Origin of the sequence: Coprococcus sp. HPP0074 (assembly GCF_964238105.1) — a bacterium.
Taxonomy (GTDB): Bacteria; Bacillota; Clostridia; order Lachnospirales; family Lachnospiraceae; genus Faecalimonas; species Faecalimonas umbilicata.
Genome location: NZ_CAXSKS010000011.1, coordinates 1 through 108,890, shown reverse-complemented (window position 1 = coordinate 108,890; position 108,890 = coordinate 1). Strand labels below are relative to the sequence as shown.

General features: G+C 37.9%; 101 protein-coding genes, 2 tRNA genes, 1 pseudogene and 1 riboswitch. Of the genes and pseudogenes, 81 read left to right on the top strand and 23 right to left on the bottom strand.

The genetic code is table 11. The annotated features are described in order from the left end of the window. Positions 1 to 230: 230 nt before the first annotated feature. The 11 genes from ACESPO_RS13020 to dnaA all read right to left on the bottom strand — a co-directional run bounded on the left by ACESPO_RS13020 (position 231) and on the right by dnaA (position 12,043). A tRNA-Ser gene (locus ACESPO_RS13020) sits at positions 231 to 318 on the bottom strand. A gap of 222 nt (positions 319 to 540) precedes the next feature. Beyond that, positions 541 to 1,263 carry a lysophospholipid acyltransferase family protein gene (locus tag ACESPO_RS13015; RefSeq protein ID WP_008977327.1) on the bottom strand — a complete coding sequence of 241 codons (723 nt, stop codon included), beginning with the start codon at positions 1,261 to 1,263 and terminating at the stop codon, positions 541 to 543. Further along, positions 1,264 to 1,833: a Fe-S-containing hydro-lyase gene (locus ACESPO_RS13010; RefSeq protein ID WP_270196970.1), complete on the bottom strand. Its 570-nt coding sequence runs from the start codon at positions 1,831 to 1,833 to the stop codon at positions 1,264 to 1,266. Between the two features lie 20 nt (positions 1,834 to 1,853). Beyond that, entirely contained in the window at positions 1,854 to 2,699 is an 846-nt protein-coding gene (locus tag ACESPO_RS13005) for a fumarate hydratase (RefSeq protein WP_270602087.1), read from the bottom strand. A gap of 134 nt (positions 2,700 to 2,833) precedes the next feature. Continuing rightward, the gene (locus ACESPO_RS13000) at positions 2,834 to 3,301 is read right to left on the bottom strand and encodes a superoxide dismutase family protein (RefSeq protein WP_008977324.1); all 468 of its coding nucleotides are present in this window, start codon (positions 3,299 to 3,301) and stop codon (positions 2,834 to 2,836) included. Between the two features lie 98 nt (positions 3,302 to 3,399). Continuing rightward, complete coding sequence (gyrA, locus tag ACESPO_RS12995) at positions 3,400 to 5,919, bottom strand: DNA gyrase subunit A (protein WP_270457361.1); 2,520 nt, start codon at positions 5,917 to 5,919, stop codon at positions 3,400 to 3,402. A gap of 48 nt (positions 5,920 to 5,967) precedes the next feature. Then, positions 5,968 to 7,884 carry a DNA topoisomerase (ATP-hydrolyzing) subunit B gene (gene gyrB, locus ACESPO_RS12990; protein WP_009263554.1) on the bottom strand — a complete coding sequence of 639 codons (1,917 nt, stop codon included), beginning with the start codon at positions 7,882 to 7,884 and terminating at the stop codon, positions 5,968 to 5,970. A gap of 10 nt (positions 7,885 to 7,894) precedes the next feature. Further along, complete coding sequence (recF, locus tag ACESPO_RS12985) at positions 7,895 to 8,980, bottom strand: DNA replication/repair protein RecF (RefSeq protein WP_008977319.1); 1,086 nt, start codon at positions 8,978 to 8,980, stop codon at positions 7,895 to 7,897. Positions 8,981 to 9,000: 20 nt separating this feature from the next. Next, positions 9,001 to 9,210: an RNA-binding S4 domain-containing protein gene (locus ACESPO_RS12980; protein WP_009263553.1), complete on the bottom strand. Its 210-nt coding sequence runs from the start codon at positions 9,208 to 9,210 to the stop codon at positions 9,001 to 9,003. A gap of 74 nt (positions 9,211 to 9,284) precedes the next feature. Next, a complete protein-coding gene (gene dnaN, locus ACESPO_RS12975; protein ID WP_009263552.1) occupies positions 9,285 to 10,394 on the bottom strand; it encodes a DNA polymerase III subunit beta in 1,110 nt (369 codons plus the stop codon). A 278-nt stretch (positions 10,395 to 10,672) separates the two neighbouring features. Then, positions 10,673 to 12,043 carry a chromosomal replication initiator protein DnaA gene (gene dnaA, locus ACESPO_RS12970; RefSeq protein ID WP_009263551.1) on the bottom strand — a complete coding sequence of 457 codons (1,371 nt, stop codon included), beginning with the start codon at positions 12,041 to 12,043 and terminating at the stop codon, positions 10,673 to 10,675. A gap of 287 nt (positions 12,044 to 12,330) precedes the next feature. Between dnaA and ACESPO_RS12965 the strand changes: the two genes are divergently transcribed. The 9 genes from ACESPO_RS12965 (at position 12,331) to rsmG (ending at position 19,551) form a co-directional block, all read left to right on the top strand. Further along, entirely contained in the window at positions 12,331 to 12,555 is a 225-nt protein-coding gene (locus tag ACESPO_RS12965) for a hypothetical protein (RefSeq protein ID WP_081636849.1), read from the top strand. 57 nt (positions 12,556 to 12,612) lie between these two features. Continuing rightward, positions 12,613 to 12,747, top strand: a complete 135-nt coding sequence (gene rpmH, locus ACESPO_RS12960; protein WP_008977315.1) for a 50S ribosomal protein L34 — start codon at positions 12,613 to 12,615, stop codon at positions 12,745 to 12,747. 49 nt (positions 12,748 to 12,796) lie between these two features. Continuing rightward, positions 12,797 to 13,132, top strand: coding sequence for a ribonuclease P protein component (gene rnpA / locus ACESPO_RS12955; RefSeq protein ID WP_008977314.1), 336 nt, complete (start codon positions 12,797 to 12,799; stop codon positions 13,130 to 13,132). A gap of 21 nt (positions 13,133 to 13,153) precedes the next feature. Continuing rightward, positions 13,154 to 13,366 carry a membrane protein insertion efficiency factor YidD gene (gene yidD, locus ACESPO_RS12950; RefSeq protein WP_008977313.1) on the top strand — a complete coding sequence of 71 codons (213 nt, stop codon included), beginning with the start codon at positions 13,154 to 13,156 and terminating at the stop codon, positions 13,364 to 13,366. A gap of 11 nt (positions 13,367 to 13,377) precedes the next feature. Further along, positions 13,378 to 14,643, top strand: a complete 1,266-nt coding sequence (locus ACESPO_RS12945; protein WP_008977312.1) for a YidC/Oxa1 family membrane protein insertase — start codon at positions 13,378 to 13,380, stop codon at positions 14,641 to 14,643. A gap of 41 nt (positions 14,644 to 14,684) precedes the next feature. After that, positions 14,685 to 15,485 (top strand): RNA-binding cell elongation regulator Jag/EloR, encoded by an 801-nt coding sequence (gene jag, locus ACESPO_RS12940; RefSeq protein WP_117578635.1) that lies wholly within the window; start codon positions 14,685 to 14,687, stop codon positions 15,483 to 15,485. 92 nt (positions 15,486 to 15,577) lie between these two features. Beyond that, positions 15,578 to 16,954: a tRNA uridine-5-carboxymethylaminomethyl(34) synthesis GTPase MnmE gene (mnmE, locus tag ACESPO_RS12935; protein WP_336304493.1), complete on the top strand. Its 1,377-nt coding sequence runs from the start codon at positions 15,578 to 15,580 to the stop codon at positions 16,952 to 16,954. Further along, a complete protein-coding gene (gene mnmG, locus ACESPO_RS12930) occupies positions 16,920 to 18,842 on the top strand; it encodes a tRNA uridine-5-carboxymethylaminomethyl(34) synthesis enzyme MnmG (protein WP_499788973.1) in 1,923 nt (640 codons plus the stop codon). The genes mnmE and mnmG overlap by 35 nt, the downstream gene beginning before the upstream one ends. Further along, a complete protein-coding gene (rsmG, locus tag ACESPO_RS12925; protein ID WP_009263543.1) occupies positions 18,829 to 19,551 on the top strand; it encodes a 16S rRNA (guanine(527)-N(7))-methyltransferase RsmG in 723 nt (240 codons plus the stop codon). Before mnmG ends, rsmG begins: the two co-directional genes overlap by 14 nt. Positions 19,552 to 19,693: 142 nt before the next feature. Here the strand turns inward: rsmG and ACESPO_RS12920 are convergent, their stop codons facing one another. Continuing rightward, complete coding sequence (locus ACESPO_RS12920; RefSeq protein ID WP_117578631.1) at positions 19,694 to 20,662, bottom strand: alpha/beta fold hydrolase; 969 nt, start codon at positions 20,660 to 20,662, stop codon at positions 19,694 to 19,696. A gap of 392 nt (positions 20,663 to 21,054) precedes the next feature. Between ACESPO_RS12920 and ACESPO_RS12915 the strand changes: the two genes are divergently transcribed. From ACESPO_RS12915 to ACESPO_RS12865, 11 genes are all read left to right on the top strand, one after another. Continuing rightward, entirely contained in the window at positions 21,055 to 21,822 is a 768-nt protein-coding gene (locus ACESPO_RS12915; RefSeq protein ID WP_009263542.1) for a ParA family protein, read from the top strand. Next, complete coding sequence (locus ACESPO_RS12910) at positions 21,822 to 22,742, top strand: ParB/RepB/Spo0J family partition protein (RefSeq protein ID WP_009263541.1); 921 nt, start codon at positions 21,822 to 21,824, stop codon at positions 22,740 to 22,742. Before ACESPO_RS12915 ends, ACESPO_RS12910 begins: the two co-directional genes overlap by 1 nt. A gap of 37 nt (positions 22,743 to 22,779) precedes the next feature. Beyond that, entirely contained in the window at positions 22,780 to 23,319 is a 540-nt protein-coding gene (locus tag ACESPO_RS12905; RefSeq protein WP_008977302.1) for a DUF4446 family protein, read from the top strand. A 21-nt stretch (positions 23,320 to 23,340) separates the two neighbouring features. Continuing rightward, positions 23,341 to 24,618 (top strand): serine--tRNA ligase, encoded by a 1,278-nt coding sequence (gene serS / locus ACESPO_RS12900; protein WP_008977301.1) that lies wholly within the window; start codon positions 23,341 to 23,343, stop codon positions 24,616 to 24,618. Between the two features lie 11 nt (positions 24,619 to 24,629). Further along, positions 24,630 to 25,505, top strand: a complete 876-nt coding sequence (locus tag ACESPO_RS12895; RefSeq protein ID WP_117578628.1) for a DUF3881 family protein — start codon at positions 24,630 to 24,632, stop codon at positions 25,503 to 25,505. Between the two features lie 659 nt (positions 25,506 to 26,164). After that, positions 26,165 to 26,236: transfer RNA gene (locus ACESPO_RS12890), tRNA-Arg, on the top strand. 407 nt (positions 26,237 to 26,643) lie between these two features. After that, positions 26,644 to 27,519, top strand: a complete 876-nt coding sequence (locus ACESPO_RS12885) for a ParB/RepB/Spo0J family partition protein (protein WP_499788975.1) — start codon at positions 26,644 to 26,646, stop codon at positions 27,517 to 27,519. Between the two features lie 15 nt (positions 27,520 to 27,534). Then, positions 27,535 to 28,320, top strand: coding sequence for a ParA family protein (locus ACESPO_RS12880; protein WP_499788972.1), 786 nt, complete (start codon positions 27,535 to 27,537; stop codon positions 28,318 to 28,320). Continuing rightward, positions 28,310 to 29,218: a ParB/RepB/Spo0J family partition protein gene (locus tag ACESPO_RS12875; protein ID WP_499788971.1), complete on the top strand. Its 909-nt coding sequence runs from the start codon at positions 28,310 to 28,312 to the stop codon at positions 29,216 to 29,218. The genes ACESPO_RS12880 and ACESPO_RS12875 overlap by 11 nt, the downstream gene beginning before the upstream one ends. Before the next feature lie 90 nt (positions 29,219 to 29,308). Further along, positions 29,309 to 30,307, top strand: coding sequence for a DUF6017 domain-containing protein (locus ACESPO_RS12870; RefSeq protein WP_499788970.1), 999 nt, complete (start codon positions 29,309 to 29,311; stop codon positions 30,305 to 30,307). 10 nt (positions 30,308 to 30,317) lie between these two features. Further along, positions 30,318 to 30,614, top strand: a complete 297-nt coding sequence (locus tag ACESPO_RS12865) for a hypothetical protein (protein WP_499788969.1) — start codon at positions 30,318 to 30,320, stop codon at positions 30,612 to 30,614. A 98-nt stretch (positions 30,615 to 30,712) separates the two neighbouring features. Here ACESPO_RS12865 and ACESPO_RS12860 read toward each other — a convergent pair whose 3' ends face one another. The 3 genes from ACESPO_RS12860 to ACESPO_RS12850 form a co-directional block, all read right to left on the bottom strand. Then, a complete protein-coding gene (locus ACESPO_RS12860) occupies positions 30,713 to 31,102 on the bottom strand; it encodes a DUF5301 domain-containing protein (RefSeq protein ID WP_499788968.1) in 390 nt (129 codons plus the stop codon). Positions 31,103 to 31,265: 163 nt separating this feature from the next. Beyond that, positions 31,266 to 31,814, bottom strand: coding sequence for a DUF6609 family protein (locus tag ACESPO_RS12855; protein ID WP_499788967.1), 549 nt, complete (start codon positions 31,812 to 31,814; stop codon positions 31,266 to 31,268). A 53-nt stretch (positions 31,815 to 31,867) separates the two neighbouring features. Beyond that, positions 31,868 to 32,584, bottom strand: a complete 717-nt coding sequence (locus tag ACESPO_RS12850) for a hypothetical protein (RefSeq protein WP_499788966.1) — start codon at positions 32,582 to 32,584, stop codon at positions 31,868 to 31,870. Positions 32,585 to 32,716: 132 nt separating this feature from the next. Between ACESPO_RS12850 and ACESPO_RS12845 the strand changes: the two genes are divergently transcribed. Next, positions 32,717 to 32,878 (top strand): type II toxin-antitoxin system antitoxin, encoded by a 162-nt coding sequence (locus tag ACESPO_RS12845; RefSeq protein ID WP_499788965.1) that lies wholly within the window; start codon positions 32,717 to 32,719, stop codon positions 32,876 to 32,878. A 59-nt stretch (positions 32,879 to 32,937) separates the two neighbouring features. Here the strand turns inward: ACESPO_RS12845 and ACESPO_RS12840 are convergent, their stop codons facing one another. Together ACESPO_RS12840 and ACESPO_RS12835 are read right to left on the bottom strand one after the other, a co-directional pair. Then, entirely contained in the window at positions 32,938 to 33,453 is a 516-nt protein-coding gene (locus ACESPO_RS12840; RefSeq protein ID WP_009263235.1) for an ImmA/IrrE family metallo-endopeptidase, read from the bottom strand. Between the two features lie 93 nt (positions 33,454 to 33,546). Then, positions 33,547 to 33,957, bottom strand: a complete 411-nt coding sequence (locus ACESPO_RS12835) for a helix-turn-helix domain-containing protein (protein ID WP_009263234.1) — start codon at positions 33,955 to 33,957, stop codon at positions 33,547 to 33,549. A 305-nt stretch (positions 33,958 to 34,262) separates the two neighbouring features. Here ACESPO_RS12835 and ACESPO_RS12830 point away from each other — a divergent pair, with 305 nt between their 5' ends. The 20 genes from ACESPO_RS12830 to ACESPO_RS12735 all read left to right on the top strand — a co-directional run bounded on the left by ACESPO_RS12830 (position 34,263) and on the right by ACESPO_RS12735 (position 60,556). Continuing rightward, a complete protein-coding gene (locus ACESPO_RS12830) occupies positions 34,263 to 35,534 on the top strand; it encodes a Y-family DNA polymerase (RefSeq protein ID WP_499788964.1) in 1,272 nt (423 codons plus the stop codon). An 11-nt stretch (positions 35,535 to 35,545) separates the two neighbouring features. Further along, complete coding sequence (locus tag ACESPO_RS12825; protein WP_054704938.1) at positions 35,546 to 35,962, top strand: hypothetical protein; 417 nt, start codon at positions 35,546 to 35,548, stop codon at positions 35,960 to 35,962. 909 nt (positions 35,963 to 36,871) lie between these two features. Beyond that, on the top strand, positions 36,872 to 37,492 hold the full coding sequence (locus ACESPO_RS12820) for a sigma-70 family RNA polymerase sigma factor (RefSeq protein WP_117468619.1): 621 nt from the start codon (positions 36,872 to 36,874) through the stop codon (positions 37,490 to 37,492). Positions 37,493 to 37,948: 456 nt separating this feature from the next. Continuing rightward, a complete protein-coding gene (locus tag ACESPO_RS12815; protein ID WP_499788963.1) occupies positions 37,949 to 43,177 on the top strand; it encodes a SpaA isopeptide-forming pilin-related protein in 5,229 nt (1,742 codons plus the stop codon). Positions 43,178 to 43,244: 67 nt separating this feature from the next. Next, complete coding sequence (locus tag ACESPO_RS12810; RefSeq protein ID WP_499788962.1) at positions 43,245 to 43,436, top strand: hypothetical protein; 192 nt, start codon at positions 43,245 to 43,247, stop codon at positions 43,434 to 43,436. Further along, positions 43,437 to 44,000 (top strand): PcfB family protein, encoded by a 564-nt coding sequence (locus ACESPO_RS12805; protein ID WP_499788961.1) that lies wholly within the window; start codon positions 43,437 to 43,439, stop codon positions 43,998 to 44,000. Then, on the top strand, positions 43,997 to 45,817 hold the full coding sequence (locus tag ACESPO_RS12800) for a VirD4-like conjugal transfer protein, CD1115 family (protein ID WP_499788960.1): 1,821 nt from the start codon (positions 43,997 to 43,999) through the stop codon (positions 45,815 to 45,817). The genes ACESPO_RS12805 and ACESPO_RS12800 overlap by 4 nt, the downstream gene beginning before the upstream one ends. Before the next feature lie 324 nt (positions 45,818 to 46,141). After that, positions 46,142 to 46,624: a helix-turn-helix domain-containing protein gene (locus ACESPO_RS12795; RefSeq protein ID WP_270196293.1), complete on the top strand. Its 483-nt coding sequence runs from the start codon at positions 46,142 to 46,144 to the stop codon at positions 46,622 to 46,624. A gap of 308 nt (positions 46,625 to 46,932) precedes the next feature. Then, complete coding sequence (locus ACESPO_RS12790; RefSeq protein WP_009268903.1) at positions 46,933 to 47,148, top strand: Maff2 family mobile element protein; 216 nt, start codon at positions 46,933 to 46,935, stop codon at positions 47,146 to 47,148. 19 nt (positions 47,149 to 47,167) lie between these two features. Next, positions 47,168 to 48,040, top strand: a complete 873-nt coding sequence (locus tag ACESPO_RS12785) for a VirB6/TrbL-like conjugal transfer protein, CD1112 family (RefSeq protein WP_499788959.1) — start codon at positions 47,168 to 47,170, stop codon at positions 48,038 to 48,040. A 20-nt stretch (positions 48,041 to 48,060) separates the two neighbouring features. Then, the gene (locus tag ACESPO_RS12780) at positions 48,061 to 48,465 is read left to right on the top strand and encodes a PrgI family protein (protein WP_499788958.1); all 405 of its coding nucleotides are present in this window, start codon (positions 48,061 to 48,063) and stop codon (positions 48,463 to 48,465) included. Beyond that, complete coding sequence (locus ACESPO_RS12775; protein ID WP_499788957.1) at positions 48,434 to 50,851, top strand: VirB4-like conjugal transfer ATPase, CD1110 family; 2,418 nt, start codon at positions 48,434 to 48,436, stop codon at positions 50,849 to 50,851. The genes ACESPO_RS12780 and ACESPO_RS12775 overlap by 32 nt, the downstream gene beginning before the upstream one ends. A 1-nt stretch (position 50,852) precedes the next feature. After that, the gene (locus tag ACESPO_RS12770; RefSeq protein WP_499788974.1) at positions 50,853 to 53,120 is read left to right on the top strand and encodes a C40 family peptidase; all 2,268 of its coding nucleotides are present in this window, start codon (positions 50,853 to 50,855) and stop codon (positions 53,118 to 53,120) included. A gap of 19 nt (positions 53,121 to 53,139) precedes the next feature. Next, complete coding sequence (locus ACESPO_RS12765) at positions 53,140 to 53,448, top strand: DUF4315 family protein (protein WP_016439433.1); 309 nt, start codon at positions 53,140 to 53,142, stop codon at positions 53,446 to 53,448. Next, complete coding sequence (locus tag ACESPO_RS12760; protein ID WP_499788956.1) at positions 53,423 to 54,142, top strand: DUF4366 domain-containing protein; 720 nt, start codon at positions 53,423 to 53,425, stop codon at positions 54,140 to 54,142. Before ACESPO_RS12765 ends, ACESPO_RS12760 begins: the two co-directional genes overlap by 26 nt. A gap of 75 nt (positions 54,143 to 54,217) precedes the next feature. Further along, a complete protein-coding gene (locus ACESPO_RS12755) occupies positions 54,218 to 56,329 on the top strand; it encodes a DNA topoisomerase 3 (protein WP_499788955.1) in 2,112 nt (703 codons plus the stop codon). 15 nt (positions 56,330 to 56,344) lie between these two features. Further along, positions 56,345 to 57,394 (top strand): DUF5688 family protein, encoded by a 1,050-nt coding sequence (locus ACESPO_RS12750; RefSeq protein ID WP_499788954.1) that lies wholly within the window; start codon positions 56,345 to 56,347, stop codon positions 57,392 to 57,394. 90 nt (positions 57,395 to 57,484) lie between these two features. Further along, entirely contained in the window at positions 57,485 to 59,434 is a 1,950-nt protein-coding gene (locus ACESPO_RS12745) for a YodL domain-containing protein (protein ID WP_499788953.1), read from the top strand. Further along, positions 59,431 to 59,691, top strand: coding sequence for a hypothetical protein (locus ACESPO_RS12740; RefSeq protein ID WP_499788952.1), 261 nt, complete (start codon positions 59,431 to 59,433; stop codon positions 59,689 to 59,691). Before ACESPO_RS12745 ends, ACESPO_RS12740 begins: the two co-directional genes overlap by 4 nt. Beyond that, positions 59,681 to 60,556 (top strand): hypothetical protein, encoded by an 876-nt coding sequence (locus ACESPO_RS12735; RefSeq protein WP_499788951.1) that lies wholly within the window; start codon positions 59,681 to 59,683, stop codon positions 60,554 to 60,556. Before ACESPO_RS12740 ends, ACESPO_RS12735 begins: the two co-directional genes overlap by 11 nt. A 629-nt stretch (positions 60,557 to 61,185) precedes the next feature. Here the strand turns inward: ACESPO_RS12735 and ACESPO_RS12730 are convergent. After that, positions 61,186 to 61,818 (bottom strand): HAD family hydrolase, encoded by a 633-nt coding sequence (locus ACESPO_RS12730; protein ID WP_499788950.1) that lies wholly within the window; start codon positions 61,816 to 61,818, stop codon positions 61,186 to 61,188. A 1,881-nt stretch (positions 61,819 to 63,699) separates the two neighbouring features. Between ACESPO_RS12730 and ACESPO_RS12725 the strand changes: the two genes are divergently transcribed. The 12 genes from ACESPO_RS12725 to ACESPO_RS12670 all read left to right on the top strand — a co-directional run bounded on the left by ACESPO_RS12725 (position 63,700) and on the right by ACESPO_RS12670 (position 79,455). Next, complete coding sequence (locus ACESPO_RS12725) at positions 63,700 to 63,948, top strand: acyl carrier protein (protein WP_499788949.1); 249 nt, start codon at positions 63,700 to 63,702, stop codon at positions 63,946 to 63,948. Continuing rightward, complete coding sequence (locus ACESPO_RS12720) at positions 63,929 to 64,660, top strand: PHP domain-containing protein (RefSeq protein WP_499788948.1); 732 nt, start codon at positions 63,929 to 63,931, stop codon at positions 64,658 to 64,660. Before ACESPO_RS12725 ends, ACESPO_RS12720 begins: the two co-directional genes overlap by 20 nt. Then, positions 64,614 to 65,540, top strand: coding sequence for a hypothetical protein (locus tag ACESPO_RS12715; protein WP_499788947.1), 927 nt, complete (start codon positions 64,614 to 64,616; stop codon positions 65,538 to 65,540). The genes ACESPO_RS12720 and ACESPO_RS12715 overlap by 47 nt, the downstream gene beginning before the upstream one ends. Positions 65,541 to 65,869: 329 nt before the next feature. After that, complete coding sequence (locus ACESPO_RS12710) at positions 65,870 to 67,447, top strand: GrpB family protein (RefSeq protein ID WP_499788946.1); 1,578 nt, start codon at positions 65,870 to 65,872, stop codon at positions 67,445 to 67,447. After that, positions 67,432 to 69,516, top strand: a complete 2,085-nt coding sequence (locus ACESPO_RS12705; protein ID WP_499788945.1) for a phosphoketolase family protein — start codon at positions 67,432 to 67,434, stop codon at positions 69,514 to 69,516. The genes ACESPO_RS12710 and ACESPO_RS12705 overlap by 16 nt, the downstream gene beginning before the upstream one ends. Then, positions 69,500 to 70,645 carry a PHP domain-containing protein gene (locus ACESPO_RS12700; protein ID WP_499788944.1) on the top strand — a complete coding sequence of 382 codons (1,146 nt, stop codon included), beginning with the start codon at positions 69,500 to 69,502 and terminating at the stop codon, positions 70,643 to 70,645. The genes ACESPO_RS12705 and ACESPO_RS12700 overlap by 17 nt, the downstream gene beginning before the upstream one ends. Before the next feature lie 33 nt (positions 70,646 to 70,678). After that, positions 70,679 to 71,464, top strand: a complete 786-nt coding sequence (locus ACESPO_RS12695; RefSeq protein ID WP_499788943.1) for a class I SAM-dependent methyltransferase — start codon at positions 70,679 to 70,681, stop codon at positions 71,462 to 71,464. Continuing rightward, positions 71,457 to 72,752 (top strand): glycosyltransferase, encoded by a 1,296-nt coding sequence (locus ACESPO_RS12690; protein WP_499788942.1) that lies wholly within the window; start codon positions 71,457 to 71,459, stop codon positions 72,750 to 72,752. The genes ACESPO_RS12695 and ACESPO_RS12690 overlap by 8 nt, the downstream gene beginning before the upstream one ends. A 14-nt stretch (positions 72,753 to 72,766) precedes the next feature. Then, on the top strand, positions 72,767 to 73,717 hold the full coding sequence (locus tag ACESPO_RS12685; protein ID WP_499788941.1) for an amidohydrolase family protein: 951 nt from the start codon (positions 72,767 to 72,769) through the stop codon (positions 73,715 to 73,717). Beyond that, entirely contained in the window at positions 73,689 to 75,458 is a 1,770-nt protein-coding gene (locus ACESPO_RS12680) for an ABC transporter ATP-binding protein (protein ID WP_499788940.1), read from the top strand. The genes ACESPO_RS12685 and ACESPO_RS12680 overlap by 29 nt, the downstream gene beginning before the upstream one ends. A 125-nt stretch (positions 75,459 to 75,583) precedes the next feature. Then, entirely contained in the window at positions 75,584 to 77,308 is a 1,725-nt protein-coding gene (locus tag ACESPO_RS12675) for an ATP-binding cassette domain-containing protein (RefSeq protein WP_499788939.1), read from the top strand. A 1,142-nt stretch (positions 77,309 to 78,450) separates the two neighbouring features. Continuing rightward, complete coding sequence (locus ACESPO_RS12670; RefSeq protein WP_499788938.1) at positions 78,451 to 79,455, top strand: hypothetical protein; 1,005 nt, start codon at positions 78,451 to 78,453, stop codon at positions 79,453 to 79,455. A gap of 842 nt (positions 79,456 to 80,297) precedes the next feature. Here ACESPO_RS12670 and ACESPO_RS12665 read toward each other — a convergent pair. From ACESPO_RS12665 to ACESPO_RS12645, 5 genes are read right to left on the bottom strand one after another with little or no spacing between them, the layout of a single operon-like run. Next, the gene (locus ACESPO_RS12665; protein WP_499788937.1) at positions 80,298 to 80,711 is read right to left on the bottom strand and encodes a dUTP diphosphatase; all 414 of its coding nucleotides are present in this window, start codon (positions 80,709 to 80,711) and stop codon (positions 80,298 to 80,300) included. Then, on the bottom strand, positions 80,701 to 81,480 hold the full coding sequence (locus tag ACESPO_RS12660; RefSeq protein ID WP_499788936.1) for an FAD-dependent thymidylate synthase: 780 nt from the start codon (positions 81,478 to 81,480) through the stop codon (positions 80,701 to 80,703). Before ACESPO_RS12660 ends, ACESPO_RS12665 begins: the two co-directional genes overlap by 11 nt. Beyond that, the gene (locus ACESPO_RS12655) at positions 81,467 to 81,793 is read right to left on the bottom strand and encodes a hypothetical protein (RefSeq protein WP_499788935.1); all 327 of its coding nucleotides are present in this window, start codon (positions 81,791 to 81,793) and stop codon (positions 81,467 to 81,469) included. The genes ACESPO_RS12660 and ACESPO_RS12655 overlap by 14 nt, the downstream gene beginning before the upstream one ends. Before the next feature lie 27 nt (positions 81,794 to 81,820). Next, positions 81,821 to 83,368 carry a relaxase/mobilization nuclease domain-containing protein gene (locus ACESPO_RS12650; protein WP_499788934.1) on the bottom strand — a complete coding sequence of 516 codons (1,548 nt, stop codon included), beginning with the start codon at positions 83,366 to 83,368 and terminating at the stop codon, positions 81,821 to 81,823. Continuing rightward, positions 83,340 to 83,729 (bottom strand): plasmid mobilization protein, encoded by a 390-nt coding sequence (locus ACESPO_RS12645; protein ID WP_499788933.1) that lies wholly within the window; start codon positions 83,727 to 83,729, stop codon positions 83,340 to 83,342. The genes ACESPO_RS12650 and ACESPO_RS12645 overlap by 29 nt, the downstream gene beginning before the upstream one ends. Before the next feature lie 373 nt (positions 83,730 to 84,102). On the opposite strand from ACESPO_RS12645, the gene ACESPO_RS12640 reads away from it, so the two are divergent. From ACESPO_RS12640 to ACESPO_RS12505, 28 genes and pseudogenes are all read left to right on the top strand, one after another. Next, positions 84,103 to 84,513, top strand: a complete 411-nt coding sequence (locus ACESPO_RS12640; RefSeq protein ID WP_117549972.1) for a peptide deformylase — start codon at positions 84,103 to 84,105, stop codon at positions 84,511 to 84,513. A gap of 30 nt (positions 84,514 to 84,543) precedes the next feature. Then, entirely contained in the window at positions 84,544 to 84,816 is a 273-nt protein-coding gene (locus tag ACESPO_RS12635) for a hypothetical protein (protein WP_117549970.1), read from the top strand. A gap of 98 nt (positions 84,817 to 84,914) precedes the next feature. Next, positions 84,915 to 85,091, top strand: coding sequence for a helix-turn-helix domain-containing protein (locus tag ACESPO_RS12630; RefSeq protein ID WP_008977279.1), 177 nt, complete (start codon positions 84,915 to 84,917; stop codon positions 85,089 to 85,091). Between the two features lie 100 nt (positions 85,092 to 85,191). Continuing rightward, positions 85,192 to 86,151 (top strand): helix-turn-helix domain-containing protein, encoded by a 960-nt coding sequence (locus tag ACESPO_RS12625; protein WP_499788932.1) that lies wholly within the window; start codon positions 85,192 to 85,194, stop codon positions 86,149 to 86,151. Between the two features lies 1 nt (position 86,152). After that, on the top strand, positions 86,153 to 87,544 hold the full coding sequence (locus ACESPO_RS12620) for a site-specific integrase (RefSeq protein ID WP_499788931.1): 1,392 nt from the start codon (positions 86,153 to 86,155) through the stop codon (positions 87,542 to 87,544). Positions 87,545 to 87,791: 247 nt separating this feature from the next. After that, entirely contained in the window at positions 87,792 to 89,279 is a 1,488-nt protein-coding gene (locus ACESPO_RS12615; RefSeq protein ID WP_499788930.1) for an AAA family ATPase, read from the top strand. A 21-nt stretch (positions 89,280 to 89,300) separates the two neighbouring features. Further along, the gene (locus ACESPO_RS12610) at positions 89,301 to 90,008 is read left to right on the top strand and encodes a hypothetical protein (RefSeq protein ID WP_499788929.1); all 708 of its coding nucleotides are present in this window, start codon (positions 89,301 to 89,303) and stop codon (positions 90,006 to 90,008) included. A gap of 678 nt (positions 90,009 to 90,686) precedes the next feature. Further along, entirely contained in the window at positions 90,687 to 91,652 is a 966-nt protein-coding gene (locus ACESPO_RS12605; RefSeq protein WP_117699144.1) for a ParB/RepB/Spo0J family partition protein, read from the top strand. A 14-nt stretch (positions 91,653 to 91,666) separates the two neighbouring features. Continuing rightward, positions 91,667 to 92,452, top strand: coding sequence for a ParA family protein (locus tag ACESPO_RS12600; protein ID WP_499788928.1), 786 nt, complete (start codon positions 91,667 to 91,669; stop codon positions 92,450 to 92,452). Further along, on the top strand, positions 92,442 to 93,353 hold the full coding sequence (locus ACESPO_RS12595; RefSeq protein ID WP_147611674.1) for a ParB/RepB/Spo0J family partition protein: 912 nt from the start codon (positions 92,442 to 92,444) through the stop codon (positions 93,351 to 93,353). Before ACESPO_RS12600 ends, ACESPO_RS12595 begins: the two co-directional genes overlap by 11 nt. 78 nt (positions 93,354 to 93,431) lie before the next feature. Further along, positions 93,432 to 94,430, top strand: a complete 999-nt coding sequence (locus tag ACESPO_RS12590; protein WP_499788927.1) for a replication initiator protein A — start codon at positions 93,432 to 93,434, stop codon at positions 94,428 to 94,430. 9 nt (positions 94,431 to 94,439) lie between these two features. Continuing rightward, positions 94,440 to 94,736, top strand: coding sequence for a hypothetical protein (locus ACESPO_RS12585; protein ID WP_015514766.1), 297 nt, complete (start codon positions 94,440 to 94,442; stop codon positions 94,734 to 94,736). 13 nt (positions 94,737 to 94,749) lie between these two features. Further along, entirely contained in the window at positions 94,750 to 95,148 is a 399-nt protein-coding gene (locus ACESPO_RS12580) for a hypothetical protein (protein ID WP_015514767.1), read from the top strand. 279 nt (positions 95,149 to 95,427) lie between these two features. Further along, positions 95,428 to 96,030: a Type 1 glutamine amidotransferase-like domain-containing protein gene (locus tag ACESPO_RS12575; RefSeq protein WP_147611670.1), complete on the top strand. Its 603-nt coding sequence runs from the start codon at positions 95,428 to 95,430 to the stop codon at positions 96,028 to 96,030. Positions 96,031 to 96,084: 54 nt separating this feature from the next. Next, positions 96,085 to 96,603: a ClbS/DfsB family four-helix bundle protein gene (locus ACESPO_RS12570; protein ID WP_033126079.1), complete on the top strand. Its 519-nt coding sequence runs from the start codon at positions 96,085 to 96,087 to the stop codon at positions 96,601 to 96,603. A gap of 133 nt (positions 96,604 to 96,736) precedes the next feature. After that, complete coding sequence (locus tag ACESPO_RS12565; protein ID WP_004844968.1) at positions 96,737 to 97,090, top strand: hypothetical protein; 354 nt, start codon at positions 96,737 to 96,739, stop codon at positions 97,088 to 97,090. Between the two features lie 28 nt (positions 97,091 to 97,118). Beyond that, positions 97,119 to 97,724 (top strand): TetR/AcrR family transcriptional regulator, encoded by a 606-nt coding sequence (locus ACESPO_RS12560; RefSeq protein ID WP_144368280.1) that lies wholly within the window; start codon positions 97,119 to 97,121, stop codon positions 97,722 to 97,724. A 74-nt stretch (positions 97,725 to 97,798) separates the two neighbouring features. Beyond that, the gene (locus ACESPO_RS12555) at positions 97,799 to 98,107 is read left to right on the top strand and encodes a helix-turn-helix domain-containing protein (RefSeq protein WP_004844969.1); all 309 of its coding nucleotides are present in this window, start codon (positions 97,799 to 97,801) and stop codon (positions 98,105 to 98,107) included. Next, positions 98,068 to 98,343: pseudogene (locus ACESPO_RS12550) on the top strand (sigma factor-like helix-turn-helix DNA-binding protein); the annotation flags it as partial. The gene ACESPO_RS12555 and the pseudogene ACESPO_RS12550, both read left to right, overlap by 40 nt. Positions 98,344 to 98,571: 228 nt before the next feature. Further along, positions 98,572 to 99,195 carry a TetR/AcrR family transcriptional regulator gene (locus ACESPO_RS12545; RefSeq protein ID WP_004611459.1) on the top strand — a complete coding sequence of 208 codons (624 nt, stop codon included), beginning with the start codon at positions 98,572 to 98,574 and terminating at the stop codon, positions 99,193 to 99,195. Positions 99,196 to 99,305: 110 nt separating this feature from the next. Then, on the top strand, positions 99,306 to 101,078 hold the full coding sequence (locus ACESPO_RS12540; RefSeq protein ID WP_303151454.1) for an ABC transporter ATP-binding protein: 1,773 nt from the start codon (positions 99,306 to 99,308) through the stop codon (positions 101,076 to 101,078). 1 nt (position 101,079) lies between these two features. Next, on the top strand, positions 101,080 to 102,813 hold the full coding sequence (locus ACESPO_RS12535; RefSeq protein WP_499788925.1) for an ABC transporter ATP-binding protein: 1,734 nt from the start codon (positions 101,080 to 101,082) through the stop codon (positions 102,811 to 102,813). Between the two features lie 19 nt (positions 102,814 to 102,832). After that, positions 102,833 to 103,639 (top strand): class I SAM-dependent methyltransferase, encoded by an 807-nt coding sequence (locus ACESPO_RS12530; RefSeq protein ID WP_004844975.1) that lies wholly within the window; start codon positions 102,833 to 102,835, stop codon positions 103,637 to 103,639. A 472-nt stretch (positions 103,640 to 104,111) separates the two neighbouring features. Further along, positions 104,112 to 104,226: riboswitch (FMN riboswitch) on the top strand. Positions 104,227 to 104,502: 276 nt separating this feature from the next. After that, positions 104,503 to 105,630, top strand: coding sequence for a bifunctional diaminohydroxyphosphoribosylaminopyrimidine deaminase/5-amino-6-(5-phosphoribosylamino)uracil reductase RibD (gene ribD / locus ACESPO_RS12525; protein WP_009243651.1), 1,128 nt, complete (start codon positions 104,503 to 104,505; stop codon positions 105,628 to 105,630). After that, positions 105,612 to 106,265 (top strand): riboflavin synthase, encoded by a 654-nt coding sequence (ribE, locus tag ACESPO_RS12520; protein ID WP_147611886.1) that lies wholly within the window; start codon positions 105,612 to 105,614, stop codon positions 106,263 to 106,265. The genes ribD and ribE overlap by 19 nt, the downstream gene beginning before the upstream one ends. A gap of 18 nt (positions 106,266 to 106,283) precedes the next feature. Further along, a complete protein-coding gene (locus ACESPO_RS12515; protein WP_055230843.1) occupies positions 106,284 to 107,501 on the top strand; it encodes a bifunctional 3,4-dihydroxy-2-butanone-4-phosphate synthase/GTP cyclohydrolase II in 1,218 nt (405 codons plus the stop codon). Between the two features lie 29 nt (positions 107,502 to 107,530). Beyond that, the gene (gene ribH / locus ACESPO_RS12510; protein ID WP_004844980.1) at positions 107,531 to 108,004 is read left to right on the top strand and encodes a 6,7-dimethyl-8-ribityllumazine synthase; all 474 of its coding nucleotides are present in this window, start codon (positions 107,531 to 107,533) and stop codon (positions 108,002 to 108,004) included. A gap of 18 nt (positions 108,005 to 108,022) precedes the next feature. Further along, positions 108,023 to 108,670, top strand: a complete 648-nt coding sequence (locus ACESPO_RS12505; protein WP_015541475.1) for an HAD family hydrolase — start codon at positions 108,023 to 108,025, stop codon at positions 108,668 to 108,670. Positions 108,671 to 108,890 lie beyond the last annotated feature (220 nt).

Here is a 108,890-nt window from a genome sequence, read left to right as displayed (position 1 = left end):
TGTTCGAAATTTTCAGGGTTGTGTTGTCTATTGTTTAATTATCAATGTTCTGTTTTGCTTTTCGTAATCAGCTGTTTTATTTTATCACAGCGTTTCTTACTTGTCAAGCACTTTTTTATTTTGCCATCGCTTATCGCGACAACTTCTTAACTATATCACACTCTCAAGTGTTTGTCAACAATCTTTTTAAAGTTTTTTGAACTTTTTATTTTGTTCTTTTCTTTAAAAAGCGGAGAAAGAGGGATTTGAACCCTCGCGCCGGTTGCCCGACCTACACCCTTAGCAGGGGCGCCTCTTCGGCCTCTTGAGTATTTCTCCGAATTTGTTTTCGATATAGGCGCTGTATCAAGCGCATAATTGATTATACTAAAGCTTTTTTCAAATGTCAATAACTTTTTTTACTTTTTTGTAATTTATCTTTTACTAGAATTTTCTCTCATTTTTCTTTGTTTGTAATTTATTTCTATATAGATATAACAAAAGAAGAATCCTTCTGTGTAAACTCTGGATTCTTCTTTTTTCTCGCAAGACTCTGATGATCTACTTCTGTTCGGAAGTATTTTTCTCTATTACTTCTTCAATCCGCCTCTTTACTTCTGCTGCAATTTCATTTGTCTTCATATCCTTGTATTCTTCATACAACATCGGTTTTAAAAAGTGAACTTGTACTGTAACTGGTTCAATGCTGTTTGTATCAAATGGTTTAAAGGAATCAATTAACGCCACCGGGATAATCGGACATTTTGCTTTTGTCGCTGCTTTAAAGCTTCCGCCCTTAAATTCTTGAACATGATTTCCATTTTTTGACCTCGTTCCTTCCGGAAAAATCAAATAGTTCCTTCCATTTTCTACTTCTTTGCTCACTGCAGTAATCACTTTCATTGCCTGTCTGACATCACTCCGGTCCATTGTATATGCTTTCATGCATTTGAAAACCTGTTTCAAAAACTGTACATTTTCTACCTCTTTTTTTGCTACAACTGAAAATGGATGTGAACATGCCTCTACAATTGCAAGTACATCATACATTCCCTGATGATTTGGAAAGAACATAAACCCATCTTTCTCCGGTATATTCTCTTTTCCATGTACATCGATCGTCACTCTTCCGCCTTTATTGGCACGAAGTACGATGAAGGTGAGCATTTTATAAATTTGCTGCTCTGTATATTTTTCTACATGTCCCGCATAATAGCATAATTTACACCACATAACAGGAACCAGCAAAATATTTTTAAAGACCATTAATAAAATACGTTTCATTTAATTTTCCTCTATTCTCTTTCTGTATTTTTCAATTGCTGTCTCATAGAGATTATTTCCATCTTTGTCGATTACGACGATCACAGGAAAGTTTTCAATTTCCAATCGGCGGATTGCTTCTGCTCCAAGGTCATCATAGGCAACTACTTCTGAGCGTTTAATACATTTAGATAACAGTGCTCCTGCACCTCCTACTGCCGCAAAATAGACAGACTCGTTTCTTATAATCGCATCAATCACTTCCTGTGTCCGCTTTCCCTTTCCAATCATTGCCCCCAGACCCAGATCTAACAGCCGCGGCGCATACTTATCCATTCTGCTTGCAGTTGTTGGTCCTGCTGAACCGATTGGTCTTCCTTCTCTTGCCGGAGATGGTCCCATATAATAAATCACCTGCTCTTCCAGTTTCACTGGCAGCTTCTCACCTTGATCAAGGCTTTCATTCATTCTTTTATGCGCAGCATCCCTTGCCGTATAGATTGTTCCCGTCAAATATACATAATCTCCCGCTTTTAATTGGCAAAGCTGATCTTTTCCTGCTGGTACCGTCATATGTTTTTCCATCTGCACTGCCTCCCTTTCTCTCCTTGCTATAACACTCTCACAATATGTCTGTTCACATGGCAACAGATATTCACCGCCACTGGAAGCCCTGCAATGTGAGTCGGATATGTGTTGACATTAACTGCAAGAGCGGTCATCACGCCTCCCAATCCTCCCGGTCCAATGCCAAGCTGGTTGATCTTCTGCAGCATTTCTTCTTCTAATTCTTGCACATATGGGATTTCCGAATGGACGCCAACCTCCCTTGTCAATGCTTCCTTTGCCATCAGCGCACATTTTTCAAAAGTACCTCCGATTCCAACACCGACTACCATTGGTGGGCACGCATTTGGTCCTGCCTCTGCCACTATATTGAGAATCGCTTGCTTTACCCCTTCCAATCCATCTGCCGGCTTCAACATCATAACTTTACTCATGTTTTCACTTCCGAATCCCTTCGGCGCCACTTTGATCTTCACTTGATCACCAGAAACAATTTTATAATGAATAACTGCTGGGGTGTTATCCTTTGTATTTTCTCTCAGAATCGGATCCTTTACCACAGATTTTCTCAAATATCCTTCCACATACCCCTGACGTACCCCCTCATTGACAGCCTCTTCCAGATTTCCCCCGGTCAGATGTACCTCTTGTCCAATCTCTAAAAATACAACTGCCATTCCGGTATCCTGGCAGATTGGAATCATATCTGTTGCTGCAATCTCCAGATTTTCCTGAAGCTGTTCTAAAATCTGTCTGCCAAGTGGAGACTCTTCTGTTCTCACTGCCGTCTGCAATGCATTCTTCATATCATCTGAAAGATAATAATTAGCTTCAATACACATTTCTTTTACATTTTTTGTAATCTCACTGACATCTATTGTTCGAATCATAGGGACCTCCTCATTGATCTGAATCTTCTGAAATTTTTCATCTATCTAAGATTATAGTATACATCACAAAGAAAAGGAATACCTGTATCCAGATATTCCTTCTCTTTTTCCCAATATTCTCTTTCTAGAATCGACTATTCCGATACAATCTCTCCGCATGCGATCTTACTTCCGGAATTTCCTGATGACTGTGTCCGGAAATCATCTGCCATCCCATGGATGACAACTGTTCTTCCGATCACTTCTTCCGGGTAAAACCGGTCTGTGTAAAAGGCGCTCCATGCAAGCCCCTCATTTGCAAGCAATGGAGGAAAATCCCCCGCATGCCCTGGATGTACTGTATTTTCCGGATTATAATGTCCCTTTGTCTGAGCAAATGGATCCTCTTCATCTCCTGTACATAATGCTCCTTCATGAATATGGAATCCGTAGAAATTTGCGTTTGGAGCATTTTCTGCATTTGGAAGACCTTCCACTTCTGCCACAACCAGTGTTCCCCCGTACATTTCAAAGAAATAAATATTTCCCTTGATCTTAGAATGTCCGGCATCTCCTCGTATCTGTGCATATGCATCTGCTGTCTCATTCATAAACTGAACCATAGCTTGTTACCTCCTGCATGCTTCCTTGTTCTGCCTTGTTTCAGCATATGCAGATGCACTCTATTTGTGACATAGGGTATCTGATTCCATCATTTTTTCTAATTTGTTTCTAATTCAAGACTTTCTTCTGAACCTGCTTCTTCTACTTCAGCCTTTTCTTCTGCATTTTCTTCTGCGACAGTTTCTCTCACTTTTGCAATGCTGGCAACTTTTGTATTGGAGTCAAGGTTGATCAGTTTCACTCCCGATGCGACACGACCAAGAATAGAAATTCCTGCACATTCCATTCGAATTACAATTCCCTCTGTATTGATGATCATAATTTCATTGTCTTCGTTTACTGCTTTAACTCCGATCACATTTCCGGTTTTCTCCGTGATCTTATAGCACTTCACACCTTTTCCGCCACGATTCTGACAGGTGAACTCTTCAATTGCAGTACGTTTTCCCATTCCCTTTTCAGAAGCGATCAGAAGGTAATCTCCCTGGGTATGTAACTGCATTCCGATCACTTCATCGCGATCGCTCAGGTTCATTCCTCGTACACCCATAGAAGTTCTTCCCGTTGATCTTACATCCTGCTCTTTGAAACGGATACACTGACCGTATTTTGTTACCATGATGATATCTTTTTCATTGTCTGTGATCTTTACTTCAATCAGCTCATCATCTTCACGAAGTGTGATCGCAGCAAGCCCTGTCTTTCTGACATTTGCATAATCTGTAATTGGCGTCTTCTTCACAAGACCTTTTTTCGTCGCCATAAACAGATATTTCCCGTCTTCATATTCACGGATCGGAATCATCGCAGTAATCTTTTCATCCGGCATGAGCTGCAATAAATTGATGATCGCAGTTCCTCTTGCAGTTCTTCCAGCCTCCGGAATCTCATAGCCTTTCATCCGGTATACTCGTCCGGTATTGGTAAAGAACATGATATAGTTATGTGTCGAGGTCATAAATAATTCCTCTACATAATCTTCTTCAATGGTCTGCATTCCCTTGATTCCTTTACCGCCGCGGTTCTGACTCTTGAAGGTATCTGTTGTCATCCGCTTGATATAACCAAGCTTTGTCATTGTGATCACAACATCCTGCTCCGGAATCAGGTCTTCTGTAGAAAGATCTAACTCATCAAAACCAATGGAAGTTCTTCTGTCATCCCCATATTTTCCACTGATCACAAGAATTTCTTCCTTGATCACACCTAAAAGAAGTTTTCTGTCTGCAAGGATTGCTCTCAATTCTCCAATGCGCTCCATGAGCTCCTTATATTCATTTTCAAGCTTTTCCCGTTCCAGACCGGTCAGTGCACGCAGACGCATATCTACAATTGCCTGTGCTTGTACATCTGTCAGCTGGAATGCTTCGATCAGTCCTTCTTTAGCAGCCTGTGCATTCTTGGAATTACGAATAATTCTGATAACCTCATCAATATTATCAAGGGCGATCAGCAAGCCTTCCAAAATATGCGCGCGCTCTTCTGCCTTATTGAGTTCATATTTCGTACGTCTTGTCACGACCTCTTCCTGATGTCTGAGATAATAGTTCAGCATCTCAAGAATGTTCATGACTTTCGGCTCGTTGTTGACCAGTGCCAGCATGATCACACCAAACGTATCCTGCAATTGTGTATGTTTGTACAGCTGATTCAGAACAACATTTGCATTGACATCCCGGCGCAGCTCGATACAGATACGCATACCTTCTCGGTTAGACTGATCACTTAAATCTGTAATTCCGTCAATCTTCTTATCGCGTACAAGCTCTGCAATCTTCTCGATCAGACGAGCTTTATTCACCATATATGGTAATTCTGTGACAACGATACGGCTCTTTCCATTTGCCATCGGCTCGATATCCGTCACTGCACGTACACGGATTTTTCCTCTTCCGGTGCGGTATGCCTCCTCGATTCCTCTCGTTCCAAGGATCATTGCTCCAGTTGGGAAATCCGGCCCTTTGACGATTTGCAAAATATCTTCTATGCTCGTCTCGCCGTTTTCTTCTATCTGGTCATCAATAATCTTTACCACTGCTGCAATGACTTCTCTTAGATTATGCGGTGGAATATTCGTCGCCATTCCAACCGCAATTCCTGACGTACCATTGACCAGCAGATTTGGAAATCTGGCCGGAAGTACCGCCGGCTCCTTTTCCGTCTCATCAAAGTTTGGTGTGAAATCTACTGTGTCTTTATTGATATCAGCTGTCAGCTCCATAGAAATTTTGCTTAATCTGGCCTCTGTATAACGCATGGCAGCAGCGCCATCTCCATCGACTGAACCGAAGTTTCCATGACCATCCACAAGCGGATATCTTGTAGACCACTCCTGCGCCATATTGACAAGCGCTCCATAAATCGAACTATCTCCATGCGGGTGATATTTACCCATCGTATCTCCGACGATACGGGCACACTTACGATGCGGCTTATCCGGTCCATTGTTCAGTTCAATCATGGAATAGAGGATTCTTCTCTGTACCGGTTTCAGACCATCTCTGACATCCGGAAGTGCACGGGAGGCAATAACGCTCATTGCATAATCAATATAAGAGTCTTCCATCGTCTTTTTCAGGTCAACCTCATGAACTTTATCAAAAATATTATCTTCCATTGTCTTCTCCTTACTTGAAATACATTTTCATCAACGCTGTAAAAACCTTTAAATATCAAGATTTTGCACGTATTTTGCATTCTCCTCGATAAACTCTCGTCTAGGCTCTACTTTATCTCCCATAAGTGTCGTAAAAGTAAGGTCTAATTCGGATGAAGATTCCTCATCCATTGTCACACGCAGAAGCACGCGGTGCTCCGGATCCATTGTTGTCTCCCAAAGCTGTTCCGCATCCATCTCTCCAAGACCTTTGTAACGCTGAATCTTATTATTTCCATCTCTTCCAACTTCCTGAAGAATCTTATTTAATTCTTCATCACTGTAAGCATACCATACTTTTTTGTTTTTCTCCAACTTATAGAGCGGAGGCTGCGCCAGATAAACGTATCCTTGTTTGATCAGTTCCGGCATAAACCGATATAAAAATGTCAGAAGAAGCGTACTGATATGAGCGCCGTCCACGTCGGCATCGGTCATGATAATGATCTTATGATATCGCAGTTTTGAAATATCAAAATCCTCGTGAATTCCCGTTCCAAAGGCTGTGATCATCGCTTTGATTTCTGCATTTGCATAGATTTTATCTAGTCTTGCTTTCTCTACATTCAGAATCTTTCCTCGAAGCGGAAGAATTGCCTGAGTTGCACGGTCTCTGGCAGTCTTTGCCGATCCACCCGCAGAATCTCCCTCTACAATGTAAATCTCACATTTGGATGCATCCTTCTCTGAACAATCTGCAAGTTTTCCCGGAAGTGACATTCCCTCTAAGGCTGATTTTCTTCTTGTAAGATCTCTTGCCTTTCTGGCCGCTTCCCGCGCACGCTGTGCCAGAACAGACTTCTCGATGACAACTTTGGCAACCTGCGGATTCTGTTCAAGGAAAATCTCTAACTGTGTACTCAGTACACTGTCAACCGCACCTCTTGCCTCACTGTTTCCAAGTTTTTGCTTCGTCTGTCCTTCAAACTGTGGATCCTGAATCTTAACGCTGATAATTGCTGTCAAACCTTCTCTGATATCTTCTCCCGAAAGATTTGGTTCACTATCTTTTAACAGCTTATTTTTTCTTGCATACTCATTGAAAGTCTTTGTAAGTGCATTTCGAAAACCGACAACATGTGTACCGCCTTCCGGTGTAGTGATGTTATTTACAAACCCATATGTATTGTCTGTATAGGAATCATTGTGTTGCATTGCCACTTCTACTGCAACTCCGTCTTTCTGTCCCTCACAGTAAATAATCTGCTCATAAAGAGGAGTCTTGCTTTTGTTTAAATACTGCACAAATTCCTTGATTCCACCTTCATAGTGAAATGTCTTCTCGATGCGTTCTTCCGGTCTCTCATCTGCTAAAACAATCTTCAGATTTTTCGTAAGAAATGCCATCTCACGGAATCTCTGCTTCAAAATATTATAATCAAACTCTGTCTCTTCAAAAATCTCGGCATCCGGCAAGAATGTAACTTTCGTTCCGGTCTTGTCCGCTTCGCATTCTCCTACCACTTTCAGCTGATAGGCAGATTTCCCGCGCTCATAGCGCTGTTTGTAAATCTTGCCCTCGTTGTAAATCTCTACTTCCAGCCATACTGACAGGGCATTTACTACTGAGGCACCCACTCCGTGAAGTCCACCGGACACCTTGTATCCTCCGCCACCGAATTTTCCTCCGGCATGCAGCACGGTAAATACGACCTCAACCGCCGGAAGTCCTGCTTTATGATTGATCCCAACCGGAATTCCACGTCCGTTGTCAATAACCGTGATCGAATTATCTTTGTTGATCGATACAAAAATCGTATCACAATATCCGCCGAGTGCTTCATCGACCGCATTGTCCACAATTTCGTATACAAGATGATGTAACCCTCTGGAAGATGTGCTCCCAATGTACATTCCAGGTCTTTTTCTGACGGCCTCCAGTCCTTCCAATATCTGAATCTGATCTGCACCATATTCTGTACTCATTATAGTCCTCCTAATTTTCCTTTACTACGACTCCATTACTTACATGAAATATTTTATTTATCGAAAAGCGGTGATTTACAAACTCATCGACACCAGTGCAGGTGATCAATGTCTGTATGTCATGAATGCTGTCTAATAAATAATTCTGTCTGTTCTTATCCAGTTCTGACAGGACATCATCCAACAAAAGAACCGGCGTATCCTTGATCAACTTTCTGACAATCTCTATCTCAGAAAGCTTCAAGGATAATGCTGCTGTCCTCTGCTGTCCCTGGGAACCAAATTTACGAATATCAATATCTTTTGTCAAAAAACAGATGTCATCTCTGTGTGGTCCTGCTGAGGTGCTTTTCATTCGAATATCCCGCTCCCTGTTCTTTTTCAGAACCGACTCGAATTCCATCTGCCCAATGTTTTTCTCATATGAAATTGTAATCGTTTCTCGGCCTCCCGTCAATTTATAATGAATTCCAGATATTATTTCATTTACTTCTTCCAGAAATTTTTCCCGTCTTTCCATGATCCGACTGCCATACTGAATCAGCTGCATATCCCATAAATCCAGCATCTCATTTAATTCTGCACGATTCTGGCAGTCTTTTAACAGACGGTTTCTCTGATTGATGATTCTGTTATAATTTGCCAGATCACTCAGATAGACTTTATCAAGCTGGGACAATTCCAGATCCATAAATCTTCTCCGCTCGGCAGGTCCGTTCTTGATAATGTTCAGATCTTCCGGAGAGAAAAATACAAGATGAACAAGTCCAAACAGCTCACTTGCCTTTCGGATTGGAATCTTATTGATCGCAATTCCCTTTGGACTGTTCTTCTTCAGATGCATATCCACCTGAAACTCGATTCCATCTTTCTCGATCACCGTCTCAATATGAGACTCTTCATTTCCAAATTGAATCAAATCCCGATCTTTCGTACCTCTGTGAGATTTCGTTGTTCCGGTCAGATAGACCGCCTCTAAAATATTTGTCTTACCCTGAGCATTGTCGCCATAAAATATATTGGTAGCATGGTCAAACTCGATGCTGAGAAAATCATAATTTCTAAAGTTTTTTAATTTTAATGACTTAATTACCATACCGGCACCAACTGTCCTTATTATTTCTCAATTCGGATCTCCTGTCCATCAAAAGAGACAACATCTCCAGCATAAAGTTTCTTTCCACGCTGCACTTCTATTTCCCCATTGACAGATACCAATCCATCCTGAATAACAAATTTCGCATCAACACCAGATTCTACAAATCCTGCCGCTTTTAATGCCTGTCCTAATTTAATGTACTCATCTCTTAATTTAATAATTTCCATTTCTTCGTCCTCTCGCACATTGAAAATACGTTTCGTAGTTTTTCTGCATAAATATACATTGCTATGTTGCATATTTATGCAGCCGCATTGAAGTTTACTGGAAGGATCAGATAGATATAACTTTGTTCTTCATCTTTGATAAAGCAAGGTGCTTTTGCATTCATGAAGTACAGGCTGACCTCCTCGTCATCGATCACGCGCAGCGCATCAATCAAAAACTTCGGATTAAATCCGATCAGCAGATCCTTTCCGTCTTTGGTAATCATGATCTCTTCATTCATAGAACCAATCTGTGACTGGATCTTCAGCTGCATAGACTCATCGGTAATATTAATAATGATCGGCTTCTTATCTCCTTCTTTCACAAGAAGTGTTGCACGATCAATACAGCTTAACAGTTCTTTTTTATTGATTCGCACTTTTGTCTCATAATCGTTTGAGAGCATCTGGTCGATACGGAAATATTCTCCTTCGATTAATCTTGACACAACAACGGTGTTGCTGAACTCAAACACGATATGATTATTTGTAAAATAAATAGTAACTTCACTTTCTGTCTCACCAGAAAGGATTTTACTGATTTCCTGAAGTGTCTTTCCTGGAACGACAACTTTTCTAGGCTCATAAGATTCTTTTAATTCGATTTTTCTAATGGAAATACGGTGTCCGTCCAGGGAAACCACTTTCAGAATATTCTGATCCACTTCAAACAATTCACCCGACATCAGTTTGTTGCTGTCCATATCAGAGATTGAAAAAATTGTCTGACGAATCACTTCTTTGAGCGTAAATTCAGAAAGTGTGATGCAATCCTTTTTTTCGATATAAGGTAAATAAGAAAAATCTTCTCCTGATTTTCCGGAAATATTAAATTTTGCTTTTTCGCAGGTGATCAGTGTCTGTAAATTACTATTTGTTTCAATGATTACTTCATTATCAGGAAGTTTTCTTACGATTTCTGAAAAAATCTTGGCATCCAATGCAATGATTCCTTTTTGAAGAATGGTTCCTTCAATCGTAGTTTCAATTCCAAGTTCCATATCATTCGCTGTCAATTTGATTGTATCTGTTGTTGCATCAATTAAGATACATTCTAAGATTGGCATGGTTGTTTTAGAAGGAACTGCTTTGGAGACAATACTGACACCTTTGACTAAATTTGATTTTGTGCAAATGATTTTCATGTGTATAACTCCTTTCGGTATTTGCTTTGAGTAAATATATGAAAGTTATCCGCCGTAACCGCCGTAGGGGCTGTGGATATGTGGATAACCCTAAAAATCCCTATGGTTGAGCGATTTTTACGCTCGAAAAGTATGTGGAAAAACAAAGGATAATACGTTCGCAAAATTGGGATAACTTAAGCGAGTTTTCCACAGAAAAAATTATCCACAATGAACGAACAATCTATCCACAGTTTTTCCACATATCAATCCACAATAGCCGTTAAAAAAATAACAATCTAAACTGGATTTAATTTTTTCTTAATAATATCAATGGTGTTGCTGAAGGTGTCACTGGCCTTGATATCAGCAGTAACTTTATCAACTCCATGGCTGATCGTAGAATGATCACGACCACCAAGTGTCAGACCGATTGCTTTGAGTGGAGTATCGGTCATAGTACGGCATAAATACATAACTATTTGACGCGGAATTGCGATTTCAGCGTTTCGTTTGCCACTTTTTAAGTCAGCGATCGAAATATTAAAGTGTTCTGAGACAACATCCAGGATTAATTCCGGGGTGACTTGTCTGTTTTCATTTGGTGAAACGATATCTTTCAGCGCTTCCGCAGCCAAATTGATATCAATCGGTGCATTTTTTAACTTATATAATGCGATCAATTTGTTTAAAGAGCCTTCAAGCTCACGGATATTTGACTTTACATTAGAAGCAATGTACTGCATAACAGCATCCGGAATATTGTATTTGTCCAGTCCGTCCAATTCTTCCTTTTTCCTGAGAATTGCCATTCGTGTTTCATAATCAGGTGAGGAAATATCTGCGACTAAGCCGCATTCAAAGCGGGAGCGGAGACGAGCTTCCAGTGTTTCAATGTCTTTTGGAGGCTTATCGCTGGAGATGATGATCTGCTTGCCGGATATGTGAAGATGATTAAATGTGTGAAAGAATTCTTCCTGTGTACTTTCTTTTCCGATAATAAATTGGATATCATCTATTAAAAGGACGTCAATCGATCTGTATTTTTCGCGAAAAGCAGTCATTGCGGATTCATTGCCAGTTTTTCCGTTTTTAATTGCTTCGATCAGTTCATTTGTAAACGTTTCACTTGTTACATATAATACTTTTTTCTCTGGCTCATTTTCTAAAATAAAGTGAGCGATGGAGTGCATAAGATGGGTTTTTCCAAGTCCGACACCTCCATATAAAAAGAGGGGATTATAGACTTCACCCGGTGATTCTGCAACTGCAAGTGATGCAGCATGTGCAAAATTGTTGTTTCCACCAACGACAAAAGTATCAAATGTATACTTGGGATTCAGGTTTGCAGCCTGAGATACAGTTACTTTTGATTTCGGTGTGGCGGTTTTATCCTCAAAATCTTTCGGATCGAATTCATTTTCGGCGATAAATTTTACTTCATATTCTTTTCCGACAACTTCGGCAATACATACCTGAAACGGCAGCAGGTATTTGTTTTTAATATAGTCAATACTTGCTTTTAAATTCACAAGAATGTACACAGTATTACTTGTTACTTTATATACTCTCAGTGGAAGAATCCACGTTTTGAAAGAAACGTCCGTAAGACTGTGTTCAATTTTTAATTTTTGTATAATTTCTTCCCAATTTTCCTCAACAATATTCATTCTTCTAACTCCTAAGTATCATAGTAAAAGAAATTTGTAGACAATCTCTCCACTATATTTTACATCAAAACCCATATTTAAGCAATGGAAATAAGTGTGGATAACTTTATAGACAGTGGAAAATCCCCCAAAATAAGGATTTTAAGGGTGGATAAATCGTCTATAAACATTGAATCCACAGGTTATCCTTATAGTTATCCACAAGTTATCCACAACTTGTGGATAACATTTTGGTCAAACACTATATTGTGGGATATCCACATGATTTTTTCGGGAAAAAATACTAGATGATGTGTGGAAAAGTGTCAGAGCATCTTTTATTTATAGAAAAAACGGGGAAAAATGGAAAAAAGAGTTGGAAAAAGAGGAGAAACAGGAGAATGGAAAAAGTAGAAAAGCAGATAAAAATAAGGAGATATCATATATGTGGAAAAATGGAAAAAAATCAAGAAAATGAAAGGATTATCTTGACGAAATGGCATTTTATGCTTATAATAAAATACGATGTCTAAAAAATAATATGTCTATATTTATATATATAGGTTTCATGTCTAAGGAGGTGGATTTCAATGAAAATGACATTCCAACCAAAAAAGAGATCTAGAGCGAAAGTTCATGGATTCAGAGCAAGAATGAGCACAGCTGGTGGAAGAAAAGTTTTAGCTGCCAGAAGAGCAAAAGGAAGAAAACAGTTATCAGCGTAGGCCGCATATATGTGGCCTTTTCTTCTTTAAAAATCAGGAGAAGATAATAATGAAATTTTCCGAGTCATTAAAGAAAAATCAAGATTTTCAGATTGTTTATAAGACTGGAAAGTCTTATGCAAATAAGTATCTGGTAATGTATGTAAGAGAAAACCAATCCGGAGGGAACCGGCTTGGTATTTCTGTCAGCAAAAAAGTTGGCAACAGTGTCGTGAGACACCGGCTGACACGATTGATCAGAGAGAGTTATCGATTACAAGAAGAACATTTTCAGAGTGGATATGATATTGTAGTGATTGCGAGAGTGAGTGCCAATGGGCGCTCGTACAGAGAGATGGAAAGCGCATTGATCCACCTGGGAAGACTTCATAATATATATAAGTAACAAAATGGAGATGTAAAATCGGTGAAAAAGATATTTATTGCACTTATCAGGTTTTACCAGAAATATTTATCCGGGTTAAAAAGAACAACTCACTGCATTTATTTTCCTACATGTTCTCAATATGGAATTGAAGCGATTGAGAAATATGGGGCATTAAAGGGTGGGTTATTAACTATATGGAGAATTTTACGTTGTAATCCATTTGCAAAAGGCGGGTATGACCCTGTGCCTTAAAGGAGGAAAAAATGACAGGTATTCTTTTGACACAATCGACGACGCCAATTATAGGACAGGTGGCGTGGCTGCTCGGTAAATTAATGGATGGTATCTTTAATGTGCTGAGTAGTGCATTCGGAATCGAAAACATAGGTTTATGTATTATTTTATTTACAATTATTATCTATACATTTATGATTCCGCTTACAATCAAACAGCAGAAATTTTCAAAATTAAGTGCAGTAATGAACCCTGAACTTCAGGCAATTCAGAAAAAGTACAAGAACAAACGGGATCAGGAATCCATGCTGAAAATGCAGGAAGAAATGAAGATGGTGTACGATAAGTACGGAACTTCACAGATGGGTGGATGTCTTCAGTTAGTGATTCAGTTTCCGATCTTACTTGCATTGTGGAAGGTTATTCAAAACATTCCGGCATATGTAGGCGGAGTAAAGGATATGTATATGCCTCTTGTCAATGAGATTATGGCAACTGGCGGTTATCAGAAGATTATGGAGAAGATTGGTTCGGCAAGCCCGATCATGATCAATCCTGAAAAGTTTGACTATACAAAGACAAATACGATCGTAGATGTACTTTATAAATTCCAGCCAAGTACATGGGATACATTAAAAGATAAATTCCCGGACCTTTCATCCTTGATTGATTCAACATCCGGGCAGATTTCACATATTAATAACTTCTTGGGAGCAAATATTTCAGATGCACCTGTGAACCTGATGATGGATGCTTTAAAGACCGGTGCAATTCTTGTTGCAATTGTTGCACTTTTGATTCCGATCTTATCTGGTTTGACACAGTGGATCAATATTAAGTTGATGCCACAGTCACCTGGAATGGACGATCGGGAGAATCCAATGGCAAATTCTATGAAGACAATGAATATGATCATGCCGTTATTCTCAGTATTTATGTGTTTCACAATGCCGGCAGGTCTCGGTTTGTACTGGATCTTTAGTGCGATTTGCCGTTCGGTACAGCAAGTAGCGATCAATAAGTATCTTGACCGTATGGATATGGATGAGCTCGTAAAGAAAAATATGGAAAAAGCAAAGAAGAAGTATGAGAAAAAGAAAGTTTCCACAGAAGAGCTGAACCAGATGGCAACGAAAAAAGTCCGCAATATCGCGGTAGAGCAAAAGCATAATCATACAGCAGACAGTGAGCAGGAAGCAAAATTGCAGCAGGCAGCTGAGCGTGGTAAAAATGCAAAACCGGGAAGCCTTACAGCAAAAGCAAATATGGTAAGGAAATTTAACGAAAACGATTAATTCAAACCGCATTTCTATAGCAGAAACGGGAGGGAAGAAGAATGGAAGAGATTAGAGTATCCGCAAAGACACTGAGCGATGCGATCACAGAAGCGCTGATTCAGTTAGGGGTGACGAGCGATCAGTTAGAATATGATGTAATCGAAAAAGGAAGTTCCGGATTTCTTGGAATTGGGGCAAAGCAAGCTGTGATCTCAGCTAGAAGGAAAAAGACAGCAGAAGCGCCGGTAGAGCTGGAGGAGATTAAATTCGACAAACCGAAAGTGAAACCAGAGCCAAAAAGAGAAGAGAAGCGTCCGCCGGTTCCAGCAAAGAAGGCAGAACGTCCTGCACTAGAAGCAAAGACAGTAGAAAAAGAGGAGCGTTCTTCTGTGAAGGTAACGGAAGAAACAATTCGTGAATCGGAGAAGTTTTTGCAGGATGTCTTGAAGACAATGGATATGGAAGTCAAGATTCATTCCGAAGTAGACAGTGAAGGAACTCTCTGCATTGAACTGGAAGGAGAACATATGGGTATTCTGATCGGTAAAAGAGGTCAGACATTAGATTCCCTTCAGTATTTGACAAACCGTGTGGCAAACAAAACACAGGATGGCTATATTCGTGTAAAGCTGGATACAGAAAATTATCGTGCAAGAAGAAAGGCGACACTGGAGAACCTTGCAAAAAATATTGCACATAAAGTAAAACGTACAAGAAAGCCGGTTTCTTTGGAACCGATGAATCCGTATGAAAGAAGAATCATTCATTCTGTATTACAGTCAGACAAGTATGTGTCAACTCACAGCGAAGGAGAAGAGCCATACAGAAGAGTTGTAATTACACCGTCCAGAAGACAATAACAAAGAAATTCAGGCAGCATTATTTTAATGCTGCCTTTTTTAGAAACTGTTTTGGAAGATACATAGACAGCAGAAAGGAGAGACAGGAAAATATGATAAAGGATACAATTGCAGCGATCGCAACGGCAATGACAGCTTCTGGAATTGGGATTATCCGAATCAGTGGGGAAGAAGCTTTTGTAATCGTTGACCGTATATACAAAGGGAAGAAAAAAGAAAAAAAGCTCTCAAATGAGAAAAGCCACACGATTCATTATGGATACATTATGGATGGAGAAGAGACGATCGACGAAGTTTTGGTGCTTCTTATGAGAGGGCCGCATAGTTATACCGGAGAGGATACTGTTGAGATTGACTGTCACGGCGGAGTGTACGTAATGAAGCGTATTCTTGAGACTGTGATCAAGTATGGCGCAAGACCGGCAGAGCCGGGAGAGTTTACGAAGCGGGCATTTTTAAATGGAAGATTAGATCTGTCACAGGCAGAAGCGGTGATCGATGTCATACAGTCTAAAAATGAATATGCTTTGAAGAGTTCTGTAAGTCAGTTAAAGGGGTCTGTATTAGAAAAAATATCTGAGATCCGTAAGGAGATTTTATATCACACAGCCTTTATTGAGACAGCGCTGGATGATCCAGAACATATTAGCATTGACGGATATGGGGAAAAGCTTCAGGGAACCGTAGAAAAGCTTCAGGGAGCAATTCGCAGGTTGTTAGAGAGTGCAGATAATGGTAGAATAATCAAGGAAGGAATCCAGACTGTTATTGTAGGAAAGCCAAATGCAGGAAAGTCTTCGCTGTTAAATGTGCTTGCAAGAAAAGAACGGGCGATCGTGACGGATATTGAAGGAACAACGAGGGATATTCTTGAGGAAAATATTCAGATTAATGGGATCAGTTTAAATATCATAGATACAGCAGGGATCCGTGATACAGAAGATATTGTCGAAAAGATCGGGGTGGATAAGGCGAAAGATTATGCAAAAGATGCAGACTTGATCATTTATGTCGTCGATGCATCGCGTGCACTGGATGAAAATGATGAACAGATTCTTGAGATGATCCGGGAGAAGCAGGCATTGATTCTTTTGAACAAATCGGATCTGGATACTGTTATCACAAAGGAGCTCCTGCAAAAATATACAGAAAAACCGATGATTGAAATATCGGCAAAACAGGAGCATGGGATTGAGAAAGTAGAGCATGCACTGAAAGAGATGTTTTTTGAGGGAAAGGTTTCTTTCAATGACGAAGTATATATTACAAATATTCGACAGAAAACAGCCCTTCAGAATGCTTATGACAGTTTGGAAAAAGTAATTGGAAGTATTGAAAATAACATGCCGGAGGATTTCTATTCCATCGACCTTATGGATGCCTATGAGGCGCTTGGAAGTATCACCGGAGAAACGATAGGAGAAGATTTGGTAAATGAAATATTCAGCAAGTTCTGTATGGGAAAATAAAGACAGATATGGAATCGCCGTGATCGGTGCGGGACATGCAGGATGTGAAGCAGCTCTGGCAGCTGCAAGGCTTGGTGTCAGAACAATCATGTTTACTGTGAGTGTAGATAGTATTGCGTTGATGCCATGTAATCCAAACATTGGAGGAAGTTCGAAAGGTCACCTTGTCAAAGAGGTGGATGCACTTGGAGGAGAGATGGGAAAGGTAATCGACCGTACCTTTATTCAGTCCAAGATGCTGAATAAGTCCAAAGGACCGGCCGTTCATTCCTTGCGTGCACAAGCAGATAAGGCGAGATATAGTACAGAGATGAGAAAGGTGCTGGAGCAGCAGGAGAACCTGGACATCAAGCAGGCGGAAGTTACGGAAATTCTTGTGGAAAATGGAAAAGTGACAGGAGTTAAAACTTTTTCTGGAGCAGTTTATCACTGTGATGCGGTAGTACTATGCACTGGAACATATTTGAAGTCCAGATGTATTTATGGAGAAGTCAGTGAAAATTGTGGACCGAATGGTCTGAAGGCGGCAAATTATTTAAGTGATTGTCTCAAAGAACTGGGAGTTCAGATGTATCGTTTTAAGACAGGGACACCAGCGCGGATTGACCGTAATTCTATTGACTTTACAAAGATGGAAGAGCAGTTTGGAGATGAGAGAGTAGTTCCTTTTTCCTTTACGACAAACCCGGAGGAAGTACAGATTGATCAGGTGTCATGCTGGTTGACTTATACAAATGAAAGGACGCATGAGATCATCCGGGAGAATCTGGACCGTTCTCCACTATTCTCAGGAATGATTGAGGGAACTGGTCCAAGATATTGTCCTTCCATTGAGGATAAGGTTGTGAAATTTGCAGACAAAGATCGCCATCAGGTATTTATTGAGCCGGAAGGGCTTGACACTAATGAGATGTATATCGGAGGAATGTCCAGTTCGCTTCCGGAGGATGTTCAGTATGAAATGTATCGAAGTGTACCGGGGCTGGAGCATGCAAAGATTGTCCGTAATGCCTATGCGATCGAATATGATTGTATTGATGCCAGACAGCTTTATGCGACGTTGGAATTTAAAAAGATCAGCGGGTTGTTCAGCGGAGGACAATTTAACGGAAGTTCTGGATATGAGGAGGCAGCAGCACAAGGGCTTGTGGCGGGTATTAATGCAGCAAGGAAAGTACTTGGAAAAGAGCAGATCATTATAGACCGTTCGCAGGGATATATCGGTGTTCTGATCGATGATCTTGTGACAAAAGAAAGTCATGAACCATATCGGATGATGACATCCAGGGCAGAGTATCGTCTGCTTCTTAGACAGGATAATGCAGATCAGCGTCTGACGGAGATAGGATATCAAGTTGGGTTGATTGATAAGGAGCGCTACAAAAATCTGAAGAAGAAAGAGCGGCAGATTGAAGAGCAGGTAGAACGGCTGGAACATACAAATGTAGGTGCATCCAGACCAGTGCAGGAAGTATTGGAGCAATATGGAAGCACTCCGCTAAAAAATGGAATTACACTGGCAGAGTTAATCCGCCGTCCGGAATTATCTTATGAAGCACTGGAAGCGATCGATCCGGGAAGAACGGAGTTGAGCGAAGAAGTAGTAGAACAGATTAATATTCGGATTAAGTATGATGGTTATATCCGGCGCCAGATGAAGCAGGTAGAGCAGTTCAAAAAATTAGAGACAAAACGGATTCCGGATGCGATCAATTACGATGAAATCGGAAGTCTCCGTATCGAGGCAAAGCAGAAGCTGAATCAATATCGCCCGATTTCAATTGGACAGGCATCTAGAATTTCGGGAGTTTCACCGGCAGATATCTCTGTATTGCTTGTATATATGGAAAGTTATGGAAGTAAGAGGGAAAAAGATGAGCAGTCATAAATTTGAAGAGAAGTTAAGTGCATTAGGAATCGTATTGGATGATAGACAAAAAGAACAGTTTGATCTGTTTTATGAGATTCTTGTTGAGTGGAATGAGTTTATGAACCTGACCGGAATCACAGAATACGAGGAAGTAAATGAAAAACATTTTGTAGATTCTGTTTCTATCGTAAAAGCGATGGACATGAAGTCTGTAAAAAGTGTAATTGATGTTGGGACAGGGGCTGGATTTCCAGGGATCCCATTGAAAATAGTGTTTCCGGAGCTGGAAGTTGTGTTGTTAGATTCCTTGAATAAGAGAGTAAAATTCCTCAACGCAGTCATCGAAAAATTGCAGTTGAAAGGGATTCGGGCTATTCATGGGAGAGCAGAAGATTACGCAAAGCAGCAGGAATACAGAGAACAGTTTGATCTCTGTGTGTCTAGAGCAGTGGCAAATCTGGCAACATTGTCAGAATATTGCCTTCCATATGTGAAAAAAGGTGGGGTGTTCCTTCCATATAAATCGGGAGAAATTGACGAGGAAGTTGTGCAGGCAAAGAAAGCAGTTACGATTCTTGGAGGAACTCTCAGAGAAGTGATAAAATTTCAGCTTCCGGGAAGTGAGATTGGAAGATCGTTCGTAAAAATTGAAAAAGTAAAACCAACTGCAAAAAGATATCCGAGAAAAGCCGGACTTCCGGCAAAGGAACCGTTGGGGATTTGCTAGACAGCTTAAAAATACAAAAGAAGGACGGAATGAGAAATAAAAATTTCTTGATTCGTCCTTCTTTGTCTTTTAAAGAAAATTCCTATGGAATCCTATAGAGTAAAAAGTACACTTCACGTTACATTCTATTTTCTAAAGCTTATTAAGACTCTTCTTCCACACCTAGGAACAAATCAATCTGTTCAAGAAGTGTCTGTGGTGTTTCAAGCTGAGGGAAATGTACACTGTCCTTCAATGTTGTAATTTCAATAGATGGAATATAATTTCGGTATTGCTCTGCAATTGCAATATTTTCTCCAGAACCTGTTGAGGCAATGAGAAAGATACTATTATTGATGTTTTTTAGAGCATGAAACATATTAGCATTCGTATAACGTCCAAGGATACTTCCAAGTAGATATTTTCCATGGGAACTATCTAAGTGAGATGATTCATAGTAAGAGTTTTTGATTTCTACATCAAGGGCTTCTAGGTTATGAAAGTTCTCTTCAAAAAAGTTTTGATCTGACAGTCGTTTACTCATCAAAATATTATATAGGAATGTTCCAATAAGAGGAGTCAAAAGTAAGTAGCGCAAAAGTTTTGTCCGTTTGGTTGGGATTGTCGCAAGTGTAGACAGATTGGTCGGATTAATCATCATAATCCGGTCAAAAAGGCTGTCGTCATTTGCACATGCCATTAATACAAAGGAAGAAGAAGTTCCGGTGGCAATCACATCGGTCTTTTCGCCAATAATAGTTTTGATAAAGTCCGTAAGTAGTTGGACATAAAGAAAGTTTGTGTAGGTGAGATTAGGTTTCTCTGAATGTCCACATCCTAATAAGTCGATAGTATAAACCGTGTTTCGTTTTTTTAAAGACTTTACTAATTTATTCCACTCATGGGAAGAGCTATTTACAGTCAAATCATGAATCAGAAGGATAGGTTTTCCTTCTCCTTGTTTTCTATAAAATATTTTTCCAAATCTCCAATCGAAATAGTGACCGTCCTCTTTACAAAGTAAGTTATCAAGTGTAGATGTAAAAGAAATAATTTTATTGATTGTATAAATTGTTCCAGCTGTCAATGATGCCAGAACAGCTCCCGTTGTAAGTTTCTTTTTCCAACTCATAGAAGAACTCCTTTCGTAGCAATGCCACCGTAAGTGACTTTGTATCATGGTAAATAAGTGATAAGATAGTACATTGTAATTGTACTTTTTCTTATTATTATACTACACAAAGGAAAGCAAGAAAAGATAAAACTTTATTCAAGAGTAAACTTACTAATGAAATGTTTCACGTGAAACATTCACTATAAAAAAGAATAATAAGGGAAAATAAATAAGTAGATAAACTGTTTGCCTAATATTTGTAAATAACATAGTAAAATGATTGATGGAAATAAAATGTTTCACGTGAAACATTAGAAGAGAAATAAAATAAATGTTTCACGTGAAACATTGTGTAGATTAAACTTCTTTTTAGTGTTATAATAAAAAAGCAAGAGAAAGGGGACACTAATATGGGAAGAATAATAGCAGTTGCCAATCAGAAGGGCGGCGTAGGAAAAACGACCACAGCTATTAACTTATCCTCATGCTTGAGCGCGTTGGGTAAAAGAGTATTAGCGATAGATATGGATCCACAGGGGAATATGACCAGTGGATTGGGAGTTGATAAAGATAATGTAGAAAAAACGGTATATGATTTGATCATTGGACGGGCGACTGTCGAAGAGTGCCTGTGCAAAGAGGTTTTTGAAAATCTTGATTTGCTTCCTACAAACATTGATCTGTCTGCCGCAGAAATTGAATTAATTGGTGTAGAAAACAAAGAGTTTATCATCCGCGATGAAGTGGCAAAAATCAGAGGGAACTATGACTTTGTAATTGTAGATTGTCCTCCGTCACTGAGTATGTTAACGATTAATGCAATGACAACGGCGGATACTGTTTTAGTTCCGATTCAGTGTGAGTATTATGCATTGGAAGGTTTGAGCCAGCTTATGCACACGATTGATCTGGTAAAAGAAAGATTGAATCCAGATTTAGAGATGGAAGGTGTTGTATTCACAATGTATAATGCCAGAACAAATCTGTCGCTTCAGGTAGTAGAAAATGTAAAGGATAATTTGGATCAGACAATTTATAAGACAATTATACCGAGAAATATCAGACTGGCAGAAGCTCCGAGTCATGGATTGCCAATTAATATTTATGACCCAAAATCATCGGGAGCCGAAAGTTATATGCTTCTGGCAGAAGAAGTGATTCATAAAGGAGAAGAGTAATGGCAGTAAAAAGAGGCGGTCTTGGAAAAGGGCTGGACAGTCTGATTCCGGATCATAAACCAAAGGCGAATACGAGCAAAGATAAGGTGAGCGAACAGGCTTCTGGAAAAGAAAAAACAACAATGCCTGCATCGGGAGAACAAAAAGTAAAAATAACAAAAGTAGAGCCAAATCGTACACAGCCAAGAAAAAATTTTGATGAAGATTCCCTAATCGAATTAGCAGATTCCATCCGGCAATTCGGTGTACTTCAACCACTTCTTGTTCAGAAAAAAGGAGATTATTATGAGATTATTGCCGGAGAAAGAAGATGGCGCGCTGCAAAAATGGCAGGTCTGAAAGAAATTCCCGTAATCATCAGAGAATATTCTCATCAAGAAATGGTAGAGATTGCCTTAATCGAAAATATTCAGAGAGAAAATCTTAATCCGATTGAGGAAGCTCAGGCATTCAAGCGGCTGTTGGAAGAGTTTCAATTAAAACAGGACGAAGTGGCAGAGAGGGTTTCTAAGAGTAGAACAGCAGTTACCAACTCCATGCGTCTTCTGAAGCTTGATGAAAAAGTGCAGCAGATGATCATCGATGATATGATTTCTACAGGACATGCAAGAGCGCTTCTTGCAATTGAAGACAAAGAGCAGCAATATATTCTTGCTAATAAAATTTTTGATGAAAAGCTAAGCGTGCGTGAGACAGAAAAACTTGTAAAAGATTTAAAGAAACCGAAAAAGGAAAAAACGAAAAAGGATACCAGCAATGACTTTATTTATCGGGATCTGGAAGAGAAAATGAGATCGGTGATTGGAACCAAAGTCAGTGTCAATCAGAAATCAAAAGGAAAAGGGAAAATAGAAATCGAATACTATTCTGACGAAGAGTTGGAACATATATTTGAAATGATCATGTCTATCCATCAGTAAAATTTGTACACGAACCATTTGAAAAAAAGGAGGAAATATGGAAGACAGTTTACTATTTCATCTCGGGTTTGATCCGGTGTTCCTTTTGCTTGGACTCCTGATTTTCATTATAATCTTATTTGTGCTTGTCATAAGTATGCATATGAAATATAATCGCTTAAAAAGCAGTTACAATGCATTTATGAAAGGCAAAGATGGAAGGTCAATGGAAAAGAGCATTACAGACCGACTGGATGAAATTGATAATTTATCCCATATGGCAAAGTTAAACCGGCAGAATATAAAAGAAATTTATCGGAGGCTAGAAGGAAATTATCAGAAGATTGGAATTGTCAAGTATGACGCATTTCAGGAAATGGGAGGAAATCTCAGTTTTGTGTTGACATTGCTTGATGCAAATGATAATGGCTTTGTGTTAAATGTAATGCATAGCCGGGAAGGGTGCTATAACTATATTAAGGAGATTGTGAAGGGTGAAAGTTATGTAGAACTGTCATCGGAGGAAACGGAATCATTAGAGAAAGCAATTTTCCAGGAAGCATATGCACTCAAAGATATTGTAGATGTAAAAAAATAGAAGGTATGAGGAGAAAAACAAATGTTAGATATTAAATTTTTAAGAGCAAACCCAGATATTGTAAAACAGAATATTAAAAATAAATTTCAGGACAGTAAGCTTCCGCTTGTGGATGAAGTGATCGCACTGGATTTAAGAAACAGAGAGATCAAACAGGAAGTAGAAGCGCTTCGTGCAGAGAAAAATAAAATTTCCAAAATGATCGGAGCATGCATGGCTCAGGGGAAAAAAGAAGAGGCAGAAGAGTATAAGAGACAGGTGTCTGCTCAGGGAGATACCATTGAAAAACTTTCTGTGGAAGAAAAAGAAGTAGAAGAGAAGATTAAAACGATTATGATGACAATTCCAAATATCATTGATCCATCTGTTCCAATCGGAAAAGATGACAGTGAAAATGTGGAATTAGAGAGATATGGAGAGCCGGTCGTGCCAGATTATGAGATTCCGTATCACACAGAAATTATGGAAAAATTTGACGGAATTGATCTGGAAAGTGCAGGAAAGGTAGCAGGAAACGGATTTTATTATCTGATGGGAGATATTGCACGATTACATTCTGCAGTGATTTCTTATGCGCGTGATTTTATGATCGACCGCGGATTTACTTATTGCATCCCGCCATTCATGATTCGCAGTAATGTAGTGACAGGAGTGATGAGCTTTGCGGAGATGGATTCTATGATGTACAAGATTGAAGGAGAAGACTTATATCTGATCGGTACAAGTGAACACTCTATGATCGGAAAATTCATCGATACCATGCTCGATGAGAAGACATTGCCAAGAACGTTAACATCTTATTCTCCATGTTTCCGGAAAGAAAAAGGAGCTCATGGAATTGAGGAAAGAGGAGTGTACCGTATTCACCAGTTTGAAAAACAAGAAATGATCGTTGTATGTAAGCCAGAAGACAGCATGAAATGGTACGATGTGATGTGGAAAAATACAGTAGATCTGTTCCGCTCTCTTGATATTCCGGTTCGTACTCTTGAATGTTGTTCAGGAGATCTTGCTGATCTTAAAGTAAAATCTGTCGATGTAGAGGCATGGTCACCAAGACAACAGAAATATTTTGAAGTTGGAAGCTGCTCAAATCTGGGAGACGCTCAGGCGAGAAGATTGAATATCAGAGTCAAAGGTGAGGACGGAAAATATTTCGCTCATACACTAAATAACACAGTAGTTGCACCACCTAGAATGCTGATTGCTTTTCTGGAGAACAACCTTCAAGCAGACGGTTCTATTAAGATTCCAGCTGCATTACAACCGTATATGGGTGGTAAGACAGAAATCAAATAGAGGAAAAAAACGTGCATCAATATTTAAAAGCAATCGGATTTGACCATCTGAAAACGAAAAAAGATCTGAAAGAAGTTCTGAGAGATACAAAGGAAAACTTTACAAGTCACGAAGAAACTGCAAATATAGAAGGAGAAATAGTTTGTGAATATAAGAAAGAATATTCTGAAGCTATGGGAATCATTATGTGCGGGGACTACGATGGCGAAGAATTTGAGATGGAATACTACTTCCCTTATTTAAAGGGAAGTGGTATTACTTCTTATGAAGATATCATTGTGGAAAAGAGAATGGACAGAGACATGTACCTAGGTGTATGTGAGGATGTGCGGGTTGGAATCAGTCTGATATTTCATCTGATCAATGGGATGGAGTACCGTCAAGTGAAAAACTTGGGAGGAGTTTCTAAAAAATCTACTTCTCTGACACTTTCAGCTATGGCGCTTTCAGGAAGTATTTTACTGCCGATTAAGAAAAATGATTATCAGCTTCAGAGCCAACAGGAAGAGGCAAGAAACCGTATGCTGCTTTTGAGTGCGGCAAAAAGTGGTGACGAGAAGGCGATGGAGACATTGACATTAGAGGATATGGACACTTACTCCAAAGTTTCCAAAAAGTTGATGACAAATGATGTCTATACAATTGTGGATACATATTTTATGCCATATGGTGCAGAATGTGACCAGTATTCTATTTTGGGAGAAATTTTAAAGATTCGTTCCTGTAGAAATGAGAGAACCGGCACAGAACTTTATGTATTTACGATGGATGTCAATGAACTGCAGTTTGACGTTTGCGTACCGAAAAATAGTATTTTCGGAGTGCCGGAAGTAGGGCGGAGATTTAAAGCGAATATATGGCTGCAGGGGATAATTAATTTCCAGTAAATGAGAAGACAAGCAGATAAAAAGTTTCAAAAGTTTCAAAATAGGTATTTCAAAATCAGAGATTATTTGGTATACTAATAACAGTGTGAAAAAACATATTGCTTTGTTTCGGCAAAGCAGATGCATGTTTCCTTAGTTAAATGGATATAACAAGTGCCTCCTAAGAGAAAGCCGAGGCATTCCCCAAAGGGAAAAAATGAAAAACAACTTTCAGTTCGAATCTATTCTGAAAAATGCTAAGGGTGACAACAAAGCATTCCCCAAATTGGGGAACGTTCTAATGTTACCAAATCAAAAAAATCTGTAGATTGACAACTCGAAAAAGAGTTGATAATCTTATATATGGCCGAAGGGAAAAATCCCAGAAACCCAGTAAAATCAAGGGTTTGCGGCATGTGTCGTCATAGCTCAGCTGGATAGAGCACTCGCCTCCTAAGGAGGAACCAAGGTTATCACTTCCTGAAAAAACTTTTGGGTTCAAATCTAGTTAAGAAGAGTAAAAATTGACACGAAGGTATTACCCTAAAAGGGGAGTGCTTTGATGTCACCAACATGAAAAATAATAGTAATTAACAGCTTGAAAAAAGCTGATAATTAAATAAAGGTTGCCATTACCAAAAGCTGGAAAACCGCGTGTTTTCAAGGGAAAATGGCATTTTGTCTCGTTAGTTAAATGGATATAACATGGTCCTCCTAAGACTAAATTATAGGTTCGATTCCTATACGAGACGGCCAGTCAAAAGCGTTCGATTGTTAGCAGAAATGCAAATAATGGGGCGCTTTTTTGATTAGAAAAATGCATGAAATTATTGCTTTGAGGATGATTTCCAGCTAACACAATGAAATAATTGTTAGCTGGCAGCTAATAAAAAACAGTATTTTGCAAACATATCGAATCAGGGATACTGCTAACATTTGGGGAAGTACTTGTTGTCACCACTGATTTAGGAATGTAAAATAAGGCAAATTAAAGGAAAAATTGTTTACAGAACATAATTTGCAAACCAATATTAGCTGAAATAATAGAGAAATATATTAGCTGTGGCTAATAGCAAACGAGATGCTCGTTTGGAACTGATTTCAAAAATAATCGGATCCAGACGGGCATTTTTTCGTCTGACCGAAGAAGGAGGAAATGGTGATGGAAGTAACGAAAGAATTTATTCCGAAGAATGAAGATGAAAAAATCATTGAGATTGAGATAGAAAGACTTCGCTCTTTTAAAAATCATCCTTTTCAAGTAAAAGACGATAAAGAGATGTATTTGTTAAAAGAAAGTATTGAGAAGTATGGAATTCTCAACCCATTGATTGTCAGGCCGGTACCGGATGGAGTTTATGAAATCATATCTGGTCATAGAAGAAAACATGCGGCTGAGTTATTGGGGTATCGAAAAGTACCGGTGATTATCCGTGTAATGACCGAAGATGAATCTATTTTGAATATGGTGGATTCTAACTTGCATAGAGAAAGAATCAGTTTTAGTGAAAAAGCTTTTGCTTACAAAATGAAGAATGATGTACTGAAAAGAAAATCGGGAAGGAAAAAAGGCCAAATTGACCACAAAACAAAAAAGAAGCGAACTGTAGAGATTATCAGTGAAGAATGTGGGGACAGTCCGAAGCAGGTACAACGATATATTTCATTAACAAGATTGATTCCAGAGTTCTTACAGAAATTAGATGATGAATTGATATCTTTTAATCCTGCAGTTGAAGCTTCATATTTGAAGGAAGAAGAGCAAAAGCAATTATTGGAAGCTATGGATTATGCTCAGGCAGTTCCATCTTTATCACAGGCACAACGTATTCGAAAGTTGAGTAAAGAAAACCAACTTACATTAGAGAAGATGCAGGAAATTATGAGTGAGATAAAAAAAGGTGAGATCACAAGAGTTGCTTTTACAAATGAACAGCTTCACAAATATTTTCCAAGCAGATATACACCGGCAATGATGAAACGGGAAATCATTGCATTGCTGAAAATCTGGCAGGAAGAAAATTGGGCGAATTAAATGGAGGAAAACAGTATGTGTAAAGTTATTTCGATAGCAAACCAGAAGGGTGGAGTTGCAAAAAGTACAACGACCTTAAATCTTGGAGTTGGCTTAGCAAGAAAGGGAAAGAAAGTGTTATTGATCGATGCGGATCCACAGGGAAGTTTGACAGCTAGTCTTGGATATGTGGAACCGGATGATATTGGAACCACTCTTGCAACTATTATGATGAATATTATCAATGATGAGGAAATTGCTGAGGAAGAAGGCATTTTACATCATGAGGAACAAGTGGATCTCCTACCGGCCAATATTGAGTTATCTGCTCTGGAAGTAACCATGAGTAATGTAATGAGCAGAGAACTGATCATGAAGGAATATATTGATACGATGCAATCACGATACGATTATATTTTGATTGATTGTATGCCAAGTTTAGGCATGATGACCATCAATGCTTTAGTAGCTTCTGATACGGTTCTGATACCTGTACAAGCTGCATATTTGCCGGTTAAAGGACTTCAACAGTTGATCAGGACTATTTCTATGGTAAAGAAGAGATTGAACCGGAAACTAACGATACAGGGAATTCTTTTGACAATGGTGGATTTTCGCACTAATTACGCCAAAGATATTGCTTCCAGAGTGAGAGAAACTTATGGATCTAAGATTTCTATCTTTGAAAATGTCATTCCACTATCAGTTAAGGTAGCTGAAGCAAGTGCGGAAGGAAAAAGTATTTATTGTCATTGTCCAAATGGAAAAGTATCTATGGCTTATGAAAAGCTGACGCAGGAGGTTTTGGAAAATGAAAAGTAGAAGTGGTGAAAAAATCAAATTGACAAGCATTGATGAATTGCTGGGAGTAGTCAATGAAGAGTCTGCAATGGAAATAGAAATCAACAGAATACATGCATTTAAAGATCATCCTTTCAAAGTATTGGATGATGAAAAGATGGCAGATTTAGTAGAGAGTGTAAAGACCTACGGGGTATTGACACCAGTTTTGTTACGGTCCGATGGTGAAAATGGATATGAGATGATCTCAGGTCATCGAAGAATGCACGCGGCTGTTATAGCTGGGGTGGAAACAATTCCTGCAATTGTTAGAGAGTTGTCAGATGATGATGCGGTCATTGCTATGGTAGATGCCAATATCCAACGCGAAGAGTTACTCCCGAGTGAAAAAGCATTTGCTTATAGGATGAAGTTGGATGCAATGAAACATCAGGGATATAGGACAGATATAACTTCTGGTCAAAATGGCCAGAAGTCGAAAGGAGTTGTTTCAAGAGACATTTTAGCAGAGCAGGTTGGAGAGAGTACAAGAAATGTTCAGCGCTATATTCGCCTTACAGAATTGATTCCAGAATTATTAGATATGGTAGATGTAAAGAAATTGAATTTTACCATTGCTGTTGATATTTCCTACATTGAAAAGGAAATACAGAAATGGATCTACGAGTATATCCGAGATACAGGATTTATTAAACCAAAGCAGATTACAGCTTTGAGAAAACAGTTGGAAGAAGGATCGGTGAATCAGGGATTTATGATCTCGATTTTCAATAGCTGCATTGCGGTAAAAGCACCGGAACGAAAAGTGGTGTTATCAGGAAAGAAGCTCACAAAATATTTTCCGGAAGATTATTCGGAAGCGGATATGGAAAAGGTGATTGAGGCATTGCTGGAACAATGGAAAAGAGAACAGGAATAAGGGGTGTCAAAATAAGATAACCCAAAGAAAGAAGAGATACAGAAGTTTAAAAAAAGGACTTCTATGAGAGAAAGGAAGGGAGGAAGATACATGGACAAAAAAATGAATTTTAAATATTTTTATGGAACAGAAGCAGATCAGTTTAGTTTTTACAGAATACCCAAAGCTCTATTTACCAATGAGTGCTTCAAGGATCTTTCCAGTGATGCGAAGATTTTATACGGTTTGATGCTGGACAGAATGTCTTTATCCATTAAGAATCAGTGGTTTGATGAAGAAAATCGGGCATATATCTATTTTTCCATTGAAGATATCATGGAATTATTGAATTGTGGAAGAAATAAAGCGGTGAAATCTCTTCAGGAGCTGGATGATGAAAAAGGGATCGGTTTGATCGAAAAGCGCAGGCAGGGCTTTGGAAAGGTTACGATCATCTATGTAAAATCATTTATTCAGGAGGGGTGTGAGGAAGAGAAAAAAGAAAAATCAAAGATGGTGAAGTTTACAAATCAAACTTCTGTAGAGGAAGAAGAGACAGAAGAAGTTTACATTTCAAACTTCAAGAAGTCCCAAAAACAAACTTCAAGAAGTCCCGAAAATAAACTTCAAGAAGTTTACATTTCAAACTCTAATAATACTAATATTAACAATACTAATCTTAGTGAGAATAAATCTAATCATATCGTATCTGCAGATGGGATAGGATCCGAAGAGGATGAGTTGGAAACATTACATGCGTATCAATCTCTGATCAAAGAAAACCTGGATTATGATTCTCTGTTAGTGAGTCATCCTCATGACAAAAATCAGATTGATGAAATTGTGGATCTGATCGTAGAGACTGTCATGTGTAAGAGCGATAAAGTATTGATTGCAAGCAACTGGTATTCAGGAGCTTTGGTAAGGGGAAAATTCATGAAGCTGGATTATTCGCATGTAGAGTATGTGCTGCATTGTCTGGAAGGAAATACGAGTAAAATTAAGAATATCAAGAAATATTTACTTGCGGCATTGTTCAATGCTCCTTCAACGATAAGTGGATATTACCGAGCAGAAGTAAATCATGATATGCCGTGGCTAGCAAGATAGGAGGACAGATATGGGTATTTTAAAAGTGGCAGGAAAAGTGTTATTGATTCCATTGTGGTTTATCATTTCGATCATAGGTGCCGGAGTGAAGCTATTAGTACATATGGTGGCAGTCGCAAAAAAAATATTGGGATTTGGAATTATGGCGTTGTTCATTGGAACAGTAATCTGTTATCAAGACTGGCTACAGGCAGCTTTTCTGGCTTGTATGGGAGGTGTTCTGATCTTTATCTTATTTGCCGGAGAATTTATAGATATTGTAATCGACTTACTTAGAGAAAAAATATGTACATTGATTTTAGGTTAAGAAAAGATGACAGTTAAAGTAGCCTTAGTGATTTCAGATAAAAATTATAGAGCCTCTCCTTCAGGGAAAGGCTCTATAAGAAAAGTCCAAACTGAAATTTAATTGGCTTCTTGTAACCGACTGTACAGTTGACTATCAATCTTATAAATTCCCTGATAGGGCTGTTCAACATAGTATTTCCCACTGTCCTCATATGCAAAAAGTGTACTTGTTCCTGTCTCAAACTGAAAGTCAATCTTAATATAACTTTCCGCTTGTGGGACATCTTGAACACTTTCTTTTTTAGTCGGTTCAGAACTGGAAATATTGGCGATTATTTCACTTATCCAAGTTTTGTCTGCATGACTTACTGTGTTTTCCCCGACAGTTATATCAATAGATGTAATCTCGTCGGTTTGGGGTAGCGTAATAGGATCTGCCTTTTTTCCACACGCAACTAAAGTCAATACACAAACAAGACACAAAAATATAGAAACATATTTTTTCATAAGCATATTACCTCACATAGTTTGTTTGCACCATTATAATATAGCAGAGCAAAAATAACTATCAAGAGAAAGTAAAATATTTGTGAAGCCAAACTGTTTTCACTAAACATCTCCTAAATTCAAGATAATCGTCAATGCACATACAAACTGGGATTTTTCCAACTCATCGACTTTTTGTAGGCTTTGAAAAAAATAAAAGATATATTCCAAAACCAATTTTAATCAGTCCGTCAATAAATGCTAAAACAATGAATGGAATTATTGGAAGAAATATTCCTATTATAGCATTAGCAGAACATAAAATTGCAATCCCTATCATTGAAATACCATGAACAAAATAGAATGGTATAAAATGAATTCCAACAGCAAGAAAAGTCATTAGCCAAATCATTCTCCAATTCTGCATTGGAAAAAATGAACCTGCTAAAACAAACATGAGTGGAAACAAAATAGCTATAGAAAAAATAGCCATATTATTTTGAAATTTCGACGATTTCCCATAGGATAATTTTGTTACCACTTTTTTGTTTATTACAGATAAATAAAATCCAACAATAAAACCTACAGTAAATATAATAGGGTGTATTTTTTTCTCTCCGCCAAAGATAGCAGAAATTATAATAATTACACCAATAATGATAAACCACAAACCACAACATCTTTTGTCATTATATTCTCGGATTTCATCTTTTTGATAGCCTAAAAATCCCATACACTTTCCTCCTCAAATTCCAATTTGTCGTTTTTTTCAGTATATCATAATTTTTATCTTTCTGGCAGATAAAAGGCTTTTGTTTCTACAGAATTGTCTTTAAAATCCATTTCTACATAATAATCCCGGATGAAAATTGATCGGTAATAATCTTGTAAGGAATAGATATCAAGGGTTTTAAAATCAACCAAACACAGAGGGATCGGTTCTTTCTTTTCATTTTCATATTTCCAATATTCTAAGGAAGCGGCAACTTTATCAAGGCAACTTTGGCAGAGATGATCCGTTAGATTTCTTTTGTTCAATTTATAGTTTTCCGGTAAAGTGATATCTATCTCAGCCATTCCTCTGTAAACATCTCCATGAGAGGAATACGTGATTTCGCCGGTGTTTCCAAATAGTATATTCGAACCGGTTTTATTTGGTATTTCATTTCCGTTTTCATCATATGCTTTTAGTTGGAAATCTAAGACGTACCAGTCATTGAGGGAAATCAGTCCAACCGTATCAAATTTTCGATAATAGTCCATCATACTATAATCAGAACTTCCACATAAATAGCATGTAGAAATATCTTTCAGGTTTGATTGTAGATCGTCAAAGGTTATTTCTATCCGTTCTTTTTGGGCGTCTGCTTTCAGGGAATGTGTTAGAAAAATACCGTGATGTTGATGTATCGCATAACCGATGAGAAAGGATACAGCTAATAGGATGGTGCACCAGAATAAATCTTTCCGGATATGATAATATTTTTTTCTTTTTTCATGCATGATTGAATTCCTCCGTGAAAAAATATAGTGTACTTAAAATAAGTCCATTTAAAACATTCTACCATTATTTGTACTTAAAATGAACTTGAAATATGAACTTAATATGTACTTATAGAGATGGAGAGAATGATCATGGAGAAAGAGAAGCATTTAGGATTACGGATTGATGCTGAAACGCATAAAAAACTGAAAAGCCTGGCAGAATTTGAAGGGCGTTCGATCAATGGAGAAGTGCCATATTTAATACGTCAGGCAATCATGGAATTTGAAAATAAGCATGGAGAACTGAAATAATAGAATCTTCACATATGGATACAAGAAAAGCCCGTTCGGTTGTATGGAACGGGCAAATTTTATTTGGCCAGAAAGTTGCTCTGTATTTCCAGCGGCATATTGTAGTTCTGACCGCGCTTGATCAGACTGTATAACTTGAAGCTCATGAGTTCCGGACTGGAATTTAAGCAGCTACAGAGCCCGAAATAGTTCAGATCTTCGTTCTTTGACAGGTCTGCGATTTCTTTATCATCCAGGATAAGATCTGCAGCGAAAAGGTTTGCTTCGTATTCCGTATTATCCCTCATGTTATATAAGACATCATCTTTCATCGGCGCCATTTTGAGCTGAGAGCGATGCAGAATGATGTGACCGAGTTCGTGGGCGGCAACGATCTTTTTCTCTTCCTCAGATAGAAAACTGCTTACCATAACATAAATGGTCTGGCAGCTCATGAAACAGTATCCTTTTAATTTTTCGTAGCGGTCTGTTTCTCCAACGATCACATTCATTTCTTCCAGTATTTCAAAAGGATCCCTGGTCTTGAACTTTTTTACAAGTTTTTCTACTTTGTTGTAAATATATGAATTCCCCAAATATATCACCTCGTGTATGAATCAAACAGAAGAGGGTAATGTTACTTCTGACAATAAAACTATATCCTATAGGCTGTCCAATAATCACCCCATCTATTTGGCATCTAAATATTTCTTTGGTGTAAATTTCTTTGCACGTCTCTTGGAATCCAGATATAAAGACTGGATCTCATCCATAAAGGCTGTTTTGTCTTCATCAGAAAGTTCCCCGCCGGCGAACATTGCAGCGGCCTGTTCTAAGATCTGCTGAGCCTGTTTTGCTCCACGGTTTCCAAATTGTTCAGATGCTTCTGTGATAAAAGCCTCTTCTTCTGTCATGAGATAGGAGATATCGCAGCTTAAAATGTCTGCAAGTTTCTGGTAAAGGTCATGCTTCTTTGGATAACGGCCTTCAATTTCCCATCCCCGAACAGTCCGAAGGGAGACACCGACAGCATCGGCTAATTGGGTTTGGTTGAGTCCTTTGTTCTTTCTTAAATTTTTCACTTTTTCACCGAATGTCATAATAATACCTACTTTCTAATTGGCGTTTCAGGATCCCTATGTATGATGCTGAAACGGGATAGGAAACAAATTTCCTATAATCAACAAGTTGCCTCTTGACAAGAGGCGAATGATTGCCTATAATGTGAATCACAACAGAACGGCAACTACTTGCCTATAATATAAATGATATTTCCCTTCTTGTCAATGGATTTACTGAAAATTGCCTATTTTGGAACGATCTCTATCGTGTGAAAAAGAGTTGGGATGAGATCTGATTGCTTAGGGGAAAGAGAAAGATAGGCAACTTATGGGAGGTGATTGATTTGAAACAGAAGGAAACATTCCTCTGTATTGATCTGAAATCTTTTTATGCTTCTGTTGAGTGTGTGGAAAGAGGATTGGATCCGTTTACTACCAATCTGGTTGTTGCAGATCCGGACCGATCGATATCCACCATTTGCCTTGCTATCACGCCGGCTATGAAAAAGCTGGGGATCCGTAACCGTTGCAGGATCCATGAGATACCGGATCATATCGAATATATTGTAGCAAAACCGAGGATGCAGCTCTATATGGAGTATTCGGCAAGGATATACGGGATTTATTTAAACTATGTGGCAAAAGAAGATATCCATGTTTACAGTGTGGATGAGTGCTTTATGGATGTCACAAGATACCTTTCCCTGTATCACCTTACAGCGAAAGAAATGGCACAAAAACTGATGGATACGGTCATGGAAGAAACCGGAATTACAGCAACAGCAGGAATTGGAACTAATCTGTATCTTGCAAAGATCGCAATGGATATTGTGGCAAAACATATAGACGATCATATCGGGATCCTGGATGAGATCTCTTACCGGGAACAGTTATGGGAACATAAACCATTGAGTGATTTCTGGCGTATTGGTTCCAGAACAGAGAGAAAATTAGCCGGATATGGAATCCAAACAATGGGGGATATCGCACTTGCCTCTATCCAGTCGGAAGACTGGCTGTATAAAATGTTTGGGATCGATGCAGAACTATTGATCGATCATGCATGGGGCTGTGAGTCCTGTAAAATGAGTGATATAAAAAATTATCATACAGAAGAGCATAGTCTTTCCAATGGACAGGTATTGATGAGAAATTACACATTTGAAGAAGCTGCTGTTGTTGTAAGAGAAATGACAGATGTACTGGTTCTGGATCTGGTGGAAAAGGGACTGGTAACGAATTCTGTAACCTTGTGGATCGCTTACGATCATCGTTTTGAGAGGGAGTCATCGAAAGGAACCGTAAGGTTTCCGAATCGTACCAATCGTTCCAGGGAAATAATCGATACAGTAGAAACGCTTTATCGAAAGATTGCAGATCCACATACCGGAATCAGACGGATAGAGATTATTGCAAATAAGATAACGCCGGAAGGCTATCAGCAATATACTCTTTTCCAGGATTCCATAAAAGCAGAAAAGGAAAGACATCTGCAGGAAGTAGTATTACAGGTGAAAAAGCGTTATGGAAAAAATGCGATCATGCGGGGATCCAATCTGTTGGAATGTTCTACCTATCGGGAAAGAAATAATCAGGTTGGGGGACATCGTGCGTAGGAGGTGAAAGTATGCTGGCAAAGGCTTATCAGAAATATTTATATATTCCGAGACCGGTTTCCAAAAGATATCCTATGGATGTGCAGCACAGAGCGAAGCAATTTGCCCCTTTTGCAGCACTTCGGGGATTTGAAGAGATCGTACGGAAACAGGAAATACTTTATGAACAAAGGAAGATGTTATCCGAAGAACAAAAATGTGGATTGGATAGGAAGCTACAGATGGTTTCTGTTGGAATGAAGATACAGGCAACCTATTTTAAAGAAAGCCGGGAAATGAAACCGGCAGGCCAGTATCATACGATTTGCGGAACCGTTGAATTTTTTGATCCATCCATTCATTTACGGATTGATGATACGATCATTTTGATCCCGGATCTTTGTGAGTTATCCGGAGATATATTTGAAGAATTGGAATTACCTTGTTAAATACAATCGGCAGAAATTCTTAGTATCCTGGGTGAGTGGGAATCCGGAGAGAATAAGGATGGATGCGCCAGATCAACAAAGCAGGTCTGGGATTTGATGATCATGCTGTTCGTGCAGCTTTGGCACTTACGGAATGGACAACATGATGCTCATAAGGCGGATTTGATTTCCCTTTGATCCGTTGAGTAATAAAATGGAATTTTTTATTATTGCTTAAAGGAGGAAGCCTATGGGATCAGATGCTATCAGATGGCATGTACATTGCTCTGTATGCGGAGCATTTATTGAAAAAAGCGCACATTGCGATTCAGAAGTAGAGTGCAAGAAATGTAGAAGTACTTTGGAGATTTTAGTAAAAGATGATATTGTTTCAGTACGGCCTTTGCACATCAAAGACGAAAAACTGAAAGAAAGAATGCGGGTATATTCTCAAAAAGTGATGAATTCCCGAAAGGAAACTAAATAAAATGAGCTATTAGGATAAGCGGCGGATTTGGCTGGAACCATCAAGGCTGCACCTGATAGCAAGAGTTTGTCAAGGAGCTGAACCTGACTGGAATCATGAAGAGCCCGGCAAAACATTTGCAGATACAATGCAGGATGATATTTCATTCTGTGTCTGTGGAAGCATTTGTTTTGTCGGCTTTTTTTGTTTTCTCAAAAATTTAAAAAAAGTTGAGTTTTTAACCTGTAAAACAGGGCTTTTTCCTTTCTATATATAGAGGGCAAAGTTTCGTGTGCAAAAATCAGAGATGATACGGAATTTTGTATGATATAGCCGAAGGAGGTAATTACATAGGAGCTGCGGGCTCCCGTTCAAAAAAAACGGGTGAGTTCGTGGCTAATTGTGATGAGATTTTTATAGAGTTCATGGATCACCCGTAGCCGTAAGGCAGAAAGGTGGTCCATATGTTGACATTAAAAGAATTAAAGAAAGTAGTAAAAGTGGCAGGTATGACAAAGAGAGTCCCTTCTGAAAAGGCGTTAGAAAAAGAAGAGATTGTAGTAAAGGAAATTCTGAGTGGGGAATGTGATATTACCGTTTACGCAAATGGGTATGTGTTATACAGGGAAAACGGAAAGAAAACCATCTTTCCACTCCATTCCTGTAAAGATTATCAATACATGGATGTGAAGGAAGATCGAAGCATTATGAACGAAGAATTTTTTGACAACGAAAATTGGTATATTCGTTTGTTAATGGAAGCAACGGATCGTATGGAAATAAATCAGACTAAGGTGGCATCAAACCATAGACTCGTTTCGTATAGCGATTATGCGGATGACAGGATCTTACTGCTAGATCCAGCTTCAGATTTTCTCGACCAGTATATTGAAAAAGAGATGGTCCGCGATTTCTTAGGTTGTCTGACTGCCAGACAGAAAGAAATCATCCAGTTATTTTACTTTGAAGAAATGAATCAAGAGAAGATTGCGGACTATCTTGGGATCAGACAGCAGAGTGTTTGTGAAATGATGCAAAGAGCACTTTCTGTCATGAAAAAACATGCAGATAAAGAAGAAAATTAAAAAAATTTAAAAAGCACCCTGTAAAACAGGCCGTTTTCCTTTCGTTATATGAAGACGTTTGTAAGAAACACTTCATGTACCTTGAAAAGAGAATAGCCTGCCTGGAGTGATACCTGCCTTGAATGTGCATTATGCGTGTCCTGACAGAAAAAACGTTTTGGAGATATGGAATCTAAAACAGGAACGGATCCGGGGAAGAGAACAGGAAAACGCTTAAATCTTAAAAAATGAATTGTCTGAATCGAAAAGAGGATGACAGTAGAAATCATATGGCGGTGTTTGTTTGAAAAGGCAGATACCGCCATATATTTGTGCTGTTATCTCGGCAAAGTGCTGACTGTCCCAAATAGCACAAAACCAGGAAAGGAGGGGATTATTTTCAGGAAAGAATAATGGAAAACAATGAACAAGTATAACGGATAAATAAGATTCAGAAGAAAGGAAGGATTTAAGAACATGAAAGTGAAACAAAAAGCAAAGCGGGTTGTATCTGGATTGCTGACAGCGGTCACTCTTTTATCTACGGTGTTATCACCAATCAGCAGTTATGCTGCGGAGCTTCCGAAAGAAAGAAAACTCCCTCTTCTGGAAGAGGTACAAAACCAGCTAGATGAAGATGAAATTGTTTTGGCAAAGGATCATCGGGTGGAAGTGGGAACAAGTTTTGATGTAAAAACAGATTTTACAGGGTTAGAGATCAAGGACGCGGCAAAAGTAAAGATTACTTTTGAAGAAGCAAAGAATGAGCAGGGAGAGGATTTTACAACATCCCATGCAGATACCTATAAAACTGTTTATCATGTAGAACCGGTCAATCAGGAACATCCGAACTATCAGATCAGCAGAAATGTGGTCGTAAAGGAAATAGAAAAAGAGAGTGAAAGTCCTTCAGCAGATGCAGAACAATCCGAAACAAAAGAGACGGAAGAAGATGATACAGATTCAGAGAAGCCTTTAGAAGTTCCAGCAGAGACACCGGATGTATCAGAAGGAAATGCTGCTTTTGATGCTTTGGTAGAACAGATGACAGAGAAGGATACCTTTGATGAAGGATCGGGATTAGCATTACATGATGTAATGGAACAGGCTGCAAATCAGGGAGTGGATTTTGAGGCTATGGAAACCGGAGAAGTTGCGACTTTTTCAGCGACAGCGGCAAGAGATGCAGGTGTAGGATCTCAGCAGGTAACTATTGAAAAAGGTCCAATATACCGATATGCAGACTATGGGCTTGGAACATATCTTACAGAGCCGTATTATATTTCTTATGGAAGTGTAAGAGCAACTGCTTATTGTATCCAGCCGGCAAAGCCAGGTCCGGGTTCCAGTACCTATACCATCACAAAGCTGGCTGATAATCAGGCTCTTGCAAAGGTCTGCTATTACGGTACCGATGCGGCAGGTGCAGAAAGTTATTTTGCGAACAAGCACAGCGATTTTTCGGCTGGAAAGAGATTTATCCTTGTCCATATGGCGGCTGCTTATGCTTATGGCAGTAGTGATGCGTTCTATGGAACCAATGCAACAGGACAGGAATTAGCAATGGATGTTTATAACTATTGCGTGAAGAAACCAGAGATTCCGGATGTATCCATGTCATTTTCCGATGGGAATGTAAAAGCCTACGTGGAAGGAAATGTGCAGAGAACAAAGGAGATCATATTTCATGCTGCAGGACAGCAGAGTGTGACGATCAGTCTTCCATCCGGAGTGCGTTTTCACAACGTGAGTACAGGAAGCACCAGTACACCGGGAGCAAAGGTAACGATCCAGGGAGGCACAAAGTTTTATCTTTCAGCACCTCTGACACAGGCAGAAGATACCGCAGAAGTGTTCGCTTCCACTATGACAGGCGGTCTGAAAAAAGATTATTCTGCGTATAAGCTGACAACGAATTCCAATACCCAAGATCTTGCCTTTATCTTTGGGGAAGGCGTGGAAACAACAAATAAAGTAAGCCTGAATGTTACATGGACAAAGCAGGCGGAGATTTCCATTGTAAAGAATGATAAAGATACCGGGAACCATCTGGCAGGAGCCATTTATGGAGTTTATCGTGATAAGGCGTGTTCTGACCTGATCACGCAGATGCCGGAGACGGATAAGAATGGAGCTTCAAAGGTGGCTATCGAAAAAACACAGGATGTTGTGTATGTAAAAGAGATCCAGCCACCGGCAAATTATCAGGCAGATCCAACTGTTTATCCGGTAGATGTCAATATCGGTAAAACAAGTACAAAGAATGTTCTGAATGAACGTACTTATGCAAAGATCCATCTGATCAAAGAAGATGCACAAACAGGAGCAAATCCACAAGGAGATGCGACTTTAGAAGGTGCGGTGTATGGCCTTTATGCGAGAGAAAACATTGTACATCCGGATGGAACAACAGAAATTCTCCATAAAGCCGGTGATCTTGTATCTACCTTAAAAGTAGATCAGAAGGGAGATGCTGTGGTAAAAGACCTGTATCTTGGAAAATATTTTGTAAAAGAGATCCAGGCGCCGGAAGGATATCTGTTAGACGAGACAGAGCATGATGTGGAATGTTCTTATGAAGGTGGCACAGTTCCAACGATAGAACGTACTATGAAATCAACAGAACTTGTTATGAAACAGCCGTTCCAGATCATAAAAGCTGCGAACAATGGAGAAACGGATGCAGATCTGTTAAAAGGGGCAGGTTTCAGCGCTTACTTAAAGAGCAGCCTAGAGAAAAAAGAAGATGGAAGTTATGATTTTTCCCATGCAGAGCCAGTCATCCTTACAGCAGATGGTAAAACGGAAATGTTCACAGATGAGAAAGGGTATGCGTGCAGTATTCCGCTTCCATACGGAACGTATATTGTACGAGAAACAACCACGCCTCATAACTATAAACCGGTAGAGGATTTTGAGATTACCATCCGTGAAAACAATCCGGATAAACCGCAGGTTTGGAAGGTGCTGTTAGACAAAGAATTTTCCGCAAAGTTAAAGATCATCAAAAAAGATGATGAAACAAAGAAACCGGTGTTAGTAGCCGGCACAGAATTTAAAATTTATGATCTGGATCATAAGAAATATGTGGAACAGGTAACAACCTATCCTACGGTCACAGTCCATAAATCTTTCTTTACGGATAGCCAGGGATACCTGATCTTACCGAAAAACTTAGAGATCGGGCACTATCGTATTGAAGAAGTTACAGCACCGGATGGATATGTTGTGAACAAAAACTATGTAGAGATCACCGTGGATTCGGATACTGCCTATGAAGTAGATGGAGTAAGTGGAGATGTGATCATTGAAGTTTCCTATGAAGATCAGCCGGTAAAGGGAAATATTGTTGTGTATAAGAAAGGTGAGATGCTTTCCGATTTTGAGAACGACTTTATCTATAAAGAACAGTACCTTTCCGGGGCGGAATTTGAAGTGCGTGCGGCAGAGGATATCTGCACTCCGGATCATCAGAAAGATGCAGATGGAAACCGTATCGTATTTTATGCAAAGGATACGCTTGTGACAACGATCACAACGGGAGAAAGTGGAAAAGCTGTAGCAAAGGATCTGCCGCTTGGAAGATACTATGTAGTGGAAACAAAGGCACCGGAAGGATTTGTATTAAATCCGGAGCCGGTAAAGGTTGCATTAACTTATCAGGATCAGGATACACCGATCGTTGAAGCAGAAGCAATCGTAGGAAATGACAGACAGAAAGTCGCTATTTCCGTAGAAAAACAGGATACAGAAAATGGACAGGTATTATCCGGGGCTGTGTTTGGCATCTATAACAAGAAAGATATCCGGGCAAATGGAAAAGTTCTTGTGAAAGCAGATACCTTATTACAGGAAATGACATCCGATGAGAACGGTATGGCAACATGCACCCTGGATCTTCCATTTGGAGAATACTATGTAAAAGAATTAAAAGCGCCGGAAGGTTTTGTTTCTTCGGATGAGGTGCTGGAATTTGTTGCAGAGTATCAGGGACAGGAGACAAAGATTGTTTCCTTACAGGCCGTAAAGAAGAATGAACCGACTACAGCAGAGTTCACAAAGTCTGATCTGACCACAGGCGTAGAGCTGGAGGGCGCAAGATTGAAGGTCATGGATAAAGATGGAAATGTGATCGATGAATGGACATCTGAAAAGGATAAGCCACATGTGATCAAGAGTCTGGTTGTCGGAGAAACCTATACCCTTCATGAAGAGTTTGCTCCATACGGTTATCTGAAAGCAACGGATGTGACATTTACGGTCAAAGATACTGCCGAAGTACAGAAAGTGGAAATGAAGGATGAGGTTCCAAAAGGGCTTCTGATCATCAACAAAAAGGGAGAATTTTTAGAGAAGATCACTCTTCTGGATAATGTGAAAGGAACGGTAGAACATTTCTTTGAATATATCACAGGAAACTTAAGTGAAGTCACCTTTGAAGTCTATGCTGCAGAAGATATCAAGGCTGCGGATGGCGTAAGTGCAGATCATTATAAGAAAGATGAGCTGGTAGGCACGATCACAACCGATGAGAAGGGGATCGCAAAAATGGAAGACCTTCCGGTAGGAAAATATTATGTGAAGGAAGTGAAAACGGCACATGGTTTTGTACTGGATGGAGAGCCTAGATTTGTGGATCTGACCTATCGTGACCAGGATACACCGGTGGTTACTTTTGATGAAGAATGGCAGAACAACCGTCAGAAGATAAAAGTAACGGTCCTTAAAAAAGAAAAGGAAACAGAACGTATGCTGGAAGGTGCGATCTTCGGCTTATTTACAAAAGAAGATATCAAAGGCAGAGATGGAAAAGTCCTGATGGAAGCCGGAACGTTGATCGAGCAGAAAACAACGGATGAAAATGGACAGATCCTTTTCAAAGCAGATCTTCCAGTGGATGGGACCTATATCGTAAAAGAAATCTATGCACCGGATGGTTTTGTGACATCGAATGAAGAAAAGGAATTCACTTTTGAGTATGGAAAACCAGAAGAAGCTGAGGTTTCCTATGAGTTTGTTTTTGAAAATGAGCCGACAACGGTAGAACTTACGAAAACAGACCTTACCACAGGAAAAGAACTTCCGGGGGCTCATCTGAAGGTGACAGATGAAGACGGAAATGTAATCGATGAGTGGGTATCTACAGAGAAAGCCCATGTGATTAAGGAACTGACCGTTGGAAAATCCTATACGATGACAGAAACAAAACCGGCAGATGGATATGTAACTGCTGAGAGCATTACCTTTACAGTAGAAAATACTGCAGAAATCCAGAAACAGGAAATGAAAGATGATGTGACAAAAGTGTTGATCTCTAAACAGGATATCGCAGGAAAAGAACTTCCAGGTGCAAAGCTTACGATCTTAGATGAAGATGGAAAAGTGGTAGAAAGCTGGACATCTACAGAAGAGGCACATTATATAGAGATGCTTCCGATCGGAAAGTACACGCTCAGGGAAGAAACGGCACCGGAAGGTTATCTGGTTGCAAAGGATGTGGAATTTGAAGTAAAAGATACCGTTGAGGTGCAGAAGGTTGTTATGGTAGATGAGGAAAAACCAAAAGAAAGTACTCCGGAAGGGGGAAAACCTTCTAAAGATGCTCCAAAGACTGGGGATAACACCAACTTGCTGTTATGGCTGATCGTGCTTGGAATGAGCTTAAGTGGAGTGGTAGTCCTTGGAAGAAAAATAAAGAAGAAATAATGTAAGGGAAAGCGTTCATGGAAACCTGAGGGAATCTGTGAACGCTTTTTTTAGGAGGAACATGAGGATGGACAGGACAAGAGATAAGAATCTGATCGTAGAACCAAATGCAGCAATGCCGGGGAGAAAATACAGTGAAGAAAAACCCTGGTCTTGTAAATATTGCTATTGGTGGGGAGGGGGAAAAAAGAGCTGCATCGAGAAGCAGTGTTATTATTTGCTTCCCCCAAAGGATCAAGGGAAGAAAGGGAGTGGTTAATTGCAGGATGAAGTGAATGAAAAAATCATAGCTCTTTGTGTCCAGACAACCCGGATGAGTACCGGCGTGCTAAAGGCATCTATGAGAAAATTTCTGGATGGAATGAGCAGACAGAAACAGAAGCGGGTACAGGTGAAACAGGCTGTCAAAACGGGAAAAGCACAGGAAAAGGGCAGAGAAAAAGAAAGAAAAAGACAGGAGATGAAAAAGCCTCATGGAAAGCAGACCATAAAACAACTGATCGCACAGGGAGCACAGCTAACGAATATCCAGATCACGGATCAAAATATCAAGTCTTTTGACCGGGTAGCCCGGAAATATGGGATTGATTATAGTCTGAAAAAGGATTCCTATGTGGAACCGCCATTGTATCTGGTATTTTTTAAATCGAAAGATGTGGACGTGATGACGGCTGCTTTTAAAGAATATGCAGGCGTAGAGCTGAATCAGTCTAAAAAGAAAAAATCTTCTGTCCGAAAGAAACTACAGAAGACACAGGAGAGGAAAGCAAAACATCGTCAGAGAGTCAAAACGAAGCAGAAAGTCAGAGGGCAGGAACGATGATCCGGGAAAAGATGCAGAATATCCAGATGAAGAGAGTGGTGATATTAAGCATTCCGTATCTGATCATCTTCTATCTTGCAGATAAATGTTTTTGGCTATACCGCCATTGTATTGGTGACAGTATGATTGAGAAAATCGGTGTGATGCTGATGCATTTCCAACTGGCATTTACGAATTGGCTTCCAAGCTTTCATATGCAAGATCTGTTAGGAGGATTGGTGACCGCCCTTATCTTTCGGTTGATCTTGTATTATAAAGCGAAGAATGCGAAGAAGTTCCGTCATGGAGAAGAGTATGGATCGGCCAGATGGGGAAACCGGAAGGATATCGAGCCATTTGAAGATCCGGAGTTTGAAAATAACATCATTCTGACCGAAACAGAACGGCTTACGATGAACAGCAGGCCAAAGGCTCCAAAATATGCCAGAAACAAAAATGTTATTGTAATTGGTGGTTCAGGATCCGGTAAAACTAGATTTTACGTCAAACCCAATCTGATGCAGATGACAGATCATGTATCCTATGTGGTGACAGATCCAAAGGGAACGATCATTGTAGAATGCGGAAAGATGCTGGTAAATGGCGGCTATCGGATCAAGGTGCTGAATACGATCAATTTTAAAAAGTCCATGCACTATAATCCATTCCATTACATTCGCAGTGAAAAAGATATCTTAAAATTGGTAAATACCATCATAGCAAATACGAAAGGGGAAGGAGAAAAATCTACGGAGGATTTCTGGGTGAAAGCGGAACGTCTTCTGTACTCTGCCCTGATCGGCTATATCTGGTATGAAGCTCCGGAAGAAGAGCAGAACTTTTCTACTCTTCTGGAATTCTTCAATGCCAGTGAGACGAGAGAGGAAGATGAAGAATTTAAGAATGCGGTAGATGAACTGTTTGAAGAATTAGAGGCAGATAATCCGGAACACTTTGCAGTCAGGCAATATCGAAAATATAAGCTGGCTGCCGGGAAAACAGCAAAGTCGATCCTTATTTCCTGCGGCGCCAGACTTGCTCCATTTGATATCCAGGAACTTCGGGAGATTATGTCCTATGATGAGATGGAGCTGGATATGATCGGGGATCAGAAGACAGCAATGTTTGTCATTATCAGTGATACTGATGATACTTTCAACTTTGTGGTGGCGATCATGTACACACAGCTTTTTAATCTGCTCTGTGATAAAGCAGATGATGAGCATGGTGGAAGACTTCCGTACCATGTGCGATTACTGCTGGATGAGTTCAGTAATATTGGTCAGATCCCGAAATTTGATAAACTGATCGCAACGATTCGAAGCCGTGAGATCTCCGCCTCTATTATTTTACAGTCGCAGAGTCAGTTAAAAACCATTTATAAGGATGCTGCTGAAACCATCACGGGGAATTGCGATACCGTATTATTTCTTGGAGGAAAAGAAAGTTCCACGTTAAAGGAAATCTCGGAAACACTGGGAAAAGAGACCATCGATCTTTACAATACCTCTGATACCAGAGGAACAAGCCAGTCCTATGGTTTGAATTATCAGAAGACAGGGAAAGAATTGATGAGCCGGGATGAACTGGCTGTAATGGATGGAAATAAATGTATCTTACAGCTTCGAGGCGTACGGCCATTTCTTAGTAACAAATATGATATCACAAAGCATAAGAGATATAAGGAATTGTCGGATGCGGATAAAAGGAATGCGTTTGATGTGGAAAAATATCTGGAGCATAAACTGGTCTTTTCTCAGAATACAGAGTTTGAGATGTATGAAGTAAATGTAACAGAAGAGGATGTGAAAGAAGTGATAGAGGAAGAAGTAAACTAAAAAGAGTATCTTTTGGGTTAGAAATGTGATATTCTTTTATAAAAACAAATTTGAATTGAACTAAATTTCAAGTTGTGAAGGTGAAATGGCAATGTACCCTAATTTTTGGTTAATAATGTTTTGTGCTTTTATAGTTTTGCTGGAAGATATATCAGTAAAAAAAAGGAAATAGATAAAATGGGAAATTTAAATGTTGGAGAAGGGAATATTAGCCTCAATATAGGAATGCAAGAGGTTCTTGCGTCTGTTTTTTTGATATGCAAGAGGCACTTTCTTGAAAAAAACTTGGTTGAATTATAGACTGGAAACACGGAGGTGAAATACATGGATTTTGGAGAACAAATTAAAAGCATTCGTCAAAAAGAAAAATTGACACAAGAACAATTTGCTATGAAACTGAATGTGAGTAGACAAGCTGTTTCAAACTGGGAGAATAACAAAAATCTTCCAGATATAGGAATGCTTATTTTGATGTCTGATGTGTTTCAAATATCTCTGGATTATTTGATTAAAGGAGAAAATGAAATGAACAACATGACAGAAAAAGTAATCAAAGATGGAAGTGAAACCAGAAGAGCCAAGTATAATATGGTGTGCTCGATTATAGGCAGTTTCTTGATTTTAATTGGAATTATACTGCTTCTTGTGAAGGGACTGTCGGTAGAGTATATTGATGCACAAGGGGTGCTGCATGAGAATTTCTTTCTTGTCCCAATTGGATTTTTATGCGTGTTTAGTGGTTTGATTTCTTTTATTACAGTTGGTATAACTACAATTATCAGCAAATTTAAAAATAGGAACTCATAATTATAGTGCTATTTTCAAGGCAATTTTTTCTTGAATGTGGAAACTATTATTCACATGGATTGTCAAATTGAAGTGTAGTATTAAAAATTAAATAAAAAGTGTTAGAGCATGTAGATATCCATCTATGTGCTCTTTTTTTGCGTTTTTTTAAGAAAAAGTCCTGATGATCAGGCAGAAAGGAGAAGGAAGTGAAGATAAAAATAAGATCACCTTGCAAATAAAACAGGTAAAAAAGAGGTCTGAATAATAGGGAAAGGAGAGAGGAAACGCTGACAGACCATAGAAACAGCGTTTATTCAGAAAAGAATATGGGATTTTTTGGAAGTGCAATTACAATCTTACAGACATTAGTCGTAGCGATTGGTGCAGGTCTTGGTGTCTGGGGAGTCATCAACCTGATGGAAGGTTACGGAAATGATAATCCGGGTGCAAAATCACAGGGAATTAAGCAGCTTATGAGTGGCGGTGGTGTGATCCTGATCGGTACACAGTTGATTCCGCTTTTGAGTGGATTATTTGGTTAAAGGAAAGGAGTAGAGATCCATGTTCAATCAAATTTTTGATGCGATTGAGGAGTGGATGAGGGAACTTTTAACAGGTATGATCAATTCTAACCTGGACCGCATGTTTACGGATGTCAATCAGAAGACAAGTGAGATTGCGGGCCAGGTTGGACAGACGCCACAAGGATGGAATGGCAGTATCTTTAGTATGATCGAAGGACTGTCAAATTCAGTCATCATGCCGATTGCAGGTATCATCATAACCTTTGTACTGTGTTATGAACTGATCTCCATGCTGACAGAGCGAAATAATATGCATGATATTGATACATGGATGTTTTTTAAGTATTTTGTAAAAATGTGGATCGCCGTTTATCTGGTAAGCAATACGTTTACCATCACGATGGCAGTCTTTGATGTAGGACAAAGCGTCGTAAACTCGGCGGCAGGGCTGGTTTCCGGAGATACATCCATTGATATCAGCTCTGCGATCACAGATTTATCGGCTACATTGGAAAGCATGGAGATCGGAGAACTTGTGATATTGGCATTGGAAACTTTGCTCGTAAGTTTCTGTATGAAGATCATGTCTGTACTGATCACGGTTATCTTGTATGTCCGTATGATAGAAATTTACCTTTATACCTCAGTTGCACCGATCCCATTCGCAACGATGAGCAACAGAGAGTGGGGACAGATCGGAACGAATTATTTCAGAGGACTCTTTGCCCTGGCATTTCAGGCATTTCTGATGATGGTATGTGTTGCGATTTATGCAGTATTAGTGGCAGGCATCCAGTTTTCAGATAATCTGAGTTCCTCATTATTTGGTGTAATGGCATATACAGTGATCTTATGTTTCAGTCTGTTCAAGACAGGATCACTCAGTAAGTCAGTCTTTAATGCACATTAAAAAGAAAGGAAGTGAAACACATGGCGTATGTGAGTGTGCCGAAAGATTTAACAAAAGTAAAGAATAAAGTGGCATTTAATCTTACGAAAAGGCAACTGATCTGTATTAGTATTGGAGCAGCTATGGGAATTCCCTGTTATTTTCTCTTTAGAAATGCAATTGGGATCAATAATGCTGCAGTCCTTATGGTACTTATGATGCTGCCGGCCTTTTTGTTTGCCATGTATGAGAAAGATGGAATGCATCTGGAAGATGTATTGATGCATGTGATCCGGGTAAAATTTATCCGGCCATCTGTCAGAAAATATGAAACTGAAAACTATTATGAATTGGATCCGGATGGAGAAGATCAGGAAACTTTGAAAAAAGAAGAAAGGAAAGGGGGAAAAAGCGGTGGTAAGAAAAAGAAAAAGAGCCTCAAATAAAAAGACGAATGGAAAGAAGGATGTAAAGAAACTTACCGTTCAACAGACCATTGCCTATAAAGAAATGGGAAGGGATGGTATTTGCCGGGTGCAGGGAAATATCTATTCCAAATGTATCCGGTTTTACGATATCAACTATCAGTTAGCGCAGAATGAAGATAAGAATGCGATCTTTGAAAACTGGTGTGATTTCCTGAATTATTTTGACAGCAGCATCCATTTTCAGCTCAGTTTTATCAATCATAAGAGCAGCATGAAGGAGTTTGAGCAGGTGATCAAGATCAGTCCACAGGGAGATGCTTATGATGATATCCGTATGGAATATGCCAACATGCTGAAAAAACAGCTTGCAAGAGGAAACAATGGTTTGGTGAAAACGAAATACATCACCTTTTCCATTGAAGCGGAAAATATCCGGGAAGCAAAACCGAAGCTGGAGCGTATCGAATCCGATATCCTGAATAACTTTAAGATCCTTGGTGTGATGGCGTATCCTCTGAATGGGGAAGAACGATTACGGATTTTGTATGAAACCTTTAATCCGGATTCTACGGTGGATTTCCAGTTTGATTATGGTTCTATGATCAAAACTGGTTTAAATACAAAAGATTATGTAGCGCCTACCAGTTTTGTCTTTATGGAAGGGAAGACATTCCAGATGGGAAATACGATGGGGGCGGTTTCTTATTTACAGATCCTTGCTCCGGAGCTGACAGACAAGATGCTGGCAGAGTTTTTGGATATTGATAAGGACTTGATCGTAAATCTGCATATTCAGTCTGTGGATCAGATGAAGGCGATCAAGCTGGTAAAAAGTAAAGTAACGGATATCAACAGAATGAAAATTGAAGAGCAGAAAAAGGCAGTAAGAGCAGGGTACGATATGGATATCATTCCGTCGGATCTGAATACCTATGGAGGGGAAGCAAAACGGCTTTTGGAAGATCTGCAGTCACGAAATGAGCGTATGTTCCTTGTAACAGCGCTCTTTTTAAATACCGCAAAAAGCAAGCAGGAATTGGATAATGCGATTTTTCAGACAGCCGGTATTGCACAGAAATATAACTGTATGTTAAAGCGTTTGGATTATCAGCAGGAAGAAGGCTTGATGAGCAGCCTTCCCCTTGGAGTCAGCCATATTCCGATAAAAAGAGCGCTGACAACGACCAGTACAGCGATTTTTGTACCATTTACCACGCAGGAATTATTTATGGGCGGCGATTCTTTGTATTATGGACTGAACGCTACCAGCAATAACCTGATTATGGTAGATAGAAAGAAGTCGAAAAACCCTAATGGTCTGATCCTCGGTACGCCCGGATCAGGAAAATCCTTTGCAGCAAAAAGGGAAATGACAAACGTATTTTTTACGACCAATGATGACATTATCATTGGAGATCCGGAAGGTGAGTATTATCCATTGGTTCATGCTTTGGGAGGACAGGTCATCCATATTTCTCCAAACAGTAAGGATTACATCAATCCGATGGATATCAACATGAATTATTCTGAGGATGATAATCCGCTGGGAGTAAAATCTGACTTTATTTTATCCCTTTGTGAATTGATCATGGGAAGCCGGGATGGAATTGAAGCGGAAGAAAAGTCTGTCATTGACCGATGCCTTCCGCTTGTATATCAGAACTATTTTTCTGATCCGAAACCGGAAAATATGCCGATCCTTGGAGATCTGTATGATTGTCTCCGCAAACAGAAAGAACCTCAGGCACAGAGGATTGCCACAGCTCTGGAAATCTACGTCAACGGATCTTTGAAAGTGTTTAATCACCAGACGAATGTAGAGCTGAATAACAGGATTATCTGCTTTGATATCAAGGAGCTCGGAAAGCAGTTAAAAAAACTTGGAATGCTGATTATACAGGATCAGGTGTGGAACCGGGTGACTGTCAACCGTGGCGTAAAATCTACCTGGTACTATATCGATGAATTCCATCTCCTTCTGAAAGAAGAGCAGACGGCATCTTATTCGGTAGAGATCTTCAAGAGGTTTAGGAAGTGGGGCGGAATCCCGACTGGAATTACGCAGAATATAAAGGACCTCCTTTCCAGCCGGGAGATTGAAAATATTTTTGAAAACAGTGACTTTATTTTGATGTTAAATCAGGCTGCAGGTGACCGGCAGATTCTGGCAAAACAATTAAATATCTCACCGTATCAGTTGTCTTATGTTACGAATTCCGGGGAAGGAGAAGGACTTCTCTTTTATGGGACAACGATCATTCCGTTTAAGGATAAGTTTGATAAGTCCCTGAAGTTATATTCTCTGATGACAACAAAGCCTGAAGAAGTGGAACAAAGAGAAAAGGAAGGAGGCGGAAGTCTTGGCAGGGAAAGAACTGAAAGGAAGAGAGAAAGTTGTAAGTAAAATGACAAGAGACGGTCTGACGGAAGAAAATCTGGCAGATGGTTCCGTAAAAGATATCAGCCATAAAAGCCGGGGCAGACCGCCGGAAATGAAACAGGACTTTGTTTTTGACCGGGAAAAGAAAAAAGACAAGCTGTCAGATGGACAAGGCGAGGAACGGAATCTGCAAAAAAAGCAGATCCGAAAATCCTCTTTGCGAAAAGAAGCAGTATCCGAGGAATCTATTTTAGAAGAATACGTGTTAAACGGAGAGGAATTTGGGGAGAAAAACGTATTTGGAGAATCCCCCAAATACAAGAAAAAGTTTCGGGAACATGCGAAGATACCGGAAGATGATTCATTGACCGGACAGAAGAAAAAGATCCGGAAAAAGCAGATCCAGAAACAGATGAGAAAAGAGCAGAAAAAATACGGAAGGTTATGCTTTGATGATGAGGAAAATCAGATGGTAAAAGGCTCAGGGATGAAACCGGGCAGAACCATTGGCAGGTATGCGGTAAGGGATGCAATTTCAAAAGGAGTATCGGATCAGGAAGAAGAGGAACAGAATGTTTCGTCAGAGACAGTCCGGCTTGCAGAAAGAGGGACCGAAACAGCGATAAGAGGTCTGCGATATGCACAGATTCGGAGTCAGCGTGCAGATGTAAAAGCAAACCGGAGAGGATATCATCTGGATGAAACCGGAGAAAAGTTAAAATTTGGTATGAGTGACAGCATGGGGAAAGCAGGGGCGGAGGAAACGGCCAAAAAGTCGGAAGAGAAGAAAAGGGTTCTGAACCGCTTTTTCCAGAGAAAACGATATAAGGATGCCTATCGGGCTGCCAGAAAAGGGAAATCTGCAGGCAGTGCAGGCGGGGCGGCAACTGTTGCCGGCGTTGAGAATATAACCGTGAAAGCGAAGATCGTATTAAAAGAGATTGTAAAGCGGAATCGGGCTGTATTTTTCAGCGCCGGTATTTTTGTGCTTTTATTTCTGATCGTAGCAGTATCTTTGGGAAGCTGCAGCGCTTCCATACAAGGGGGCGGCTCTGTGATCAAGATCACCACATATCCGGGAACAGATGAAGATATCTATGCGGCTGAGAACTACTATGTTTCTTTGGAAACGGCTTTGAACCAGCAGATCAATGAGATGGAAACTACCCATCCGGACTATGATGAATACCAGTACAACGTAGGCGAGATCGCTCATAATCCGTATCATCTAATCTCCTATCTGACAGCAAAATATGGGGATTGGAAATTTGAAGATATCAAGGATGAATTACAGGCTTTATTTGAAGCACAGTACAGCTTGGATACAGAAAGCAAAACAGAAACCGTGACAGAAACGAAGACGGTACGGGTAGGGGAATCCTTAGGAAACGTAGTTACCAGCGGTTACTGTAATTGTTCCATCTGTTGTGGACAATGGTCAGGCGGTCCTACAGCGAGTGGCGTTTATCCAACCGCAAACCATACGATTGCGGTAGATGCTTCTGATCCATTTGTTCCGATGGGAACAAAGATTGTGATGAATGGCGTGGAATATACCGTAGAGGATACGGGAGCCTTTGCAAGATATGGGGTGCAGTTCGATGTTTACTATGATAATCATAGCGCAGCATCCGCACATGGTCATAAGACCTGGGAAGCGTCTATTGCGGATAGTAACGGAAGCAATGAAGTGACGGTAACGAATACAACAACGAAAAAGATCTTGTATGTAACCTTAGGGAATACAGGATTTGACGCAGTCGCAAGAGCCAATCTGAATGAGGAACAGATGATCCTATACAATGCTTTGAATACCACCTATGGAAACAGAAATTACTTGTGGGATATAGGAAATATCTCCACAGGCTCCGGTTCGGACGGAATGAGTTATGAGATACCGCCGGAAGCATTACAGGATGAAGAATTTGCCCGAATGATCCGGGAAGCTGAGAAATATCTGGGAGTCCCGTATGTATGGGGAGGATATTCTCCTTCTGGATTTGACTGTTCCGGATTTATATCCTATGTGATCAATCATTGTGGAAACGGATGGAATCTGGGAAGGCAGACCGCAGAGGGATTGCGAAACAGTTGTACGTTTGTTTCTCCGGGAGATGCAAAGCCGGGGGATCTGATCTTTTTCCAGGGAACGTACAGTACGCCAGGAGCAAGCCATGTGGGTATCTATGTGGGAAATAACATGATGATCCATTGTGGGGATCCGATCCATTATTCCAATATCGGTACAGCATACTGGCAGCAACATTTTATGTGTTTTGGCAGATTGCCATAAGAAAAGGAGAGTGAAAGATTTGAATAAAAAAATCAAGAAATATATGGAGGAGATCCATAAGACAGAACAGAAGATCGCTGATCTTCAGCAGTATCTCAAAGGACTTCATGCTGCTTTAAAACAGGAAGAAGATAATGAGATGATCAAAAGCATCCGTGGAATGAAATTAGACAGTCATGCCCTGCATGATCTTCTGAATGGAATCCAGGAAGGAACCGTAAAATTTCAGGTCAGCCAGGAGTCTGAGGAAGAAGGAACAGGCTCCTTTGTATTTACAGAAAAGAAAGAGGAGGGACATCCGTATGGTGAAATGGAAAAAACTGAATAAGAAAGTGGCAGGAGTATTGTTAGGCGTTATGGTGCTTTTTTCCGTATCCACAACAGCCTTTGCATATGTGGATCCGTCGGCAGAGACGACAAATACAGAAGCGGCACAGACGGAGGCGGTACAGAATAAAGAAACAGAAAAGCCGGCAGATAAGGGGGTTCTGCCGGAAAATAATACAACAGAGAAGAAAGAAGATGCTTTTACAGAACTGGGAAATGGGGAAGTCCAAGATGATATCCAGAATGGATCCAGTAAAGAATTTCTTACGATCACAACAAAGAATAACAATACCTTTTATCTTGTGATTGACCGTAGTTCTACCTCCCAGAATGTATATCTGTTATCTCAGGTAGATGAAAATGATCTGAAGGAATTTGTGGATCAGGAAAAAGAGACGGCAACTGTCACACCCACTCCGCAGGTAGTCATCGATGAAAATAAAACCGAAGAAACCGATAAAAAAGAAGAGATAGCAAAGCCAGAAAAAGAGAAGATGCCACAAGCGAATATGGGAGCAATGGCAGCAATCCTTATTCTTGCGTTAGGTGGAGTTGCAGCTTATTACTACTTCAAGATCTATAAGCCAAAGAAAGAGGAAGAAGAGGATTTTGAAGAGGAAGGACTGGAAACAAGTGACGGATTGGAGATCATCAATGAGGATGAATTTGAAGATCGGGAAGAAGAAAATGAATAAAAAATAAAAAAAATGAGTGGAACGCCCTGTATTTTTGGGGCGTTTCCTTTCGTTATATGAAGGAGGTAATAAGTTATGTATTTAGTAATTGCAGAAAAACCAAGCGTGTCCAAAGCGATTGCAGAAGTGATCGGGGCATCAAAAAAAGAAGAAGGGTATCTGGAAGGAAAGGGCTGCATTGTCAGTTGGTGTTTTGGCCATCTTGCAGAATATGTTCCACCAGATTCTTATGATGAAAGGTTCACCAGATGGCTGTATGAGGATCTTCCGATCATTCCAGAAGAATGGAAACTGGCAGTATCCAAAGATAAGAAAGAACAGTTCTATATTTTGAAAAGGCTGCTGAACCGCCCGGATATCGAGTTTGTAGTAAATGCCTGTGATGCCGGACGGGAAGGAGAACTGATCTTTAAGCATGTATATGATCTGTCTGGAAGTAAAAAGCCGGTCAAGAGATTATGGATCAGTTCTTTGGAAAGCTCTTCGATCTTAGAAGGGATGGGACATCTGAAAGCCGGAGAATCCTATCATAATCTGGCAGAAGCGGCGGTTTGCCGAGCACAGGCAGACTGGCTTGTCGGCATGAATGCGACAAGAGCTTACACAACAAAATATTTTAAAAAGCTGGCAGTTGGACGCGTGCAGACGCCGACACTTTCCATGCTTGTCGAAAGACAGAAGCAGATCTCCGGTTTCAAAAAAGAAAAATATTTTAATGTGGTTTTGGATTGTGATGGACTGATCGCAGAGAAGAAGAAAATCTTCGATGTGGAAGAAGCAGAAAGAGTGTGGAAAACCTGTCAGGGCAGTGATGCGATTGTGGAAAAGGTGGAGTCAAAGGAAAAGACGGTAAAACCGCCGAAACTGTATGATCTGACAACACTGCAGAGAGAGGCAAACCGTATTTATGGAATGACTGCTCAGCAGACATTAAATGCGGCACAAAGCCTATATGAGCAGAAGTTGATCACTTATCCGCGAACAGACAGCCAGTATTTGACAAGTGATATGGAAGAAACAGCGAAACAAGTGATCCGTAAGATCCATGAGAAATATCAATTGCTGGGACCGTTTGACCAGCCCAAAACACCGGAGGTAAAGAAGGTGCTGAATGACAAGAAAGTATCGGATCATCATGCAATCATTCCTACAGTAGAACTTGCAGAATTTGACTTCTCTAAGTTAAGAGACTGGGAACAAAAGATTTTATTCCTGATCGCAGTACATACCGTAGAAGCAATGGAAGAAGATCATGTATTCATGGAGACAGAGGTGGAAGTACGATGTCAGGATGAAATTTTTAAAGCAAAAGGAAAAGTGGTCAAACAGATTGGGTGGAAGTTGTATGAGGAATGCTTTAAGAATGAGGATGGACTTGCTATAGAAAACCCGGCGGATGCAGGGAAGGACCGCATTCCAAAAGTAGAAGCAGATCATAAGTTTTACAACGTATCCGCAGCGAAGACGGAACATTTTACAGCACCACCGAAACCGTATAGTGAGGATACCCTGCTTGCAGCTATGGAGACCGCAGGAAATAAAGAATTTGAGGAAGATACCGAAAAGAAAGGGCTGGGCACTCCGGCAACAAGAGCAGGGATCATAGAAAAACTGATCGCTTCCCAGTATGCGGTACGAAAAGGCAAACAGATCCTTCCAACAGAAGACGGAAAGGTATTGATCGATATTTTACCGGATTTCTTGAAGTCTGCCACCATGACAGCCGAATGGGAAAACCAACTGTTAGAGATGGAGCAGGGAAAGATGGCTTCGGGGCAGTTTATGACAGGTATCGAAAAGCTGCTTTCCATGATGCTGAATCATTGTGACTCCATTCCGGAAGAAGAGACGCGAAGGTTCCAGAAAAAAGAGAGCGTGGGAACCTGTCCGGTCTGTGGCGGTCTGGTCTATGAAGGAAAGAAAAATTTCTATTGCGGTAACCGTGAATGTAATTTTTGTCTCTGGAAAGAAAACAAGTATTTACAGAGTATGGAAAAGGATATGGATGCCAGGATGGCTGCTGAGCTTCTGAAGAATGGAAGTGTTCATGTGAAGGATCTGTATTCCAGAAAGAAAGATCTGTATTTTGAAGCAGAACTGCATATGGAAGCCGATGAAAACGGGAGAGTGACATTTTCCTTATCTTTCCCGGAAAGAAAAACAACGAAGAAAAATAAGAGAAAATAGAAGGAGGAATAGATTATGGATTTTAATCAGTTTGTTGACGAAGTAAAAGGAGGAATCAAGTTATTTCTTCCAAGAGAGTACGAAAATGCACAGGTAAGAATCGAAGAAGTGAGGAAATTAAATGAGAATTATCTCGGAATCACGGTCTTAAAAGAAAATCAGATCATGGCGCCGACCTTTAATTTGAATCAGTTATATGAAATGTATCAGTCAAACCCAGAAGTCTCTATGGAAAGCATTATGAAAAATATTACAGGAGTGATGCTTGATTCACCGAAACAGTTTGATCTTAAGAATATCACAGAATATGAGAATGCAAAAGATAAGCTGTTCATCCGTGTGTCCTCAGCAGAAAGAAATCAAGAAATACTTCAGAAGGTACCTCACCAAATAAAGGAAGATTTGGCAATTACATATCATCTTGCTATCAGTGTTGATGATATAGGAAGAGGTTCTACGACAATCACAAATGATATGTTAACGCATTATGGCATTAGTGAGAAACAACTTCATGCAGATGCAATGAAAAATAGTCCGAAAATAATGCCTTTGTATGTGGATGCTATGAAAAATATTATTGCCCAGATAATTGTGGGTGAGGACAAACCAGTTATGAAAGATAAAGATTTAAAGGATATGAAAGAGGTGATTTCGGAAGGATTGAAAGAAGGTGAACCGATGTTTGTGATTACAAATCAGCAGACAATGGATGGAGCAAGTGCTATTTTTTATCCGGAAGTAATGAAACAACTAGGGGAATGCTTTCAAGGAGACTTTTTTATTTTACCATCGTCCATTCACGAAACTATCGTTCTTCCGGATAAAGGGGATTTTGATTATTTATCTTTGAAAAGTATGGTTCAAGAGATAAATATCAATCAAGTTCTTAAAGAAGAGCAGCTTACGAGCGATGTATATCATTATGACGCAAAACAACGTGTGTTTGAAAGAGCTGATAAATTTGAAAAACGCCAGAAGGTAATCCAAATGAATAAGAATGAGAAAGTTGGAAGAGAACAAAAGATGGAACATCCAAAACCAAAGAAACATGATATGGAATTATAGAAGTGTAGAGTCCGTATAAAAATAAGATGGGAATCCCTCATACACACAGGCTGTATGGGGGGTTTTTTTAAGGAGAAAGAGAGGAAATGAATGAGCGAAGAATTAACGAAAACAAAATTACTTCCCATACAGGGGAAAGATATGGACAGTATCATGCAAAACCTGGAAACAGGAGTTACAGAATTATTTACCAGTGAACGTTATCAGGAATATTTGAAAACAATGTCAAAATTTCATAATTATTCTTTTAATAATACGCTGTTGATCGCCATGCAAAGACCGGATGCCACTTTAGTAACTGGATATCGAAACTGGCAGTCTATGGGCAGACAGGTAAAAAAAGGGGAGAAGGGAATTACCATTATCGCACCGACGCCGATCAAAAGGAAAAAGGAGCAGGCAGTATTGGATCAGGATCAGAAACCGGTGATCGGTCCGGATGGAAAACCAAAAACAGAAGAGGTAGAGGTCACACTTCCTTGTTTTAAGGCGATCACAGTATTTGATATTGAACAGACCACGGGAGAACCGATCCAGACACTTGCTCCTGAAATCCTGACAGCGACAGTAGAAGATTATGATTTATTCCTGCAAGCAATCCGGGAAATCTCACCAGTACCGATACGATTCGATGCGATCGAAGGATCTGCAAACGGTTATTATCACAACCTGGATAAAGAAATCGTGATCAAAAAAGATATGAGCCAGAGCCAGACTTTAAAAACAGCAATCCATGAAACCGCACATGCAAGGTTACATGACAAGGAGATCATGGAAAGCCAGGGCATTGAGAAGGACCGGCTAACAAAAGAAGTGGAAGCAGAATCAGTCGCATATTGTGTGTGTTCTGCCTTTGAACTGGATACGTCAGAATACAGTTTTCCGTATATTGCAGGTTGGAGCAGTGGAAAAGAAATGAGAGAACTGAAAGCCTCTATGGATGTGATCCGTAAGACAGCCGGAGAAATGATCGATGAACTGACAGGAAAAATAGAAATGATGCTGGAACAGAAACAAGAGAAATTACTTGCTGCAGTAGAAGCTGCCGGATACCGTTTTGTAAAAGAAGAAAGCAATCCCCAACATCTGCAGTTTATTTCGGACGGCACTCATAGGATGCAGGGACATTTATTTGCAAAATCCTGGAATGAAGTGGAACGATGGGTAGAAGCAATTATAGAAAAAGGAGATTCGATTCAGAAAGAACGTGTAGAGCGAGTAATATATCCAGAACGGTTTGAACAGAGTTTTGAAGAAATGATGTTTACAAGAAAAGAATGCAGGCTCTCAATTTATCATTTAGATGAAAATGGACCTGGAAGAGATCAATTATTTGTGGGAATGGAAGACCTGCAGGAAAAAGGAATCACGGTAACTGTTGATCAGTATCGATGTATTTATTCCAGCTTGTATCTGCCAGATGAAGATATGAATGCGGTTTACAGTATTTTTAATGATGATCCACCGGCAGATTATAAGGCACACTCCCTGTCTGTCAGTGATGTTGTGATTATGAATCAGAATGGGGAGATGAAGGCATATTTTGTAGACCGCTTTGGATTCCAGGAACTTCCGGATTTTGTGGAAGAGAGAAAAAAGATACTTGGAATGGAAAGTGATATTCAGAAGAAGGATATTTTAGAACAAACGAGCTGTATCAGCTTTTATGCGGCAGAATGTTCAGAGTTTCCGGTATTAGGAGAAGTTCATCATGATCTTAGTCTGCCGGAAGCCTTAGAAGCGTATGAGAAGATACCTGCAGAACGAATGAATGGAATAAAATCTGTTGGATTTAACTTGCAGGAAGGCAGTGATTATGACGGAATGATGGATCTGATGGTTGCCGGAAAATCACAAAGAGAGATTTTAGATTCCATACCATTTTACAGGGAGAATAAGTTGGTGCAGGAAGCCCTGAAACGTGTAGAACAATATATCGAAGAAAAGCCTCTGAATGTAGAGAAAACCAGACCAAAAGAAGAAAAAGGAGAGATACAGAAAACCAAATCTCAAAAAAGAAGGGAGGATATGAGCTTATGAGTAAAGTAACATTTGAAGAAGATGAATTGGCGGTTGTGGCTCTTTTCCAGGAAAACACTAGAAAAGATACGATAGATATTTTGAAAGACACTTTAGAGGCATTGGAAGAAACGAAAGAAGATCCGTTGGAAGACGATCTGCTGGAAACGATTGCATCTGCGATCAGTAAGTTACAGATGATCGAAGATAAATATTATTATTCCCTGGATCTGAATCGTTATCTGAATAACCTGGAGGATGACGGCTATGAAGAATAATCAGTTTGCAGTTTATCGTGTGGATCGCCATTCAGATGGGAGAGTGCTTTGGCATCTTTCCTATCAGGAAGCGGTGAGTAAGAAACTACCAATAAGGATCGAACATTACCGGCAGATGGATATCAGACCATTATTACCAGGAGAGACGGTAATTGCTTTATGGAAGCGTATGAAAGAGTCCTGCGAAGTCAGTGACGTGCTTGTATTGAACCAGAATGGAGAAATACATTGCTATTATGTCAATGAAGATTATCCGCAGCTTTTATCAGGTTTCATTCGATTAAACCCTTCCGGCACATTGGTTACGCTGGATACAGAAAACTACCATATTAGTGGAAAGCCGGGAAATTGGATGGCTACGGATGATATCATTATTGATGGGAAACAGTTTTACCTTATGGAGCATCAAGAATATCACAGGCAGGTTGCCTATATCATTTTAGATAATTATGGGAAGATGATCATGGAGGAATGTCGGAATGGATTCGATGAAGAAACCAAACAGAAACTTCATGAACTTATGAAGCATCCGGAACAAAAGGAAAAGGAGCATCAAAAACATAAAGACAGGCTGGAACATTATCAGAAATTTTTTGAGAATGGCACTTATGAGAGAAGATGGGAATCCGGAATAGAAGGAAATTATAATATGGTGGACGGCCAGGTGAACAATCTGAAAAATACAGAAGAAAAAAAGGGGGAAAGGAAACTGGCACAGAAACCAAAAGGATTAACAAAAAAGAAACCAAAGAAAAAAGAGTCAGTAATCAAGAGATTGCGGGAAAAACAGATTGCGATTGCTGTGAAATCTGGAAAACCGATACCGAGATATTTGGAACAGGATATGGAAAGGAGGAGAGGATAAATCGTTTTGAAACGGAACACTCTGAAGGATACTGTGTTGATGGGAGCATTTGTGATGGTTTTTACATTTTTGTTTGATGTAATTAATCCTTTTCATTTTGGATAAGAAAATTCTAGTTTATCCGAAAGATACGCTCAAAATTTCATAAATCGATGGAGTGGTTGTTTATGGTGACGGTCATAAGATATATCGCCACGCCCGCTTGTGGGTGAGGCGACACAAGAAACTGGAAACAATAACCTCAAAGTACAAAATATTCCGTATTTATGCGGTGTATTTATATTTTTAAGGGTGCGAGATAAAGTGTATCAATCTTACATGGAAAAACTGAATTTTTAAGATACAGGACAGTTGATTTTTGATTGACTTCCCTGTATAAAGATAAGCGGGGTTTTCCTTGGATTAAATGATTACTCTCTTTCCCGCTCATATTTTATATAGTCTTATTGCAATCAATTATAGTATTTGTCCTTGAACGGTTTAAATAATCTAATTTTCTATTTTCCCCCAAAAAAATTTTTTGAGGAAACTTCTAAATGGTTCTGATTAGTAAAAAAGATAATGAGTTAGTCTGCATCAGTTAGAAATATAGTATTTGCTAACAATAAAATTCTAAAAAACATTTTCGGTTAGATGGTTTCAATTATCTCTAGTACCATTTTTAAGTGGTTAATGAAAAATAGCCTGGGTTTATTTGAATCGTATGAAAAAGGTATTTTGTTTTCCCTGGTTATAAGAATGCAATACCATCCTCTACGGTAGGCTCCCAGTATATCTAATAGAGAATTGCTGACATATAAAATCTGATTAGAAGAAATATGTAGCATGTTCTCTAGTAAACAATAGATTTCCTTAGAGGGTTTATTGAAACCACAGTCATATGAATAAATTTTATATGAAAAATAATTACTAAGCTCGCAAAATTCCAAACTAGAAGGTTCGATGGAAATAGCATTACTTAATGTGGCTAAAATGTAATTTTGCTTGTATAAATGTTGAAGTGTAGGCAGTACATCATCAAATACTTCTTGAAGTGGTTTGTAGTTATTTATAAAATTTTCAATTATTGATTTTTTGTTTAATATATTTAAATCTTTGCAGAAAGATTCAATATCCCCTTTTTGGATTCCAAAATATTGGATTAGTTTTGCTTCAAGTCCCATGGAAGGATGGTTGATTAGTGAAGCAAGAGAATCTATAAAAGAAGGTGAAGATAAAGGGATAAGAGTGCCACCAATATCGAAGCATACAACTTTAATCATAATATATTTCCTTATCTAAAATCTACATATAGTGTAATGTATTATATAAAGTTACAGTGAATTATAAAATGTTATGGTGAGGTATGGTTCATAAGTTAAACAAAGGGAAAATCGTATCATCATTTGCCTAATGTAATGAAATAATAATAGTCCATTGAAAAGAGGAGCCCACATTCTATAATTCATATACATATTATGAGACATATAAATAAAAAGTCAAGACTAAAGAGAATACATTAAATTTTCTCTATAAGATAAAATGCGAAAGTCTTGAGTTCATTATACTATAATATTACAAGAGAGAACTCATCTTGTAATATTCGATACTTCCTATAATCCCCACTCAATTTTCTAAATACAGTTATAAACATATGTATATAGAACTTCTTCTTCGCTTTTTACGCTGCTGTGGTTTCGCATGGGGTGATAAAATTATAGGTACGCAATCTGGAACGTTTGCTTTTTTAACACTTCAAGAGCATCCTTCCTATCTTGTAATTTACGATGTAATCTGACAATCTTTTTTTCTTTATCACTTGTTCAATTACCAGAACAACGGGTAGGGACCGGACCGTCATGTTCTTTTACTACTTTCATCCAGTTTTTCAGCGCAGATTCACTGACTCCCAGATTCTTTGCTGCCTTGCGAAATGGCAATTCTGGATGATTCAATCGATACTGTACTGCATACTCTTTAAACTGTTGTGAAGATTTTGTACTATTTATATTCTAACACCAGCACACAGGACTTGAAAATTTTTTGCCAACATGCTTTAGGCATTTAGTTGTTCACTCAATGGGGAACCATGCTTCTACATGTTTTTGTAATTTGAAAATCAACTGATGCACTAGATTTCTCTAACATAGCCTTTGTCATTGAGAATCACAAGATCCGATTGGTCCTCAACGATATCTCTCAGATCTTCCGGTCATTCGTAAATGCGGTGTGATATTAAATGTGGCAATTTAGACTTCCAAAGTGATCATGGCATGAACTTTATAGACGAAATAAGTTTTTTTGAAAGACATTTTTCATAATACACACCATAGCCATGAAATGAGCGGTAGGTATTGTGATCTTCCAAATTTACAGATTGTATGTGGAAAACTATCAATCACAAAATACCGGCTGGACGGTTGAGAAAAGCAGAAATCCCTTTTCTGACGTAGCACCTCCGTTGTCTAGGGGATCGCACGTCTTGTTCTGTTAAAACGGCTTCGGCTGCAAAGGTTAGAAAAAAGATGGTGGTAATTTTTTTGACAAAAGAAAAAAACAAGCATTTTCCGAATAAATTCCAGCCAACTCACAACAAATGCAAATAGCGATGAGTTTTGGATTAGACAATTTGGCATCCAGGATATGCAGTCTGTAAGTAACTTCAGACGGGGCAAACTGATGATATAAATCATAAATTACAACATAAACAGTTAAAATAAAGTCCTCGAAAGTTTTGATAACAATGATATTATTTTGCAACTTCGACATAATGATGTCTCCTTTCGAATTTGTATTCCCTACAAATAGATAGTACATTTCATTGAAATTTCTTTATCTATCTAGCAAAATGAGTTGATTTGCAACCCTAATATTATTAAAATTACAAAATGTCAGACTATATAAAGAATCTATATATATATAAAAATATAATATATAGTAAAACAAAAAGAAAGACAAAAACCTTGAATAATAAGTAATAATAAAGTACAATATAGTGAAAGATTCCATTTTGATGAATATATTAAATAATAGAAAAAAATGGGCATAAAATCAAAAAATATAATTAATCTATTATTTGAAAGATATGATGGAAATAAACTGTTGTAGACTTATTTAAAGATAGTATGAAACCGTTATTGAAAACATGTGAAGAGGAGGCACTTATGAAAGACATTATTGTAGGGGAAATAAAAAGTATTATCTTATCAAATTGTCCAATGATAGATCAATCTATTGGAGAAATTGATGATTTAGAACAGATGGGTATTAATTCGTTTGAATTTATTGGCATTATAGTCGATATAGAAGAAAAATACGGGATTGAAATTCCGGTCGAAAAATTATCTATTAAAGAATTAAGTTGTATAAAAAAAATTGTAGAAGTGGTGGATAGTGAAAGAAGTAATGATTGATTTACATATTCATAGTATTTTTTCAGATGGCTCAGATACAATAGAAGAACTTTTAAATCAGTTTGACCTGTTAAAATTAAAAATGGTTTCTATAACGGATCATGATACAGTTGATGGTATTAGAGCAATAAAAAAGAAAAAGGTTAGTTCATTTGCTGAGATTATAAATGGCGTTGAGTTATCGATTGAAACTGCTGGAAAAGAAATTCATCTCCTAGGTTACAATTTTTCCATGGAATCTGTACTAGTAAAAAAAATAGACTATTTGAAAAAAGTTAATATGAGAAAATATATTGATTTTTTAAAGAGTGGTAATAAATTTCGGGAAGAAAGAATGAATTTAGAAGAAGCAATAGACTTAATCCATTCTTCGGGCGGGATAGCAGTTTTGGCTCATCCTAAGAGGCTGGACTTAAATCCAGGACAATTAAATAGCCTTATAACTGAATGGAAACGATGGGGATTAGACGGGATTGAATGTTTTCATCCAGAGCATAACAAAGAAGAGCAAGATTTTTATGCAAATATTGCTACTAAAAATAAAATGATTATAACAGCAGGAAGTGATTATCATGGTACAAACAAGAAGAATATTTTATTAGGATGCAGAGAAATAACGGACTATGAGTCTGAAAGGATAAGTATAGCATTTAAGGAGAAAATATATGACCGATTTAGACAATCAGAGGATAGTGCCTTTTTGGAATTGTGAAGGTTCCTACTATTATAAACTGTTAGCTAAACAAAATTTAGGACAAAGCTTAATGGAAATTTTCAGCGATAGTGAAATAGTATGTCAGGTCATTGAGAATGAAAAAATTGAAGAACAATATTTACGAAACTGGAATCCCTGGGGGTTTCAACCTATTTTTTTAAGAAAAAAGGGGAAAAGATTTATTTTTGAAGATGAAATATCTGCTTATTTCCAAAAACATCACATAATAAAAAAAATATGTGTTCGAGAAGAAATTGATGACTTATACGAATTGATAGAAAAAAAAATAAATAGAAATTTGGGAGTTATAATTAATGTTGATGAATATTATATTTCATATAGTAAATTTTTTAAAAAGAAGCATAATAAACATTCGGTATTGATTGAAGGCATAAATGAAAGCAAAATTGTGATAGGAGATTCGGAAAAGTCATCAAAGCAAGAAATAACAGTAACAGAATTGGAGCAGGCTTTTTTTAAAAGCTGCTATAGGCACATGTATTGTCAATTAATTGATTTCTCGAAATGTATAGAAGGACAAAATAATCTTGTGGTTGAGGAAATTTCAATAAAAAATAATACAAAATATATATTTGATTTGATGCGGCTTTTTCAAATAATTTATGATAATAAAGACAAAAATATGCAAATTTACAGTTTGCTTGGAATAAGATTTTGTATTTCCTTTAAAATAATCCCGTTTTATAAACAAAGAATAGGGAAAAACCAAGATGAAAAAGTCTATCAATTATTAAATTTATGGAGTAAATTAGCTAATGTAATAATGATAAAGACTCATTGTAATAGAATCCCTGAATATGACAGTATAATGAAAATTTTAAGTGATATAAGTGATTCAATAAATTATCTGCAATAACCGTAAGTAGAATGTGAAGCAAATTAATTTATAGTATTTAATTATAAGTGGAAAATTGAATGTAAGATTGCTATATAAAATATTTTATATGAGTCCGTCTTACATAATAGGAGTATAAATTACCAAAGAGGGCTCTATATAATCAGATGGAGTGGAAAATATAACATCTGATTTGTATTTGAATCGCAGTTGAGTGAATTATAGGAAGAAGAGAGGATTATAAGCATAACAACTAAAAGAGAGAGGATTATGGAATAAAATTTAACTTAAGCTGAAAAAGTAGGTTTATATTGTAATTGAAAATTAGGAAAGTAAAGGGATGAAGAATAATGTATAGTGGTTTAGGGCTAGAACGTAAAAAAGTAACTTTGAAAACAGATTATGAATTATGGGATAAAGAATACTTACATGAAAAAGAAATATTGTTGAAAAACGCAGGGAGAATCATTAGAAAGATAGAACATGTAGGTAGTACCTCATTGCACATTAAGTCTAAACCTATTTTGGATATAGCTGTAATGATAGAATCAAAGGATGATTTTGAAATCCTGAGAAATATAATAGAAAAGTTGGGGTATACATATAGAGAAAATAGTGGGGATGATGAAAGAAGGTTTTTTGCAAAAGGACCAGAAAATAAACGGACACATTATTTACATGTTCATTTTTCGGATAGTCAAAGCTGGTATAAACAAATTTTTTTTAGAAATTATATGAGAAGTCATGAAGAAGATAGGAAGGAATATGAAGAATTAAAGGAAAAATTATGTAGTCGTTATCCAGATGATCGAGCAAAGTATACGGAGGAAAAAAGTGGATTTATCAAAAATGTTTTGGATAAATTTGATAAAACATTGGCTGGATTTGAAATTTTAAGTGAAAAGTATAGTATACCTATAGAGGATATTATACTAATTTCTTTGAATAAAAGTGGAGTAAATGCAACTGGATTAACACCAAGAATTAGAATGCGAATGGCATTAAAGACACATCCAGAAGAATTTTTTTATTTTGGTTTATCTAATAATATTCATTCCCCTTTTGCTTTAAGAGATAACGTACTATATATAGAAAAAAATATAGAGATTGGAACCATAACCAATCTTGAAAATGATGATTGTGCTTCTAGCTATTTTAGGAAACAAGGAAAAGTAATTACACTAAATTCGAACAAACGAAGCACGTGTCATGGATGCAAATTTTGTCCTAATAATTTGGAATTAAATAGTGAGGATCAAAATTTGGATACATATGAAAAAGTAGAAGTACACTTTAGAAAAATATTAGGAAGAAAAGATATGTCTGATATTGAAAGATTAACAATATGTACTGGCTGTTTCGGAAGCGAAGATGCAACATTAAGTCATATACTCCTTGTAAATCAAGTAGCCAAAAGTTTTCGGTTTAATGGGACACTGCATTACATAGGATCTGAAATTCAATCAGCCAAAGCTTTTGATATTATAAAGAAAGAAGTTCAGAGTTTTATGTATACCTTTACAGTGGAGTGCTTTAGCAAAAGAGATGTTATTTTAAAAAAGAACAAGAGTAGTATTACTTTAGAAAAATATTACGAAATGTTAAAGAAAGGTAAGATATATGGATTTAAAACTAATATAATATATATATTAGGAATAGATAACATAGACATAGTTGAGAAAAATATGAGATATTTTTCTGAGGTAATGACTGAAATGCCTTTAATTAATATTTTTCAACCACACATTGATGAACATTATAAACTTTTAGCAGAGTCAGCACTAGAATTAGAATATTATTTGAAGATAAGAAAAAAGATGGAAAAAATTTTTAAGAAACTAAATAAATATCCACAGTCTTGGGAATGCTATAGGCCATTATGGTATTTTAAGTATGGAGAAGATGAATTGAAATGTATAAGGATATAGAGGTAATTGAAAAATATATAAATGCAGCGGATTATTTGACTGTAGCTCAAATTTTTTTAAAAGACAATTTTTTCTTGGAACGGAAGTTGAAGTATAGTGATTTGAAAAAAAATCTAAAAGGACATTGGGGAACAAGCCCAGGCGTAAATTTTATTTATGCACACCTAATTAATTTTTCAAAAAAGTATAAGTCGAAATGTTCTCTTGTTATTGGTACGGGCCATGCGGCAGAAGCACTACTATCCAATTTATTTTTGGAAGGAACACTTGAATTATATTATGGTTTAAAGCGAAACCAATCTGGAATTGAGTCTTTAATTAGTATACAAGAACGGTTTAAAATACGCTCGGAAATCAATCCACAGTTTCCTGGAACCTTATATGACGGGGGTGAATTGGGATACTCTTTATCATTTGCTCAAGGTAGCGTTATGGGAGACAAGGAAAAAATCGTATTTTGTATCGTTGGGGATGGGGAGGCAGAAACTGGTACTATATCAGCAGCGTGGCAGGCCCAAAAATTATTAAATTTGTCATATGACGGTCAGGTTATTCCTATTTTAAATTTAAATAGATTCAAAATGGGAAATCCCTCTCTTTTTTCGAGTATGACAGATATGGAAATACTTAATTTTTTTCAAGCACTTAGATATGATGTAAAAATTATACATTATGATCATAAGGAAATGATTTCTGCCCTTGACTGGGCTTTTGAATGTGTAAAAAAGCAGAGAAATCCACTGATTGTTTTTTGCAGTTTGAAGGGACAAGTACAGGAATTTGATGGAGCTTCAGAGATAATAGGGCAATATTCTCATAAAGTACCACTAAAAGAAGCTTTAGCAAAACAGGAAAATATAGAAATATTAGAACGTTGGCTGACATCGTATAAGCCGAGAGATATTTTTGAAGACAGAAAAATATCAGATGAATTGTTGAGTTTTACAAAAAATTCGTGTTTGGGAAAAAATATTTTGTATGCTGTCAAAGATGGCAAAGAAGATAATTATACATTAGTGGAAGAAGATGTGAATATACTGTGTGAGAACAGTACATATAATGTAGAATGTTTAGACAAGTATATTGAAAAGCTCCTTTATGAAGATGATAATTTTATGGTATTTTCTCCGGACGAATTAGGTTCTAATAGATTTTTTAGGCTAGATAAATTAAAAGAATCTAGCAATAGAATTAAAGAAATACTAAATGAAAATATCTGTATGAGTTGGTTGCAAGGACACATACAGTCGGGAGGTAATGGAATTCTAATATCTTATGAAGCTTTTGCTCCTATATTAGATAGTATGGTTAGCCAATATTGTAAATATCTATATCAAAGCAAAAAAATTATTTGGAGAGGAAAAAAAAGTTCGTTAAATTTTATTTTAACTAGTTTATGGTGGACCAATGTTTATTCGCATCAAAATCCAGGATTTGTTGATAATCTACTGATGCAGTCATGGGATTTTGTACAATGTTATTTTCCTATTGATAAAGTTACGTTGTTATTATGTTCAGAAGAAAGTTTTAAAAGCTATAATAAAGTCAATATAGTTGTATGCTCTAAACATGAGAATACTTTTTTCTTGAATTTCCATGAGGCAAAAGAAGCGGTTGAATTGGGATATTATGATTGGAATACGCAGAATAGTAATCCGAATCTAGTGATCTGTACTATAGGAGAAAGTTCATTAGCGGAGGGGAAAAAAGCCATAAAAATATTTGAAGAAACTATGGAAAATATTAGTGTAAAATTAATAAGTGTTCTAAGCTTTAAATTTTTTGATAATGAAAAATTAGTAAAGAAATTATTCAGTTTGAATCCAGCTATTTTTGTATATCATGGATACAAAAATACTATTAAGTCGAGGATTTTCGGAAGGATTGATAATAAAAAAGTCCGAATTTTAGGCTATGAAAACAGGAGCGACATTTCAGGAAACACATTAGAAAAATTATCGTCTAATCATTTATCCCATGTGGATATAGTAAATAATATGTATGAATTAATAGGCGTTGATAATTTGAACGATGAGTATGGTAGGGATATAAATGAAAAATATGAATGACAAGTTATTTTGGGATAAATATTTAAAATATTTGATAGTTAAACTTGAAAATCTTCTGAATCAACATAGAAAGTATTATTTAGTGGATTTACATATTCATACAGCAGCTTCATCAGATGGAAGTGACACTTTTTTACAGAAAATAAAGCGGGCGAAAGAGGAAAAATTTGATATTATTTCAATTACAGATCATGATACCTTTGCTGCGTATGATGAATTGTATGACTTAATAACTAGGCATGAAATTTGTATTGATGATGTCCCCATTATTATTCCTGGTATCGAATTTTCAGTATATTATGAAAAATACAATGGTTTGTGTCATGTATTAGAATATTTCTGTAATCCCAAATCTTTAAAAAGTGTCGAAAAAGAAAAAGTAAATATAGATGCTTATTGGAAAAGATGCAAGATTCAGTTTGAACGCTTAAATTATAATCCGGCTTTGAATTACTATAGATTAAAATATGATATTCACTTTTCGGAAGAAGAATATTTTAATTATCTTAAAAGAGAAGGAGAGTTATATCCAGAGTATAAATCTTTAATTGATTATATTTATTTAAAATTACAAGAGAAAAATATAACAATTAGTGACGTGAAAGAAAAATTAAGTGAGTTGCTTATTTATGATCAGTGTAATGAACGAAAAGAAAAAATGAAATTAAAGTTAGAAGAATATCAGAGACGGCATCGAAATGAAGACATAAATTTGTGTTCTAGATTATTAATGCCACTACTTGCACCAGTTGGAATTGATGATGCGGATTATCTTGATGAAGAGCCAAGGGGAAGTTTGTCTATTGGGAAATATGGACAGTTAAATATTAGGGAGATGGAAGGAGAAGGTATATATATATTAGCACATCCGGATGTCGAGCGGTTGGGACTTCTTTTAAATGACATTCCTTTTTTAGGAACGGATATTTTGGGATATGAAATAAATGCAAACAACTGGAAATCTACGGGGAAAGAGATAGAATTTTGTGCGAATAAAAACGGATTTCTAATATCTCTAGGTTCAGATTCTCATTCGGTAAAGGACTCTATATATATCAACAAGCAATGCTTCTTATATGAGTGGGGATATTTACAAAAATTATACTTGAAAGCAAAAGTATTGGTATGAAATAATATTTTGAGTGCTAAAAGGAGGTAAAATATGAGTAAAAGGGAAATTGATCAATATAAAACAGCGTCTAATTTAAATGCAAGGATTATATTACATGAGAAGTATAGTGTTAATAGTGAAGGATTTCATGAGTGGGTATTCAGACAAATGAATTTAGTTAGTGGCATGAAAATTTTAGAATGTGGTTGTGGACCAGGAGCTTTATGGTATAAAAATAAAAATAAAATTCCTCCATTTTTAAAAATTACTTTATTAGATAGATCGTCTGGAATGTTACAAACAGCAAAAGAAAATATTGGGAAACTTGATAACATAGAATTTACATACCATGAAGGGAACGTGCAAAATCTTCCGTTTGCTGATCAAGAATTTGACATTGTTATTGCAAATCATATGCTGTACCATGTTGAAGATATTATTAAAGGTATAAGTGAGTTAAAAAGAGTATTAAGAAAAAACGGAAGATTTTATGCATCTACTTTTGGAGTAAATCATTTAAAAGAGTTAGATTCTTTAACTAGAAAGTATGTAGATATGCCATTAAATCGAACATCAGATAGATTTACTCTCAACAATGGAGAAGAAAAAATTTTAAGGGTGTTTGAAAAAGTTGAGATAAGGAGGCATGAAGATAGTCTAGAAGTTACTTCGGGCAATGATTTGATAAATTATATACTGTCAGGAAGTAGAGCAAAGGAGCAACTTGTTGGAGAAAAAAAAGTAAGGTTTATTGAAGATATTGAAGAGTATTTTTCTACCCATAAATTGTTTCATATTCAAAAAGATGCAGGAGTTTTTATAGCTACAAATGAATAAGAAAAGAATAGTTATTTATGTTAATAATCATATTAGTCATTATTGGGCAATATATGATTTCACTAAAAATATAGCGGAAAAATATGAGTTGACATACGTGGGATTTGAGGAAAGTAGAATCTTTCTTGAAAAATCAGGAGTAGATTTTATGATTTTGCAAACCTGCACGTTTCAAGAACTGATATCGAAAAAGGGAACTGATCGTATAAAATATAGAAATATGTTAAATAAAATTACAGATGAATGTAAACAAATTTTAGAAAAACAAGACATAGATGCAGTTTTATTTCATGTTTCAAGATTCTATTTATTTTTTGAAGCTGCTTATCAATGTGAAAAAAAAATATTTCTATATACAACAAACTGTGGGCAATATTTTTTTAACACAAAATTTCCACCTAATACTAGCAGCTATATACCTGATTTAAGATTAAGATCACAAATTATTGTTGTAATTCACTGGATTAGACGAATATTGAGATTAGAGTTGTCAAAAAAGACGTATTCTGGCCTAAAATATACTATAAGTTTAATGAAAAAAAGTTATAAAATGAGGAGAAAATTAAAATATGGCTTAGATGGCTTGTATATCGAATACCCTACACTTATTTTAGGAAGTGGAGAATTTGAATATTTAGATTTCAAAAATGTAAATTCTAATGTAAATGTTTATACTGGTTTAAACAAAATAAATAGAAAGGAATATGTTTCTCGACTAAATTTCGATAATAAAAAAGTGATTTACTGTACTTTTGGAACTTTAAGTCATAGATATTTGAAACTACAAAGTTTTTTTGTAAAATTCTTTCAGATTGTGCAAAAACATTCCGATTGGGATGTAATAGTAAGTTTGGGTGAAAAGGGTAAAGAGATAGGGTGTTATAAGATTCCTACGAATGTGTATATATATGATTTTATTAATCCAGAAGAGATTATGCCATTTGCAGATGTAGTGATTTGTCATGCGGGTTATGGAACCATAAAAGATTGCATTATCTATGAAGTACCAATTTTAGCATTGCCTTGCAGCTACGATCAGCATGGAAATGCTGCAAGAGTGGAAGCGTTATCTATAGGAAAGTGCAGTACATTATTAAAAAGAACTATTATGGAAAGAATATCCAAAAAAGCTAAATCATTTGATGGCATAGAAAAGATTGAAACCCTATTGCTGGAACTTATTAGCAATCATAAATATAAAGATAACATATGTGATTTGCATGAACGAATAAATTATAAAAAAGAAAGGGAACAAGCTGTAAATACGTTCGAAGATTTATTGTTATAAGGTTGATACAGAAAATGTCTAAATTTACTGAAGCTTTACTAAATTGTGAAATAGAAAAAATAAGAGAGATTGAAAAAAATGATTTACACAAGCATTCTACAACAGGAGGAAAATGTTGGGATTTAAGGTTCCGAAATGAAATTAATTATTTTGATTCTATTGAGGAGATGGAACAATGGTATGAAGATAATTTTCATGAATTAGAGGGGGCAATAGGATATTATAAAAAAATTCGAGCGTCATTTAAAGAATGTACAGATAATGGAATTGTTTTTTGTGTAATGAGTTTTTCTTTACAGGAAATTTTAAGTTTTAAATCTATGAGTCAGTTTATGAAGTGGATAAAAAGAGTAAAGGACTCTGTTGCCAAAGATTTAGTATTATTGCCGGAGGTTTCGTTTGATTGGAGAGTTCCATTTAAGAAAGTTGAATACTGCTTAGACGAGATATTTAGCGCGGGATGGATAAAAGCTATTGATTTATCAGGACCAGAATTAGCTTTACCCATTGAAGAATTTATCCCTTTATATAGAAAAGCGGAAGAATATAAGCTAAGAAAAAGAATACATATAGGGGAATTTGGAAGTCCGAATGAAATCATAAAAGCAATAGATTTGTTAGGCTTAGATGAAATTAATCACGGTATTTCGAGTGTAGATGATATGAATGCTATGAGCTTTATTAGAAGACAACAAATTCCATTAAATATATGTCCTACAAGTAATATACGATTAAAACGAGTAAATACATATAAGGAACATCCTATTAGAAAATTGTATGATAATAATATACTTGTTACAATTGCTTCAGATGATCCGTTGATTTTTGGGCAAAGTGTGTCTGATGAATATTTAAATTTATTTTGTAATGGAGTTTTTGAGGTAGAGGAGCTGGACAAGATAAGGGAAAATGGAATAGAGGTGGCTAGAGAATACAATGAAAATGTTAATGAAATATTGCTTTAATTCAATAAAGTTAAATCCAATTTATTGGGGAATTAATTTTGCAATCATCATTATTATTGCTTTTGCACGATTTGGAATCACATACTCATTTAAATGGATGACTGATACAGCATTGTGGGCCTTTGAAGGAGGGAGAATTAATATAAATATAATTCTTCCTGTTGCTTTTTTATTTTGTATGCTTTGTATTGGTTCAAATACAGCAAATATAAATAATTATTTGGAATTATTATGCACAAGCAGATCGAAAAAAATCTATACAAAGATTTTTCAAAAAAATAGCTATCAAGAAAAGCAAGACACATTTTATAAAAAGGAATTTTATGATAACTATGAATTTGTGAAGAAAAATTTGGATAATACGTCAAAAATTGCATTTACAATATTTAATAAATTATTTGCTGCCAGCATCCAATTGCTACTGACTATTACGGCGATAACAGTTTTTAACTTAAGTGTTCTTGTCTTTATAGTTTTTATCGCAGTAATAATGTATTTTATTAATGGATATATTGTTAGAGAACGTGTGAAAATTAATAAAAAAACTATAAACAAGGAAAGAAAATCAGATTATTATACAATGCTATTAGGAGAAAAAAAATATGCAAAAGAATTAAGAGTATATAATTTGAGCTTATCATTTTTGAAAAAATGGGAGTCTTACTTTTTGCAGTTCACAGATGAAAAAATTCGTTTTGAAAATAAATCTCTCTTCTTATCGTTAATTCCTGATATTATTCAGAAATTTTTATCGGGATTATTAACAGTATTTTTTTTAAGACTTGTAAGTTTAAATAAAATGTCGATAGGTGATTTTACTTTTTTGTTCGGGATGATGATGACACTTATGGCAGAGAGCAACAAAATTATTCAAATAATTACTAGGGATATACCTGAAAATATTGAATATATAGAAAAGTTTAACGAATTTATAAAAAAAACGAGAAAAAATACAAATGATGCGGGAGAATATGTAAGTGAGTTTGATGAAATAAAATTAAAAAATGTTTCTTATAAGTATCCAAATCAAAAAGGATATGCTTTAAAAAGTGCTAATATCTCTCTAAGGAGGGGGGAAGTAATAAGTATTTTAGGATATAACGGAAGCGGTAAGACTACCCTTTCGAAAGTATTATGTGGATTACTAGAAGATTATGAAGGAGAAATTATATTAAATGGAAAAAATTTAAAAGATCTGAACCAGGAAGATGTATTTCGGTTATTTGGGGTAGGGTTTCAAGAGTTCACTCGATATAGTTTAACAATGAAAGAAAACGTAGGATTGGGGAAAATTGAATATATTTCTAATTCAGATAAGATTTTACAGGCATGCAAAAAAGGAGGTGCTGATACAATAATTGGCAAATTGCCAAATGGATTGGATAGTATCTTAGGAAAAGAATATGATAGTAATGGAGCAGAACTTTCACGAGGAGAATGGCAAAAAATTGTGTTATCTAGAGCGTATATGGGAAATTCAGAAATCTTAATTTTAGATGAACCAACTGCTTCTATTGATCCGATTCAAGAGATGGAATTACTGGCAAATTTTAGAAAAAATATAGAAAATAAGACAGCAATTCTTATATCACACAGAATAGGATTTGCTAAATTAGCAGATAGAATATATTTTATGGAAAATGGAGAAATCATTGAGGCTGGTTCGCATGAGCAATTGTTGCAAACGAAAGGAAGCTATTATGAATTGTATGAAAGCCAAAAAATGATTTATGAAGTATAATAAAAGTATATTTGCCATGAATTCGATTATAAACTTCATTTGTTTTTTAATAATATAGTAAAACACATTGTAGAAAATTTAAACAGCTACTTTAAATCTAGTCATATTAATAAAAGGTAAGGCTTATGAAGAAATTAAACATTAAAATTTTTGAAGTAAATAGACTGGCATTTACAGTTGCAAAAAAGGAATATATTATATGTATATTGCTATATTTGCTTATGTCAGGAAATGTATTTCTGAATTTATATTATAGTGAATATAATATGAATTTAGCATACAAATTATTAAATGGTAAAGTATCATTTAATAATTCAGTAATAGGCATAGCTGGTTTTACTATCGGTATGATATGTTTTTCAATACTTGATACAATAAAGAAATTTGTTGAAAGCAAATTGATTTTAAAATTCTCATATAATATAGAATACAATTTAAATGAACAATTGAGCAAAATTTCTTGGGAGTATTTTGAAACACATGATATAAATTTAAAAATCCATGAAACTAGAACTAAAGGTTTGGATAGTATGAAAAGTATTTTAAAAAATTCTTTATATTATATCAGTATTATACCCTTAATCTTTATTTACTTGTATTATCTATTCCGAATCTATTGGATATTTGTGTTAATATATTTTTTCTTGTTTCTTTTGTTCAATAAAAAAGCACAATCACTGTATAAAATACTCGGAGGACTTTGGGAAAATGCAAAAGAGAGAAGTCAAAAGCAAGAATATTTATTTAATTTAACTGGGAATATGGTGGAACATCAAGAATATAAATTTTATAGAATGTATCATTATATTTCAAATAAATGGGATCAAGAATTTGAAAACGAATACAAGATTACTTCTGGCATATATAAAAAAACAGAGATTTTGAATAAATTAGCTAGTGTTTTGTACAATATTCCAAGAATACTAATTCTGTTAATTACAATGTATGAAGTAGCCTTGGGAAAACATGATGTAGGAATAATAATTGCTATTAATTCCGTATTGACTAGTATTACAAATATGATTATGCAAATCCAAGAGAATCTTCAGGACGATATAGTAAATTCTTACTTTGTTCGTATATATAACGAAATATTAGGATTTATCACGTCAAAAGATAGAATAAAGGTAGAGAATTCAGAGATTGTGTTTCGAAATATTACATATTCTTATCCCCAATCGAACGTCTTTGCTCTGAAGAATATAAACTTAACAATAAAAAAAGGGGAGAAAATTTTTATAGTAGGAACTAATGGTAGTGGAAAGACAACATTTACTAATTTAATTTTAAGCTTAATTCAAAATTATGAAGGTACATTAATGACCCCTTCTCTGGAAAAGATATCTGTTATCACGCAAGAATTTTTAGAATATCAGGGAACTGTACGTGATAACATTTTGCTAAATAGTAAAAATATTAGCGATACGGAAATATGGGAAATCTTAAAAAAAGTTGGCTTATATGATTACATTTACGGATTACCAGATAAGTTAAATACATTTCTAGGACATTTAGAAAATGGCATTCAGTTATCAAAAGGACAGTGGCAAAAAATTGCTATGGCTCGTTTAATCGCAAAGAAGAATGCGAGTATTTGGATTTTGGATGAGCCGACAGCACATCTTGACCCTTTATCAGAAATAGAAGTTTATAATTTAGTGAAAAATCTCGCTGGTGATAGAACTGTTATTTTTATTTCGCATAGATTAGGATTTTCAAAAGATGTGGATAGGGTAATTGTTTTTGACAAGGGCAGAATTATAGAAGAGGGAACACATGATGCATTAATACAGAATACTACATCATATTATTCAAAACTTTATTTAGGACAATTAGAATGGTATATATAATTTGAATGTTTACAGGATGTGATAACATCAAGAGGAGTTTGGTAAAATTGAAATCTTGCTATTTAGTGGTAGGCGATCATTCGATTATTATATCAGTGAAGAAAACTAGTTTTTATAGGGTAGCTTTGATATTATAGCTTAGGTGCTGGAGTGAGTACAATTAAATAAGAGTCTATGCTTAATCATGAAGTATGGCTGTAAACGTTCACAATAGGCGCTTATGTTTTTGTAATGTCATCTTTTGGAAAAACAGCGATTAGGTCAGAAGAGAGCTGATAGTTTTTTTCGCCTTTGAGGCACCGAAATTATAGACGTAGCATTTGTATCATTTCTGGGAATGTTCCGTAAAGGACTGCAGAGACTTGCCGCGTACACAGTCCGCATGCCAGTAGATGTAGACAAAATCCTCTGTTTCTGGCTACCATCACTAAGGGCAAGACTGTCAAAGAATTCGTTGGCTCTGGGATAGGCTTGATCAAGAAGAGAAATGAAGTTGATTTTCATGGTAGTTTTTTGGTCCATATAGAAAACGAACTGCTGGTTCATAGTATTTGTCGGTAGGCTCCATGCCAGTTTTTGTTTCTACATCAAGACTTTTGATTTGGATAATGAGAGCATTGATAGAGGACTGTGTGGAGGATATCGAAAGGCAGCATGAGAATTATCGCTCTGGGCCTGCGGATAGTGATAGCACTTTTATCTTTAGAAACATCGATACCAATAGTGTTCATGATAAAAACTCCTTTGAAATAAATTAGCAATGGTCATCAATACTAGATTTACTCATTGTCTATTCAATTTACTAGAGATTTTACACGAACGTAAGAGGGTTCAATCTGCGTAAAACAAATGCTACGAATGTGGCTTGTTGATTGACTTATTTAGATACGTTTGTGTTCCGGAAAGGAGGGACAGATCTATTGCCATACTCATTCTAATAGCTTAAATTTCCGCTAACTTGAGGAGCAGAGTTTTTGTAGGTGAATCAAACACTCAAACTCTATAAAGAATTTTACATTTACAACAATATTTTTACTAATTCACATAATATTTTGTTTTTATTATTGACATTTCTTTACTATTTTTTTATTCTTATTTTAAAGATACTATTTTTTGTTGTATTACAGGAGTATAAGATTATTATGAAGACAAATTTACCGTTTAAATTTCCTATGATAACACATGTACCATTTGATAATTGTCTATTAGGAATTTTACAAAATTATCCTGAAACTTTTGATTGGATCTATTCTAATTTTGTAAATGTATATATTAATAAAAAGAATGGGGCAGATTACTTTTTCCCAAAATTTCTTTGGAATATTTGTCCTTTTATTGATACTTATACTCTTCCGTTTATATTTGTCAAAGATAATTTTATCAATTACACCGATTTTTTAGAGTTCTGTCTTAAAGATGGTTTTTATGTCTATTCTCTCTTGAATAGACATCCTATTCAGAAATACAAAACGCAGATAGATGATGACCATAATCCCATCATTACTAATATAGATACTTTATCGCAGACTGTACAGATGTATGATTTTTTTAATAACGGGATTTATACCATGTATGAGTGTCCGTATGCTGAGATTAATGAAGCTTTTTGTTCTCTTCCCAAATGTAAGGGGTTTAATGTAGATGATTATTTAAATAATTATTCAGAAATTATTCTTTTAAAATATCATCCACACCAGGAATACAAGTTTAATCCTGATAATTTAAAGAAAACTATTTACGATTTTTTGAATTGCACTAATCTATTATCGAAATGTGATTCTTATTTGTTTTTAGAAAATAATTATAAGGACTCGTTCTTCTGGGGAATAGAATGTTGGAAAAACATATTTCAATCCCCAATGGTTAGACGGCATTTTAGCCTACTGCGTGCTCACAGTAAAATGTGGAGTTATCGATATCAATACTTTTCAGAAAAGAAGTATTTAAATGCTTCTAACTATATTGAATCTATAATTTTTGAATTAATTAATACAACAACAATTGCGTTAAATTTTTATTTAAGGGAATCTTTTAGGAAGAACAAGTTTGGAGATTGCAATTTTGAAAGAATTTTTCCATTATTAGAAAAATGCGAAATGTTAGAATATAGAATTTGTGAATACTTTATATCTAATTTAAATGACTAATAGGACAATATATCTAACGTATCTTCTAAAATTTGCCTTCATCCCCCAATAATATTGTTTCTTGATTATCGTTACCCTGTTAATAAAAGAGTGTATATTAAAAAGTTTAACAAGACTAGGATGTGGACAAAAGTAAGACTGAATACGATTAACAAAGGGATGAAATATAAATAAAGATATCGAATAGGCTAAATAGTATCGAAAGTCTATAATCTATGGTTTGTCAGAAAATTGAAGAGGGGTATGGATGAACTTCTTTTTGTCAGAAAAAAGGATTTTAAAACTGTAAAAATGGCAAATTATAGGTTTATTCATGGACAGAAGAATACAATCAATAATGATATAATTCTGTGATGAGGTATGAGGAAAACTCAAAAAGAGCTTTCCTCTGTTTTTTATGTTAGAATGTAACCGTCGAGTCACAGCACTAAAAATCGGTATCAACATAGTGGGTGATGATGAGGGCTTTCGTGTAGCAAAATTGTAAACATCAAATCGTTTTTTTCCAAATTTAGGTGATTTTTTATTCAAACTTCCTTCTTCTAATTTGTGGTTATATTTATAGCAGATAGCGTTTTTGACTGCATCAATATTAGCTTGTAAGTCATTTACATATATATCCAATTCATCGATTTTCAAAGATGATGACTGTACAATCCATCTATCAAGTTCATCTTCTTTTCGCGAAAATATTATTTTGTGCTATTTTCTAAGTAGAGAATATAAGTCACCGGGAATAGGATATTTTTTTAGTAGTTTCATATCATTCCTTTCAATGAAATTATAGTAAGATGCAGAGGTTCCAAAAATAATGAGCCAGCACCTCAAAAAATAAGGGATTGTTATTTACCTGTACTTCCAAAAGCTCCGGTATCTCTTTCTTCTCCGAGATCCAGAACAAAGTCAGCAATTAGAACCGGAGTGATAACCAGTTGCCCTACACGGGTATCTTTGCGGAGTGTCTGGGATTCTGAACTAATATTGCTGATGATGGTATGAATCTCTCCACGATATCCAGAATCAATAGGCGGAAGTTCGCAGACCAATCCTTTTGCAGCCATGCTGCTTCTGGGAAAGACATAACCGGCATATCCGTCTGGAATTACGAGTCCAAAGCCTAAGGGGATTTTTGCAATCTTTCCCGGCTTTAATGTGTAGTCATAAGGCATATATACATCAGCTCCAGCATCATTTTCATGAGGACGGAAGGGATAATGATCTTTCTCTAATCCAAAATCGATTAATTTAATTTTCATAAACAGCTACCCTCCCTTCTACGAGCAGAGGATAATCTGCTCTCATTATTTCTAATGGTGACCATTCTTTTGGGATAGGAATTCCACAGGACATAGAACCTTCTTCACAACATCCCCTTTGACAAAAAGGACCGGTCAGCTTCGGTGAAAATAACACCGGATCGAATTCATATAGTTTCTGCCAGATATCCAACATTACAATTCTTGTTTCGTCGGTATTTCTCCTACAGATTCGCTGACTGATCATATGTTTCCACTCATAAGGTGTAGCACAGATGATCAGAATATTTCTTAAAGCATGGGGGAGGGCATATCCGGCGGAATCATGATGAAATCCCACAGAACACAATTCCTGATAGCATCTGAGATCCGATAAGCAGCTTTCCAGATAGAGATCAAGGTATCTCTGTTCTGAAAAAAGGATTTCATATGGAATCGCAAATGCAGCTTTTTCTGAATAGTTGCTATATTGCAGAGATGCACTCATGAATTTTACTTCATTCTGATGACGGGTGATCTGTGTAAGAAAACGTCTGCTTGCACCTACAATTGCAACTGTGATTACCGTAAATTTCTGTACGGTTGGGTGGGGAAGACTGGCGATTCGGTCTACAGTTTTATCTGTAAAAGATTTCTGATAAAGCACCATAAGGTCATCCATGTTTTGAATAGAGTGACCTTGTTGGGTAAGTCTTGCCGCAAATACCATGTTTTGAGCTGCCTCCTGAATGGTATAACTATTTAAAATCTTTGTCTCAATGTGATCCATAGGCTTGTTCCTCCTTTATCAATGCTTTCAGCAGAATGAGATAGTTGATGCAGTCTGTGATCTTCTCATCCCATTGCTCTAAGTCAAATTGGAGCAGAGAAGAGTAACACATATCATAGAGAGATACGATATGCTTGGACATCATTCCGGCCAGAGCAGCCTTAGGTGTGCATCCCTGTAATGAGGCGGCGATTTTAAATGCACTCAGGCGGTCAATGCGGTCTCCTGTGTATTCTTTCTTCTTATATGCCAGGACATCGGCACATTTTCGATACTGTTGTTCAAGTACAACATTAAATTCATTTTGTGTCATATTGTAATTCCTCCTTCGTAAAATGATTTATAATTCAGGTTCCTGTGTCTTTTGCTTTTTCGGAACCTGGTTGTGGAGAAGTGCTTCCACATTTTTGTCTACGGTTCTTAAATCTTGTGTCAGATCCTCTAGAGAACGAATGGATGATTTTTGCTGGTCGATCTGTTCCTGTAAGCTGGCTTTTTGTTCCTTCAATGTCTTGATGGAAAGCATCTTTTCATCTGGATAAAAAGATTTCAGCCAGTCACGGGCTTCTTCATATGCTTGAATTTCAGCGGTGTGTTCCTTTCGGAATCTGCCTTTGTTTTTCGCTTTTAAAAATTCGGTATAGATTGCTTTCTGTGCAAAATATTGTCCAGTGTAATGGATCTGACGGTTAATGCTTTTCAAATCTGCATTCATTTTCATAAGCTGATCTGTTGCCTGATCTAACTGTTTTTGAGATTCGGAAAAGGCATTTTTTAATTCGGTTTGGGTATTGTATCCATGTTCTTGCACATAGATAATGGTATTTGCCATTTCCTGAAGATTGGATATTTTTACCCGATGAGCATATCCGGGACTTTGCATTGCTTTTACATTTTTCTGAAGATCTACCACCAACCGTAAATGCGATCTGACATAAAGAATGGTTATCGGATCTTTTCGTAGGAAGAGCTGTTCTAAATGTTCTTTGCCGTATTGAGTTCCCAAAGCCTTCTCTGTAATCCGTTTGTCCCGATCCGGATGGAGATAACGATATCTTCCTCTTTCTTCAATGACGGAAATCTGATATTTTTCAAAAAGAAGTGATTGAAATTCCTGAAAGCTTTTAGAATGCGAGCTGCATTCTTCGATGGCATTCCTGAGTTCTTGCTTCTGTGTCTGAAATGTAGTGGCAGTTGGTTTCAACCCATCTGCAATGATTTTTTTGTTTGTCTCTTCTAATTTTTTCTGCCCGGATTTTTGAGCCATATATTCCGCTTGTGTCACTTTAGTTTCAGCCGGAGAGAGAAGATCGATCTGATGAAGTCCCTCCTGGATGCACATATCCATAATTTCTTTCTTGAAATAATTCAGAAATTTATTTGTGGATCGGTGTTTGTATCCGGCAATTTCTTCATGGGGCTTATCCATGTAACTCTGCCTTCTGACAGCTTTCTTACGGACGCTGTTAATCACAATGTGCGTATGGATATTACCGGAACCATTGTGACCATCGGTATGTGTCACGATAAGAGCCTGATATCCGGGAAATATTTTTTTGGCAAGGTCTAAACATAATTTCTGCGCCCTTTCCCCGGTCAGTCCACATTCTGATTTATCATCCGGATCAAAACTGATGATATAATGGTGACTTTTGATTTCAGATGATTTTTTGTTTTTATGAAATTTTGCATTTATTAGACTACACTCCTTGTCAAAAGACATCGGATCACAGTTGAGACCATCCATGTAGAATTCATCTCTTAAAAGACTTCGCCCCATTTCATCTTTTATCTTTTTTCCAGTGCTCTCATCATGTTGGAAAAGCAGATAATCAATGGCATTTGAATAGTTGGCATTTCTACTTTTGATGTGCTTTAGTATCGCCATGAAAATCACCTGCCATTTCTAACACTTTTTTTCGTAAGAGGAAGAGGTCGGAGATACATTGATGGATTTCATTTTCCATAGCCTGGGAATGAGTTCCACCGGTATTAAAATACTTGGCGATCTGGTTCAGATTGGAACCAATCTTGCCATATTGTCCGACTAGATCCCGAAGTAGTTTGATGTCTGCGACAATTTCTACATTGTTATAAATTTTCTTTTCAGTTAGAAGCCTTCGCAAATATTCGGAACGGGTTGTGCCTAGAGAAGCACAAGCCTGATCCAATATCGTTATCTCTGTGTCTGATAGCCGCACAGCGACAAAATTAGGATGTGATAATTCGGCTTGCTTTCGTCTTTTCATGTTCCTCCTTTCATTTGATTTTTCCATCATGTAGTGATGCCACTAATTAAGATATCGACTGTCCCTTCCGATATAGAAAGTAGTGATGCGTACACCCTTTGGTGGAAGCTAGTAGACGCAAAAGGCGCCTAAATCTTCGAGGGTATGGGGAAACGAAATCCCCATCAAGATGAAAACCCGTAAGGATAACGGAGGCAGAAATGCCATAACGTTAAACACGGGTGGATCTTGCTCTTGAAAGATTAACCCTCTCATATAACGAAAGGCTCAGGGCAGAAAAAACAGGGTGAGATAGAAAAAAAGTAAAAAAACTGCTATACTACCATTCAGGAACAATTAAAAAAGCGACTTTTAGAATAGAGGTATGAAGAAAATGGTAAAACCAATTATGAAAGATATATTTTTCCTGGGACAAAAATCTGAGCCGGCAACAAAAGCGGATCTTCAAGTAGGAAGAGATTTAATGGATACGTTAGCTGCGAACCGTGAGGGATGTGTTGGAATGGCAGCGAATATGATCGGTGTGAAAAAACGTGTTATTATTGTAAATATGGGATTTGTAGATGTGGTAATGTTTAATCCTGTATTGGTAAGAAAAGAATCGCCTTATGAAACCGAAGAAGGATGCTTATCTCTTACGGGAGTGCGTAAGACAACGAGATATCAGACGATAGAAGTTGAATATTTGGATATGAATTGGAAGAAACAGAATTTGAAACTTGACGGTTGGACCGCACAGATTTGTCAGCATGAGCTGGATCATTTGGAAGGCATACTGATTTAAGCAGAGAGAAATTTACAGGAGTGATACTTTATGGGATCGGAAAGAACAGATGAATTATATAAGGTTTTACTCGGCAAAGGATATCCGAAAGAACTCTGTGCAGAAATAGCCTATAAGAATCTGAATACAGATTATACAGCTACCAGAATGTTGGGATACTTGTATCGTTACACAGAGCCTAGACTGGAAGATGTGATAGATGAAATGATTGCAATCCTAAGTGACCGGGAAGAAATCATAAAGAAAAAAGAAATGGAGCAGGCGCAGGCTGTTATAAATGAGATTTATAGGAATGGATTATAAATTTTTTATTAGTCACCCTGTAAAAATCCTCTTTTTCCTTTCGTTATATAGAAGGATCTTTTTCCTTCCTATATGAAAGAAGAAAGAGGGTTTTTTATATGTCAGAAAAAAGATGTTATACCGTAAAAGAGATTCAGGAAATTTTAGATGTAAGCCGCCCGACGGTCTATGCATTATTAAAGAAAAAAGAATTCCGATGGATCCAGTTGGATGGAGGAAAGTACAGAATTTCAAAAAAGAGTTTTGATGACTGGCTTGATAATCAGCCGGAGTAAAAAATCTGGGATGTTGATTGAGAGAAAAAGTCGCAATCGACATCCTAATTTTTTATTTGAAAATGATGTATGATGCAGAAAAGAAAGGAGAGTCAATCAGATGAATCAAGTTGTTATAGAAGAAACTTCGTTTGAAGAAGTGCTTTCAGAAATAGAGGAAAACGGTAAATACAAACGACTTCCTCCAAAGGAAAAAACCTGGATGACAGTTCCGGAGATGGGAAATCTTTTGGGACTAAAGAAGACAGGCAGATACTGGCTTGTTCAGAAAAATTATTTTGAATGCAGAGAAATCGCAGGACAAATGAGAGTGAATATTGCCAGCTTTGAAAAGTGGTACGCAAACCAGGTGAAGTATCAGAAAGTGAATGGAGAAGAACCGGGAAAAAATCTGAAAAAATGGTCTTATTCCATATCAGAAGTTGCCAAAATGTTGGGGGTTAGTGAAACTACGGTTTATGATCTGATTAAACGTGACGGTATAAAAACAGTTACTGTTGATTACTGGATCAGGATTCCGAAAAAATCTTTTCAGGAATGGTATGAGAAGCAATCAAAATATCGCATACAGAAAGATAGGGAAAAAGACAAGGAGATGGAAGGAGCAACAATTACCATGCCGGAAATGGCAAGGCTTCTGGGAGTTACAAGAGGTCAGGTATATGAGATTTTGAAAAATTCCAAGTACAGTCATTTTTTTGAAACGGTTGTGATCGCAGAAAAGAAAAGGATTACAAAAGAGAGCTTTCAGAAATTTATAGAAGGACAGGATCATTATAAATTGGATCCGGCCAACGATTATGAAGAGTTGTCAATGGAACAAAATTTTAGCCTGGCAAATTACAGACGAAAGAAATTAGCAAAAACCGGAGATCGTAGTAAGAATGGAAATCTGGGTTATCTGACATTTGATGAAGCAGCGTTTCTTGCAAAGGTCAGTAGAGGGATGATTTACAGATGGATAGATGATGGGAAATTTTCGGCAGTGAAGATTGGAAACATAGCCAGAGTAAAAAGAGATGAATTTGAAGCTTGGTTGGAAGAAAGGAAAGGGAATTAACATGGCATCGATCAGAGAAAGAAACGGAAAATTTAATGTGATTTATAACTATAAGGATGACTCCGGCAAACGGAGACAGAAGTGGGAAACATATGATACAAAAGCAGAAGCAAAGAAGCGGAAAAGAGAAATCGAATATAAACAGGAAATGGGTTCGCTTGTTGTGAGAAAGTGCAATACATTGTCAGATCTGCTCACGGAATACGTTTCCCTGTATGGAAAAGAAAAATGGGCATTATCCACTTATGAAGGGAATGTAGGTCTGATCAGAAACTATATTGAGCCTATGATTGGATTGGTGAAACTTTCGGAGATCAATACTCGTTTTATGGAAAGATATTATCAGGGATTGCTACAGACAAAAGCAGTTGGAAATCCGGCGAAGGGGAATAAGAAAAATGAATATGTTTCTGCAAGTACCGTCAGAGAAATCCACAAATTACTTCGCAATTGTTTTGAGCAGGCAATCAAATGGGAGATGATAGAAAAAAATCCGTGTACCTATGCAACGGTGCCGAAACATAAATCACAGAAACGAGAAATCTGGACAGCAGAAACCTTGATGTATGCAATGGATGTGTGTGAAGATGAACGGTTGAAGCTGGCAATCAATCTGTCATTTTCCTGTTCCCTACGATTAGGGGAATTACTTGGTTTGACCTGGGACTGTGTAGATATTTCTCCGGAAGCAATCGAAGAAAATCGTGCATACGTTTATATCAATAAAGAAACACAACGGGTAACAAAGGAAACTCTGAAAAATCTGGAAGGAAAAGATGTGTTGCTGGTTTTCCCTTCACAGCATAAATCTAATACAACGGTTCAGATTTTGAAAACACCAAAGACAGAGAGCAGTATCCGTAAAGTATTTCTTCCAAAGAGTGTTGCAAATATGCTGGTTGAATGGAAATCGGAGCAGGACGAAGTAAAAGAAGTCTTAGGAGAGGAATATATAGATTATAATCTGGTGATGGCAACAACCTTTGGAAATCCTATTGGCACCGGAGCAATCAGGGGTCAATTAAATAAACTGATCGAAGAACATAACCTTCCGCCGGTTGTCTTTCACAGTTTGAGGCATAGCAGTGTGACATATAAATTAAAACTGAATGGCGGAGACATCAAAGCGGTTCAAGGGGATTCCGGTCATTCACAAGTGGATATGGTAACAGATGTATATTCCCATATTATTGATGAGGATAGAAGACGAAACGCAGAATTATTCGAGGAAGCCTTCTATGAAAAGAAAAATCTGGATCCAAAGATGCGGAAGGAAACAGCATCCCAGACAGTAGATGTACCGGATGATGTAGATGCAGAGCTGCTTGCAAAAGTATTGGCAAATCCGGAAATGAAAGCATTGCTGGCTTCGTTGGCAAAGGCGATGAGATAAAAGAAACAAAATTTAGTTGTTATAAATTTTGTTTCAGCTATATATAGAATAGAAGTAATAGATAATGTGATATAGGGAAAGATAAAGGAAATAGAATAAAATTAATTAAGTTACATATAATTTGGTGAAAAGGTGTTTGGTGTTATTATTACTACTGGACAAAATGTCGGTTTTAATATAAAATATAATTGCTTGACAAATTTGATTTTGTGTGGTAATAGACATTTTGTCTACTTTGGAGGTTATTATGGAGATGAAAGGAACGACTCGAATTATAAGAACAGAGATACAACATTTTAAAAATGTTGACTATGGCGAAATAAAATATATGAATTATAGAAGCGTTGAAAAAAATGCTTGTCTTGATGGAAATGATCTTGTGGGAATTTATGGTCAAAATGGTTCCGGAAAGACCGCCATGATAGAAGCCTTTGATATCCTTAAAACAATTCTTTCAGGTGAAGAAATTAGTTATACTGAGTTTGAAGGATTGATTGGCGAAGGGAATAAAACCAACATGATTACTACATTTTTTATCGAGAATGGTAATCAAAAATATAAAGTTGAATACAGTTTTAAATTAAATAAATGTACAAAAGATCAAAAAATACAGATTGTAAAGGAAACGTTAGTGTATTGGCGAAGAGGTGCATCCTGGAAAACTAAGAGAAGCTTATCATTTGAAAATCCTTTTTATGATTCAGAATTTATTTTAGAAGATACGGCTTCGGGCTTTGAGTCTGATTATATGAAATATTATAAAAACATTTCATTTTTGAATCATTCTCAAAAATTAGCTGTTTTGTGCGCTCAAAAGAATATTTCAATTTTATTTAATGATATAGCAATTAAAAATTTGATACAAATTTCAGAAGAAGAAGAAGAAGCAATGATTTTGCTAAATATTTTAAATGGCTTATCTGATTTTGGGAAATTTTTCTTTCAAGTTGTAAAAGTAAATCAATTAGCGGATATAAATAATAATATGGTATTACCGGTTAATGTTCATAGCGAAACAGGAAATTATATTATGCAAGGTTGCTTACCTATGTTTGTGAATGGTCATGCAAATATTCCTGAGAGTATGTATAATCAACTTATTCTTGCTACTGATGCTATAAATATTGCGTTAAAGTCCATTATTCCAAATTTACAGTTGGAGATTATAAAAAAGAACGAGGAAGTAGATGAAAAAGGAATTAAGTTTGTTCAAATTGATGTGTATTCCATTAGAAATGGGAAAAAATTTCTTACGAAATATGAATCAGAAGGAATTAAGAGGATTATATCATTATTAAATTATCTTATTGCATACTATAATTCAGAACAAATATGTTTGGTTGTGGATGAACTTGATTCAGGGATATTTGAATATCTTCTAGGAGAACTATTAGGAGTTTTAAAGGATGATGCCAAAGGGCAATTAATTTTCACTTCTCATAATCTTCGTATATTAGAAAAACTTGATAGTAATAACATAATTTGTACAACAACTAATTCCCAAAATCGATATATTCGACTACAAGGAATAGAGAAGAACAATAATAAGCGTGATTTCTATATTCGTGCAGTTGTTCTAGGTGGTCAAAAAGAAGTTCTTTATGATGATACGGATTTGCAATCTATTGAGTATGCATTTAGAAAAGCTAGAAAACAAGGAAATGACGTAGAAATTGCTTTGTCTCCAGAGTTTGAAGAATTGCTTGAGAATTACAGTTCTGAGAATTTACAGTAATACTTTTGGAGGTGAATATTCATGGCGAAAGATAGTAAACCAACTAAAAAAACAGTTTTTTTTATCGTAGAAGGGAATACAGATAAGAGTGCATTGGAAAATATTTTTCGAAAAATATACAAACATAGAAATATAAAGTTTGAATTTACAAATGGTGATGTGACTAGCAATAACGAAGTGACGGTAGACAATGTCAAAACTATAATATCTGATATTATAAAACCATATATGAAACAGGATAAATTAAAAAAATCTGATGTATGGCAAATTGTACAGATTTTTGATGTGGATGGAGCATATGTTCCTGAATCTGCAGTGCTTGATGGTGATTCAAGAAAATTTGAGTATACGACATCGACTATTTCATGTAACAATAAAGAGAGTGTTTTAATTAGAAATAATCATAAAAAAGAAGTGATGAAGTTCTTGTTGGAACAAGATGAGATTAATGGGATTCCATATCGTTGTTTTTTTATGTCTTCAAATTTGGACCATGCATTATATGGAAAACAAAATTTAAGTGAAGAAGACAAGAAAAAATACGCTTATTCTTTTTACAGAATGTTTGAGGGAAAGGAGAAACTTTTCTTAGAGTATTTAAAAAGAGATGTTGTGAATGGAGTTCCTGATAGTTATCCAGCTTCTTGGAAATATATTCAAGAGGACTTACATTCTTTGGAACGTCATTCAAATTTACATATTTATTTTATTGAAAATCCTATTTTATAGTAGTCAAAACACCGTAGACAACCAGTCTAAAGTACGGTATTATATGTATAGAAATCAATTCAATTTCATATTGTTTATCATTCTCGAATGCTTGAATGATGGTAGCCATATTTTTCATAATGGTGGTGACACGAAGGTATCCCCCCAAGTGTTAGCTGATGCAAATAATCTGCTAATAAACAGGTCTTATCTAAGGCATATATGTGGGGTACAGGAATTGACTTGATTTGACTCGGAAGTAGAAAAAACCCTTGACTTTAAAGGGCTTATAATAATAGTTCTTGTCCGGAATTGACACCACCTACTCGCTCTCCTAAGCGAGGGGTCGGAGGTTCAAATCCTCTTGGCGACGGGCTTCAAAGCGTTCGAAAATGTTAGCTGGATTAGCTGACAACGAACGCTTTTGTTATTTTCAAATCACGTTCGTGACACAAAATTCCATTCAAAATGATCAATTTCCAGCTAACGCAATCCGATTTTTGTTAGCTGACAGCTAATCAAAATCACCGGTTTGCAAACATGGTTTTTCAAGAGTCCAGCTAACATTTGGGTTCCGCTCTGTTGTCACCCCTTATTTGGGGATGTAAATCAGAGAAAAGGCAGGAAAAGAAACAATCTCTCCGAAACCTGCAAACATAAATTAGCTGAAACAGTATTCAATTCTATTAGCTACAGCTAATAGTCAAACGGCAATGTCTGTTTGGAACTTTTCTTACAACAAAAGTTCCAGGCAGGCATTTTTTATTTCCTGAATCCTGGAGGAAAGGAGTCAAGATGACTGATGCAAACAGACAATCAGGAGAAAAAGAAGAAAGAATCATAGAAATTGAGATTGAACGTCTCCGCCCTTTTAAGGAGCATCCGTTTCAGGTGAAAGATGATAAGGAAATGTTTCTTCTGCAGGAAAGCATTGAGAAATATGGAATCTTAAATCCGCTGATCGTCAGACCGGTACCGGATGGCTACTATGAAATCATATCCGGTCACAGAAGAAAACATGCTGCAGAGAAACTTGGATACCGTAAAGTACCGGTGATCATCCGGGTATTAAGTGAAGATGATTCCATCTTAAGCATGGTGGATTCGAATCTTCATAGAGAACGGATCAGCTACAGTGAAAAGGCTTTTGCTTACAAATTAAAGAATGACGTATTGAAAAGAAAAAGTGGTCGAAAAAAGAGCCAAGTTGACCACAAAAAAACAAGAAAACGTTCGATAGATATTATCAGTGAGGATTGTGGTGATAGCCCAAAACAAGTGCAGCGTTATATATCACTGACAAAGCTTATACCGGAAATGTTGCAGAAACTGGATGATGAGATTATTTCTTTTTGTCCGGCAGTAGAGATTGCTGCATTGAAAGAAAATGAACAAAGAGAACTGCTTAAAGCAATGGATTATGCACAGGCGATTCCGTCACTCTCACAGGCTCAGCGGATAAAGCAGCTGAGTAAAGAAAAACAGTTATCGTTAGAAAAGATGGAAGAAATCATGAGTGAAGTTAAAAAAGGTGAGATCACCAGAGTAGCATTTACCAATGAGCAACTACACAAGTATTTTCCAAATTCTTATACACCGGCAATGATGAAACGGGAAATACTGGCACTGCTAAAATTATGGAAAAAAGAATCATGGGAAAGTTAAAGGAGGAAGAAATCATGTGTAAAGTTATATCCGTAGTAAACCAGAAAGGTGGAGTCGGCAAGACCACCACAACTGTAAATGTAGGTATTGGACTGGCAAGAGAAGGCAAGAAAGTGTTGCTAATCGATGCGGATCCACAGGGAAGTTTAACTGCAAGTCTCGGATATGAGGAACCGGATGATCTTCGAATCACACTGGCAACGATCATGATGGATGTCATCAACGAAGAAGAAATCAATCTGGAAGATGGTATCTTACATCACCAGGAAAATGTAGATCTACTTCCGGCAAATATTGAGCTTTCTGCATTGGAAGTAACGATGGGAAATGTTATGAGCAGAGAAATGATCATGAAGGAATATATCGATGCGATAAGATCACGATACGATTATATCCTGATCGACTGTATGCCGAGCCTTGGTATGATGACGATCAATGCACTGGTCTCTTCTGATTCTGTTCTGATACCTGTGCAGGCCGCATATCTGCCTGTTAAAGGACTTCAACAGTTGATCAAGACCATTCTTACAGTAAAGAAAAGACTGAACCGGAAACTGGCGATTGAGGGCATTCTCCTGACTATGGTAGATTTCAGAACCAATTACGCAAGGGACATTGCATCGAGAGTACATACAACCTACGGAAGCCAGATTGAAGTATTTGAAAATGTGATCCCGATGTCCGTAAAAGCTGCTGAGACCAGTGCAGAGGGAAAAAGTATCTACATGCACTGTCCGAAAGGAAAGGTTGCCGAAGCATATATGAACTTAACACAGGGGGTTTTGAAGAATGAAAAATAGAAGTGGTGAAAAGATTAAGCTGGCAAGTATTGACGAACTGCTCGGAGTAGTAAATGAAGAATCTGCAATGGAGATAGAGATCAGTAAGATCCATCCGTTTAAGAATCATCCGTTCAAGGTGCTGGATGATGAAAAGATGCAGGATCTGGTAGAAAGTGTAAAGATCAATGGAGTGCTGACACCGGTACTGCTTCGCATGGATGAAAATGAAGAATATGAAATGGTGTCCGGTCACAGAAGAATGCATGCAGCACAGCTTGCAGGACTGACGACTATTCCGGCTATCGTAAGAGAATTATCAGATGATGATGCCATTGTAGCTATGGTGGACGCTAACATTCAGCGAGAAGAACTGTTGCCGAGTGAGAAAGCTTTTGCTTATAAGATGAAACTAGAGGCAATGAAAAGACAAGCAGGAAGGCCAAAAAGTAATTCTGGCCAAAATGACCAGAATTTAATAGGAACAGTATCTAGGGATGTATTAGCGGAGCAAGTCGGAGAAAGTTCTAAACAGATTCAGCGTTACATTCGCCTGACAGAATTGATTCCAGAACTTCTTGATCTGGTAGATAACAAAAAGCTTCAATTCACGGTTGCTGTCGATATCTCCTACATCGATAAGGAAGTACAGGGATGGATCTACGAATATATCAGCGACACCGGATTTATTAAACCCAAGCAGATTGCAGCACTCAGAAATCAGCTGAATGATGGACCAATCAATCAGATCCAGATGTTATCAATTTTCAATAACTGTGTGATGGCAAAGAAAGTATCTCGGTCTCTTACTTTCTCAGAAAAGAAACTGACAAAGTACTTTCCGGATGATTATACAGCCAAAGATATGGAGCAGGTGATTGAATCATTATTAGAAAAATGGATGCAGGAACAGACCTGTTAAAGATAGAAAAAGCTAAGAAAACAAAGTCAAAGAAGTTTAAAAAGAGGACTTCTTAGCAGAAAATGAAAGGAGGAAATTATGGAGAAAAAAATGACATTTAATTATTTTTACGGTATCGAAGCTGATCAGTTCAGCTTCTACCGCATACCAAAAGTATTATTTACAGACAGTTATTTTAAAGATTTATCGAGCGATGCTAAAATTTTATATGGACTGATGTTGGATCGAATGTCTCTTTCCATCAAGAATCAGTGGTTTGACGACAAAAACAGAGCATATATCTACTTTTCCATCGAAGATATCATGGAATTACTGAACTGTGGCAGAAATAAAGCCATTAAATCCATGAGAGAACTGGATGACGAAACAGGAATTGGTCTGATTGAGAAACGCAGACAGGGATTTGGAAAGGTGAACGTTATCTACGTGAAAACCTTTATGCCTGAGAAAACAGATGAGAAAAAATTTGGAGAGGAATTAAAGAAGTTTAAAAAACAAACTTCTGTGGAAAATGAGGAATCTACAGAAGTTTACAATTCAAACTTCATGAAGTCCCAAAATCAAACTTCTAGAAGTCCCGAAAACAAACTTCAAGAAGTTTACATTTCAAACCCTAATAATACTAATCTTAGTGATACTGAAATGAATGATAATAAATCTAATCATATCATATCTGTGGATGAGAAAAGATTTGATAGCGATAATCACTCTGAGGATTATCAGGCTTATGAAAACCTTGTCAAGGAGACCATTGATTATGAATCACTGGAAATAACCCATCATGACGATATGCGACAGGTAGATGAAGTCGTGAACCTGATCGTAGAAACTGTGATGTGTAAAAATGACAAGATCTTGATTGCCAGCAACTGGTATCCGGCATCTCTGGTGAAGAAAAAATTTCTGATGCTGACCTATTCACATATCGAGTATGTCTTACACTGTATGCGTGGTAACACCACAAAGGTGAAGAACATCAAGAAATATTTATTAGCAGCCCTGTTTAATGCACCGTCTACGATGAATGGGTATTATCAGGCAGAAGTGAACCATGATATGCCAGGACTGGTAAGATAGGAGGTGCACATGTTTATTTTAAAACTTGCTGGGAAGATATTATTACTGCCGGTATGGCTGATACTTTTTGTGATCGGCCTGGCAGTGAAGATGACAGTACAGACTTATGCGGTTGTCAGAGGAATCCTTGGATTTATATTCACTTTGTTGATTATAGCGACTGCATACTGTTACCATGATTGGGTACAGGTTGCATTCCTGTTTTCGCTGAGTGTAATTCTGTATCTGATCCTGTTTGCAGGAGTGTTTGTAGACACTGTACTGGATATGACAAGAGAAAGTATTATTGATTTTATTTTATCGTGAGGAGGATATGAAAATGAGCGAAAACAATGATTTTATTCAGTTACCACCGATCAAAAAAGACACACCTTCCGAAGTGGTCTCAATGATCTGGCAATATTTGAAATTACCCGAGGAATCCAGAAAAAGGGTGAAAGCAGAGCTGATTAATGTACATGAGAACTGTGGGAAAGAAGATTTTCAGATTCCTAATCTCTATGACATCGTTCCAAAAGAGGAAATCGCAGAATTTGAGGACATCATGCGTAAGATCATAACAGGAATTATTTCTGAGGCCAGTGGTATAGCCACCTGGGTGTATGTGCAGAAATATGAGAAACACAAAACTCTGGATGAAATGCTGCAAGAATGGCAGGGTGCAGGCCAGTTTATTATTGTCATGGATACCTGGTTCGAAAAATTGATGGCGGAATAACATGATTCTGTGATAGAATGAAGAAAATGATTTGATGTGAAAATCGGAATTTGAAGGAGTGCACATGATGAAAAGAAACAAAATAACAGCATTATTATATTTTATAACGTCTTTGCTTTTCTACGTTAGTGCTATATTAAATTTTACTAGTGATGTTGGGATGGGTGTTATATATCTATGTCTAGGTTCAACCTCTTTGTGTTTTGGTGCTACATGGTTGAATAAAAATAAAAAAGATGATGATAACAAATAAATCGGTATTTATAAAGGAGAATATTGATGAAACTATTTTTATGTTCGCACTTTTCAAGTGTAGGAAGTCTGATAAAAGAAGAAATTGAAAATAAGAAAGTCGCATTTATTCCAACAGCTTCGTTGCGTGAAGGCTACACCGGTTATGTCGGCTCGGCTCGAAAATTATTCAAAAAGTTGGGAGCAATCGTAACTGAAATTGATATTTCAACGGAGGCTTATTCAACGATACAGTCTGTTTTTGAAGATGCAGATGTGATATATTTTACCGGCGGAAATTCTTTCTTTCTTATGGACCAACTCCGTAAAACAAGAACTGATGGGTTGCTGAAAAAGGAATTGTTAAATGGAAAATTGATGATCGGCGAGTCGGCAGGCGCAATTATATGCGCTCCAAGCATCCAATATATCGAGCAAATGGATGAAAAGCCGGAGGACTACTCACAAGAAGATGATGCAGGGCTTGATTTGATTGATTTCTATGTTCTTCCGCATTATCTTACAGCACCATTTAAGAAAGTTACCGAGAAAATAATGACTGAGTTTTCGGATTTGAATCTATGCCCTATTAACAACCATCAGGGAATTGTAATTGATGGTGAAGGTTCAAAGGTTATTTGCAAAGACTAATTTGAAAAATCCTTTTTTTGAAACTGGAAAATCGGAAGCTGAGGAGATAGACTATTGAGAACATATGAGAATAAAGACGAGCTTAAAAACGAGATAAATAAAAGCTTTGCAAAGTATATTTCAGAATTTAATGATATTCCGGAGCATTTAAAAGATAAGAGAATTGATGAGGTCGATCGAACTCCGGCAGAAAATCTTGCTTATCAGGTTGGCTGGACAACTCTTGTTATTAAATGGGAATCAGACGAAAGAAAGGGTATTCCTGTCAAAACTCCTTCGGATAATTTTAAGTGGAATCAGCTTGGCGAATTATATCAATGGTTCACAGATACATATGCTCAGCTGTCACTGCAAGAATTGAAAGACAGATTGAATGAGAATATCAACTCTATTTATGCAATGATTGATTCTCTGAGTGATGAAGAATTATTTAAACCACATATGAGAAAATGGGCTGACGAAGCAACTAAAACAGCTGTCTGGGAAGTATACAAATTCATACATGTTAATACAGTTGCTCCGTTCGGAACCTTTAGAACCAAGATTAGAAAATGGAAAAAGATTGCACTATAACTTTCAGTTTGTAGAATTAAGAAAATCGAAACTTACACAATTCTTGAACTCAACACAAACTGCCTTCAGTGTTGTTCCGTTACTCGTTCTTTGCTGGTATCATAGAACCATCAAATGAAGGAGGCAACAAGCCATGAATACAGATAAAATCTATGCAGAACAACTCGCAAACGAATATGCACCCAAGGACACCTCCAAGGTGGTCGCTCTTCGCAAGCTGGATGCAAAAGCCAAGCTTCCCGCAAACGTTTTTACCTACACCTTCGGTATTATCACAGCGTTGGTAGCCGGTGTCGGGATGTGCCTTTCCATGAAGGTTATCGGCAACGGTAGTACTGCTATGTTTGTTCTCGGCGTGATTGTCGGCATTATCGGGCTGCTGGGTATGGGCGTTAATTACCCCATCTACAAAAAATTGCTGGCTCAGGGCAAGCAGAAATACGCTTTTGAAATCATGGAACTGGCAAAAGAAATCAGTGAGAAGTAAACAAAAACACGAAAGAAGGTGGGAATGATTGAATAGATCAGAAAGCAGATATTTTGCTACTGCAGCCAGAATGGACGAAGCCTTTCTGACACTTCTGGCAAAAAAAGATTTTGAGTATATTACAGTCAAAGAAATCTGTGAAGTAGCAGAGGTCAATCGTTCCACCTTCTATCTTCACTATGAAACGATGTCAGACTTGCTCTCGGAGAGTGTCAGTCGTATGAACGAGCAATTTCTTGCTTGCATGGAGAAAGATTCAGATGCCTTTTCTGCAAAGCTGCGGAATTGCCCGAGAGATGAATTATATCTAATTACGCCGGATTATTTAACACCTTACCTCTGCTACATTAAAAACAACAAGCGACTGTTCCGCACAGCAACAGAAAATGCGGCGGTGTTGGGGATGGATAAAAGCTATGATAAGATGTTCCGTTATGTGTTTACGCCAATTCTCGACCGCTACGGAGTACTACCACAGGATCGACCTTATATCATGGCCTTTTATATTCGGGGCTTGATGGCGATTATCTCAGAATGGCTCAAGAACGACTGTACCGATTCCATTACATATGTTACAGGTGTGATTCAGCAGTGTGTAAAAATGCCACAAAGCGAAACAATGAACGCTGTTTGATAACTTCAAGTTTGTTGAATTAAAAATCAGAAGAAAGTCCTTACAAACGGTATCCAACACAAAAGAGGACCTGGATGACAGTGCCGGAAATGGGAAAGCTGCTGGGATTAAAAAAGACAGATCGATACTGGCTGGTGCATAAAAATGTTTTTGAATCAAAAGAGATTGCCGGAAAGATACGAATCAATATTGCCAGCTTTGAAAAATGGTACGCCAATCAGATTAAATATCATAAAGTTACCGGAGAAGAATCAGGGAAAGAATTAAAATCCTGGTCCTATTCCGTTAAGGAAGTCGCAGATCTGCTGGGGGTTGATGATTATCTTGTTTATGAATTACTCAAGAAAAATCAAATAGAACAGGTACATATCTGGATACCGTAGCAGCATCCACAGATCAGGCAGAACTGAAAACAGTACAGGACTTTCTGGATCGTATTGAGAATCAGGAATTGTATCATGTGCTGATCACCGTGGACAGGCTTACCCTTCAGATCGTTCTGATGAAGATCCAGGGGTATAGCACTCATGAAATAGCCAGGTATCTGAAGATTACCGAAAAGGCGGTTTACAGGCATATGGACAGGCTGAAAGAAAAAGTGAAGAAGATCTTCGAGTAGTTCATGATAATCACAAAGCAGGGTGTGAGAACAAACTCCACCCTGCTTATCATTTATTAGAAAAAATGAAACTTTTGTCAAAACCAGTATTTGAAAATTTTATCAGTAATAAAGTGCAGAATGCTGTTTGGATTGCTATTTTTATGCAACTATTTCTTGTTGCTCTTGACAAAATAATTTTTAGAGATTAAAATTATAACAGTGTTATATATCACTGTTATATAGGAGGTGTGCAAAATAAACGGAAATGGAACGACTTTAGAAAATATCCACCGGGCAGCGAAAGCAGAATTTTTAGAAAAAGGATATAAAGACGCTTCCCTGCGGAATATTGTGAAATCCGTGGGAATGACTACCGGAGCCTTTTACGGATATTATAAAAGTAAAGAAGAACTTTTTGAAGCCATCGTTGGTGAGCATTACGAATATATTCTCAAACGTTTTATAAAGGCACAGCAGGAGTTTGCCGAACTACCAGCTGCCCAGCAGCCGGAAGTCATGAGTGACATTTCGGGGCTTTGTATGTACGATATGCTCCATTATGCGTACGAACATTTAGAGGAATGTAAACTGATCCTCTGCTGTTCGGAAGGAACAAAATTTGCCGGGCTAATTGATGAAATGGTGGAGATTGAAGTGGAAGGGACTCATGCCTATCAGGAGGTTTTAAGGAAGCTTGGAAGGCCCTCTCCGCATATCGATCCTTCGCTGGAGCATATTCTGATCACCGGAATGTTTCATACCTTTTTTGAATTGATCATCCACGAAATGCCGCTCAAAGATGCCGAAAACTACGTCAGAGAAATGCGCGCCTTTTATACAGCGGGATGGATGAAAATTATGGGGCAGTAATGCCTTATAATTTTTGCTTGGTAGTTAGCTAAAACTAATCTAAATTCGGATATTGTAAGAACATAGACGTGTTCTCTTTATCATAAACACAAAGAAAAGGAGGAATTTTTTTGAAAAAGCAATCCAATTTATCACGCCTGCTGGAAATTGCAGGTAGCCATAAGTACCTGACCTATGCTTCCTGGGTGCTTTCTGCAATCAGTGCCCTGATCGCTCTGGTACCCTTCTATTACATCTGGAAAATGATCAAGGAAGTATTGGAGGTGGCACCGAATTTTGGCCAGGCACAGAACCTGACCGGTAATGGCTGGATGGCAGTATTGTTTGCGGTTATAGCGGTGCTTGTCTACATAGCAGGGCTGATGTGTTCCCATTTGGGAGCATTTCGTATTGCCACAAACCTGCGTATCCAGACCATGGAGCATATTGTTAAGTTGCCTCTTGGGTTTGCCGAGAGTTTTGGCAGCGGAAAACTGCGCAAGATTGTCAACGAATCCAGCGCAGCCACCGAAACCTATCTCGCCCATCAGCTTCCCGACAGAGCCAATGCCATTGCAACCCCCTGCGGTCTTTTGGTGCTGTTGTTCGTGTTTGACTGGAGACTGGGACTATTGAGTCTTGTTCCGGTTGTGCTGGGGTTTCTGATCATGATGGCAATGACCGGAAAGCAGATGCAGGAAAAGATGAAAGAATACCAGAATGCGCTGGATGATATGTCCAATGAAGCGGTAGAGTATGTCCGTGGGATTCCGGTGGTAAAAACCTTTGGCCAGACGATCTTTTCCTTTAAGAAGTTTAAAGACTCCATTGACCGGTATAAAGTATGGGTGATTGCTTATACCAGGCAGCTTCGGACACCGATGATGTTCTATACAGCTGCGATCAACGGCGTTTTTGCCACACTGATCGCCGGAGGACTGTTGCTTACGCAAGACGGTGTGACTTCCGGTTTCTTACTGGATCTTATTTTCTATATCATCATTACACCGGTTATTTCTGTCACACTGACACGCATTATGTTCCAAAGTGAAAACGCCATGATTGTAGACGACGCTTTACAGAGAATTGACAGCGTTTTGCATTTGAAGCCTCTGGAGGAAACGAAACATTCAAAGCATCCTCAAAACGCTTCCGTGGAGCTGAAATCGGTTCATTTCAGCTATGATGGAGAAAAAGAAGTATTAAAAGATATTTCACTGACCATTCCTGCAGGACAGACGGTAGCTTTTGTAGGTCCATCCGGCGGTGGAAAAACAACCCTTGCCAACCTGATTTCCCGATTCTTTGATCCCCAGAGCGGAATGGTAAAAATCGGTGGTGTTAATGTGAAAGACATCCCGAAAGAGGAACTCATGAACACGGTGTCTTTCGTATTTCAGAACAGCCGTCTGATCAAGGCATCCATTCTGGAAAATGTGCGTATGGGAAAACCGGAAGCTACCCGTGAGGAAGTTCTGACTGCCCTTCATCACGCGCAATGCGATGATATTCTGGAAAAACTCCCACAGGGTGTGGATACGGTCATCGGTACAAAGGGTGTCTATCTTTCCGGCGGCGAGCAGCAACGAATTGCCATTGCCCGTGTGATGCTGAAAAATGCTCCGATTATCATTCTAGATGAAGCCACTGCCTTTGCTGACCCGGATAACGAAAGCCGCGTACAGGCTGCTTTCTCAAGACTTTCCGAGGGTAAGACCGTGATTATGATTGCCCACAGGCTTTCTACCGTAACAAATGTGGATCAGATTTTTGTCATTTGCGACGGACGGGTTGCCGAGTGCGGAAACAGTCGCGAATTGCTTGCAAAAGACGGTATATTCAGCCGTATGTGGAAAAATTACCAGACTTCCGTGCAATGGAAGGTAACAAAGGAGGTGCAGTGATATGATCAAAAAACTGCAGAAAAAATATGCCCTGTCTGAACAGGGAGCAAAAGACCTGATCAAAGGCTGCCTGGCCTGTGTCCTTCAGAATCTGTCTTTTATGTTTCCGGTGGGACTTTTATATTACCTGGTCAGCGATCTGATGAACGGGGGTGTTCCCGGTGGGAAAATTCCATTTTATGTGGCAGGCTGCGTGGTGTGTATCGGCTTGATTCTGCTGACCACTTTCTTTCAATACAATGCGACCTATTTTGCCACTTACAAAGAAAGCGGTATCCGCCGCATTACCCTGGCAGAGCATCTGCGCAAAATCCCCCTTTCCTTTTTCGGGAAAAAGGATTTAGCCGATCTTACCAGTACCATTATGGCGGATTGCACCTTCCTGGAGCAGAGTTTTTCGCATTTTATCCCTGAGCTTGCGGGTTCGATCATTTCTACAGTTCTGATTTCCATTGGTCTGCTCTTTACGGACTGGAGAATGGCACTGGCTGCCTTATGGGTTCTGCCGGTTGCCTTTGCGATTGTGGGATTTTCCGCAAAGATTCAGGAAAATCTGAATCAGAAAGCCATGGATGTAAAGATGGCCTGCGCAGACGGGATACAGGAGTGCATTGAAACGGTTCGTGACCTGAAAGCGAACAATGCGGAACAGGCATATTTAAAAGGTCTGGAAAAGAAGATCCGTGCCGTGGAGCATCGTTCCATCCTCAATGAATTCGGCCTTGCTGTTTTTGTGGTTTCCGCATCGCTGGTGCTGAAGCTTGGTATTGCAACGGTTGCGCTGGTGGGAGCTGTTTTGCTCATGCAAGGAAGCCTCTCCGTGCTTACATTCTTTATGTTCCTTCTGGTAGTATCCCGTTTATATGACCCTCTGCAGGGCGCACTCCAGAATCTTGCGGCAGTCATCAGTACACGAACCAATATTGCCCGTATGAATGAAATTCTCGATCATCCGATCCAGCAGGGCAGCGACAGGCTTTCCAATCAGGGGTATGATATTGTCTTTGACCATGTTGGGTTTGCCTACAATACCGGAGAAACCGTATTGAAAGATGTTTCCTTTACGGCAAAACAGGGAGAGGTTACGGCTTTGGTCGGCCCATCTGGCGGCGGAAAAACAACTGTATCCCGGCTGGCAGCAAGGTTCTGGGATATTAACAGAGGAAAGATTACCGTGGGAGGCATGGATGTATCCCGAATTGACCCGGAAACACTGCTTTCTCTGTATTCCATCGTATTCCAGGATGTTACACTGTTTGACAATACGATTCTGGAAAATATCCGAATCGGAAACAAAGACGCCACAGATGAACAAGTCATTGCTGCTGCGAAACTTGCCAATGTGGATGAATTTGCGGAAAAACTGCCGGATGGATGGCATACCAATATCGGGGAAAATGGCTGTGAACTTTCCGGCGGAGAGCGCCAGCGTATCTCTATTGCCCGTGCATTTCTGAAAAATGCGCCGATCATTCTTTTAGATGAAGCTACTGCTTCCCTGGATGTGGAGAATGAAACTCTGGTACAGACAGCCCTTTCCCGTCTGATCGCAGATAAAACGGTTCTGGTCATCGCCCACAGGATGCGTACCGTAGCAGGAGCAGATAAAATTGTTGTCCTTTCTGATGGCACCGTGGCAGAAGAAGGATCACCAAAGGATCTGGAAGAAAAGAATGGTGTATATGCCCATATGGTAAAACTGCAGACAGAAAGCCAGAATTGGAAACTTGCATAAAGAAAAAGGAGGGCTGGTTATGCAAACATTAGGCGTTGTGGAGGATACCCTGTTTGTCCCTATGCTGGGCAGAATCTATGCCAGTGAGCATTACCCGCAAATTTTATATGATAAAAAAGCATTGGAATTGAAAAAGAAGCTACCTTCAGACTTGATTAAACAGAATATGCAGAGCCAGTATACCCTTTTGGCCTCTGCTTCCCGGTCTGCTAATATGGATCGGATTATTCGGACTTTTCTGGAACGCAGACCGGACGGTGTGATTGTCCAGTTGGGCTGTGGTCTGGAGACAACCTATCACCGATGTGATAACGGAAAGACACACTGGTATGCCATGGATCTGCCTCATGTAATCGAATACCGGCGGGGACTTCTTCCCGAACCAGAGAGGGAATTATATATTTCCGGGGATGCCTTTGCAAAGGATTGGATCAAAAAAGTTCGCAATGATGTACTTGATGCTCCTATTCTCGTTACTGCAGGCGGGTTATTTCATTATTTTGAGGAACATAAGGTCATTGCCCTTCTGCGTATGATTGGGCAATTTGGAAATATGGAAGTTGTTTTTGATACGGTGAACAAAAGAGGAATGACCATGATGAAGAAAAAATATATGAAACAGGTCGGCCATGCCGATGCACAAATGTTCTTTTATGTGGATTCAGCGGAAGAACTGGCAGCAAAGATCGGGGGTAATGTGAAGGTGATTGCGGAGGAACCATACTATCGTTACATCCCTAAAAATGGCTTAAAGCTATCCACAAAGGTCAGTATGACAGTTTCTGATCAATTCAAGATGGTAAAGATGATACATCTAAAACTATAGTGGATATACAATATCAGAGAGATAGAACTTTATCATTTTTTCGGACGCACTGATGAAACACCATCAAAAGCCGCCTTCTATCACCAGCGTGCAAAATTAAAAGATAATGCACTATGGGAACTTTTGCAAATCTTTAACCAGAAGCTTCAACCAACTCTATACAGAAACCGTTATCGTTTGGTTGCTTGTGACGGTTCTGTTGCTGATGAAGTTGATCCGGAACTTCTGGCAAAAGTATTGGCTAATCCAGAGATGTGGGCATTGCTCAATTCACTGGCGAAAACGATGAAGTAATGAAAAATAGTGAAAAAATAGTGTGATTTTAGTGAAAAAACAATTCATAAAACGATATAATATATGGATAAAATGAGGATATTTATTGTGTATATGGATATTCTATCTCCATCAGTAAACTAAGTAAAATAAAAATTCTGCTTTACAAATAACAGATAAAGTATTAAAATAAACAAAAAGATATCTTCAGGGCAGGGTGAGATTCCCTACCGGCGGTAAAGCCCGCGAGCCGAGAGGCATGATCCGGTGAGATTCCGGGGCCGACAGTACAGTCTGGATGGAAGAAGATGATAGTACAGTTGATTTTTTGTATGAATGAATGTAGTATCAGAGCTCTGAGATGGTGATCCATTTCAGAGCTTTTTATATAGGAAAATCAGACATTCATTTATCAATCATATGTAACAGATCAATTCCACCCTGCAGATATTTCTGCAGGCTTTTTTTGTATCTGGTACATCGTTTTCGAAATAACTATACCATTCACTTGTCTGTGAATCCGATTGCACATGTTTAAAAGCCTCGGCGTAGCCCAGGCAAAGAACAGGAATAAGAAAGAAGGAATAGAAATGACGGATCAGGAATATATGCTTCGGGCTATTCAACTGGCCAAAAAAGGAGAAGGCTGGACGAATCCCAATCCTATGGTAGGGGCAGTGATCGTAAAAGACGGAAAGATCATCGGGGAAGGCTATCATAAAAAGTATGGAGAACTTCACGCGGAACGTAATGCAATTGCTTCTCTTACAGAATCAGCAGAAGGTGCGGTGATTTATGTCACGTTGGAGCCTTGCTGTCATCATGGTAAAACACCTCCATGTACGGAAGCGATCATTGAACAGAAGATCAGAAAAGTGGTGATCGGTTCCAGAGATCCGAATCCGAAAGTGGCAGGAAAAGGTGTACAGATGTTAAGGGAAGCCGGTGTAACAGTAGTTGAAGATTTTATGAGAGAAGAATGTGATCAGCTGAACCCGGTGTTTTTCCATTATATTACTACGAAGACTCCTTATGTGGTAATGAAGTATGCCATGACACTGGATGGGAAGATCGCAACGAAAACAGGAGCATCAAAATGGATCACCGGAGAATCTGCACGAAAAGAAGTACAGCATATGCGGCATCAGTACATGGGAATCATGGCTGGTATTGGAACTGTGCTTGCAGATGATCCGATGTTAAACGTCCGGGTAGAAGGCTGGAAAAGTCCTGTCAGGATTGTGTGTGACAGTAAGCTCAGGATCCCGCCGGGCAGTCAGATTGTAAAAAGTGCGGAAAAGTACCGGACGATCGTGGCTTATGCAGAACAGAAAAATGCAAAAGAGAAAATAAAAATATTACATACCATGGGAGTTGAAACCATTTACTGTCCCGACGAAAAGAATCAGATAGACCTTAAGAAGCTGATGGCAGATCTTGGAAACAGAGGCATTGACAGCATCCTCCTGGAGGGAGGAGGTACGTTAAATGACAGTGCACTGCGAGCTGGAATTGTAAAGGAAGTACAGGCTTTTGTGGCACCAAAGCTGTTTGGCGGTGTGGCTGGGAAGACACCGGTAGAGGGTATTGGAGTTGAACTGCCGTCTGAAGCAGTGGAACTGAAATATACAGATATCTGCCAGATCGGTGAGGATATCCGGATAAAATGTCAGGTGTGTGATAAAAAACAGGAGGAATCATGTTTACAGGAATCGTAGAAGAGAAAGGAAAAGTCCGTTATATACAGCTGACAGGGGAATCAGGGATCCTGGCAGTGAAAGCCCGGAAAGTCCTGGAAGGGACAAGGATCGGTGACAGTATCGCTGTGAATGGTGTGTGTCTGACAGTTACGTCGATTCAGCCGGACGGATTTACTGCCGATGTGATGGCAGAGACGATCAGAAGAAGCAGTCTTGGCAGCTGCAAGGCCGGAAGCCAGGTAAACCTGGAACGTGCAATGGCTGCAGACGGCAGGTTCGGGGGACACATAGTAAGCGGCCATATTGATGGGACTGGCGTGATACGTTCCATGCTCCGGGAAGAAAATGCCATCTGGGTATCAATTGAGACATCGCCACAGATTTTGCATCTGATTGTGGAAAAAGGATCCGTCTGTATTGATGGGATCAGCCTGACAGTTGCAAGGGTTGATGAAGCTGGTTTTCAGGTGTCGGTCATTCCACATACAGGAGAAGAAACCACTCTTTTGGAAAAGGTGCCGGGGGATCTGGTTAATCTGGAAAATGATGTGATCGGAAAATACGTAGAAAAACTGCTTGGCATCAGAAAAAACGAAGAAGAGAAAAAAGAATCCGGAATTATGATGGAGTTTCTTGAAGAATTCGGGTTTTAGAACAGGAGGATATACACTATGTCACAAAATTATCAGTACAACACAATTGAAGAAGCACTTAGGGATCTTAAGGAAGGAAAAATAGTTCTGGTCACAGATGATCCGGACAGAGAAAATGAGGGAGATCTGATATGTGCGGCAGAGTTTGCGACCAGAGAAAATATTAATTTCATGGCGACCTATGCAAAGGGTCTTATCTGTACACCGATGAGTGCAGAAATTGCGGCGAGATTGAACTTTCCGCCGATGGTTGCGGAGAATACGGACAATCACAGTACAGCATTTACCGTGGCAGTAGATCACGCAGATACAACCACAGGTATCTCTGCGGAAGAGCGCTCCTATACTATCATGAAGTGTGTGGATGATCAGTCAAAACCGGAGGATTTCAGAAGACCGGGACATGTGTTTCCGCTTATTTCCAGAAAAGGCGGGGTTTTGGTACGAAATGGCCATACAGAGGCAACAACAGATCTTATGAGACTTGCCGGACTGAAAGAATGCGGCGTGTGCTGTGAAGTTATGAAAGAAGATGGAACTATGATGCGTACATCACAGCTATGGGAAATGGCAAAAGAGCATAACCTTACATTTATTACGATCCGTGATCTGCAGGATTATATAAGAATACATGAAAAGCATGTAAAGGAGGAAGCCGTTGCAAACCTCCCAACGCAGTACGGTGATTTTAAAATGTATGGTTATATCAATGATATTACAGGAGAGCATCATCTGGCACTGGTAAAAGGTGATCTGGGAGATGGTGAGGATGTGCTTTGCCGGGTACATTCGGAGTGTCTGACAGGGGATGCATTCGGATCGCTCAGATGTGACTGTGGCCTGCAGCTGCAGACAGCGATGCGCCAGGTAGAAGCAGAAGGCCGAGGAATCATTCTGTATATGAGACAAGAAGGCCGAGGAATCGGACTGATCAATAAGATCAAAGCATATGCGCTTCAGGAGCAGGGATACGATACTGTGGAGGCTAATGTGAAGTTAGGGTTTGCACCGGATCTCAGAGAGTACTGGGTCGGGGCACAGATACTGTCAGACCTTGGTGTGAAATCATTAAGATTACTGACAAATAATCCGGATAAAGTCTATGGACTTGGCGAATTCGGACTGAAGATCAATGAGAGAGTACCTCTGGAGATTCCGGCACAAAAGTATGACCGGAAGTATATGAAGACGAAGCAGGAAAAGATGGGTCATATTTTTAAAGAAATAAATTTATAAAAAACAGCAAATATCAGGAGGAAGAAAAAATGAGACAGATCAATTTAGTAGAAGGAAAAGTAGTAGCACCGGAGGGAATGAAGGTTGGTATCGTGGCAGCGAGATTCAATGAAATTATTGTGAATAAATTATTGGGAGGGGCAGTCGACGGACTGGTAAGACATGGAGTAGAAGAAGAGAACATTACTGCAGCATGGGTACCGGGAGCATTTGAGATTCCGATTACAGCACAGAAGATGGCACAGTCAGGAAAATATGATGCAATTATCTGCGTTGGAGCTGTCATCCGTGGAGATACTTCACATTATGATCTGGTGTGTAATGAATCTGCCAAGGGAATCGCACAGGTTGAACTTGCAACAGGAATCCCGGTTTTATTCGGAGTGATCACGACTGAAAATATCGAGCAGGCTATTGCGCGTGCAGGAAGCAAAGCGGGAAATAAAGGCTATGATTGTGCATTATCTGCGATTGAGATGGTCAATCTGATGAAGCAGCTCTAAAAGACAGGAAAATAAATGATGACAAAAACGATCATATTCGATTATGATGGAACGATCCATCATACCCTTGGAATCTATGAACCGGCATTTCGTGAAACCTATCAGTGGCTGACAGAACAGAAGGTTACCGAAGAACGGGAGATAGGCTCGGTGGAAATTGCCGGCTGGCTGGGACTTAACAGTAAGGAGATGTGGAATACATTTTTGCCGGAACTGGATCAGAGCTATAAAGAGCAGGCAAGCAGGATGGTAGGAGATCTGATGGTAAGACAGATCAGGAAACATAAGGCAGTGTGGTATCCGGGAGCAGAGGAGATGCTAACAGCTTTGAAGAACCGGGGATATCACCTTGTGATCTTAAGTAACTGTAAAGCTTCATATCGTGAGGCACACTGGAAGGAATTTGGGATGGAACGATGGTTTGATCGTTTTTATGACTGTGAATCATACAGATTCCGTCCAAAGACAGAAATTGTGCAGGAAATCATCCGGGAATATAGTGGCCCTTATCTGGTAGTCGGAGACAGGAGACAGGATCTGGAATGTGCCAGGTCCTGCAAAAGCCCTTTTATAGGATGCCTGTATGGATATGGTGAGAAAGGGGAACTGAATGGGGCTGATTATTATGCAGAACATATAGAGGATATACTGCAGATGGTGATATGATTTTTGCAATATAAAAATCTGAAGGAAAAAAGTTAAAAATAAGTACTTCTGTAAAATAAAAGGATATAGAAGGGGCTGTGAAATAACACTCTCTACGGAAAAAGAGGACTTTTCGTTCAAAATGAACGAAAGGTCCTCTTTTATGTGTGCGCCTTGCGGCGCACGTCGCTAATGGATGAAAGTTCCTAATCCGCCCTAGTAGTGGGAAGGATACAGCCAA

Bases quoted from the DNA above. Each gene is read 5' to 3' on its own strand.
- ACESPO_RS13015 (WP_008977327.1), bottom strand. From the start codon at position 1,263: ATGAAACGTATTTTATTAATGGTCTTTAAAAATATTTTGCTGGTTCCT.
- ACESPO_RS13005 (WP_270602087.1), bottom strand. From the start codon at position 2,699: ATGATTCGAACAATAGATGTCAGTGAGATTACAAAAAATGTAAAAGAA.
- ACESPO_RS13000 (WP_008977324.1), bottom strand. From the start codon at position 3,301: ATGGTTCAGTTTATGAATGAGACAGCAGATGCATATGCACAGATACGA.
- gyrA (WP_270457361.1), bottom strand. From the start codon at position 5,919: ATGGAAGATAATATTTTTGATAAAGTTCATGAGGTTGACCTGAAAAAG.
- gyrB (WP_009263554.1), bottom strand. From the start codon at position 7,884: ATGAGTACAGAATATGGTGCAGATCAGATTCAGATATTGGAAGGACTG.
- recF (WP_008977319.1), bottom strand. From the start codon at position 8,980: ATGGTAATTAAGTCATTAAAATTAAAAAACTTTAGAAATTATGATTTT.
- ACESPO_RS12980 (WP_009263553.1), bottom strand. From the start codon at position 9,210: ATGGAAATTATTAAATTAAGAGATGAGTACATTAAATTAGGACAGGCA.
- dnaN (WP_009263552.1), bottom strand. From the start codon at position 10,394: ATGAAAATCATTTGCACAAAATCAAATTTAGTCAAAGGTGTCAGTATT.
- dnaA (WP_009263551.1), bottom strand. From the start codon at position 12,043: ATGAATATTGTTGAGGAAAATTGGGAAGAAATTATACAAAAATTAAAA.
- ACESPO_RS12965 (WP_081636849.1), top strand. From the start codon at position 12,331: ATGATGTGTGGAAAAGTGTCAGAGCATCTTTTATTTATAGAAAAAACG.
- rpmH (WP_008977315.1), top strand. From the start codon at position 12,613: ATGAAAATGACATTCCAACCAAAAAAGAGATCTAGAGCGAAAGTTCAT.
- rnpA (WP_008977314.1), top strand. From the start codon at position 12,797: ATGAAATTTTCCGAGTCATTAAAGAAAAATCAAGATTTTCAGATTGTT.
- ACESPO_RS12945 (WP_008977312.1), top strand. From the start codon at position 13,378: ATGACAGGTATTCTTTTGACACAATCGACGACGCCAATTATAGGACAG.
- jag (WP_117578635.1), top strand. From the start codon at position 14,685: ATGGAAGAGATTAGAGTATCCGCAAAGACACTGAGCGATGCGATCACA.
- mnmE (WP_336304493.1), top strand. From the start codon at position 15,578: ATGATAAAGGATACAATTGCAGCGATCGCAACGGCAATGACAGCTTCT.
- mnmG (WP_499788973.1), top strand. From the start codon at position 16,920: ATGAAATATTCAGCAAGTTCTGTATGGGAAAATAAAGACAGATATGGA.
- rsmG (WP_009263543.1), top strand. From the start codon at position 18,829: ATGAGCAGTCATAAATTTGAAGAGAAGTTAAGTGCATTAGGAATCGTA.
- ACESPO_RS12920 (WP_117578631.1), bottom strand. From the start codon at position 20,662: ATGAGTTGGAAAAAGAAACTTACAACGGGAGCTGTTCTGGCATCATTG.
- ACESPO_RS12915 (WP_009263542.1), top strand. From the start codon at position 21,055: ATGGGAAGAATAATAGCAGTTGCCAATCAGAAGGGCGGCGTAGGAAAA.
- ACESPO_RS12910 (WP_009263541.1), top strand. From the start codon at position 21,822: ATGGCAGTAAAAAGAGGCGGTCTTGGAAAAGGGCTGGACAGTCTGATT.
- ACESPO_RS12905 (WP_008977302.1), top strand. From the start codon at position 22,780: ATGGAAGACAGTTTACTATTTCATCTCGGGTTTGATCCGGTGTTCCTT.
- serS (WP_008977301.1), top strand. From the start codon at position 23,341: ATGTTAGATATTAAATTTTTAAGAGCAAACCCAGATATTGTAAAACAG.
- ACESPO_RS12880 (WP_499788972.1), top strand. From the start codon at position 27,535: ATGTGTAAAGTTATTTCGATAGCAAACCAGAAGGGTGGAGTTGCAAAA.
- ACESPO_RS12875 (WP_499788971.1), top strand. From the start codon at position 28,310: ATGAAAAGTAGAAGTGGTGAAAAAATCAAATTGACAAGCATTGATGAA.
- ACESPO_RS12870 (WP_499788970.1), top strand. From the start codon at position 29,309: ATGGACAAAAAAATGAATTTTAAATATTTTTATGGAACAGAAGCAGAT.
- ACESPO_RS12865 (WP_499788969.1), top strand. From the start codon at position 30,318: ATGGGTATTTTAAAAGTGGCAGGAAAAGTGTTATTGATTCCATTGTGG.
- ACESPO_RS12860 (WP_499788968.1), bottom strand. From the start codon at position 31,102: ATGAAAAAATATGTTTCTATATTTTTGTGTCTTGTTTGTGTATTGACT.
- ACESPO_RS12855 (WP_499788967.1), bottom strand. From the start codon at position 31,814: ATGGGATTTTTAGGCTATCAAAAAGATGAAATCCGAGAATATAATGAC.
- ACESPO_RS12850 (WP_499788966.1), bottom strand. From the start codon at position 32,584: ATGCATGAAAAAAGAAAAAAATATTATCATATCCGGAAAGATTTATTC.
- ACESPO_RS12845 (WP_499788965.1), top strand. From the start codon at position 32,717: ATGGAGAAAGAGAAGCATTTAGGATTACGGATTGATGCTGAAACGCAT.
- ACESPO_RS12835 (WP_009263234.1), bottom strand. From the start codon at position 33,957: ATGACATTCGGTGAAAAAGTGAAAAATTTAAGAAAGAACAAAGGACTC.
- ACESPO_RS12825 (WP_054704938.1), top strand. From the start codon at position 35,546: ATGCTGGCAAAGGCTTATCAGAAATATTTATATATTCCGAGACCGGTT.
- ACESPO_RS12820 (WP_117468619.1), top strand. From the start codon at position 36,872: ATGTTGACATTAAAAGAATTAAAGAAAGTAGTAAAAGTGGCAGGTATG.
- ACESPO_RS12815 (WP_499788963.1), top strand. From the start codon at position 37,949: ATGAAAGTGAAACAAAAAGCAAAGCGGGTTGTATCTGGATTGCTGACA.
- ACESPO_RS12810 (WP_499788962.1), top strand. From the start codon at position 43,245: ATGGACAGGACAAGAGATAAGAATCTGATCGTAGAACCAAATGCAGCA.
- ACESPO_RS12800 (WP_499788960.1), top strand. From the start codon at position 43,997: ATGATCCGGGAAAAGATGCAGAATATCCAGATGAAGAGAGTGGTGATA.
- ACESPO_RS12795 (WP_270196293.1), top strand. From the start codon at position 46,142: ATGGATTTTGGAGAACAAATTAAAAGCATTCGTCAAAAAGAAAAATTG.
- ACESPO_RS12790 (WP_009268903.1), top strand. From the start codon at position 46,933: ATGGGATTTTTTGGAAGTGCAATTACAATCTTACAGACATTAGTCGTA.
- ACESPO_RS12785 (WP_499788959.1), top strand. From the start codon at position 47,168: ATGTTCAATCAAATTTTTGATGCGATTGAGGAGTGGATGAGGGAACTT.
- ACESPO_RS12780 (WP_499788958.1), top strand. From the start codon at position 48,061: ATGGCGTATGTGAGTGTGCCGAAAGATTTAACAAAAGTAAAGAATAAA.
- ACESPO_RS12770 (WP_499788974.1), top strand. From the start codon at position 50,853: ATGACAAGAGACGGTCTGACGGAAGAAAATCTGGCAGATGGTTCCGTA.
- ACESPO_RS12760 (WP_499788956.1), top strand. From the start codon at position 53,423: ATGGTGAAATGGAAAAAACTGAATAAGAAAGTGGCAGGAGTATTGTTA.
- ACESPO_RS12755 (WP_499788955.1), top strand. From the start codon at position 54,218: ATGTATTTAGTAATTGCAGAAAAACCAAGCGTGTCCAAAGCGATTGCA.
- ACESPO_RS12750 (WP_499788954.1), top strand. From the start codon at position 56,345: ATGGATTTTAATCAGTTTGTTGACGAAGTAAAAGGAGGAATCAAGTTA.
- ACESPO_RS12745 (WP_499788953.1), top strand. From the start codon at position 57,485: ATGAGCGAAGAATTAACGAAAACAAAATTACTTCCCATACAGGGGAAA.
- ACESPO_RS12740 (WP_499788952.1), top strand. From the start codon at position 59,431: ATGAGTAAAGTAACATTTGAAGAAGATGAATTGGCGGTTGTGGCTCTT.
- ACESPO_RS12735 (WP_499788951.1), top strand. From the start codon at position 59,681: ATGAAGAATAATCAGTTTGCAGTTTATCGTGTGGATCGCCATTCAGAT.
- ACESPO_RS12730 (WP_499788950.1), bottom strand. From the start codon at position 61,818: ATGATTAAAGTTGTATGCTTCGATATTGGTGGCACTCTTATCCCTTTA.
- ACESPO_RS12725 (WP_499788949.1), top strand. From the start codon at position 63,700: ATGAAAGACATTATTGTAGGGGAAATAAAAAGTATTATCTTATCAAAT.
- ACESPO_RS12715 (WP_499788947.1), top strand. From the start codon at position 64,614: ATGACCGATTTAGACAATCAGAGGATAGTGCCTTTTTGGAATTGTGAA.
- ACESPO_RS12710 (WP_499788946.1), top strand. From the start codon at position 65,870: ATGTATAGTGGTTTAGGGCTAGAACGTAAAAAAGTAACTTTGAAAACA.
- ACESPO_RS12705 (WP_499788945.1), top strand. From the start codon at position 67,432: ATGTATAAGGATATAGAGGTAATTGAAAAATATATAAATGCAGCGGAT.
- ACESPO_RS12700 (WP_499788944.1), top strand. From the start codon at position 69,500: ATGAAAAATATGAATGACAAGTTATTTTGGGATAAATATTTAAAATAT.
- ACESPO_RS12695 (WP_499788943.1), top strand. From the start codon at position 70,679: ATGAGTAAAAGGGAAATTGATCAATATAAAACAGCGTCTAATTTAAAT.
- ACESPO_RS12690 (WP_499788942.1), top strand. From the start codon at position 71,457: ATGAATAAGAAAAGAATAGTTATTTATGTTAATAATCATATTAGTCAT.
- ACESPO_RS12685 (WP_499788941.1), top strand. From the start codon at position 72,767: ATGTCTAAATTTACTGAAGCTTTACTAAATTGTGAAATAGAAAAAATA.
- ACESPO_RS12680 (WP_499788940.1), top strand. From the start codon at position 73,689: ATGAAAATGTTAATGAAATATTGCTTTAATTCAATAAAGTTAAATCCA.
- ACESPO_RS12675 (WP_499788939.1), top strand. From the start codon at position 75,584: ATGAAGAAATTAAACATTAAAATTTTTGAAGTAAATAGACTGGCATTT.
- ACESPO_RS12670 (WP_499788938.1), top strand. From the start codon at position 78,451: ATGAAGACAAATTTACCGTTTAAATTTCCTATGATAACACATGTACCA.
- ACESPO_RS12665 (WP_499788937.1), bottom strand. From the start codon at position 80,711: ATGAAAATTAAATTAATCGATTTTGGATTAGAGAAAGATCATTATCCC.
- ACESPO_RS12660 (WP_499788936.1), bottom strand. From the start codon at position 81,480: ATGGATCACATTGAGACAAAGATTTTAAATAGTTATACCATTCAGGAG.
- ACESPO_RS12655 (WP_499788935.1), bottom strand. From the start codon at position 81,793: ATGACACAAAATGAATTTAATGTTGTACTTGAACAACAGTATCGAAAA.
- ACESPO_RS12650 (WP_499788934.1), bottom strand. From the start codon at position 83,368: ATGGCGATACTAAAGCACATCAAAAGTAGAAATGCCAACTATTCAAAT.
- ACESPO_RS12645 (WP_499788933.1), bottom strand. From the start codon at position 83,729: ATGAAAAGACGAAAGCAAGCCGAATTATCACATCCTAATTTTGTCGCT.
- ACESPO_RS12640 (WP_117549972.1), top strand. From the start codon at position 84,103: ATGGTAAAACCAATTATGAAAGATATATTTTTCCTGGGACAAAAATCT.
- ACESPO_RS12635 (WP_117549970.1), top strand. From the start codon at position 84,544: ATGGGATCGGAAAGAACAGATGAATTATATAAGGTTTTACTCGGCAAA.
- ACESPO_RS12630 (WP_008977279.1), top strand. From the start codon at position 84,915: ATGTCAGAAAAAAGATGTTATACCGTAAAAGAGATTCAGGAAATTTTA.
- ACESPO_RS12625 (WP_499788932.1), top strand. From the start codon at position 85,192: ATGAATCAAGTTGTTATAGAAGAAACTTCGTTTGAAGAAGTGCTTTCA.
- ACESPO_RS12620 (WP_499788931.1), top strand. From the start codon at position 86,153: ATGGCATCGATCAGAGAAAGAAACGGAAAATTTAATGTGATTTATAAC.
- ACESPO_RS12615 (WP_499788930.1), top strand. From the start codon at position 87,792: ATGGAGATGAAAGGAACGACTCGAATTATAAGAACAGAGATACAACAT.
- ACESPO_RS12610 (WP_499788929.1), top strand. From the start codon at position 89,301: ATGGCGAAAGATAGTAAACCAACTAAAAAAACAGTTTTTTTTATCGTA.
- ACESPO_RS12600 (WP_499788928.1), top strand. From the start codon at position 91,667: ATGTGTAAAGTTATATCCGTAGTAAACCAGAAAGGTGGAGTCGGCAAG.
- ACESPO_RS12595 (WP_147611674.1), top strand. From the start codon at position 92,442: ATGAAAAATAGAAGTGGTGAAAAGATTAAGCTGGCAAGTATTGACGAA.
- ACESPO_RS12590 (WP_499788927.1), top strand. From the start codon at position 93,432: ATGGAGAAAAAAATGACATTTAATTATTTTTACGGTATCGAAGCTGAT.
- ACESPO_RS12585 (WP_015514766.1), top strand. From the start codon at position 94,440: ATGTTTATTTTAAAACTTGCTGGGAAGATATTATTACTGCCGGTATGG.
- ACESPO_RS12580 (WP_015514767.1), top strand. From the start codon at position 94,750: ATGAGCGAAAACAATGATTTTATTCAGTTACCACCGATCAAAAAAGAC.
- ACESPO_RS12575 (WP_147611670.1), top strand. From the start codon at position 95,428: ATGAAACTATTTTTATGTTCGCACTTTTCAAGTGTAGGAAGTCTGATA.
- ACESPO_RS12565 (WP_004844968.1), top strand. From the start codon at position 96,737: ATGAATACAGATAAAATCTATGCAGAACAACTCGCAAACGAATATGCA.
- ACESPO_RS12555 (WP_004844969.1), top strand. From the start codon at position 97,799: ATGACAGTGCCGGAAATGGGAAAGCTGCTGGGATTAAAAAAGACAGAT.
- ACESPO_RS12535 (WP_499788925.1), top strand. From the start codon at position 101,080: ATGATCAAAAAACTGCAGAAAAAATATGCCCTGTCTGAACAGGGAGCA.
- ACESPO_RS12530 (WP_004844975.1), top strand. From the start codon at position 102,833: ATGCAAACATTAGGCGTTGTGGAGGATACCCTGTTTGTCCCTATGCTG.
- ribD (WP_009243651.1), top strand. From the start codon at position 104,503: ATGACGGATCAGGAATATATGCTTCGGGCTATTCAACTGGCCAAAAAA.
- ribE (WP_147611886.1), top strand. From the start codon at position 105,612: ATGTTTACAGGAATCGTAGAAGAGAAAGGAAAAGTCCGTTATATACAG.
- ACESPO_RS12515 (WP_055230843.1), top strand. From the start codon at position 106,284: ATGTCACAAAATTATCAGTACAACACAATTGAAGAAGCACTTAGGGAT.
- ribH (WP_004844980.1), top strand. From the start codon at position 107,531: ATGAGACAGATCAATTTAGTAGAAGGAAAAGTAGTAGCACCGGAGGGA.
- ACESPO_RS12505 (WP_015541475.1), top strand. From the start codon at position 108,023: ATGACAAAAACGATCATATTCGATTATGATGGAACGATCCATCATACC.